Source organism: Duncaniella muris (genome assembly GCF_003024805.1).
GTDB classification, from domain to species: Bacteria; Bacteroidota; Bacteroidia; order Bacteroidales; family Muribaculaceae; genus Duncaniella; species Duncaniella muris.
Genome location: NZ_PUEC01000012.1, coordinates 1 through 95,499 on the forward strand (window position 1 = coordinate 1; position 95,499 = coordinate 95,499).

At 51.2% G+C, this 95,499-nt stretch carries 71 protein-coding genes, 2 tRNA genes and 1 pseudogene; 33 read left to right on the forward strand and 41 right to left on the reverse strand.

Annotated features, from left to right (window positions below; all coding sequences use genetic code 11):
* The first annotated feature begins 585 nt into the window (after nt 1-585).
* The 3 genes from C5O23_RS14150 to C5O23_RS06285 all read left to right on the forward strand — a co-directional run bounded on the left by C5O23_RS14150 (nt 586) and on the right by C5O23_RS06285 (nt 4,408).
* The gene (locus C5O23_RS14150) at nt 586-807 is read left to right on the forward strand and encodes a hypothetical protein (RefSeq protein ID WP_133166516.1); all 222 of its coding nucleotides are present in this window, start codon (nt 586-588) and stop codon (nt 805-807) included.
* A gap of 202 nt (nt 808-1,009) precedes the next feature.
* Nucleotides 1,010-2,761 carry a phospho-sugar mutase gene (locus C5O23_RS06280; protein WP_107032102.1) on the forward strand — a complete coding sequence of 584 codons (1,752 nt, stop codon included), beginning with the start codon at nt 1,010-1,012 and terminating at the stop codon, nt 2,759-2,761.
* A 198-nt stretch (nt 2,762-2,959) separates the two neighbouring features.
* Entirely contained in the window at nt 2,960-4,408 is a 1,449-nt protein-coding gene (locus C5O23_RS06285) for an alanine/glycine:cation symporter family protein (RefSeq protein ID WP_107032103.1), read from the forward strand.
* A gap of 131 nt (nt 4,409-4,539) precedes the next feature.
* On the opposite strand, the gene prfB is transcribed toward C5O23_RS06285, so the two are convergent.
* The 5 genes from prfB to speA all read right to left on the reverse strand — a co-directional run bounded on the left by prfB (nt 4,540) and on the right by speA (nt 10,675).
* A protein-coding gene (gene prfB, locus C5O23_RS06290) for a peptide chain release factor 2 (protein ID WP_107032104.1) occupies nt 4,540-5,656 on the reverse strand; the annotation gives its coding sequence in 2 pieces (ribosomal slippage) (nt 4,540-5,592 and nt 5,594-5,656; 1,116 coding nt in all).
* A gap of 133 nt (nt 5,657-5,789) precedes the next feature.
* Nucleotides 5,790-6,830, reverse strand: coding sequence for an iron ABC transporter permease (locus C5O23_RS06295; protein ID WP_107032105.1), 1,041 nt, complete (start codon nt 6,828-6,830; stop codon nt 5,790-5,792).
* A gap of 9 nt (nt 6,831-6,839) precedes the next feature.
* On the reverse strand, nt 6,840-7,973 hold the full coding sequence (locus C5O23_RS06300; RefSeq protein WP_161553562.1) for an ABC transporter substrate-binding protein: 1,134 nt from the start codon (nt 7,971-7,973) through the stop codon (nt 6,840-6,842).
* 35 nt (nt 7,974-8,008) lie between these two features.
* On the reverse strand, nt 8,009-8,740 hold the full coding sequence (gene truA, locus C5O23_RS06305) for a tRNA pseudouridine(38-40) synthase TruA (RefSeq protein WP_107032107.1): 732 nt from the start codon (nt 8,738-8,740) through the stop codon (nt 8,009-8,011).
* Nucleotides 8,741-8,773: 33 nt separating this feature from the next.
* Entirely contained in the window at nt 8,774-10,675 is a 1,902-nt protein-coding gene (speA, locus tag C5O23_RS06310; RefSeq protein ID WP_107032108.1) for a biosynthetic arginine decarboxylase, read from the reverse strand.
* A 228-nt stretch (nt 10,676-10,903) separates the two neighbouring features.
* Here speA and C5O23_RS06315 point away from each other — a divergent pair, with 228 nt between their 5' ends.
* The 14 genes from C5O23_RS06315 to C5O23_RS06380 all read left to right on the forward strand — a co-directional run bounded on the left by C5O23_RS06315 (nt 10,904) and on the right by C5O23_RS06380 (nt 31,246).
* On the forward strand, nt 10,904-12,589 hold the full coding sequence (locus tag C5O23_RS06315) for a tetratricopeptide repeat protein (protein WP_107032109.1): 1,686 nt from the start codon (nt 10,904-10,906) through the stop codon (nt 12,587-12,589).
* A 209-nt stretch (nt 12,590-12,798) separates the two neighbouring features.
* Nucleotides 12,799-13,521 carry a potassium channel family protein gene (locus C5O23_RS06320; RefSeq protein WP_107032110.1) on the forward strand — a complete coding sequence of 241 codons (723 nt, stop codon included), beginning with the start codon at nt 12,799-12,801 and terminating at the stop codon, nt 13,519-13,521.
* Nucleotides 13,522-13,588: 67 nt separating this feature from the next.
* On the forward strand, nt 13,589-14,506 hold the full coding sequence (locus tag C5O23_RS06325; protein ID WP_107032111.1) for a serine acetyltransferase: 918 nt from the start codon (nt 13,589-13,591) through the stop codon (nt 14,504-14,506).
* 65 nt (nt 14,507-14,571) lie between these two features.
* Nucleotides 14,572-16,140: a THUMP domain-containing class I SAM-dependent RNA methyltransferase gene (locus tag C5O23_RS06330; RefSeq protein ID WP_107032112.1), complete on the forward strand. Its 1,569-nt coding sequence runs from the start codon at nt 14,572-14,574 to the stop codon at nt 16,138-16,140.
* A 75-nt stretch (nt 16,141-16,215) separates the two neighbouring features.
* Nucleotides 16,216-17,616, forward strand: a complete 1,401-nt coding sequence (gene purD / locus C5O23_RS06335; RefSeq protein WP_107032113.1) for a phosphoribosylamine--glycine ligase — start codon at nt 16,216-16,218, stop codon at nt 17,614-17,616.
* Complete coding sequence (locus C5O23_RS06340) at nt 17,613-18,599, forward strand: hypothetical protein (RefSeq protein WP_107032114.1); 987 nt, start codon at nt 17,613-17,615, stop codon at nt 18,597-18,599. Before purD ends, C5O23_RS06340 begins: the two co-directional genes overlap by 4 nt.
* Before the next feature lie 77 nt (nt 18,600-18,676).
* Complete coding sequence (locus C5O23_RS06345; protein ID WP_107032115.1) at nt 18,677-19,726, forward strand: 4-phosphoerythronate dehydrogenase; 1,050 nt, start codon at nt 18,677-18,679, stop codon at nt 19,724-19,726.
* A 190-nt stretch (nt 19,727-19,916) separates the two neighbouring features.
* Entirely contained in the window at nt 19,917-22,799 is a 2,883-nt protein-coding gene (locus tag C5O23_RS06350; RefSeq protein WP_107032116.1) for a golvesin C-terminal-like domain-containing protein, read from the forward strand.
* Between the two features lie 154 nt (nt 22,800-22,953).
* Nucleotides 22,954-24,285, forward strand: a complete 1,332-nt coding sequence (locus tag C5O23_RS06355) for a glycosyltransferase family 2 protein (protein ID WP_107032117.1) — start codon at nt 22,954-22,956, stop codon at nt 24,283-24,285.
* Entirely contained in the window at nt 24,275-25,216 is a 942-nt protein-coding gene (locus C5O23_RS06360; RefSeq protein WP_161553563.1) for a DUF4922 domain-containing protein, read from the forward strand. The genes C5O23_RS06355 and C5O23_RS06360 overlap by 11 nt, the downstream gene beginning before the upstream one ends.
* Complete coding sequence (locus C5O23_RS06365; RefSeq protein ID WP_107032119.1) at nt 25,216-26,550, forward strand: SpoIID/LytB domain-containing protein; 1,335 nt, start codon at nt 25,216-25,218, stop codon at nt 26,548-26,550. Before C5O23_RS06360 ends, C5O23_RS06365 begins: the two co-directional genes overlap by 1 nt.
* 132 nt (nt 26,551-26,682) lie before the next feature.
* Complete coding sequence (locus C5O23_RS06370) at nt 26,683-28,182, forward strand: pectinesterase family protein (protein WP_107032120.1); 1,500 nt, start codon at nt 26,683-26,685, stop codon at nt 28,180-28,182.
* Nucleotides 28,183-28,437: 255 nt separating this feature from the next.
* On the forward strand, nt 28,438-29,940 hold the full coding sequence (locus tag C5O23_RS06375) for a glycoside hydrolase family 28 protein (protein WP_107032121.1): 1,503 nt from the start codon (nt 28,438-28,440) through the stop codon (nt 29,938-29,940).
* Between the two features lie 19 nt (nt 29,941-29,959).
* Complete coding sequence (locus C5O23_RS06380) at nt 29,960-31,246, forward strand: MFS transporter (protein ID WP_304511064.1); 1,287 nt, start codon at nt 29,960-29,962, stop codon at nt 31,244-31,246.
* Nucleotides 31,247-31,402: 156 nt separating this feature from the next.
* Here C5O23_RS06380 and C5O23_RS06385 read toward each other — a convergent pair whose 3' ends face one another.
* The 7 genes from C5O23_RS06385 to C5O23_RS06415 all read right to left on the reverse strand — a co-directional run bounded on the left by C5O23_RS06385 (nt 31,403) and on the right by C5O23_RS06415 (nt 42,206).
* Nucleotides 31,403-31,984, reverse strand: a complete 582-nt coding sequence (locus C5O23_RS06385) for an electron transport complex protein RnfA (protein WP_107032122.1) — start codon at nt 31,982-31,984, stop codon at nt 31,403-31,405.
* Nucleotides 31,985-32,040: 56 nt separating this feature from the next.
* Entirely contained in the window at nt 32,041-32,634 is a 594-nt protein-coding gene (rsxE, locus tag C5O23_RS06390; RefSeq protein ID WP_107032123.1) for an electron transport complex subunit RsxE, read from the reverse strand.
* Nucleotides 32,635-32,649: 15 nt separating this feature from the next.
* Nucleotides 32,650-33,228, reverse strand: coding sequence for an RnfABCDGE type electron transport complex subunit G (locus C5O23_RS06395; protein WP_107032124.1), 579 nt, complete (start codon nt 33,226-33,228; stop codon nt 32,650-32,652).
* On the reverse strand, nt 33,225-34,181 hold the full coding sequence (locus C5O23_RS06400) for an RnfABCDGE type electron transport complex subunit D (RefSeq protein WP_107032125.1): 957 nt from the start codon (nt 34,179-34,181) through the stop codon (nt 33,225-33,227). The genes C5O23_RS06395 and C5O23_RS06400 overlap by 4 nt, the downstream gene beginning before the upstream one ends.
* 258 nt (nt 34,182-34,439) lie before the next feature.
* Nucleotides 34,440-36,728, reverse strand: coding sequence for a fibronectin type III domain-containing protein (locus tag C5O23_RS06405; protein WP_107032126.1), 2,289 nt, complete (start codon nt 36,726-36,728; stop codon nt 34,440-34,442).
* Between the two features lie 21 nt (nt 36,729-36,749).
* The gene (locus C5O23_RS06410) at nt 36,750-38,831 is read right to left on the reverse strand and encodes a RagB/SusD family nutrient uptake outer membrane protein (protein ID WP_107032127.1); all 2,082 of its coding nucleotides are present in this window, start codon (nt 38,829-38,831) and stop codon (nt 36,750-36,752) included.
* A gap of 33 nt (nt 38,832-38,864) precedes the next feature.
* Nucleotides 38,865-42,206: a SusC/RagA family TonB-linked outer membrane protein gene (locus C5O23_RS06415; protein ID WP_107032128.1), complete on the reverse strand. Its 3,342-nt coding sequence runs from the start codon at nt 42,204-42,206 to the stop codon at nt 38,865-38,867.
* 663 nt (nt 42,207-42,869) lie between these two features.
* Here C5O23_RS06415 and C5O23_RS14285 point away from each other — a divergent pair.
* The 9 genes from C5O23_RS14285 (at nt 42,870) to gdhA (ending at nt 54,441) form a co-directional block, all read left to right on the forward strand.
* Nucleotides 42,870-43,043 (forward strand): hypothetical protein, encoded by a 174-nt coding sequence (locus C5O23_RS14285; protein ID WP_161553564.1) that lies wholly within the window; start codon nt 42,870-42,872, stop codon nt 43,041-43,043.
* A gap of 315 nt (nt 43,044-43,358) precedes the next feature.
* Nucleotides 43,359-45,050 (forward strand): glycoside hydrolase family 43 protein, encoded by a 1,692-nt coding sequence (locus tag C5O23_RS06420; protein WP_107032129.1) that lies wholly within the window; start codon nt 43,359-43,361, stop codon nt 45,048-45,050.
* A gap of 69 nt (nt 45,051-45,119) precedes the next feature.
* Nucleotides 45,120-46,082, forward strand: a complete 963-nt coding sequence (locus C5O23_RS06425) for a pectinesterase family protein (RefSeq protein ID WP_107032130.1) — start codon at nt 45,120-45,122, stop codon at nt 46,080-46,082.
* Nucleotides 46,083-46,206: 124 nt separating this feature from the next.
* Nucleotides 46,207-47,697, forward strand: a complete 1,491-nt coding sequence (locus C5O23_RS06430) for a tagaturonate reductase (protein WP_107032131.1) — start codon at nt 46,207-46,209, stop codon at nt 47,695-47,697.
* An 18-nt stretch (nt 47,698-47,715) separates the two neighbouring features.
* Nucleotides 47,716-49,227 (forward strand): UxaA family hydrolase, encoded by a 1,512-nt coding sequence (locus tag C5O23_RS06435; protein ID WP_107032132.1) that lies wholly within the window; start codon nt 47,716-47,718, stop codon nt 49,225-49,227.
* Nucleotides 49,228-49,277: 50 nt separating this feature from the next.
* On the forward strand, nt 49,278-50,693 hold the full coding sequence (uxaC, locus tag C5O23_RS06440) for a glucuronate isomerase (RefSeq protein WP_107032133.1): 1,416 nt from the start codon (nt 49,278-49,280) through the stop codon (nt 50,691-50,693).
* Between the two features lie 3 nt (nt 50,694-50,696).
* Nucleotides 50,697-52,199 carry an MFS transporter gene (locus C5O23_RS06445; protein ID WP_107032134.1) on the forward strand — a complete coding sequence of 501 codons (1,503 nt, stop codon included), beginning with the start codon at nt 50,697-50,699 and terminating at the stop codon, nt 52,197-52,199.
* 302 nt (nt 52,200-52,501) lie between these two features.
* On the forward strand, nt 52,502-52,672 hold the full coding sequence (locus tag C5O23_RS06450) for a DUF362 domain-containing protein (protein ID WP_107032135.1): 171 nt from the start codon (nt 52,502-52,504) through the stop codon (nt 52,670-52,672).
* Nucleotides 52,673-53,103: 431 nt separating this feature from the next.
* Nucleotides 53,104-54,441: an NADP-specific glutamate dehydrogenase gene (gene gdhA / locus C5O23_RS06455; RefSeq protein WP_107032136.1), complete on the forward strand. Its 1,338-nt coding sequence runs from the start codon at nt 53,104-53,106 to the stop codon at nt 54,439-54,441.
* Between the two features lie 159 nt (nt 54,442-54,600).
* Here gdhA and C5O23_RS06460 read toward each other — a convergent pair whose 3' ends face one another.
* The 4 genes from C5O23_RS06460 to ung form a co-directional block, all read right to left on the reverse strand.
* Nucleotides 54,601-55,188 carry a DUF3109 family protein gene (locus tag C5O23_RS06460; RefSeq protein ID WP_107032170.1) on the reverse strand — a complete coding sequence of 196 codons (588 nt, stop codon included), beginning with the start codon at nt 55,186-55,188 and terminating at the stop codon, nt 54,601-54,603.
* Between the two features lie 367 nt (nt 55,189-55,555).
* Nucleotides 55,556-56,827 carry a type IX secretion system plug protein gene (locus C5O23_RS06465; protein ID WP_161553565.1) on the reverse strand — a complete coding sequence of 424 codons (1,272 nt, stop codon included), beginning with the start codon at nt 56,825-56,827 and terminating at the stop codon, nt 55,556-55,558.
* Entirely contained in the window at nt 56,817-57,215 is a 399-nt protein-coding gene (locus tag C5O23_RS06470) for a C-GCAxxG-C-C family protein (RefSeq protein WP_107032138.1), read from the reverse strand. The genes C5O23_RS06465 and C5O23_RS06470 overlap by 11 nt, the downstream gene beginning before the upstream one ends.
* 44 nt (nt 57,216-57,259) lie before the next feature.
* Nucleotides 57,260-57,931, reverse strand: coding sequence for a uracil-DNA glycosylase (gene ung, locus C5O23_RS06475; RefSeq protein WP_107032139.1), 672 nt, complete (start codon nt 57,929-57,931; stop codon nt 57,260-57,262).
* A 156-nt stretch (nt 57,932-58,087) separates the two neighbouring features.
* Between ung and C5O23_RS06480 the strand changes: the two genes are divergently transcribed.
* From C5O23_RS06480 to C5O23_RS06505, 6 genes are all read left to right on the forward strand, one after another.
* A tRNA-Arg gene (locus C5O23_RS06480) sits at nt 58,088-58,159 on the forward strand.
* Nucleotides 58,160-58,301: 142 nt separating this feature from the next.
* Nucleotides 58,302-58,385, forward strand: a tRNA-Leu gene (locus tag C5O23_RS06485).
* 149 nt (nt 58,386-58,534) lie between these two features.
* A complete protein-coding gene (locus C5O23_RS06490) occupies nt 58,535-59,896 on the forward strand; it encodes a TrpB-like pyridoxal phosphate-dependent enzyme (protein ID WP_107032140.1) in 1,362 nt (453 codons plus the stop codon).
* Complete coding sequence (porU, locus tag C5O23_RS06495; protein ID WP_107032141.1) at nt 59,880-63,212, forward strand: type IX secretion system sortase PorU; 3,333 nt, start codon at nt 59,880-59,882, stop codon at nt 63,210-63,212. Before C5O23_RS06490 ends, porU begins: the two co-directional genes overlap by 17 nt.
* 62 nt (nt 63,213-63,274) lie before the next feature.
* The gene (fmt, locus tag C5O23_RS06500; protein WP_107032142.1) at nt 63,275-64,243 is read left to right on the forward strand and encodes a methionyl-tRNA formyltransferase; all 969 of its coding nucleotides are present in this window, start codon (nt 63,275-63,277) and stop codon (nt 64,241-64,243) included.
* A 304-nt stretch (nt 64,244-64,547) separates the two neighbouring features.
* Nucleotides 64,548-65,555: a YeiH family protein gene (locus tag C5O23_RS06505; RefSeq protein WP_107032143.1), complete on the forward strand. Its 1,008-nt coding sequence runs from the start codon at nt 64,548-64,550 to the stop codon at nt 65,553-65,555.
* A 161-nt stretch (nt 65,556-65,716) separates the two neighbouring features.
* On the opposite strand, the gene miaA is transcribed toward C5O23_RS06505, so the two are convergent.
* The 4 genes from miaA to C5O23_RS06525 form a co-directional block, all read right to left on the reverse strand.
* Nucleotides 65,717-66,637, reverse strand: coding sequence for a tRNA (adenosine(37)-N6)-dimethylallyltransferase MiaA (miaA, locus tag C5O23_RS06510; protein WP_107032144.1), 921 nt, complete (start codon nt 66,635-66,637; stop codon nt 65,717-65,719).
* A gap of 7 nt (nt 66,638-66,644) precedes the next feature.
* Entirely contained in the window at nt 66,645-67,985 is a 1,341-nt protein-coding gene (locus C5O23_RS06515) for a hypothetical protein (protein ID WP_133166518.1), read from the reverse strand.
* Nucleotides 67,986-68,075: 90 nt separating this feature from the next.
* On the reverse strand, nt 68,076-70,259 hold the full coding sequence (locus tag C5O23_RS06520) for a DPP IV N-terminal domain-containing protein (protein ID WP_107032146.1): 2,184 nt from the start codon (nt 70,257-70,259) through the stop codon (nt 68,076-68,078).
* Nucleotides 70,260-70,359: 100 nt separating this feature from the next.
* Nucleotides 70,360-71,805, reverse strand: coding sequence for a coiled-coil domain-containing protein (locus C5O23_RS06525; RefSeq protein WP_107032147.1), 1,446 nt, complete (start codon nt 71,803-71,805; stop codon nt 70,360-70,362).
* A 230-nt stretch (nt 71,806-72,035) separates the two neighbouring features.
* On the opposite strand from C5O23_RS06525, the gene C5O23_RS06530 reads away from it, so the two are divergent.
* On the forward strand, nt 72,036-73,685 hold the full coding sequence (locus tag C5O23_RS06530; RefSeq protein ID WP_107032148.1) for a glycoside hydrolase family 43 protein: 1,650 nt from the start codon (nt 72,036-72,038) through the stop codon (nt 73,683-73,685).
* 130 nt (nt 73,686-73,815) lie between these two features.
* On the opposite strand, the gene C5O23_RS06535 is transcribed toward C5O23_RS06530, so the two are convergent.
* The 21 genes and pseudogenes from C5O23_RS06535 to C5O23_RS06635 form a co-directional block, all read right to left on the reverse strand.
* A complete protein-coding gene (locus C5O23_RS06535; RefSeq protein WP_133166519.1) occupies nt 73,816-74,997 on the reverse strand; it encodes a tyrosine-type recombinase/integrase in 1,182 nt (393 codons plus the stop codon).
* A gap of 12 nt (nt 74,998-75,009) precedes the next feature.
* Entirely contained in the window at nt 75,010-75,798 is a 789-nt protein-coding gene (locus tag C5O23_RS06540; RefSeq protein WP_107032150.1) for a glycosyltransferase family 2 protein, read from the reverse strand.
* Nucleotides 75,799-75,883: 85 nt separating this feature from the next.
* Nucleotides 75,884-76,789: a glycosyltransferase family 2 protein gene (locus tag C5O23_RS06545; RefSeq protein WP_107032151.1), complete on the reverse strand. Its 906-nt coding sequence runs from the start codon at nt 76,787-76,789 to the stop codon at nt 75,884-75,886.
* Complete coding sequence (locus tag C5O23_RS14610; RefSeq protein ID WP_205743431.1) at nt 76,782-77,201, reverse strand: LbetaH domain-containing protein; 420 nt, start codon at nt 77,199-77,201, stop codon at nt 76,782-76,784. The genes C5O23_RS06545 and C5O23_RS14610 overlap by 8 nt, the downstream gene beginning before the upstream one ends.
* A gap of 155 nt (nt 77,202-77,356) precedes the next feature.
* Nucleotides 77,357-78,493 carry a glycosyltransferase gene (locus C5O23_RS06555; protein ID WP_107032153.1) on the reverse strand — a complete coding sequence of 379 codons (1,137 nt, stop codon included), beginning with the start codon at nt 78,491-78,493 and terminating at the stop codon, nt 77,357-77,359.
* A 240-nt stretch (nt 78,494-78,733) separates the two neighbouring features.
* Nucleotides 78,734-79,837 carry a glycosyltransferase gene (locus C5O23_RS06560; protein WP_107032154.1) on the reverse strand — a complete coding sequence of 368 codons (1,104 nt, stop codon included), beginning with the start codon at nt 79,835-79,837 and terminating at the stop codon, nt 78,734-78,736.
* A gap of 16 nt (nt 79,838-79,853) precedes the next feature.
* Complete coding sequence (locus C5O23_RS06565; RefSeq protein ID WP_107032155.1) at nt 79,854-81,251, reverse strand: hypothetical protein; 1,398 nt, start codon at nt 81,249-81,251, stop codon at nt 79,854-79,856.
* Entirely contained in the window at nt 81,248-82,360 is a 1,113-nt protein-coding gene (locus tag C5O23_RS06570; protein ID WP_107032156.1) for a glycosyltransferase family 4 protein, read from the reverse strand. Before C5O23_RS06570 ends, C5O23_RS06565 begins: the two co-directional genes overlap by 4 nt.
* Nucleotides 82,361-82,364: 4 nt before the next feature.
* A complete protein-coding gene (locus tag C5O23_RS06575; protein WP_107032157.1) occupies nt 82,365-83,258 on the reverse strand; it encodes an acyltransferase family protein in 894 nt (297 codons plus the stop codon).
* A complete protein-coding gene (locus tag C5O23_RS06580; protein WP_107032158.1) occupies nt 83,237-84,226 on the reverse strand; it encodes a glycosyltransferase family 2 protein in 990 nt (329 codons plus the stop codon). The genes C5O23_RS06575 and C5O23_RS06580 overlap by 22 nt, the downstream gene beginning before the upstream one ends.
* A complete protein-coding gene (locus tag C5O23_RS06585; protein WP_107032159.1) occupies nt 84,208-85,257 on the reverse strand; it encodes an acyltransferase family protein in 1,050 nt (349 codons plus the stop codon). Before C5O23_RS06585 ends, C5O23_RS06580 begins: the two co-directional genes overlap by 19 nt.
* Complete coding sequence (locus tag C5O23_RS06590) at nt 85,224-86,174, reverse strand: glycosyltransferase family 2 protein (RefSeq protein WP_107032160.1); 951 nt, start codon at nt 86,172-86,174, stop codon at nt 85,224-85,226. Before C5O23_RS06590 ends, C5O23_RS06585 begins: the two co-directional genes overlap by 34 nt.
* Nucleotides 86,171-86,926 (reverse strand): annotated as a pseudogene (locus C5O23_RS06595) (glycosyltransferase family 32 protein); the annotation flags it as partial. The gene C5O23_RS06590 and the pseudogene C5O23_RS06595, both read right to left, overlap by 4 nt.
* A 43-nt stretch (nt 86,927-86,969) precedes the next feature.
* Nucleotides 86,970-87,947 (reverse strand): glycosyltransferase family 2 protein, encoded by a 978-nt coding sequence (locus C5O23_RS06600; protein ID WP_107032162.1) that lies wholly within the window; start codon nt 87,945-87,947, stop codon nt 86,970-86,972.
* 241 nt (nt 87,948-88,188) lie between these two features.
* Nucleotides 88,189-89,193, reverse strand: a complete 1,005-nt coding sequence (locus tag C5O23_RS06605) for a glycosyltransferase family 2 protein (RefSeq protein WP_107032163.1) — start codon at nt 89,191-89,193, stop codon at nt 88,189-88,191.
* 117 nt (nt 89,194-89,310) lie between these two features.
* A complete protein-coding gene (locus C5O23_RS06610) occupies nt 89,311-90,420 on the reverse strand; it encodes a polysaccharide pyruvyl transferase family protein (RefSeq protein WP_161553566.1) in 1,110 nt (369 codons plus the stop codon).
* Entirely contained in the window at nt 90,417-91,967 is a 1,551-nt protein-coding gene (locus tag C5O23_RS06615) for a lipopolysaccharide biosynthesis protein (protein WP_107032165.1), read from the reverse strand. Before C5O23_RS06615 ends, C5O23_RS06610 begins: the two co-directional genes overlap by 4 nt.
* A gap of 5 nt (nt 91,968-91,972) precedes the next feature.
* Nucleotides 91,973-93,703 (reverse strand): 2-succinyl-5-enolpyruvyl-6-hydroxy-3-cyclohexene-1-carboxylic-acid synthase, encoded by a 1,731-nt coding sequence (gene menD, locus C5O23_RS06620; RefSeq protein ID WP_107032166.1) that lies wholly within the window; start codon nt 93,701-93,703, stop codon nt 91,973-91,975.
* 14 nt (nt 93,704-93,717) lie between these two features.
* Nucleotides 93,718-94,530 (reverse strand): aldo/keto reductase family protein, encoded by an 813-nt coding sequence (locus C5O23_RS06625; RefSeq protein ID WP_107032167.1) that lies wholly within the window; start codon nt 94,528-94,530, stop codon nt 93,718-93,720.
* 2 nt (nt 94,531-94,532) lie between these two features.
* The gene (locus C5O23_RS06630) at nt 94,533-95,165 is read right to left on the reverse strand and encodes a hypothetical protein (protein WP_107032168.1); all 633 of its coding nucleotides are present in this window, start codon (nt 95,163-95,165) and stop codon (nt 94,533-94,535) included.
* A gap of 48 nt (nt 95,166-95,213) precedes the next feature.
* A partial coding sequence (locus C5O23_RS06635) for a UDP binding domain-containing protein (RefSeq protein WP_275541778.1) occupies nt 95,214-95,499 on the reverse strand: 286 nt, incomplete at its 5' end.

A 95,499-nucleotide genomic window follows, 5' to 3' on the forward strand; every position in this document is an offset into this window, starting at 1 on the left:
TGAAAAAAATAAGATTTTGATACCAGAATAACTCTTTGATATACAGACATGGAAAAATTACCCGATTCTCAATGAACCGGGTAAGGGAAGATATGCTATTTATTTTAGGTTAAATGAAAGAGCCGTGATTTTCAGCGGGATTGACAAGGTGGATAATTAAAGCAATATGGCGGGATGGTGAATGTTTCGCACCTACGGCGCTCTTGTTATTGTGGGGATGCTATGATACCACAGCTGCGGACTCCTCTGGAGCCCTTGCAGTGGCCTGGATTCGCCCCGCCGCTACGCGGCTCGCCTGGAAAGTCCCGTTTCGGGAGGGCTTTGAGGTCCTGAGTTCCTCCAACCCCCACGCGGCTCGCCTGGAAAGTCCCGTTTCGGGAGGGCTTTGAGGTCCTGAGTTCCTCCAACCCCACGCGGCTTGCCTGGAAAGTCCCGTTCCAATATGGCATGAAGGGCCTGAACTCCCCTGACTGCTACGCGGCCAGACTTACCCGGCCCTCTCAGCTGCGTTTTCCTATCATTGGTCTGTAATGGGCGGATTCATCATTGATCTATAATGGAGAGATGAACTGTCATTGATCTGTAATGGTGGTGGGAGTCCATCCCCGCCATCCCGAACACCGCGATTTTCCAGGCAAGCCGCGTAGCGGTCAGGAGAGTTCAGGCCACTGCAAGGGCTCCAGAGGAGTCCGCAGCTGTGGTATCCCTAAAGCCATCTCCACCACCAAGAGCGCCGTAGGTGCGAAACTCATCGTCCATCTCAAATCATCGCAGCAAAAACATGTAGATGCGGAACAAGCGGGATGACTGCGGGTGTGCGGGTGGCGATAAAGGACTATTAACCTATTTTATAGCAGGTTTTAACATTTTTGACGCGTTTTCTTTGTTATTTCCGTAAAAGGCCGTAATTTTGCCTTATCACCATAGAAAAACTATCTGTCCGGCAAATGCGGCCTTTCCGCAGTGCCGCCAACATGAAAAATCATTTATACTTTCCCCTATAATTAATATGGAAAACGAACAACTGCTTAAAGAAGTTACCGCCAAAGCCCAGGTATGGCTCGGTGACGGTTATGATGAAGAAACACGTCTGGAAGTAAAGCGCATGCTTGACGCAGATGACAAGACAGAACTTATCGAATCGTTCTACAAGGATCTGGAATTCGGCACCGGCGGTCTCCGCGGTATCATGGGAGCCGGTTCAAACAGAATGAATATCTACACCGTAGGCGCTGCCACCCAGGGCCTTGCAAACTATCTTAAAGAAGCTTTCAAGGATCTGCCCGAAATCAGCGTGGCCGTGGGCCATGACGTGCGCAACAATTCGCGCAAGTTTGCTGAAATCGTAGCCGATATCTTCTCGGCCAACGGCATCAAGGTTTATCTTTTCGACAGTTTCCGCCCCACCCCGGAACTTTCATTCGCCATCCGTCACTTCGGCTGCCAGAGCGGCGTGAACATCACCGCATCGCACAATCCGAAGATCTACAACGGCTACAAGGCTTACTGGGAAGACGGCGCACAGATCATCGCGCCGCATGATGTCAATATCATCGACCACGTGAACCGCATCAAGAGCGTCAAGGAAATCAAGTTCGAGGGCGACAAGTCCAAGATCCAGATCATCGGCGCCGATGTCGACAAGGTGTATCTCGACAAGATCAAGGGCCTTTCACTCAGCCCCGATGTGATCGAACGCCACAAAGACCTGAAGATCGTCTACACTCCGATCCACGGCACCGGCGTTGAACTGATTCCCGCATCGCTCCGCAACTACGGCTTCACAAACATCATCCACGTTGACGAGCAGGACGTGCCCAGCGGAGATTTCCCCACCGTGGAATCGCCCAACCCCGAAGTACCCTCGGCTATGGCAATGGCTATCGCCAAGGCCAAGGAGGTCAACGCCGACATCGTCATGGCATCCGATCCTGACGCTGACCGCATCGGCTGCGTCATCCGCGACAACAGCGGTGAATATGTGCTGCTCAACGGCAACCAGATCGTGATGATTCTTCTCAACTACATCATCACCCGCAACAAGGAACTCGGTCTGCTCAAGGGCAATGAGTTTGCCGTGAAGACCATCGTGACCACCGAGACCATCAAGGCAATCTGCGAGGCCATGAACGTGCGCCTGTTTGACTGCTACACCGGCTTCAAGTGGATCGCAGCCGTGATGCGCGACAATGAAGACGTGCTCCGCTATCTCGGCGGCGGCGAAGAAAGCTACGGCTTCCTGGCTGAGACATTCTGCCGCGACAAGGACGCCGTGTCAGCTATCTCGCTCATGGCCGAGGCCTGCGCATGGGCCAAGGACAAGGGCATGGACTTCCAGGCCATGCTTGCCGACATCTATCTGAAGTATGGCTTCAGCCACGAAGTAGGTGTCTCTGTGGTACGCCCCGGCAAGACCGGCGCCGAAGAGATCCAGGCCATGATGAAGAGCTTCCGCGAGAATCCGCCCAAGGCTCTCGCAGGTAGCCCCGTCAAGACTATCAAGGACTACGGCACACTCAACGTGACCGATGTGGAAAGCAACACTACCGAGAAACTCGATTTTCCCTGCACCTCAAACGTTCTCCAGTATTTCACTGAAGACGGATCGAAGGTCTCTGTTCGCCCCTCAGGCACAGAGCCCAAGATCAAGTTCTACATGGAAGTCAAGGTTCCGATGGAAAAGATCGAGGACTATGACAAGTGCGGCAAACTCGCCGAGGAGAAGATCGAGGCACTCAAGAAGGATCTCGGCATCGCCTGAAACTGACCAGAGCAATCCCCTGCCTGCCCGGCAGGTAATATAGAGGGCACCTGATGTGGAGAGATCTGACGCGGACCGAAAACCTTGCAAGGCTTATATCCGTTATCTCTACATCAGGTGCTCTCTGTTTTTTCTCCTCCTCTCCGACGCACCTTAAACACCATCCATCAACCTACAAACTCCTGATATAATCATCATATGGATCCTTCCTCAGGTTTCAGCACCGCTCTCCAGAACGCGGTCAACGCTGTCAGCGGTGTGCTCACCGACTATGTATTAGTTACAGTGCTGCTGATCGTGGCCGTGGTTTTCACAGTCAGGACCCGCGGCGTGCAGTTCAGAATGGCAGGCGAGATGCTGCATCTGCTTGTCAGATCAGGCAGGCGCGACAACGACCGCCGCCAAAACGACGCTCCTGCTCACGGCAACATCAGTTCATTCCAGGCATTCGCGCTGTCGATAGCCTCACGCGTCGGCACCGGCAATCTTGCCGGCGTGGCTTCGGCGATAGCTCTCGGCGGACCGGGAGCGGTGTTCTGGATGTGGGTCATCGCCATACTCGGCGCCGCAAGCGCGTTTGTCGAGTCGACACTCGCCCAGCTTTTCAAGGTCAAGGGCGACAAGTCGTTCCGGGGCGGTCCGGCCTATTACATACTCAAGGGTCTGCACAAACGCTGGTGGGCGGTGACTTTCGCCGTGCTGATCACGCTGACTTTCGGCTTTGCGTTCAATTCAGTGCAGTCAAACACCATTTCAGATGCACTCAATGCCTCGTTTGCAATTCCTCGCGAGGCGACGGCCGGGGTTCTCTGCCTGCTGACTCTCGCCATTATCTGCGGCGGTGTGCAGCGCATCTCACGGGTGAGCGAGATAGTGGTGCCTGTGATGGCTATCGCATATATAGTGCTGGCTCTGGTGATCATAGCCATGAACATAGGCCGCTTTCCGGAGATCATGATGCTGATTGTCAGCAATGCTTTCGGGGCCGATGAGATTCTTGGCGGCTCGGTGGGCGCGGCAATGGTGATGGGCATAAAGCGCGGCTTGTTCAGCAACGAGGCCGGCGAGGGGTCAACTCCGAACGCCGCTGCGACCGCCTCGGTGAGCCATCCGGTGAAACAGGGGCTGATTCAGACTCTCGGTGTCTATACAGACACTCTGCTGGTGTGCACAGCCACGGCTTTCATCATACTCTGCAGCGGAATCTATACCGGAGGCCATGACGGAATAGTGCTGACCCAGCAGGCCATAGACGCCGGACTTGGCGGAGACCATCGTTTCGGCTCGATCTTCGTCAGTGTGGCCATCTTCTTCTTTGCCTTCACAAGCATAATAGCCAACTATTACTACGGCGAGACCAACATCCGCTTTATACGCAACAGCGACCTTGCAGTCAGGATCTATCGCCTGCTGGTGGCAGCCATAGTCTATGCCGGGGCCGTGGTGTCACTTGACCTCGTCTGGGGTTTCGCCGATATCACTATGGCGCTCATGACTCTCTGTAACCTCGCGGCCATCATCATGCTCGGCAAATATGCCATACGCCTGCTCAAAGACTATCAGGATCAGAAGCGAGAGGGCAAAGATCCGGTCTACAGGTCTTCGACAATACCCGAAATCGCCTCCGAGACGGAATGCTGGGAGTGAGACCACGCCTATTCCATTGACTTGTGAAGTTGAAAAAATATCATAGCCCTTGGCTCCTAACGGCATGCAGGAGCCAAGGGCTATGATATTTTCGGTCCGGAGGCTTTCCGAGTGCCTCTCAGAGGTTGCTCTTATTCTTCGGTTCCGGCGAATTCCATGAGGTAGGCTTTGATGAAGGCATCGAGATCGCCGTCCATCACACCTCCCACGTCACTGGTCTGATAGTTGGTGCGGTGGTCTTTGACGCGACGGTCGTCGAAGACGTAGCTGCGGATCTGCGATCCCCATTCAATCTTCATCTTTCCGGCTTCAATCTTGGCCTGCTCCTGGAGGCGGTGCTGGAGCTCTTTGTCATAGAGTATAGAGCGGAGCTGACGCATGGCGTTTTCCTTGTTCTTGGGCTGGTCACGCGTCTCGGTATTCTCGATGAGGATTTCTTCCTGCTCGCCGGTGTAGGGGTCGGTGAACTGGTAGCGCAGGCGCACACCTGACTCCACCTTGTTGACGTTCTGACCGCCGGCACCTCCCGAACGGAATGTGTCCCATGAAAGCAGGGCGGGATCGACCTTGACTTCGATAGTGTCGTCGACAAGCGGGGTGACAAACACGGATGCGAATGAGGTCATGCGCTTGCCCTGGGCATTGTAAGGCGACACGCGCACCAGACGGTGGACGCCGTTCTCGCTCTTGAGATAGCCGTAGGCGAAGTCGCCCTCAACGTTGATGGTGCATGACTTGATGCCGGCCTCGTCGCCTTCGAGAAGGTTGGCGATCGAAGTCTTGTAGCCGTGGTCCTCACACCAGCGGAGATACATGCGCATGAGCATCGAGGCCCAGTCCTGGCTTTCGGTACCGCCGGCACCGGAGTTGATCTTGAGCACTACTCCAAGCTTGTCTTCCTCGCGGCGGAGCATGTTGCGCAGTTCGAGATTCTCGATCTTGGTGATGGCTTCGGCATAGAGAGCGTCGATCTCCGATTCCTCTACAAGACCTTCCTTGAGAAAGTCCCATGCGATCTGGAGTTCGTTGACAATCTTGTCAATCTCTTCATAACCTACGATCCACGCCTGAAGATCCTTGATTTTTTTCATCTGTGCCTGGGCTTCCTTGGGATGCTCCCAGAAGTCGGGCACGTGTGTGCGGAGTTCTTCCTCCTCTACCTGGATTTTCTTGCTGTCGATGTCAAAGATACCTCCTCAGCGCCAGCTTGCGCTCAAAAGTCTCTTTTAATTGTTCCTGAGTAATCATATTTTAATCAGTCGCTTGGTGAATATTTCGTTTATTTTTGGCGGAAAAAGCACTGCGGGGTGATTTTCCGGCTGCAAAGGTAAGCATTATTTTCCACCTGCGAAAACGCCACGTGTAACGCAGGCGGGGCCGGTCAGCCGAAGAGGTTGAGCCGGTGGCGGTTGAGTATGACATAGAGGATGACAGGGACACCTATGACCGGGGTGATGGCGTTGATCGGAATTATGCCGCGCGAACCTGGCATCACGCTCAGAAGCACGCATAGCAGTCCTAAGGCGGCTCCGGCAAGAGCCGTGGCGGGTATCAGTATCAGGTGACGGGAACTGCGGGTGAGCAGACGGGCCACGTGGGGGACCACCATGCCGACAAAGGCTATAGGTCCGCAAAAGGCTGTGACAACCGCTGTCAGTACTCCTGACAGAATGAGGAGTCTGTTGCGCGAACGGCGCACATCGACTCCGAGGTTGGCAGCATATGCATCGCCGAGGAGCATGGCATCAAGGGGCTTGACCATGAGCATGGAGAGCGCGATGAACACAAGCGCAAGCGGGGCAAACACCAGCAAACGCGGCTGCGAGACCCCCGAAAAAGATCCGAGTCCCCAGATAACGAACGAGTGGACTCCCTCCTGAGTGGCGAAGAAGTTCAGAAGCGAAACGGCCGAGGAGCTGAGATAGCCCACAAGGATTCCGACTATCAGAAGCATAACCGAGGAGTTGAGAATGCGTGAAAACAACAGCAGCAGCACCAACACGAGCATGGCTCCGGCTATGGCGGCAAGGACTATGCCAAGCGATTCACCAACGAAGCCGAGAGCTCCGCCGAAGGCAAGCATCACAATGGCCACCCCAAGGCTCGATCCGGTAGAGACTCCGAGTATCGAGGGCCCGGCAAGCGGATTGGCAAAAGTGGTCTGGAGCATCAGGCCGGCTATGGCGAGTGCCGAGCCGGAAAGCAGCGCCACTATGGCCGTGACAAGCCGTGAGCCGATTACTATCACTGCCCACGACTCTCTGGAAGGTTCTCCGCCGGTCAGCACCGTCAGCACTTCACTGGCAGGAATGCAGACTGAGCCGATGAATAGGCAGAGCACGAAGAGTGCGAGTGTCAGGAACAGCAGTCCCCAGAGCGAAATCCGCTCGCGGCGGGAGGAAAGCGCAGGCAGGCCGGTCATGGTGCTATATCATTTTTCTATACGTTGATAATACTGCGTCTTGTCCGTGCCGGCATAGTCAGGGCCAAGAAAAAGAAGGATGTATTCGCGCAGCAGTTTTTCAGGATGAAAGGGGAAGTCATCGAAGAGAGTCGACGTAGAGGTGTCGGCCACGTAGACATCGCCGTTTTCAAAAGCCTTGATCCTGGAGTTCAGGTCATAGGAACTTTTAAGTTCCGAGAGAGTGAGTTCCGGGCCGTAGTTGCGTATGAGCCATATGTCGGCGTCATGGGCTTTGTCAAAAACAGATGCGAAATCAAGCTGTATGGAACCTGCGTCAGGAGTGTCAGCCCAGGGATTCACACCTCCGGCATCGGTTATGATGCTCGACATGTAGCTGCGGCCTCCGGGCACAAACCACACGCCGTTGGTCAGCCGCTCGGTAATCACTTTGGGATGCGAGCTTGCGGAGGCGGCACGTGTGGCAAGGCGCGAATATTCCGCCGAGACTTCCTTATAGATGCTGTCGGCCTCATGGCGGCAACCGTAGAGTTCTCCGATAAGCTTTATCCACTCGGCACGCCCCAGGGGGGTTGATTCCATATAGTCGGCACACTCGATAATCGGTATGCCCAGACGTTCGATAAGTCCGTAGGATGAATTCTGATAAGGCGATGCGAGTATGGCATCAGGTCCGAGCACCGTGACTCTTTCAATGTCAGGCGACATCGAGGAGCCTACGTCCATCACCGCGCCGGATTTCAGCCCGGCTTTCACTTCAGCTACGGTGAAATAGCCTGCATCGGCCACACCCCTGACGGCATCAATGGCACCAAGGTCGCGGATGGCTCCGGCATGAACGCCTGAATAGACCAGCGAATTGCGCAAAGGAGTGCGCACCACCGTACCTTCGGGCAGTCCTTCGGGATTTCCGGCAGAGTCAGGCACAAGCACGTAGCGCTGAAGCAGGCGGGTGCTGTCCCACGGATTTTTAATGTCAGCCACTACATAACTTCCACAGTCGACCAGCGTCAGAAGATCAGCTCCAGCAGTAAGAGTGTCGCCTGACACTTCAGCCCCGGCAGAAGAGCCGGCACCGCTGCATGACGTCAGGATGGCGGCTGCGGCTGACAAAGCAAGAGAGAGAGACAAGAAACTCTTCACAATCAAGAAGGTGTTTAATAGGTTGTTTGACAAGATCAGTATCTGACCTCCCAGAGAAACAGAGCCTCTCCGGGCATCGAGGTCCCGGCCGCACAGCGGTCGCGGCGGTCAATCACTTCACGGAACTGCCCGATGGTCATTTTACCGCGGCCCACGTCGACGAGAGTTCCCACTACGGCGCGGACCATGTTGCGCAGAAAGCGGTCGGCAGTAATGACGAAAACCCATTCATGCTCGCCGAGCCTCTCCCATCTGGCATAGGTCACACGGCAGATGTTGGTCTTGACATCGGTATGAAGCTTTGAGAATGATGTGAAATCAGAGGTCTCAAGCAGTATTTCGGCCGCACGATTCATGGCATCGAAATCAAGCATGGCCGGGGCTTTCCAGCTCAGGGGGTAGAAAAACGGGGTCTTCTCAGTGACCGCATAATAGTGGTAAGTGCGGCTGACGGCATCGAAGCGCGCATGGCGGTCAGGCTCGACCTCATAGATTTTCTGCACGGCAATATCTTTGCCGACAACCGCATTGAGCCTCCTGACAAGCTCTCCGGCATCGCCCAGAGGGGTGTCAAGATCAAAATGGGCCACCATCATGCGCGCGTTGACTCCGGCATCTGTGCGTCCGGCGCCGGTGATTTTCATTTCGCGGCGCAGGATCATCGACAGAGCGTCTTCGAGAACCGACTGGACTGTCACCTCGCCCGGCTGACACTGCCAGCCGTGGAAAGGCGCACCGCGGTAAGAGAGCTGCATGAAATATCTCATAGGCTGAATCCGTATCGGCGCATCGGCGGGTTATCAGTCTTTTTCAATATAGGTATAGCCATAAAGGCCCGAACGGTAGTTGCTCAGGAACTCGCGTCCTTCTTCGGGAGTGATGCGTCCGGCTTTCATAGACGATGTCACCCAGGCTTCCACGTTGCGCACAAGTTTCTTCGGGTTGAACTGCACATAGTCGAGCACATCGGCCACGGTTTCGCCGTCGATGATACGGTCGATCTCATAACGGTCTTTATAGACCGAGATATGGACGGCGTTGGTGTCGCCGAAGAGATTGTGCATGTCACCGAGAATCTCCTGATAGGCACCTACGAGGAAAACTCCGAGATAGTAGGGTTCGCCTGGCTTCACGGGATGAACCGGGAGAGAACTTGCCGTGCCTCCCTGCGAGGATATGAAGTTAGAGATTTTGCCGTCGCTGTCGCAGGTGATGTCCTGGAGGGTGCATGTACGTGAGGGCTTTTCGTCAAGGCGCGACAGAGGAATGATCGGGAACACCTGGTCGATGGCCCATGAATCGGTCAGCGACTGGAAGAGCGAGAAATTGCAGAAATACTTATCAGGTACCATCTTGGCCACCTTGCGCAGCTCTTCGGGAGCGTGTTTCATATTGTCAGCGATCTCTCCTACCTCGCGGGCTATGCTCCAGAAAAGTTCCTCGATCTGGGCACGGGTGCGGAGATCGAGCATGCCGAGGCTGAACAGGTCAAGAGCCTCCTCGCGGATCTGCAGGGCGTCATGCCAGCTTTCGAGAAGACGCTGCTGGTTGAGCTTGTCCCAGATCTCATAGAGTTCTTTGGCAAGTTCGTGGTCTTCTTCCTGAATATCTTTAGAGTCTTTCCAGATGGGAAGCTGCGTTGTCTCAAGCACTTCAAACACCAGTACGGAATGATGGGCGGTCAGCGAGCGGCCGCTCTCGTTGATGATGTTGGGCTGCTTGAGGCCGTTTTTCTCACAGGCATCCACGATGGCCGACACTGCGTCATTGGCATACTCCTGGATAGAATAGTTCATCGAACTGCCCGATGCGGAGTTGCGGGTTCCGTCATAGTCCACGCCAAGGCCACCGCCTATGTCCATGAATTCTATGTCAAATCCCATGTTGGTGAGCTGCACGTAGAACTGGGTGGCCTCGCGGATGGCATTCTTGATGCGGCGGATCTTGGTGATCTGGCTGCCGATGTGGAAGTGGATCAGTTTAAGGCAGTGTTTCATCTTGTTTCGCTCCATGAAGTCAAGCGCTTCAAGAAGCTCCGAAGAGTTGAGACCGAATTTCGACTGGTCGCCGCCGCTTGTCTCCCACTTGCCTGAGCCTGAGGAGGCGAGTTTGATGCGGATGCCTACATTTGGGTCTATGCCGATTCGCTTGGCCACTTCCGAGATGATGCGCAGTTCATTGAGCTTTTCAACCACGAGATAGATGCGGCGTCCCATCTTCTGGGCAAGCAGAGCCAGCTCGATATATGTCTGATCCTTGTATCCGTTACAGATGATCAGCGCGTTTTCCTTGATGTTGGTGGCAAGCACAGCGTGGAGTTCCGGCTTGGACCCGGCCTCAAGACCGATGTTGAATTTTTCGCCGTGAGTGACGATCTCCTCGACTACAGGACGCATCTGATTGACCTTGATGGGATAGATTATATAGTTCTGTGCCTTATAGTCATACTGCTTTGAAGCTAAAGCGAAACAGTTGGAAATCTTCTCGATGCGGTTGTCAAGAATATCGGGGAAGCGCAACAGCACTGGCGAGGTAATGTCTCTGACCTGCAGTTCGTCCATGACCTCACGCAGATCAACCGAAGCATAACCCTCACGAGGAGTAACGGCCACGTTGCCTTTCTCGTTGATGGAGAAATACTGTCGACCCCAACCTTGAATGTTGTACAGCTCTGAGCTGTCTTCAATACGCCATCTTCTCATCGGCTCTGTTCTTTTTTTCTGAATTGTTTCTGAATTTTATAGGTTTAACTGTCTGTAAAGCGCGTTATCGCGCGTTATTATCCGGCAAAAGTACAACTAATTCGCCAAATCGGGATCTTTTTGCAACAATTATTTTCATTATTTTGGGATATTAACAATAAAGATTGTAACTTTGCTACATAAAAATCACATCAAAACTCCTATCACATAATTTTATTAAATTTTGCTATGGATAAGAAATCTGCTTTCTCACTCCTCTTCGGTTCGGCTATCGTGCTGACCGGTTGCAGCAAGAAGATGAATCAGTTTGCAGCTGATTACTTCAGCACCAATCCCAATCCGCTCGAAGTAGTGGGCCAGAATGTTCCCGCTACCGTTACCGGTAACATTCCTCCGAAATTCTTCGTGAAAAACGCCACTGTGACAGTGACCCCCTACCTCACATTCAACGGCACTGAAGTGGCCGGCACCGCCCAGGCATTCCAGGGTGAGAAAGTACGTGGCAACAACCGTGTCATCTCCTATGACAACGGCGGCACAGTGACAATCCCCGTAAACTATGCCTATCAGCCCGAAATGCAGCGTTCGGAACTGTATCTCGGCTTCACTGTCGATCAGAAAGGCAAGCAGTATGTGCTTCCCCGCGTGAAAGTGGCTGACGGCATCATCGCCACAGCAGCTCTCGCCGATGCCGGAACCGTAGATCCCGCTACCGCAGCTGACAAATTCCAGCGCATCATCAACGAAAAATATTCTGCCGACATCCACTTCCTCATCAACCAGGCCAACCTCCGCGAAAGCGAACTCAAGAGCGATGAAGTGCTCCGCCTCAACCGCGACATCAAGGCCGCTGCCGGCGATGAAAGCCGAAAGATCGAGGAAATCAACATCCAGTCATACGCTTCACCCGACGGTTCGCTCGACTTCAACACCAAACTCGCTCAGAACCGCGAGACAAACACCCAGGGCTATCTGACCAATCAGCTCAAGAAGGACAAAGTGACTGAATTCGGCGAACTTACCGCAAACTTCACTCCCGAAGACTGGGAAGGCTTCCAGAAGCTCGTGGCCGCAAGCAACATCCAGGACAAGGAGCTCATCATCAGCGTGCTCTCAATGTACAAGGACCCTGAACAGCGCGAACGTGAAATCCGCAACCTCTCAAGCGTGTTCGACCAGCTCGCCGACGAAATCCTCCCGCAGCTCCGCTACTCTCGCATCACTGCCAGCGTCAACGTGATCGGCAAGAGCGATGAAGAGATCAACAAGGCATTTGACACCGATCCCTCTACCCTCAGCGTAGACGAACTTCTCTACGGAGCAACCCTCACTGACGACCTCAACCGCAAGAAAGCCATCTACACTGCCGCCACCAACCTCTATCCCAACGACTACCGCGGCTACAACAACCTCGGCAAGGTGCTCTATCAGCAGGGTGACTATGACGCAGCTATGGCAAGCTTCAAAAAAGCAGCCCGCGTGAACTCTTCGGCCCCTGAAGCCCAGATGAACCAGGGCCTTGTGGCTCTTGTCAACAACGATCTCCGCGCTGCCAACCAGTCATTCGGCAAGGCCGGCGGTGTTCCCGAACTCGGCTCGGCTCTCGGTGTATATTACCTCCAGCAGGGTGATGTAAACGCCGCTGTAAAGGCATTCGGAAATGACAAGAGCAATAATGCCGCTCTCGCCCAGATCCTCTCCAAGGACTACAGCAAGGCCAAGTCAACCCTCGCAGCCATCCAGGCTCCCGACGCCACCACCTACTATCTCATGGCCATTCTCGGTGCCCGCACCAACAATGAACAGATGGTGACTTCAAACCTCCGTCAGGCCATCAAGCTTGACAACAAGCTCGCCAAGCAGGCTGCCAACGACCTCGAATTTTCCCGCTTCAATCTTTCAAGCGTTCTCTGATAAGACGCCGGATTAAAGCTTCACAATCCAACAGCCCCGCCACACCGCGTTTCATGCAGTGTGGCGGGGCTGACTTTTTCATGGATACCACCGGCTGACACCGCCACAGACTCAAACATCCTTGCCTCGCCGGGCGTTTTAATTCCAGAGGGCGGCATCTGCCCGGCCATCTTCATCCATTCCACAAACTGCGCTTACCATTATATAATATGAACGAGGGAACAACGGCACAAAAACACCGGCACCATTACCGGCTCGACATACTGCACTGGATCATAATAGCGCTTTCAGTTCTGCTGATAGTATTCATCTCGATCGACACCTTCAACGGCATCAACTTTCTTGATGACGGATTCTACATGCACTTCCAGTTCTGGGTCTGCATAGTGTTCATGGCAGATTTCTTCATCGAACTGGCCCTGGCTCCCGACAAACTCCGCTACACGCGCAACCGCCTGCTGTATCTGCTGCTGTCTATCCCCTATCTCAACATCATCAGTGTGCTCGGCATCAGGCTCACACCGGAGCAGCTGTTTTTCATCCGCTTCATACCCCTGGCCCGCGGCATCATGGCGATGGTGATAGTTGTGGGCGCGTTTTCGCGAAACAGACTGACATCGTTCCTTTCGTCCTACATAGTCATCCTCGCCGCCTTCATCTATCTCGGCAGCCTCATATTCTTCTACTTCGAGCAGGGAGTCAACGCCGATGTCAACAATTTCGGCACCGCTCTCTGGTGGGCCTGCATGAACGCCACCACCCTCGGCTGCGACATCTATCCCGTCACGGTGGCCGGAAAAGTGCTCGGCTGCATCCTTTCGGTCGGCGGCATAATCATGTTTCCGCTCTTCACAGTGTTTATCACCTCACTCATACGCCAGTACACACGGACACTGAAAACAGACTCCGGCGCGGCCACGCAAAAAAGTTAGGTAATTATTTTTGTACCCTATCCAAAAATCGTAACTTTGCAGACATCTCACGGACAAAAATGAAATCATGGAAAAGGACCCGGACAAGCGGTTTGAAATCGACGAGGTGATAGGTCGCCTTTGCAGCATGGAAGACATGCGCCACGTGTGCCCGACCCGTTCAGGCGAAGGGGAGCCACTGCTCTCCAACTCAGCCGTGCGCCGTATAGTCGAGCTTGCCTCACGCCTCATGTTTCCGGGATTTCTAACAGACTCTGACCGCGGGCCGTCCGTGATGCGCTCGGTCATGACAATCGAATGCCATGAACTGCGCGGTCTTCTGGCCAGCCAGATCTCCGCAGGACTCTGTTTCGACAAAAACCAATCAGCAATTCCTGATGCTGACATAAGCCGGCATGCCGGATCACTGGCCGATTCTTTTATAGACAGCCTGCCCGACCTGCGCCACATCCTCGACACTGACATTGACGCCACCTATCTCGGCGACCCTGCCGCAACCTCTACCCATGAGGTAATAATCTGCTATCCCGGCTTCAAGGCCACGGTAAGCTACCGCATAGCCCACCGCCTGCTGGAGCTTGGGGTCCCGGTGGTGCCTCGCATGATCACCGAGCAGGCCCATTCCGACACCGGAATCGACATCCACCCCGGAGCCCGCATAGGCAAAGGCTTCGTCATTGACCACGGCACCGGTGTGGTTATCGGAGCCACAGCAATTATCGGCGATAATGTCAAGATCTATCAGGGCGTGACCCTCGGAGCCAAGAGCTTTGTCACTGACGACTCCAACAATCCGGTCAAAGGAATTCCCCGCCACCCGATACTCGGCAACGGAGTGGTTGTCTACTCCAACTCCACGATACTCGGCCGCGTAAACATAGGTGACGGAGCCGTCATCGGCGGCAACCTCTGGGTCACACGCGACGTAGAGCCCGGAGAAAAACTCATCCAGGCCCGCGCCGACAACTTCCGGTCGGCACGCTGACCCAAGGACTGCGCCTGAGGCCTAAAAACAACTGAACAAACCAAGGAAACTATATAAATTGCCACATGGAACATCGTTTTGAAATGGTTGCCAAGACCTTCAAGGGTCTTGAAGAAATTCTTGCTGAAGAACTCCGGCAACTCGGAGCGGTCAATGTCGAGCCCGGCCGACGGATGGTATCATTCGAAGGTGATCTCGCCATGCTCTACCGCGCCAACATCTGCTGCCGCACCGCACTCTCTATCCTCAAGCCGATCTACAAGTTTATCGCCAAGGACACCGACTCGCTCTACGAGATGGTGAAAGAGTACAACTGGAGCGATGTAATGTCGATCGAAAAGACTTTCTCTATCGACACCACCTCACACTCCTCGGAGTTCACTCACTCGCGTTTTGTCACCTATCGTGTGAAAGACGCCATTGTCGACTATTTCAAAGACCGTTTCGGCCAGGACAAACGCCCCGGCGTGCGTCTGAACGATGCCGACGTGATGATCAACGTCCACATTGACGGTGACCGCGTCACCCTCTCGCTCAACTCATCGGGCGAGTCGCTCCACAAACGCGGATGGCGCGTGGCACAGACCGAAGCCCCGATCAACGAGGTTCTCGCCGCCGGCATCATCCTCAAAAGCGGATGGCGCGGCGACAGTCCGCTGGTCGATCCCATGTGCGGCTCAGGCACCTTCCTAATCGAAGCCGCTATGATAGCCGCCGGAATCAAGCCCGGCAGCTTCCGCAAGGATTTCGCCTTTGAACACTGGCGCGACTATGACGCCGAACTGTTTGAAAAGGTGATGGCCGAAGATTCAGGCCTCCGCGAAGTGCCGTTCAAGATCTACGGATCAGACATCTCGCCGAAAGCCGTGGCTATCGCCGAACGCAACATTCTTTCAGCCGGTGTCGACGAATATATCAACCTCCGCATAAAGCCTCTCCAGCTCTGGGAAGAGGCTCCGGCAGGGGGAGCGCCCGGTGTGCTCATCACCAATCCTCCTTACGGCGAGCGAATCAATGTCCAGGACATGGAGCAGCTCTACAAGACGCTCGGCACCAAGTTCAAGCGTGTCTTCCTCGGCTATCACGCCTGGGTCATCTCCTCAAACATCGACTATCTCACAGCCATCGGACTGACTCCTTCGGTCAAAGAAGCCATGCAGAACGGAGGCCTCGACTGCGAACTGCGCGAATACGTGATCTTCGAAGGCACCAAAAGTGACTTCCGTCGTGAAGGCGGTGTGCTAAAGGAAGAAACCCCTGACCGCAAGGAACGCCGCCAGCCCGCACGCAAGAGCGACAGCGAATGGCGCCGCGACGCCCGCGAAAAGGGCATGGGCGGCAAAGATGCCGGAGCCGCACGCCGCAAACCCAACAAGCTTGAAGACAGATACCGCCCGCAGAAAGGCGGCTATGCCCGCAGCGAGGAACGCAGACGCAAGTTCAAGGAAGAGACGGCCGCACAGAGTGAAGCCGAACAGCTCCTCTCGCGCCACCGCAATCCCCACGCGCTCAAATCGCTCGGCGAATCGCCCAAGCGTCCGTCAATACCCGCGCCTGACGGCCCGTTCATGAGAACCCGCCGCCGCTGGAAGCGTCCGGATGCCGACAATTCGTCTTCCGAAGGAGAGGCATAAGCAACACTTACAGCCCCCTCCATACTTTTTCAAAATAAAATTCTCAAATCACGCTAATCCATATAACCAAAAGCCATGTCACTCCAACAGAATCTCAACACTCTGCGCCATCCCGTCAGCAACGCGCCTGAAAAAAGTCCTTTCAACGCCGGCGAAACCCTCGCCTGCCAAGGTGAGAAGCTCAGAGTGTTGCTCCTCGGATCGGGCGGACGCGAATGCGCCCTCGCATGGAAAATATCACTCTCTCCCCGCCTTGAGAAACTTTTCATAGCTCCCGGCAACGGCGGAACAGATGCCTACGGTGAAAACGTGGCCCTCTCGCCGCTTGATTTCGCCGCTATAGCCGCTTTCTGCAAGGAGAATTCGATCGACATGATCATAGTCGGCAACGAAGACCCGCTTGTGGCCGGAATCTATGACTACTTCCTGAGCGTGGAAGGTGCTCCGCTGATCGTAGGGCCCTCTCAGGCAGGTGCAGCACTCGAAGGCAGCAAGGATTTTGCAAAGCAGTTCATGGTGCGCCACTCTATACCCACCGCAGCCTACCGCAGTTTCACTGCCGAGACCGTTGAAGAGGGTTGCGCGTTTCTTGAATCACTCAAAGCCCCCTATGTGCTCAAAGCCGACGGCCTTGCAGCCGGAAAAGGTGTACTCATAATCGACTCTCTCGAAGAAGCCAAAGCCTCGCTGCGCGATATGCTGGGCGGAATGTTCGGCAAGTCATCGGCCACAGTGGTTATCGAAGAGTTCCTCAAGGGAATCGAATGTTCGGTTTTCGTACTCACTGACGGCAACGGCGGCTACCGCATCCTCCCCGTGGCAAAAGACTACAAGCGCATCGGCGAAGGCGACACCGGCCCCAACACCGGAGGCATGGGAGCAGTCAGCCCCGTTGTGTTTGCCGACAGTGAATTCATGCGCAAGGTAGAGGAACGCATCATTCTCCCGACTGTCAACGGCCTGATAGCCGAAGGCATAACCTACCGCGGCTTCATCTTCCTCGGTCTGATTGAAGTTGACGGCGAGCCGATGGTGATAGAATACAACGTCCGCATGGGCGACCCTGAGACCGAAGTCGTGATGCTCCGCATCGCATCTGACCTGCTTCCTCTGCTCGAAGCAGCGGCCAAAGGCAACCTCGGCGCTCTTCCCCTCGCTGAAGATCCACGCTATGCCACAACAGTCATGATAGTGTCAGGCGGCTATCCTGGAAGCTACACCAAGGGTGAGACCATAACCGGAGCCGACACTCCGATGAGCAACGCCATTCTCTTCCACGCAGGCACACGCCGCGAGGCCGACGGCGAGCTCGTCACTTCAGGCGGACGTGTGATTGCATGTAGCGCCTATGGCGATTCGATCGACTCGGCTCTCGCCAACAGCTATGCAGCCGCCGATGCTGTTGAATTCAACGGTAAATACATGCGCCGCGACATCGGCCAGGACCTTAAAAAATTGAGTGAAAACCGCGGATGACCCGTAAAGAACTCACATTTACCCGAATAATCCGTTCGCGAGGCATGGGCGTGCTCATAGGCCTCGCGGCGGTTTTTATGACCCTGCAGGCTCAGTTCGCAGGCAAGATCGCGCACATAGGCGATTTCCGCACCGTGGCCTTCCCAACACCATCGGCATGGTTGCCCGAAGGCAGCATCTCGATGTGGGCCAACATCATCGTGGTCCTGGCCACAGGGGCGGTAATGATCATCATCAACCGCCACTTCAATCTGCTGCGCACCACCTCGGCCTTCTTCGCGGCCTATTTCGTGTTTGTCACAGCCTGCACCCCGGCTGTGATGGGCCAGTTAGGAGCGTCATCGCTGCTTGCGCTGATCATGATGGGAGCCGTATGGCTGATTTTCAGCATCTACAATCAGCGCATCAGCTCGCGCCGGGTCTTTCTTGCCTTCTTTCTGATCGGACTGGGGCAGCTGACTGAATATACATTCGCGCTCTACATTCCGGTATTCATCGCCGCACTCGGACAGATGCGAGTGTTCACGTTCAAAAAAATCCTTGCCGCGATTCTGGGCAACATCACTCCTGCGTGGATCACCTGGGGACTCGGCCTGATACCTGAGCCGGAAATCCCACAGTTCTGCTTCACACCTCCATCAATGCTGCTGGCCGATGGTGCCGACTGGCCCATGCTTTCGGCCGCGGCTCTGACGCTGCTGGCCGGATTTGTGTTCGGCAACCTGAATCTCATAAAGATCATAGGATTCAACGCACAGGCCCGCGCCTATAACGGAGTGCTGACCCTTCTCTCGATCGCGACCGGCATTTTCGCCATTGTCAACTTCACCAATCTTCCGCTCTACATCACCCTCCTGAATGCCTGTGTGGCCTTCCAGGTGGGACATTTCTTCCGCTTCACCGTCATGCGCCGTGGCTACATTGCCGTAGTGGTCCTGATGGCCGCCTATTTCGGTATATACATGTGGGGAATGTTGAGCTGAGACTGAAGCCACCGCTGCCACACAAACGCATCCATACACCGGCTTAGACAACTTAGCCAACAGACCACCATACGCACATGAAAATTGTAGCCGACCGCAATATTCCCTATATAGCCGATGCAGTCCGCCCTCTCGGAGAAGTAGTGCTCCTGCCGGGCGATGCCATCTCGGCTGAGACTGTAAAAGATGCCGACATTATTCTTACACGCACACGCACACGCTGCAACGCCTCGCTGCTCGGCAGGTCCACGTGCTCGTTCATCGGTACAGCTACAATCGGCACCGACCACATTGACCTCGACTATTGCCGCGAGCGGGGCATCACGGTGGCAAACGCTCCAGGCTGCAATGCTCCGGCAGTGGCACAATACGTGCTTTCAGCCATCAGAGCGTTTCTGCCCCCCGAAGAAGCGCTTGCCGGAAAAAGGCTTGGCATAATCGGAGTGGGCAACGTCGGCACTATACTCAACCGCTGGGCCTTAGGCCTCGGCATGACCACAATCCTCAACGACCCCCCACGTCAGGAAAACGGCGACACAACCTACATCTACAGCACCCTTGAGGAAATCGCTGCAGAAAGTGATTTCATCTCGATCCACACACCATATTCCAAGACCGGACCCCACTCCACTCGCCATCTGCTGAATTCGGAATTCCTCTCAGCCGTGAGACGGCGGCCACTGATCATAAATGCCGCCCGCGGACCAGTGGCCGACACGCAGGCGCTCAAGACCGCCCTCAGCCGGAATCTCATATCAGGAGTGGCCATCGACTGCTGGGAAAACGAGCCTGACATTGACCTCGAACTGCTTTCAGAAGCATTCGTAGCCACACCGCATATTGCAGGCTATTCCAACGAAGGAAAGATCAGAGCCACCCGCATGGTGCTCGATGCCCTTGCCGGCCATCTGCAGGACCATTTCGGTCTTGACATCACAGCCGAGACCCTATCAGCCGGACTTCCGGCAATAGGCCCCATACCGGAGACAATCACCGAACAGCAGCTCGGCTATGACATCAATGCCGACCACATAGCCCGCAATCTGCCCACTCCCGATGCCGCCGTAAGCAGATATTTCGAATCTCTGCGCAACAACTACAGTCTCCGGCCGGAACCTCACATCTGAGACTCCGGCCCCACACGTTTTTCCAGACCTCTTTTCGGTCCGGACCATGCCAAAATTCGGTTTAAATTCGGTTTAAATTTGGTTTAAATTTACAGAAACTTCCTGAAAACAAGTAAAAACCGGTTCATAACAAAGCCGTAAAACCAACTCCCCGGATGTTATAATACAATAGCACCGGAGGACCTTGCTTATGAAACAGATTCTTACCATACTCATGATATTCTGCGCCCTTGCCGCAGGCGCAGCAGGCAAAACCCCAAAAAGGAGCAAAGCAAAAAAGGCCAGAACCACCAAAGTTGTCTCGGCCCCAGCCGTGCCGCGTCCGGCCCGCGAAGCGTTTGTCACACGTGTGGACGCACCGTCTGTCAAAAAAGGGCTTGCCGGCAAGAACATAGCCCTCTGGCAAAGCCACGGCCGATATTTCGACCAGAATGAAGAGCGATGGATGTGGCAGCGCGCACGGCTCATGGGCACGGTAGAAGACCTGTATCCCCAGGCCTACGTGCTCCCCTACCTCATCCCGATGCTCGAAAATGCCGGGGCCTATGTGATGACTCCGCGCGAACGTGACACCTCGACTCAGGAAATAATCGTCGACATGGACGGAGGCTTCGCTCAGAAGGACTATAACGAGAAAAACGGACAACAGAAATGGACAGCCGCTGCCGGCATCAAAGGTTTCGGATATAAGAAAGAGATATTGGAAACCGGCGACAATCCCTTCCGCATGGGCTCTGTCCGCGAAGTGACCACCGTCACCGACCCGGCCAAAGCATCCACGGCATCCTGGTATGCCGATTTCCCCAAAGGCGGCAACTATGCGCTCTACATCAGCTATGCCTCGCTCCCAAACAGCGCCCGCGACGCGCGCTACACCGTGAACTCTCTCGCCGGAAGCGAGGAGTTTGACGTGAACCAGCGCATCGGCGGAGGCACATGGGTCTATCTCGGCACCTTCCCCTTTGCGGCAGGCAAAAGCGACACCCCGGTGGTGGAACTCTCAAACGTCTCGACCGAAAGCGGCAAGGTGGTCACGGCCGATGCCGTCAAGATAGGCGGCGGCATGGGCAATGTCAGCCGCTCGGCTGCAGGCGGCGAGCCTGTGGTTAGCACCTATCCGCGTTTCACCGAAGGCGCGCGCTACTGGATGCAGTGGGCCGGTGTCCCTTCGTCGGTCTATAGCATCACCAACGGCGAAAACGACTATGAGGACGACTACAAGAGCCGCGCCCTCTGGGCCAACTACCTTGCCGGAGGCTCATCGCAGCTTCCGGGAGAGAAAGGCCTCGGAATTCCCGTTGACCTCTCGTTTGCATTCCATACCGACGCCGGCACCACATCTGACCCCGGCGAGACTGTGGGCACGATGCCTATTGTCTACACCAAGGGCGCCCGCCTGGGAAGCGGCGAGGCCCGCACCACCTCACGCCGCTATGCCGACATTGTAACCGATCAGATTGTCAGCGACATCCAGACCCTCTACGAGCCGACATGGACCCGCCGCAAGCTGCGCGACAAACCCTATCGTGAGGTGATGGACACCAAAGTGCCCGCAATGCTGATCGAGCTTATGAGCCATCAGAACTTCGCCGACATGCGCTATGGCCTCGACCCCACATTCCGTTTCACCGTCAGCAGAGCCATCTATAAAGGCATTCTGAAATACCTCCATGAAAAAGACGGTGTGCCCTACGTGGTAGAGCCACTGCCCGTCAGCCATTTCCGCATCGCGGGAAGCGGAGGCGAATATCTTCTCACCTGGCAGGGTGTCGATGATCCTCTGGAGCCCTCGGCCAAACCCACATACTATATTGTCTATGAACGTATTGACAACGGAGCCTTCACCGAACTGGCCGTGACTGACGATCCGCAGCTCACGGTCCGCGTCAAGGATGACCGCATCTACAGCTACAAGGTTGTCGCGGCCAATGACGGAGGCATCAGCTTCCCCTCCGAGATTCTATCACTGTGCGACACCGGCACCGACAGACCTCAGGTGCTGATTGTCAACGGCTTCACCCGCATCTCAGGCCCGGCCGAAGTCTATGCCTCAGGCCGCGTAGGCTTCGACTATGAGGAAGACCACGGAGTGCCCTACATCAGCGACATCCACTTCACCGGCCTCCAGACCGAATTCCGCCCCGGAGTAGAATGGACATCCAATGACTCTCCCGGCCACGGCGCCAGCCGCGCGACCCATGAGACCGAAGTCTTCGCCGGCAACACCTTTGACTTCGTCTATGTCCACGGCACCGCCATACGCGCCGCCGGCCACTCCTTCATCTCGGCCGGAGTCGACGCCTTTGTCGACAACATGCCCGAAGCCCGCATCATCGACCTCATACTCGGCAAGCAGAAAGAAATCACCGTAGGCACCTCGCAGGAACGCAAGTTCAAACCCTTCACCGACGAACTCAAGCAACGCCTGAGCCAATTCTGCGACGCCGGCGGCTCACTCTTCGTGTCGGGCAGCTACATAGGCAGCGACCTCTTTGACAACCGCCACTCCATAGGCTCGCAGCGGGTAGCCGACGGACAATTCGGCCACTCGGTGCTCGGCCTCCAGTGGCGTCAGGCAAAAGCCACAGTCACAGGCAAAGTCCGCGAAGTCAAATCGAAATACGCCGAATTCCATCCGGGCCTCTCGTTCACCTTCCGTCAGCAGCTCAACGCCGACTGCTACGCCGTGGAATCGCCTGAATCATTCAGCCCCATCGACCCGTCGAACGGCTCCGCCATACTGCGCTACACCGAAAACGACTACATAGCCGGCGTGGCCTTCGACCCCGGCACCCACCGCGCCGTGACCCTCGGCTTCCCCTTCGAGACCATCACCGGCAGCTACGAGCGTGACGCGCTTATGAAACAGATCCTCGACTTCTTCACCGCCCCTGAAGGCGTGCATCCCGGCGCACGCCCCAAAGTGCAGCCGGAAACCATCATAGGCCACGAACCACCCACCACACCGACGCAGACCCGCACCCCGCGCAACCTGCGCCCACGCGAAGCAGCTGAACTCGCCGAAAACACCGAAGCCCGCAAACCCCGCAAAGGCCCCGCCCGCCAAGCCTAAGGCCGCCCAACAGCCCTTTTCACATACCGGAGAGTCTATTTTCAATCAAAGACCGGGATTCATTGCGGTTTATCGGGGGAAATTTACGAACTTTGCAGTGAGGCGAGGTGTGTGGCTGTCACACTCTGATTTCAAGCGCCTTTCTGTAAAAATCATGAAATCCCGTTTTTCAACCAAAACCATGAAGGATCTGGCCGCTCAGGCCGGCCGGAGTCCGATATTCATACATCTGTCAGACGATGACGTGACCTTTGTAAACGGCGGTGACCACAGACTGATACAGGTGCTCCGCGAGACCGGTGCGGCAATGGTGTATTCCGACTTCCTTACACCTGCCGACGGCGGCGATCCTTTGCCCCATCGGCTGATCGACTGCCAGTTCGGGGCAATACGCGATGATTTCGACTTCGGCCGGGTCGTGGCTGTTGACCCCGCCATGATGCGCCGTGCGGTGGAGGATATGACCGACGATTTCGAGGCTGCCGGCTGGTATGACCTGCGCCTGCGCCTCTCGCGTCTCGGCAGGATTGTGCACGTCCCGGAGACTCTCTACATGGCTTCGCCCAAGGCATCAGTCTGCGCCGATGAGGGAGAAGAGCAGTTCCGCTACGTGGACCCGCGCAACCGCAGTTCGCAGATCGAGATGGAAAAAGCCGCCACGGCCCATCTCAAGGCCCTCGGCGCTCTGGTGACACCCGCCGGAATCACGCGCCCGGACCTCGATGAAGGCTCCTTCCCGACAGAGGCTTCGGTGATCATCCCCGTGCGCAACCGCCACCGCACCATAGCCGATGCCGTCAGGAGCGCTCTGGCTCAGCAGACATCATTCCCGTTCAACGTCATTGTGATAGACAACCGCAGCACCGACGGCACATCAGAGATTCTTGCCGAAATCGCGGCCTCAGACCCGCGTCTTAAGATCATAAGCACCGCCCCGGCTCCCGCGCCGGCTCCGGGCATAGGCGGATGCTGGAACCTCGGCATCAACAGCCCCGACTGCGGACGTTTCGCCGTGCAGCTCGACAGCGATGACATCTACAGCCGCCCCGACACTCTTGAAATGATCGTCGGCAAGTTCCGCGAGACCGGTGCGGCAATGGTCATCGGCTCTTATATGCTCACCGACTTTAAGGGCAATCCGCTGCCCCCCGGACTGATAGACCATGCGGAATGGACCGATGACAACGGGCCCAACAACGCCCTGCGCATCAACGGCCTCGGCGCGCCGAGGGCTTTCTTCACCCCCGTGGCCCGCGAGATAGGCTTTCCGGATGTCAGCTACGGCGAAGACTACTCGATGGGGCTTGCCGTCAGCCGCCGCTACCCGATAGGGCGCATCTATGAACCTCTCTACTCATGCCGCCGCTGGGAAGGCAACTCCGACCACGCCCTCAGCCCTGAGCGCATCAACGCCAACAACACCTACAAGGACCGTATGCGCACCCTCGAACTCATCTCACGCCAGAAGCTTAACCATGAATCCTGAAAGTTTCTTCCGGTCTGAACTTGCGGCGTGGCCTCTAGCTGCTGAAAACTTCCGCAATCTTGAAAAGGCATCGTCCCAGGCAGTAAGCCTGACTGACAGCGAGCCGTGGAGAATCCGCAAGCTCCTTGTCAGCCACCGGCGCGCCTCCATCACAGCCAAGACAGACCCGCAGAGCATAGCCGCCCGACCCTGCTTCCTCTGCGAGGCCAACCGGCCGCCGGAACAGAGCGCCATCACCGGCCACGGCTTTCAGACTCTTGTCAACCCCTATCCCCTCGCCCGGCGGCACTACACCATAGCATCCGCGCGCCATGGACCGCAGCGCATCAGCGGACACCTGCAGGAGATGGCCCGGCTCACGCGTGAATTCCGCGACCTATGCGTCTTCTACAACGGTCCGCTCTGCGGAGCCTCCGCTCCTGACCATCTGCACTTCCAGGCTATCTCTACGGAGGTTGCCGCCGGTCTGACCGATCCGAGACTGCCTCTGGAGACTATTGACCCGTCAGACGGATGCAAACTGCTGCGCAGCGTCTGCGGCGCGGTCCCCTATCCGTTCTTCATCATTGATTCCACAGACACAGCCGCCATTGTCCGCTGCGCCGACCTGCTGCTCGACTCGCTGCCGCAGGCTGAGCCGGAACCGATGGTCAACGTGGCTATGGTGATGCTCCCCGACGGCAGACTCCGCACATTCATAGCCCCGCGCCGCCGCCACCGCCCGGCTGTCTACGGCTCCGGACCCGGTAAGATGCTCATAAGCCCCGCCACAATCGAAATGCTCGGCACCATAGTCTGCTCACGCCCTGAAGACTTCGAGAGGCTCGACCTTGCCACCGCCACCGCCATACTGAGCGAAGTCAGCCTCGACGAACAGCAATTCGCCGCCACAATTCACCGCTACCAACAACTCAACACCCCACAGCAATAATGCCCCAGGAACCACGAGTCAGAGTCGGCATCCTCTCAGCCCCGACCATAAGTTTCACCCTCACCGGTCTCTACTCCACGCCCTCAGGCGAGATGGTCACCGGGCGTCAGGAAGTAAGCCTCAGCGAATCAGGCCTCGCCGTCAGCTGGAACGGCCGCGTCAGCCAGTCGCTCGAATTCGAACCCACCTCCTATGCAGGCGACAGTTTCGAACTCGAAGGAGTGACCATCGGAGTAGATTTCCATTGGGAGCGCAAAGAAAACCAGCGCTTCCGCGGAGCCTTGCGCGTGATAGTTGAAAACGGCAGACTAACGGCCGTCAACGAAGTCAATGTCGAAGACTATCTTGTCAGCGTCATCTCAAGCGAAATGAGCTCCACCTCCTCGCTGGAACTGCTGAGGGCACATGCCGTGATCTCGCGCGGATGGGTGCTGTCAATGATGTCACGAGGCAAGGAGCCCATCCCTCCGGCCGACCGCCGCCCCGATGTCAGAGCCCTGAATCCCGGACCCTCGCTCATCAGATACTGGGACCGCGAAGACCATCTCAATTTCGACGTCTGCGCCGACGACCACTGCCAGCGCTATCAGGGCATCAGCCGTGTCTCTACCCCTGTGGCCGCCGGAGCCGTGGCCGACACCCGCGGCATGGTCCTCACCTTCGACGGCGAGCTCTGCGACACCCGCTTCTCTAAATGCTGCGGCGGAGTCTTCGAAGTCTTCGAGACATGCTGGAATGACACTCCGCGCCCCTATCTCCAGCCCCGGCGCGACGGCGTAGACCCGACTGACTTCCCCGACCTTACAGTGGAAGAAAACGCCGTCAGCTGGATACTCGGCAAGCCGGAAGCCTTCTGCAACACCACCGACCGGCGAGTGCTCTCACAGGTGCTCAACGGCTATGACCGCGAGACTCCCGATTTCTACCGCTGGACAGAGACACTGCCGCAGGAAAAAATTGCACGCCTCGTGGCCGACCGTCTCGGCGAAGATCTCGGCCGCATACTGAGTCTGACGCCCCTGACCCGCGGCACCTCCGGACGAATCCGTGAACTGAAAATCACCGGCACAAAGGGAGAACGCATCATAGGCAAGGAACTGATGATACGCCGCACTCTCTCTGACAGCCATCTCTACAGCTCGGCCTTTGTGGTCGAGCCTTTGGCTCCGGAAGCCGACGGCACCCCTTCAGGCTTCACTCTCCACGGAGCCGGATGGGGCCACGGCGCAGGCCTGTGTCAGATCGGAGCCGCTATCATGGGCGAACGCGGCTATGGCTACTCCGAAATCCTCGCCCGCTACTACCCCGGCTCAACCCTCACAAAACTATATTAGAACAGTGTTTAGCAACACTTTGCTTATAAATATCGGTTAATTTTGAAGAGCTACTTAAGATTTAGAGGGTGTTTCATAACAATTGCTCTTCTGCATATGCCACGTTAATTTTACCTCTTAACAGAACAGACCATGAAAAGAATCGTCACTTGCCTTTTTGCCGGAGCGGCGGCCGCTGTCGCAGCAGCTGCTTTGCCCGAAGTATGGCCAGCCGCCGGAGCGGAGGTCTCGCCAGACACACGCCTCACCATCTGTTTCCCCTCTACGCCGACCCTCGGCACCTCCGGGGTGATACGCATCTTTGATGCCGCGACAGACGCTCAGGTAGACTCGCTGGACCTCTCGATACCTGCCGGCCCGACTGAAAAGACCAAACTCCCCAAAGCTCCATACACCCTTGAGCCTTACAACTATCACACTCCGCGCCTGACCAACGCCACCTGTGAGCCGGGCACTCCATCGGGCACTGCCGCACGCGACACTTCGCGCTATCAGCTGACAATAATAGGCGGATTCACTGACGGATTCCACTTCTATCCCGTGATGCTATCGGGCAACACCGCTGAGATATATCCTCACCACAACCTGCTCGAATACGGACGCGAGTACTATGTCACCGTCCCGGCATCAGCCTTCACCCTTGCCAAAGGAAAGTTCAAGGGTATAAGCAAGAAAGACGGTTGGAAATTCAGGACACGGCCCGAAGCACCCGCTCAGGAGCATCGGCAGCTGACCGTGGCCCGCGACGGTTCAGGCGACTTCCTCACCCTCCAGGGCGCCCTCGACCATGTGCCTGACTTCAGCGCCGAACCGTGGAAGATTTTCATCAAGAACGGAGACTATGAGGAGCTGGTCTACTTCCGCAACAAGACCAACCTCACCATCGAAGGGGAGAGCCGCGAGGGGGTCTATGTCCACTATCCCAACAATGAGGTGTTCAATCCCCACCCCGCTGATGTCAGCACCAACGAGTGGCTCGGCACTTTCCCCTCACGCCGCGCCGCATTTGCCGCAGACCACTGCTCAGACCTCACGCTCAGGAATTTCACCGTGGCCACCACTGTCACAGGTCAGGCCGAAGGCCTCCTGCTCAACGGCAACCGCATATATCTCGAAGACATGATCATCAGAGGTTCCGGCGATGCGCTGCAGTCCAACGGCCCGGCATACTTCAGAAACTGCCGGCTCGAAGGTCATGGCGACACCGTGCTCGGCCGTGGTCCGGCATACTTCAAGAACTGCACCATCGTCACCTCCGGCCCGTTTGCCTACATACGCAACGGATCTTCCTGCCACGGTGACGTCTTTGTGGACTGCACGATGATAGGCAAGGGCGACAAGGCGGTCTTTGCCCGGACCAACGGCACCTATCCCAACGCCGAGTTTGTGCTCATCGACTGCCGCCTCGACGGCATCCGTCCTGAGGGATGGAGTGGTCTTGAGAAAGATGGCAACACCTACGTGCGCTATTGGGAGGCCGGATCGGTCAACCTCTCAGACGGCAAGCCAGCCGACACCTCGCGCCGCGCCCCCGGCTCGCGTGTGCTCGACCCCGTGAAAGACAAGGCCCTTATAGAACTCTACCGCAACCCCGCATGGGTGCTCGGCGGATGGGACCCCATGAAGAAGTGAGATCCAGCATCACACCTCAAAAGAGAATTCAGATGAAGAATCCGATGAATTTTAAGATTTTATCACTCTGAATATTTCGATCTTACAGGCGAAAAGGCTATATTTGTGGTTTAAAATCATTCGCTTGAACGTCAGGCGGTGGATTTTTGAGTATTGACCACAGTGTTTTCACAGCGGGGAATACATATACCTTGATATCTCTTTAACCGAACAATATAATTTTTCAACCAAATCATATTTTTTCACATCTAAATCATGAAACTTAAAAGTCTTTCAGCCTACGCGGTAGGCTTGTTTGTGGGTCTCGCCCAGATGACAAGCGCCACCGCCCAGACCACTGACTACAGTTCCTACTACAAGAATCTCCCCATCAACCAGCCTCAGGTCTCGGCCCCGGTGATTCCGGCCTATGAGATCAAGATCACTGACTTCGGCGGTGTCAACGATGGTGTCACTCTCAACACCGAAGCCTTCGCCAAAGCAATGGCCCACCTCGCCTCCAAGGGCGGCGGCCGCCTCGTGGTTCCGGAAGGAATCTGGTACACCGGCCCGATTGCATTTGAAAACAACGTCGAACTTCATCTCGAACGCGGCGCGCTGGTGCTTTTCAGCGAAAACCTCGCCGACTATCCCGCAGTAGCCTCTGACTGGGAAGGTCTCACGACTCACCGCGCCACATCTCCCCTCTCGGCCCGCGGCAAACATGACATCGCAATCACCGGCGACGGCACTTTCAACGGCAACGGCCAGAAATGGCGCCCTGTAAAGAGAGGCAAAATGACTGACAACCAGTGGAAAGCGCTCCTGAAGAGCGGCTGCGTCAACGCCAAGGGCGATGTGTGGTTTCCCAACGAACGCATCCGCGAGGTCTATGAAAACAAGGCACTCCAGGCCAAGGTGCACCACGGTGACAAAGAAACCGTTGACTATGCCCATGACTTCCTCCGCCCGGTGCTCCTCTCGTTCATCGACTGCAAGAATGTGCTACTCAAAGATGCCACATTCGAAAACTCTCCCGCCTGGAACCTTCACCCGCTCCTGTGCGAGAATCTGATTGTAGACAACATCAACGTCCGCAACCCCTGGTATGCGCAGAACGGTGACGGCATCGACATCGAGTCGTGCAACAAGGTGCTCGTCATCAACAGCCGCTTCGATGTGGGCGACGACGCCATCTGCATCAAATCAGGCAAGGACAAGGACGGCCGCGAACGTGGCATTCCCTGCCGCGACGTAGTGATAGAAGGCTGCACTGTCTATCACGGCCACGGCGGCTTCGTGATCGGCTCTGAAATGTCTGGCGGCTGCAAAGACATTGTGATCCGCAACAGCGTGTTCATCGGCACCGACGTGGGCCTGCGTTTCAAATCTACCCGCGGTCGCGGCGGCGTGGTCGAAAACATATATGTGGACAATATCAAGATGACCGACATTGCCGGCGAGGCTCTGATCTTCGACATGTACTACGGCATCAAGCCGGGCGCTCCTGTTCCTCCGGTGACAGAAGAGACCCCCTCGTTCCGCAACATCTACATCAAAGACGTGACCTGCCGCTCGGCCAAACGCGCGGCGCTCTTCAACGGTCTGCCTGAGATGCCGATGAAAAACGTGGTCATCACCGACTCCCGTTTCCGTGCCGACGCAGGCTTCCTGCTCAACCACGTGGACGGCCTGACGCTCGACAATGTCACAGTAGATGTGGCCGGCGACAAGATCACCGAAGGCGAGGGTGTCAAGAATGTAAAAATCAAAAAGTGACCACAAGCACTACCCGACTTTGAAAAGCAATCCGAAACAACCGAACGTGAGTCGGAATCCCTGGACGTGGATTCCGACTCTCTATTTTGCCCAAGGGCTCCCCTACGTTGCCGTGATGACTATTTCGGTGATCATGTACAAACGTCTGGGCATTTCCAACACCGACATAGCCCTCTATACCGGATGGCTCTACCTGCCGTGGGTCATCAAGCCCTTCTGGAGTCCCTTTGTTGACATCATCAGCACCAAACGGCGCTGGACTCTCACCATGCAGTGGCTCATAGCCGCCGCTTTTGCCGGCATAGCCTTCGCGCTTCCCACTCCGCTGTGGTTCTCTCTGACACTGGCCGTGTTCTGGATGGTAGGATTCACCTCCGCCACCCACGACATAGCTGCTGACGGCTACTATATGCTTGCTCTGAGCGAACACCAGCAGTCGCTCTACGTGGGCATACGCTCCACGTTCTACCGTGTGGCCACCGTAGTGGGCCAGGGGCTGCTCGTCATCATAGCCGGAGCGCTTGAAACCGCCACCGGTGACATTCCGCTCTCATGGGCCATAGTCTTCGCCATACTGTCGCTGCTCTTCCTCGGTTTCGCCCTCTACCACTCATGGGCCATGCCCAAGGTGGAAAGCAAGGCCGGAAAACTGCGCTCGGCTTCTGATGTGTGGCGTGAATTTGTCGATGTCTTCACCGAATTCTTCAGAAAGAAGCAGGTCGGGGTGGCAATTATCTTCATGCTCCTCTACCGCCTGCCTGAGGCCCAGCTGGTCAAGCTCATCAACCCCTTCCTCCTCGACCCTGCGGAGGCCGGAGGGCTCGGTCTGAGCACCGCGCAGGTCGGGGTGGTCTACGGCACTGTGGGAATCATCGGGCTCACACTCGGCGGCATCGTTGGCGGCATCGTGGCCGCGCGCCGCGGACTCGGCTTCTGGCTGCGCCCTATGGCATGGAGCATGTCGCTCACCTGCCTGACATTCGTGTATCTCAGTTTCGCCACAGACGCTCCGCTGGCGGTTGTCAACATCTGTGTCTCCATCGAGCAGTTCGGCTACGGCTTCGGCTTCACGGCCTATATGCTCTATCTGATCTACTTCTCCGAAGGGCGTCACCGCACGGCCCACTACAGTATCTGCACCGGATTCATGGCCCTCGGCATGATGCTTCCGGGCATGGCCGCCGGTTGGATTCAGGAGGCAGTTGGCTACCAGAACTTCTTCATCTGGACTATGATCTGCTGTCTGGCCACTATCGGCGTCACATATCTTATCAGGATCGACCCTTCATTCGGGGTGAAGAAATAGCGGCAGACGTTGCCGGAGGGTATCAGACACCCCGCGCCGGAGACAATACAAAACAGACATCCACCCTTGTTGCCGCACAAAGCGGTTTCCAGGGGTGGATGTCTGTTTTTATGCGGTCCTGCAAAGGGGATGCAGGAGCTATTCCGGAGTGGGATATCAGCCGATCTTGATGCCAGAGAAGCCCATGAAAGCCATAGCCAGAAGGCCGGCGCAGATCATGGCGATGGGCACTCCGCGCATTGCCTTGGGAACAGAGGTCCAGGCAAGCTGTTCGCGGATGCCGGCGAAGATGGCTATAGCCATTGTGAATCCTACGGCGGTTGCGAGGGCATAGACGATGCTTTCGCCGAGATTCATGCCTTTCTGCACCACTGTGATGGCCACGCCGAGCACGGCACAGTTGGTGGTGATGAGCGGCAGGAAGACTCCGAGGGCGCTGTAGAGCACCGGAGCGATCTTCTTGAGGATGATCTCAAGCATCTGCACGAGGGCTGCGATCACGAGGATGAAGACGATAGTCTGCATGAAGCCAAGGCCGAAGGGGTTGAGGACGAGGTCCTGAAGTGCCCAGGTGATGGCTGTGGCGAGAAGCATCACGAATGTCACCGCCGCACCCATGCCTACCGCGCTCGACAGTTTGCGCGAAACTCCGATAAACGGACAGATGCCGAGGAACTGGGCAAAGACAATGTTGTTGACAAAGATTGCCGTTATTATGATGGAAATATATTCGAGCATTTCGTTATTCTGTTAAAATAAGGTGGATGAGAGTAGAGATAGTGTGTGGAGGTGGATTAACACTTGGCTGATCTGAGCTTGGTAAAGAGAGCGATGAGCAGGCCGAGGGCGATGAACGCGCCGGGGGCGAGCACGAAGACAAGCGAGCCGAACTGTTCGGGATAGACGGTGAGATCAAACACCTTGCCGGTGCCGAGGAGTTCGCGGACGGCGCCGAGGATGGTGAGAGCCACAGTGAATCCGAGTCCGATGCCGATGCCGTCGAGACAGCTGTCAAGCACCCCGTGGCGCGAGGCGAAGGCTTCGGCGCGGCCGAGCACGATACAGTTAACCACGATCAGAGGGATGAAGATGCCGAGAGTGGCGTAGAGCGAGGGCACGTAGGCTTCCATCACGAGCTGGAGCACCGACACGAAGGCGGCGATCACGACGATGTAGGCAGGGATTCGCACCTTGGAGGGCACGAAGTTTTTGATCAGAGAGATTACCACGTTGGAGCAGATGAGCACTGCCATTGTGGCGAGCCCCATGCTCATGCCGTTGATGGCGCTGCCGGTGGTGCCAAGCGTGGGACACATGCCAAGCATCAGCACGAAGGTGGGGTTTTCGGCGATGATACCGTTGAAAAGTATTTTAAGTTTATCGTTCATGGCTTGGAGTCGGTTTTATTGGCGGTCAGCGAATTGTTTTGAGGCTTTGTCGGCAAGGGTGAGCGCGCGCAGGAATGCGCGTGACGAGATGGTGGCTGCGGTGATGGCATCGACATCGCCACCGTCTTTGCTGACCGTGAGGTTCGAAGTGGCGGCATTGAGACCGATGATGCTGTGGGCGGGGTTGCAGAACCACTCTCCCATCTTCGATCCGAGGCCTGGGGTCTCGGCATGCTGCATCACGGCATAGCCGGTGATGTCACCTGAGGGGTTGAAGCCATACATCACTGTGATGAGGCCTGAGAAGCCGTTTGTGTCGTGGCTTTCAACCGCGAGGCCAACGAGCTCGCCGTCCTGACGGGCGGGGAACACGGTTACGGTCTCGCCGTCTACGGTTACTTCCGCGGCTTCCTCGGCGGGATTATTGTTGAAGCTGATCTCAGGAAGCACCTGGCCTATCGCGGCTTTCTGCTTTGCGGTCTTTGCTTCTTCGATGGGCTGCTTGGTGGCGGTGTAGACTCCGGCAAGCGCGCCAGCGGCCACTATCGTGATGACGCCCAGAGAGAGCACCATGTTTACGAGTGTAGATTTCATGCTGCTACCCTCCCTTCTCCGAACTTGCGGGGTTTGAGATAACGGTTGATGAGCGGGGTGAGACCGTTCATGATAAGGATTGCGAATGATACGCCTTCAGGATATGCGCCCCACTGGCGGATTACCACGGTGATGATGCCGATCATGACTCCGTAGAGTATCATGCCTGAGTGGCTCATCGGCGAGGTTACGTAGTCAGTGGCCATGAAGATTGCACCGAGCATCAGACCGCCGGTGACGAGCTGGACTCCGGGGTTCACTCCGATGCAGAGCGAGAAGAGGGCTACGGTGGCGAGGATCGACACGGGGATGTGCCAGGTGATGGTGCGTGTGCACAGAAGATATATAAATCCGATCAGGAGTGCGATGGCACCCATTTCGCCCATCGAGCCGCCGGTGAATCCGAGGGCATGGGTGAGGATATCGACGTCAGCGCCGCTGATCTGGTCCATTTTGAGCTGGCCGAGGGTTGTTGCACCAGTTGTTGCATCGAGATATGCCATGCGGTTTTCCATAGGCAGCGGCCAGGTGGTCATCTGCACTGGGAATGAGAGCAGGAGGAACACACGGCCTACGAGGGCGGGGTTGAAGATGTTGCAGCCGAGGCCGCCGAAGGTCATCTTGCCGATGCCGATTGCGATCACGCAGCCGATCAGCACTGTCCAGATCGGGAGGTTAGACGGGAGGTTGAGTGCGAGCAGAAGGCCTGTGAGCACGGCTGAAAGATTGCCGATAGAGGGTTTCTCGCCAAGCATGTAGCGCGAGATGAGATATTCGACTACGACACATCCTGCGATAGATGTGGCTATCACTACTGCTGCTCCAAGACCGAAACAATAGAGAGCGAGGGCTACGGCCGGCAGCAGGGCTACGATGACGTTAAGCATCAGCCTGCGCACCGTCACCGGCGTGTGCGCATGAGGGGACGGGGAAATGGTGATTAGTTGGCTCATTAAGTTTTGTAATTGGTATTAGTGGTGCAAAATTAATAATTTTTCAGTTAATGAGCAAAATGAAAAATTTTTAAGCAGCGGGAAGGTTGGGAGAATTGGGAGAGTTGGGAGAATTGGGAGAGTTGGGAGCTTTGGGAGAGGTGGGGGAATTAGACCAATGAGATCAAACCTCCAGTAGAATCAAAAAAAGCTTCCCGGCCTTTTGAGGGGTCGGGAAGCTTGCTATAAGGGGGATCTTTTCAGATCTTGTCAGCGGGATTAATACCAACGGGGGTCGCCGACGCGGTTCTGATAGATTTCAGAAGCCTGCACTTTGGGATCAGAGCTGCGGACTTTGAGTGCTTCAAAGATGTTGTCAGGAGCAGCGTGGTCTTCCTTATGAGGTTTGGCCTTGTCGAAGGTGGTGTGCTTCGGGTTCGGGTTCTGGAAGAATTCATCGGCGCGGAGAGGAGTTGAGCCGGTCTTGACAATGAGATCATTGGCATTTCCTGATACGAGACCGGGAGTCCAGTTCCACTTGTCACCTACGGAGTTCTTCTTGGCAGAGAATGCCGCTGAAGTGAAGATACCGTCATCTTTCATGTGGGCGTCACGGCTGCCGAGAGAGTAGTTGCCGCTGATATCCCAGGTAACACGGCCTTCGCCTGCAACGTTGCGGAAGTCACATGCCGACTGGTTGAGGTCACGCTTGTCATTCGGATCGGCTGCAAGAACAATGAGGTTGTTCTTGAATGCGATTCTCGAATCATTAGGCATATAGCGGAACTCGAAAAGCATACGGCCTGAAGAACGGGTAGAGAAGTTGATGAAGGTACAGTTCTCAATTGTGATGTTGAAGTGGATGTCACTGCCCCAGAGGAGGTCTTTGTTGTTGTCAGAGAGGAGGGCGTGACGGGGCGAATCGTAGAATGTGCAACGACGCATCTGGAAGTCATTGTAGAGGTTTGACTTCACATGTTTACCGTCACCTGCAAACCAGGAGTAGCCACGGCCGTTGTTGTCGTAATAACCCTGATTGTAGAAGAGACAGTCTTCAATGAGAATCTTCTTGAAGAACTTGTAGCGGGGGCCCTGAACGCGGAAGAAGCCACGGGTGAAGCCCTGGAATGTACAGTTCTTGAGCTGGAATGACTCGAAGGTCACTGCGAGACCGCCTGAGTACATGTTGGCGAAGTAGTTGCCGGTAGCGCTGCCGTCACCGAAGTTGCGGGCGAGCGGACACTGGAAATCGATACCTTCGAAGATAACATCGCTGATTTCGATAGGAGCGTCAACGTCACCTGCCTCCTTGTTCTTGCCGAGCACCCAGTTGCCGGTCACGGGGTTGCCGCCCTTGAGAGCGATACCGCCGAGATAAACCACGGCGCGCTTGCCTTCGGCGAGGTCATCGGGATGAGTTGCGAGGGTGAAGCCTTTCTGGACGAGCGGGTTGCCAGAAGTGTAGTAGTTGTGACCGCCACGGAGGTAGAACACCTGGCCTTCAGCAAGTTCGTTGGAGTTAACGAAGTTGGTGATGATGGTGTCGATACGGGTAGCGTTGTATTCAACAGCACCAGGGATGGTGTCATTGGGGTCAACGATCGGTTCGATAAGGATAGGAGCTGCGGGATCACCTTTGGTGCGGACGAACATCGGGTTGAAGTTGGCGTCAACATCAGAAGTAACCATCTGGCCTGACATGTTCTCATAAGAGATGATCTTGTCATCGTTGCGGAGATAGATGTAGTAGCCTGAGTTTTCAGACAGACCGGTCAGACGGATTTCGCCATTTTTCTTTTCATCATCTGTAAGGACATGCACACCGTTTACGAAACCGTCAGGCATCTGAGCTTCGGGGTTGAAGGGGGCGGGCTTGACCACGATTGAGGAAACAACGAAGTTGTTATTTGCATCAACCGGGAAGCGGGTTGTGATGCAGTCGGGGTTAGGGGTGCCGTCTTCAAGAGTTTCCAGAAGGTCTGATCTGTCATAGTCACTCGGATCATATGCAAGCTTGTAGAGGACGGTCACAGCAGTGTAGTCCTTGTCTTTCTGGCTGCAGATGGCAGGACGGGTATAGGATTTGTCGGTAGGGATTTCGCAAAAATCTTCCCATTCGCGGCCGCCGCCGAGACCATACCACTCCGAGTGGTGGCCTTCGCCCTTGGGCGAAAGCACTCGGATGATGAAACGATAGTTGGTACCGTAGTTAAGATTGTGGATCTCACAAGAGGTCTGTTCAGGACCTACGATAAACGACTCTACAATTTTTGTGGGATCGCTCCAGTCTTCCATAAGACCGGTAGTGAGGTTTTCAGCATAGCGGATCTCATAGCCTGCCGCACCGCTGATGCCATACCAGTGGAGCTGGACAGAGTTGCGGGTGCCCGGTATGAGTTTTGATGAATATTCATCATTCTCAGGCTTGACGTTTGTAGTGTTCTCACTACGGAACATCGTTCTGGGCATGCGGTCAAGATCAGACGGCGAATATACCGAATCATCATCCTTACATGATGTCATGCCTGCGGCAATACACAGTGTAAGGGCATATATGAATTTTTTCATTTTTCTGTTTAATTATTCAGGTTAAGAATTCGTGTAACCATACTTGTTTTCGTAACGGCCATGCGAACGGTCGATGACAGACTGAGGAATGGGAAGAATGTAACGTATAACCGGAAGGTTTGTGCGGTTGGGGAATGTAGCGAGGTCACGAGAGTCCATGCTCCATGTTCCGTTGTTGTTGATCATGATCACACCGTCGGCACCGTTTTCATCACCACCTTCCACAACCATGTAGATGTAGCCGCGGAGCGAGTTGCGGAGTTCGTTGCGGATCTGACCTTCTTTCGACCATTCGATGATGTCCTGGCGAACGTTGTTCAAGCCGAGGTTATTGACTTCAGACGAAGACATCTGTCGGTAGGGGTTGATGATGCGGCAGACTTTGACATCCTGGTTGGGGAAGACACTCTTTTCATAGATGGGCTTCTCAATACCATCTACAGTCATGATGTTGTCGACGTCACGGACATTGTAGATAGTGAAGGGCACATTTTCATATGCTTCGTCATTTCCGTCAAAGTCATAGGCTGCAACGGCAGAGAGATAAGAAGATGTGGACTCAGAAGCTTCTGCAAGAGCGATGTAGCGGTAGAAAGTCCAGTAGACAGTCTCTGACAGGAGATCGTGACGGACAAGGTCGCGCCAACGCATGTTCTCGCCTGCGAATTCAAACTTACGTTCGTCAAGCACAGCCTTGCGGAAGTCCTCTTCAGAAGTACGGCTTGCGATGTAAGGCTCTACAAGTTCCGGATTGTTGGGGAATGCGCGCTTACGTACCTGAGCGAGGGCATCGATAGCCTTGGCTCCGTTCGGGCCGCTGACACCGTGCTCGGTCTCGTTGACTGCTTCTGCATACATAAGGAGAACATCGGTATAACGCATGAAGGGGAAGTTGATACCGGTGTTTTCGGTGGTCTGATTACCGAGGCCACCGGTCACCCAAAGTTTCGACCATTTGCCGTTTGAAACAGTGTAGTTGTTGTCAAACATGGCTTCTCCAGCGGGTGCGTCATATTTGGTGAGCTGATTGACATAATCACGACGAACGTCGTTTTCGTTGAACATGTAGCGGTACACACCGTTGAGGCGAACATCAGATTTGGCTTCACCGTAGGGGTGGGGAGTCTCGCTCTGATAAGAATCGAGCTTAACGCCGTGAGAATAGCCAACCTTGCCGTTTGCAGTCTTGGCGAAGGGGATCTCCCAGATAACATCGTCACCTGAAGCGGGAAGGAAGTTACATTCGTCGAGGAACACCTGATAGAAAGGCTTTGCAAGCTTGTGTTTCTGCGAATCAATCACCTTGGCTGCATATTCCTTGGCGATTTCATAATATTCGGTGTAACGGGTGCCGTTCATGCGTTCCATCTTGCCGTAGGTGTTGCCGTCGGGGCGGAGAGTGTAGCCTGCGGCAGTCTGGGCGATACGGGCTATCATCGACCAGGCCATTTCCTTTGAGATGCGTTCAACACCGTCAGGAAGTTCATCGGCGAATTTCATGTTTTCAGAAATTTCTTTCAGGTCTTTGATAAGTTCGTCGAGAATCTCGGCACGGTCTTTGATGGGATAGATCTTATCTTCAGCGGTGCGGGTGGAGTTGAAAGAGAAGGGCACATCGCCGAACATCCAGATAAGGTCGTGGTAAACGATGGCACGGGCCACCTTGGCCTCACCGATCATCTGGAGGATGTCTTCATCATATTCATCTTCACCGATCTTGTAGAGGTCTGAAGATTCGGCACCTTCCACAAAGAGGTTAGTGAGTTCGATGGTGGCATACTGCTGCTTCCAGGTAGAAGCGATGTTACCGCCCATCGGATTGCCGTCATAACGGCTCCAGTTGGAGCCGGTCAGTGTGCGGCCTGAGTTAGTCTTGAAGTCTACGTCAGTATTCATGACGTAGGTTGAGTAGATCTTGTCGCCATAGGTGTCGGCGCTCAACATGGCTTTGTAGATGCCGTTGAGAGCATTGTTCATCTCGGTTTTGTCAGAGAAGACGTAGCCCATTTCATTCTTTGAGGGAGCATCCACTTCCAGAAAGTCGGAGCATGATGCCAGGGCCACAGCCGAGAGACTTGCTATGAATATATTGCGAAATTTCATTGTGTATATTCCGTAATTGGTATTATGATTTTATTAGAAGGTCAGATTGAGACCGAATACGTAGCTGCGTGAACGCGGGTAGCGGTTCATGTCGTAAGAGGGGGTCAGACCGCTCTGCACGTCAACTTCGGGATCATAGCCTGAGTAGCTGGTGATGATGAAGGGGTTGGTGACAGAGGCGTAGAAACGACACTTCGACATGCCGGCCTTCGAGATGATGTTGGCCGGGAGGCTGTAGCCGACAGTGATGTCGTTGCAGCGGAGGAACGAGCCGTCTTCAACGAAGCGTGAGATTGTGTATTCCTTGGTAACGTCAGCAGGGTTCCACTCGGTGCGGTTGCCGTTGACATACTGGTATCTCTCGAAGCCCCAGAGTTTCTTACGTTCAGATCCGTCGGGGTTGACCATAGGAACGCCGGAACCTTCGAAGTTGTCCCATTCGGTCTGAGCGTTGCCGAGCATGTGTTCCCAGCGCCAGTCAGTGTCGGTGTAAGTCCAGCGGTTGTCTTTGTTGAACTTGCTGAGGACGTTGTAGAAGTTGTTCTTGTTGTTCATTGAAGAAGAGAGACGGTAAGCGGTGGCGTTGTAGACGTCGAAGTCAAGGAAGAAGGTGAAGTTGGCAGTGAAGTCGAAGTTCTTCCACTGACCGTTCAGACCGAAACCGCCCTGGAGTTTGGGAGTGGTGCGACCGATGACCTTCTTATCGTTCTGGTCGATGATGCCGTCGCCGTTGAGGTCTTTGAACTTGGGCTTGCCGGGCTGGGTCTGCGCACCCTGGTCGTTTGAGTTGTACATGCCGTCCATGAGCACTGTACCGGAAACGAGCTTGCCGTTTTCGTCAAACACCTGGGGAATGGGATCATATGCCTGCTTTGCGGAATTGTAGGTAAATTCATCGAAGCCATAGAGACCGTCATAGACGTAACCGTAGATGAGACCTACTTCGCCGCCGACTTTAAGACGGTAGTTGTTGCCGGCGTCAGTGTGGGCGCGGCCGTGGCGGAGGTCGAGATAATCTTCGTCGCCGGTGAGTTTGTCGACTTTCATCTTATTGGCGCCGAGGTTGAAGTTGGCAGAGAGCACATAGTCCTTGCCGCGGAGAATGTCGCCGCTGATCGAGAGCTCGAAACCGCGGTTGGTCACCTGACCGATGTTCTGATACTGCTTGCCGTAGCCGAGGGTGGTCAGCACGTCGGCCTCATAGATAAGGTCGGAAGTGGTGTTCCAATAGTATTCGGGGGTGATGCGCAGGCGGTTGTTGAACAGAGCGATGTCAAAGGCGAAGTTGCGGGTCAGGGTAGTCTCCCACTTGATGTCGGGGTTGGGGAGGTAGTTTGATGTATCATAGTAGATCTCGCCGTCGGGGTTGAGGGTCGATTCGCCGAAGTTGGGGCCGCCTGATGAGTTGGTGCTGTAGATATAGCGCCACATGTCGGCTTTGATTCGGTTGTTACCGGCCTTACCGATGGCCACGCGGAACTTGAGTTCGTTGAGCCAGGTGAGGTCTTTCATGAATTCCTCGCTTGAGATAACCCATGCACCGGATACGGATGGGAAATAACCCCACTGGTGGCCGGGGGCGAACATTGTAGAACCGTCGGCACGGAAAGTAGCCGAAAGGAGATACTTGTGATCGTAGTTGTAGCTGAGCTGTCCGAAGTAAGAAGTGGTGCGGTCAGCGGTACCGAGTTCGGTTGTCGAAGTCCAGGCTTTGCCGAGACCCATGTTGTCCCAGGCCTTGTCGGCTGTGATTTCGCGCGGGAAGTAACGGTTTTTCTGATTTGACGACTTGGCCTGCTTGTGATAGAGTTCGAAACCTACGAGGGCGTAGAAGTTGTTCTTTTCCTTGATGGTCCAGTCATAAGAGGCAGTTGTAGTCCAGGTGTACTGGTTGGTCTGCTTCTTTTCTACCTGAGCCACGGGAAGGGTCTGGTTCTTCTTGCCGGTATCGGTCAGCGGACCCCAGAAGCGGTTGTCATCGCTGAATGCGAAGGTGAAGTTGCCTTCGGTGCGGAGGGTAAGACCGTTGATGGGCTTGTATTCGAGAGCGGCCTGGTTGGCGATGGTGTAAGCGTGTTTCTTTCTTACGTTGGTCTTGATGTCGTTGACAGGGTTGGTGTACTCGAACAAGGCTTCCTGGTCGGGGTCGGCTGCGCCGGGAGTCCAGAAGATGTCACCGAGTTCGCGGATACCGTTGGTGGGACGGTAGCGGAGCACGTCGATGATACCGCCGGTGCCCACGTTGTCACCGCCGGCACCTTCGTCGCGGCGATAAGATACTTTGGGGTTGAACTGGAGGGTAAGATTCGGGAGAATCTTGGTCTGCAGCTTGGTGTGGATATTGGTACGGCGAACACCTGAACCCATGATGATACCGCGGTCATCTGACTGGGTAAGAGAGATGTTGTAGCGGGTCTTGTCATTACCGCCGCCGATCGATACGTTGGTAGAGTATGAGAAGGGATCGTTGCCCATCACTTCATCCTGCCAGTCATGGGTCGGAGCGCTGCGATAGAGGTCAAGGTCACGGATGTTACCGAAGTTGTAACGGAAAAGTTTTGCAGAGCTTGACGATTTCGAACGGCCTGTGGCGAAGTCCCACTGGTAGTCAACGAAATCATAAGCATTCATAAGATCGAGCTTCTTGGAGATGTGGCTGACAGAACCCTGGGCGTTGAACGAAACCTGGGTCTTGCCTTCCTGGGCTGACTTGGTGGTCACGATAACAACACCGTTACCACCCTTGGCACCGTAGATTGCTGTCAGTGAGGCATCCTTGAGGATGTCGATGCTCTGGATGTCGCTCGGCGGGATGTCGTTGATGTTGTCAACCTGGAAACCGTCGACGAGGTAGAGAGGGTCGTTTGACTGGGTAACGGATGTCGCACCACGCACACGGATGTTGATGTCGGCACCGGGCTGACCGTCGACTGTGGTAACCTGCACGCCGGCTACCTTACCCTGGAGGGCTACGGCGGCCGAGGTCACGGGAACTGCGGCGAGTTTGGCGCCTGAAACCGAGCCTACAGAACCGGTGAGGTCGCGGCGGGCACGGGTGCCGCCATAACCGATAACTACGACTTCTTCAAGAGCCTCGGAGTCTTCCGAAAGTGTGATGTTGATGTGGGTCTGGCCGTTGACAGCCACTTTTTCTGTCTTATAACCAATGTATGACACTACGAGGGTGGCATTCTTGGCAACATTTTTGAGGGTAAAGTTACCGTCGATGTCAGTGGCAACGGCATTTTTGGTGCCTTCCACCGTAACGGTAGCTCCAATCATGGGTTCTTCGGTGCCGTCGACCACCGTACCGGATACGGTGATATTCTGTGCGTTGGCATTGAAGCCTACGCAGAGCACCAACAGGAGAAGCATGGTTTTCCAATGTGTCGCAAAGGAAAATTGCCGCAGCCGGAGACTACGACCTTGGATTAAGTCTTTCATGTTTTGGTGTTAAATAATAATAAATAAGATTTCGTTCATGCAAGTTTTTTTCGATATAGAAAGTACTAATTTTTGTCAAATGATTGGTATAACAGGTTAACTATTAAACTGATGGTATAAAACAAGGTTGGGCCGATCCAAGCTGGTCGGGCCGAATCAGCCACAAAATTATGAAAATAATCGGAAAGTGCAAAAAATTGGCGTGCTTTTAAGATTTCAATAATCCAATGCGTGGTAAATCAGGGAGTCTCGTATAAGAGGGGGACAGTGGAAGCAGGAGATAGATGGAGGTGTGTTTCGTAGTGTAAAGATAGTGGTTTTTAGGGGTGTCTGCAAGGGTCTGAGCGATGTTTAACATGATTTATGAATCTCGATTCTCTCTATATAATATAAGGTGTAAAAGGATTGGGCGCGGACTTGCCGGAGGCGCGCAACGGCATTTGTATCATCATGTGGATAGATAGATAGAGTTTCAGCGACATATACTTTCATATCGGAAAAAATTCTTTTGGCGCAAGTAAATTCGAGAATGGCAATCTTGGAACAAAAGACGATCTGAAAGTCAAAGTTCTGAAAGATGACAATGGCAATATTATGAAGGCAACAGATCTTTTCAATAGCCCCAATGCTCCTTATACTCAGTATAACTCATCTGTTCCCAACCATCGCGACCACGAAGCTCCCGCTGACATCTTCAACGCCCTCCGCTACAAGACTCTTCCCTCAATTCTCACAGAGAAGAACATCGGCGACCCGCGCTGGCGTTAACCCCGCCGACAAGATCTGAAAAGATCTCCCGCTTATGACAGGCTTCCCGACCGCTCAAAAGGCCAAGAAGCTTTTTTTGATTCTACTGGAGGTTTGATCTCATTGGCCTAATTACCCCAACTCTCCCAATCCACCCAACTCTCCCAGTCCTCCCAATCAGCCACAGCCCCCACCTCTCCCGGCTCCCACTTACGTTAATTATTTTAAAAGTTTGTTGAATATCGGGTGGAAATTATTACCTTTGGCCTTTAAATACGCTGCAATCAGCAGCATCACATACCTGAAATCAATACTATCTTTACCTTATTGACCTATATGAATCTAAGCAAACGAATCAGTCTGCTGGGCCTCGCAGCCGCAGCTACTATCGGTGCGTGGGCAGATGGAAAGCCCTATGTATCTAAAGTCTGGTCGCCGGATCTCGGCAACGGACAGTATATAAATCCGGTTATCGACGCCGACTATTCCGACCCTGACGTAGTGCGCGTCGGCGATGACTTCTACATGACAGCATCAAGCTTCTGCGACATTCCCGGCCTTCCGATTCTCCACTCAAAAGATCTGGTCAACTGGACTCTTATAGGCCACGCAATCACCGAAATGCCCGAATACGCTCAGTCTGCCAAAGACCCCAGCCACGGCAACGCCGTATGGGCTCCCGCCATCCGCTACCACAACGGCGAATTCTATATATATTATGGTGATCCCGATCTGGGCATCTTCATGACCAAGGCAAAGAACCCCGCAGGACCCTGGGAACCGCTCGTCCACGTCTACAAAGCCAAAGGAGTCATTGACCCCTGCCCCATCTGGGACGAAGACGGACGCGCCTACATAGGCCACGGCTATGCCGGCAGCCGCGCCGGAGTCAAGAGCATCCTCGGCATGATCGAGATGACCCCTGACGGAACCAAGGCCATCGGCCAGGACAAAGTAATCTATGACGGACACCTCGAAAACGAAACCATCGAAGGCGCAAAACTCTACAAGCGCGACGGATGGTACTACATCTTCTCACCCGCCGGAGGCGTAGCCACAGGCTGGCAGGAAGTGCTCCGCTCGAAAAACATCTGGGGTCCCTATGAAACCCGCAACGTAATGGAACAGGGCTCTACCGACATCAACGGCCCCCACCAGGGCGGATGGGTCGACACCCCCGACGGAAAAGAATACTGGTTCCTCCACTTCCAGGACAAAGGCCCCTACGGCCGAGTGGTACACCTCCAGCCTATGGAATGGCGTCAGGACGGATGGCCGGTGATCGGTGTTGACCCCGACGGCGACGGCCGCGGCGAACCCGTCAGAAAATACCGCAAACCCAACGTAGGCAAAACCTACGCTGCCGTCAACCCGGCCGAGAGCGATGAATTCGACACCATCGAACTCGGCAAGCAGTGGCAGTGGAAAGGCAACCCCAACGCACTCTGGTACTACACCGACGCCAACGCCTCGACACTCCGCCTCTTCTCGCAGCACAACGAAGGCGCAAAGACCCTCTATGACGCCTCCAACCTCCTGCTCCAGAAATTCCCGGCCCAGAACTTCACGGCCACAGCCAAAGTCAAATTCTTCCCCCGCAAGAAAAACGGCAAGATCATGGCAGGCGAACGCGCCGGCCTCATCGTCACCGGCTATGACTTCGCAGCCCTCTCGCTCGTGAGCCGCGAAGACGGAGTCTATCTCACCGAAGCTGACTGCGTCAAAGCAAGCAAGGGTGCCGACGAAACTGAAGTAGCCTCTGTCAAGATCGACCCCGAAAAAGAAATCTATCTCCGCGTCCAGATCCGCATGGTAGGCCCCAAGAAACCCATGCAGAAATCAGACTACAAGACCGAAGCCACATTCTATTACAGCCTCGACGGCAAGAAGTTCACCAAGTTCGGCCGCCCCTTCAACGTGCGCGAAGGCCACTGGATCGGCGCCAAACTCGGCCTCTTCTGCACCCGCGACTGGGTCAGCAACGACAGCGGCTGGCTTGACATCGACTGGTTCCGCATCACTAAATAACGAACTCCACCTTCATGCCCCACACCTCTCTCCTCGCCTCAGTCCACACAATATAATCATACCTTAGAAATGAAATATCGTCTTGCCTCCCTGCTTCTGATGGTCTGCGCCCTGACAGGGCTCAAGGCATCAGCCGCCGAATGGAAACACGACATCTACGTCAACCCCGACGGATCAGCCGACTACACCACCGTCACCGAAGCTCTTGACGGCATCCGTGCCTATATGGACTACAACGTCACAGTCCACATAGCCAACGGAGTCTACAAAGAAAAGGTCGTCATTCCCTCATGGCTCAAAAACGTGACATTCGAAGGCCAGAACGCCGACTCGACCATAATCACCTTCGACCATCACGCCAACATCGACAACATGGGCACCTTCCGCACCTACACCGTAAAGGTAGAAGCCTGTGACGCCACCTTCCGCAACCTCACCATCGAAAACAACGCCCCTCAGCTCGGACAGGCCGTGGCGCTCCACACCGAAGGTGACCGCCTGCGCTTCATCAACTGCCGTTTCCTCGGAAATCAGGACACAATCTTCACCGGAGGCAAAAACAGCCGCCTCTACTTTGACAGCTGCTACATCGAAGGCACCACCGACTTCATCTTCGGCCCGGCCACAGCCTATTTCAGAAAATGCGACATCCTCTCCAAACGCGATTCATACATCACCGCCGCATCGACTCCGGAAGACGTAAAATACGGCTACATCTTCGACTCCTGCACCCTGCGCGCACTGCCTGAAGTTACCAAAGTGTATCTCGGACGCCCCTGGCGCCCCTATGCCCACACCGTATTCATCAACTGCGAGATGGGTTCACACATCCGTCCCGCCGGATGGCACAACTGGAACAACACCGACAACGAACGCACAGCCCGCTACGGCGAATACGGCTCGCGCGGAGCCGGCGCCTCCCAGGAAGGCCGTGTCAGCTGGGCCATGAAAGTCTCTGACACCGAAGCCGCTGACTGTCTCGACATCGCCAAGGTTTTCGCCGTCACCACCGGATGGAATCCCGCCGAATAAAAGGTTGTTTAAAACCAAGCGTAAACCATTGCTTTTAAACAACCTCCAAACCCGCGACACCTCTCCGCTTTATACCTCTGACAATAGCAGAAATTAAAAAACAATCAACAATATCACTAAAATCATGAAAGCTTTAAACAAACTCACCGCACCCAAAGCGGTTGCACCCGAAAGAATCATCCAATTCGGCGAAGGCAACTTCCTCCGCGCCTTCGTTGACTGGATCATCAAGAATATGAACGACAAGACCGATTTCAACTCATCGGTTGTAGTCGTACAGGGTACCCCCGACGCATTCGTGATGCAGCTTCTCCAGGGTCAGGACTGCCTCTACCATGTAAACCTCCAGGGCCGTCTCGACGGCGAAGTGATCAACTCCTTCACCCGTGTCGACGTGATCAGCCGCGGTCTCAGCCCCTTCACCCAGTTCGACGCCTTCCTCGCGCTGGCCGACCAGCCCGAAATGCGCTTCGTCATCTCCAACACCACCGAAGCCGGCATCGCCTTCGATCCCGAATGCAAGCTCAACGACCGCCCCGCCGCATCTTATCCCGGCAAGCTCACCCAGCTCCTCTACCGCCGATTCAAAACTTTCAACGGAGCAGCTGACAAAGGCTTCATCATCATGCCCTGCGAGCTTATCTTCGAAAACGGCCACCATCTGAAAGAAATAATCTTCAAATACATCGACCTCTGGAAAGAAGATCTCGGCTCTGACTACGAGGCATTCCGCGCATGGTTCGAAAACCACTGCTACGTATGCGCCACACTCGTTGACCGCATCGTCCCCGGCTTCCCCCGCAAGGAAATCAACCAGATCCAGGAAAAACTCGGCTACAAGGACAACATCGTGGTCCAGGGCGAAGCCTTCCACCTCTGGGTGATCGAACGCGCCTCAAACATGAGCCTCGAACAGCTCCGCGCCGAATTCCCCGCTGAAAAAGCCGGTCTCCAGGTACTCATCACCGACTCTGAGGCACCCTACCACGAACGCAAGGTGACCCTGCTCAACGGCCCGCACACCGTGCTCTCGCCCGTAGCCTTCCTCAGCGGAGTCAACATTGTCCGCGACGCCTGCAACCACCCCGTCATCGGCAAGTACATCCACAAAGTACAGTTCGACGAACTCATGCAGACCCTCAACCTCCCGATGGAAGAGCTCCAGAAGTTCGGTGCAGATGTCCTCGAACGCTTCAACAACCCCTATGTTGACCACCAGGTGACATCAATCATGCTCAACTCTTTCCCAAAATTCCAGACCCGCGACCTTCCTGGCCTCAAGACCTATCTCGAACGCAAGGGCGAACTCCCCAAAGGCCTCGTGCTCGGTCTCGCAGCCCTCATAACCTACTACAAGGGCGGCAAGCGTGAGGACGGCACAGAAATCGTGCCCAACGACGATCAGAAAATCATGGATCTCCTCACCCGACTCTGGTCAAGCGGCGACACCCGCAAGGTTGCCGAAGGAGTCCTCGCAGCCAAAGATCTCATCTGGGGCGAAGAACACGGCGATCTCAACCAGATCCCCGGTCTCACCGACCTCGTCACCGAGTATCTCGACTCGATCGCATCGAAGGGCATGCTCGAAACAGTCAAGGAAGTTGTTGAAGCATAACATCCCCCCGACTGACAGATGAAAGACTTTCTCAAGATCAATCCCGCCGACAACGTAGCAGTGGCCATCAACGCGCTCAGCGCCGGAACAGCCCTCAACGTAGACGGCGAAGAGATCACACTTGTGGCCGACATCCCCGCCGGCCACAAGTTCGCTCTCCGCGACATAGCCGAGAGCGAGAACGTGATCAAATACGGTTTCCCGATCGGTCACGCACGCCACGCCGTGAGCCGCGGTGCATTCCTCGACCACAACGACATCAAGACCAACCTCGAAGGCCAGCTCGACTACTCCGACATAGCCATCGACAACCCCTCGGCTCCCGCCCCCGGATCGGCCCGCAAAGGCGCCGAAGCCACCTTCATGGGCTATGAGCGCGCCGACGGCCAGGTAGGCATCCGCAACGAACTCTGGGTCATCCCCACCGTGGGCTGCGTCAACGGCATCGTGAAGCAGATTGTAGACCGCCTCAACGCCGAAACCAAGGCCGAGGGAGTGGACGGTATCTTCGGATTCCCCCACAACTACGGCTGCTCGCAGCTCGGCGATGACCACGAAAACACCAAAAAGATCCTGCGCGACATGGTGCACCACCCCAACGCCGGCGGCATCCTCGTGGTAGGACTCGGATGCGAAAACAACCAACCCAAGGTTTTCGAGGAATTCTGCGGCGACTATGACCGCTCCCGCGTGAAATTCATGGTATGCCAGGAAGTGGAAGGCGACGAAGTGGAAACCGGAGTAAGAATTCTCCGTGACCTCTACGATCAGGCCCGCAACTTCAAGCGCACCACCGTACCGGCCTCCAAACTCCGCATCGGCCTCAAGTGCGGCGGATCAGACGGATTCTCAGGCATCACAGCCAATCCGCTGCTCGGAGAATTCTCAGACTGGCTCTGCGACCAGGAAGGCGGCACAACAGTGCTCACCGAAGTCCCCGAAATGTTCGGAGCCGAGACAATCCTCATGCGCCGCTGCGCCGACAACAGCCTGCTCGGCCAGACCGTGTCACTCATCAACAACTTCAAGGAATACTTCCTCAGCCACGGCGAACCCGTAGGCGAAAACCCCTCTCCGGGCAACAAGGCCGGCGGCATCTCCACCCTTGAGGAAAAAGCCCTCGGTTGCACCCAGAAGTCCGGCAAGAGCCCCGTATTCGGAGTGATGGAATACGGCGAACGCATCAGCAACCACGGCCTCAACCTCCTGTCGGCTCCCGGCAACGACCTCGTGGCCTCCACAGCTCTCGCCGCCGCAGGCTGCCAGATGGTGCTCTTCACCACAGGCCGCGGCACACCGTTCGGCACCTTTGTCCCCACCATGAAGATCTCAACCAACTCCGGACTCGCAAAGCGCAAGCCCACCTGGATCGACTTCAACGCCGGACGCCTTGTGGAAGACAGCTCGATGGCCGACGTACTCGCCGACTTCATTGACTACGTGCTCAAAGTAGCCTCAGGCGAAGAAGTCAACTCTGAAAAGAGCGGCATCCACGAAATAGCCATCTTCAAAAACGGCGTGACGCTCTGATCACCTCTCCTTATCACCAAAAACAATAACCATTAAAAATCCATTTCTGCATGAAACCTTTCATGGACGAAAACTTCCTGCTGCAGACCGAAACCGCACAGAAGCTATATCACGAACACGCGGCTAAGATGCCCATCATCGACTATCACTGCCACCTCATACCCAAGATGGTAGCCGATGACCACCGCTTCAAGTCAATCACTGAAATCTGGCTTGGCGGCGACCACTACAAATGGCGCGCAATGCGCTCCAACGGTGTTGACGAACGTTTCTGCACCGGCACCGACACTTCAGACTGGGAAAAATTTGAAAAATGGGCCGAAACAGTTCCCTACACCTTCCGCAACCCCCTCTACCACTGGACACACCTCGAACTTAAGACCGCTTTCGGCATTGACAAGCTGCTCAACCCCGAAACCGCCCGCGAGATCTTCGATGAATGTAACGACAAGCTCCTCAACGACCCCAACATGACCGCCCGCGGACTCATGCGCCGCTACAACGTGGAAGCCGTCTGCACCACCGACGATCCCGTCGACACACTCGAATACCACAAGCAGGTACGCGACAGCGGCTTCGAGATCAAGATGCTCCCCACCTGGCGTCCCGACAAAGCAATGGCCGTTGAAAACCCCGCCGAATTCCGCGCATATGTTGAAAAACTCGCCGAAGTTTCAGGCGTTGAGATCAACAAGTTCCAGGACATGATCGATGCCCTCCAGAAGCGCCACGACTTCTTCGAGGAAATGGGCTGCCGCCTGTCTGACCACGGCATCGAGGAATTCTACGCCGAAGACTTCACCGACGGCGAAATCGAAGCCATCTTCGACAAAGTCTACGGAGGCAAGCAGCTCACAGCCGAAGAAATCAATAAATTCAAGAGCGCCATGCTCCTGGTGTTCGGCGAGATGGACTATGCCTCAGGCTGGACCCAGCAGTTCCACTACGGAGCCATCCGCAACAACAACTCCAAGATGTTCAAGCTCCTCGGCCCCGACACCGGCTTTGACTCAATCGGCGAATTCACCACTGCCAAAGCCTGCGCCAAATTCCTTGACACCCTCAACTCACGCGGCAAACTGACCAAGACCATCCTCTATAACCTCAACCCCTGCGCCAACGAAGTGCTCGCCACAATGCTCGGCAACTTCCAGGACGGCACCATCCCCGGCAAGATCCAGTTCGGCTCAGGCTGGTGGTTCCTTGACCAGAAAGACGGCATGGAGAAGCAGATGAACGCCCTCTCGCTTCTGGGCCTGCTCAGCCGTTTCGTCGGCATGCTCACCGACTCACGCTCATTCCTTTCATATCCACGCCACGAATACTTCCGCCGAACACTGTGCAACCTCGTGGGCAATGATGTGGAAAACGGTCTCATCCCCTACACCGGCTATGAAGAAAACCGGGTCAACCAGATGATCGAGGATATCTGCTACAACAACGCCAAAAACTACTTCAAGTTCTAATCTATGGCAGCAGCAACCTCACCCCTCGCAGCAGCAAACCAGAAGATGACAAACTTCCGCTGGACCATCTGTGCACTGCTTTTCCTCGCAACGACTGTCAACTACATGGACCGCCAGGTGCTTTCGCTCACCTGGAAAGAGTTCATCTCCCCTGAATTCCACTGGACCGACGCCAACTACGGTCTGATCACCGCAGTCTTCTCCATCGTCTATGCCGTGGCCAACCTCCTGGCAGGCCGCTTCATCGACTGGATGGGCACCAAGAAAGGCTACCTCTGGGCAATCGGCGTATGGTCAGCCGGCGCCTGCCTCCACGCAGCCTGCGGCATCGCCACCGAAGCCACACTCGGTCTTCATGACGCCACCGGCCTTGTAAAGGCCACCGGCGACCTTGCCATCACAATCGCCACCGTATCGGTCTACTTCTTCCTCGCAGCCCGCACCATACTCGCCCTCGGCGAGGCCGGCAACTTCCCGGCAGCGATCAAGGTGACAGCCGAATACTTCCCGAAACGCGACCGCGCATATGCCACCTCGATCTTCAACGCAGGCTCGGCCGTAGGCGCTCTTATCGCACCCTTCTCCATCGGCCCGCTCGCCAAATACTTCCAGAGCATCGGCTGGGGCAACGGCTGGGAAATGGCCTTCATCATCATCGGTGCCCTCGGCTTCGTCTGGATGGGCTTCTGGATTTTCCTCTATAAGAAACCCGCTGAAAACCCGCGTGTCAACGCCGCCGAGCTCGCCTATATCGAGCAGGACGATGACGCTGCTGACGAAACAGCCAGAGAGAAAGCTGAGACCGAAGACAGCAAGACCGCTACCATCCCCTTCCTGAAATGCTTCAAATATCCGCAGACATGGGCCGTATTCTTCGGCAAATTCCTGACTGACGGTGTGTGGTGGTTCTTCCTCTTCTGGACACCCGCCTACATCACCGATGTCTTCAAACTGTCGACTTCATCGGGCGAAGGCATGATGATGATCTTCGTGCTCTACCTGATCACCATGCTCTCGATCTACGGCGGCAAGCTCCCGACCATCTTCATTGACCGCGCCGCAAGCAAAGGCATCACCGTAGACCCCTACTCGGCCCGCATGAAAGCCATGCTTATCTTCGCCGTGTTCCCCCTGCTTGCCCTTCTGGCCCAGCCCATGAGCTCAGTGTCGCCCTGGCTCCCGATCATCATCATCGGTATAGCCGGAGCCGCCCACCAGTCATGGAGCGCCAACATCTACTCAGTGGTAGGTGACATGTTCCCCAAATCGACCATCGCCACCATCATCGGTATCGGCGGCATGGCCGGCGGCATCGGATCATTCCTGATCAACCTCTGCTCAGGTGTGCTCTTCGACTATGCAGCCCAGACCAACATGTCGTTCATGAGCTATGAAGGCAAGCCCGCAGGCTACTTCATCGTGTTCTGCATCTGCGGCGTCGCCTACCTCGTAGGCTGGTGCATCATGAAGCTCCTCGTACCCCGCTACAAGAAGATCGAAGCCTGATCCTTAAGGGTTTCCATCAGACATAACTCACAATTACCGACAGACTGCTTGAAACGCGCTTTCAGGCAGTCTGCTTTTTGTCAGTTCCGGTTGCCGGAAGCTGCAGGCCGCACACCCGAAAGCACAGACTGATGTCCGTCTGAAACAAAATAATTTCACCGGGGCCGATTTTTTCTGAGTTTTTTAGATGATAATTCAGCGAAAAGAGTTACTTTTGCATCATCTATCCGGTGGGCCTTCGGGTTGCGCCGTGTCCAAAAATTTTCGTATCAAATTATCTAACAACTCAAATTTATCAGATCATGGCTTACGTAATCACTGACTCTTGCGTGGCTTGTGGCACTTGCCAGCCCGTTTGCCCCGTTGACGCAATTTCTGAAGGCGACATCTACCACATCGACCCCGATACTTGCATCGAATGTGGCTCTTGCGCTGAAGTTTGCCCCAGCGAAGCTATCATCCCCGGCGAATAATCCGCCAGCGAGAAGTCTCAAGATTTTACTGCCGCTGAACAGAATTCCTCTGTTCGGCGGCAGCTTCTTTTTATCCCAAGCTGAAGCAGTGAAGCATGGCGGCCCTCACTGAGTCAGGCATATCTCACAGATCCATCTGTATTCCGGAATGCCACATAGCAATCTGATTCATTTTTCAGGAATATCCGGCATAATCCACCCTTTTGCCGCCTTAGACTGACACTTTCATCTCAAAACTAGGCCAAGACTGACAAATAGTCAAGCCAAAGATGCCACTGAAATAGCTGAGAAGCCATTTTTATGTTCAATTCTTATGCTTTATAACATCAAAAAAATCTCGCTTTTTTGATCCACCATATTGAATTTAGTGTTACATTTGCAGCGTTAACCAAATCACCAATACCCTTTAAATCCATCAATTTCTTTTTATCATGGATATTAACAATATTCTGAACAGCCTGGAAGCCAAGCATCCCGGCGAAAAGGAATACCTTCAGGCAGTGAAGGAAGTCCTTATCTGTGTTGAGGACGTCTACAATCAGCATCCTGAATTCGAAAAAGCAAAAATCATTGAGCGCATGGTCGAGCCCGACCGCATCGTCACTTTCCGCGTGACCTGGGTCGACGACAAAGGCGAAGTCCAGAACAACATCGGCTACCGCGTTCAGTTCAACAACGCCATCGGCCCGTATAAAGGCGGCATCCGCTTCCACGCATCCGTCAACCTCTCCATCCTCAAATTCCTCGGTTTCGAGCAGACTTTCAAAAACGCTCTGACCACCCTTCCGATGGGCGGCGCCAAAGGCGGCAGCGACTTCTCGCCCCGCGGCAAGAGCGACGCTGAAATCATGCGCTTCTGCCAGGCCTTCATCCTCGGCCTCTGGAAGAACCTCGGTCCTGACCGCGACGTGCCCGCAGGCGATATCGGCGTAGGCGGCCGCGAAGTAGGCTACATGTACGGCATGTACAAGAAGCTCGTCAACGAATGCACCGGCACTTTCACCGGCAAGGGCCTCGACTTCGGCGGTTCACTCATCCGCCCGGAAGCAACAGGTTTCGGCGCTCTCTACTTCGTTCAGAGCATGCTCGACGAAAAGAAAGACAACATCACCGGCAAGACTATCGCCATCTCAGGCTTCGGCAATGTGGCATGGGGCGCAGCCCTCAAGGCCACCGAGCTCGGCGGCAAAGTAGTCACCATCTCCGGTCCTGACGGCTACATCTACGATCCTGACGGCATCTCAGGCGAGAAGATCGACTACATGCTCTATCTCCGCGCCACCGGCGAAGACATCGTGGCACCTTATGCCGAAAAATATCCCAACGCCACATTCTATCCCGGCCGCAAGCCCTGGGAACAGAAGGTAGACATCGCCCTCCCCTGCGCAACTCAGAACGAAGTCGACGGCGAAGACGCCAAGAAGCTCGTGGCCAACGGCGTTGAACTCGTAGCCGAAGTCTCCAACATGGGCTGCACACCCGAAGCCATTGACACCTTCCTCGCCGCCAAGGTAACCTATGCCCCCGGCAAGGCTGTCAACGCAGGCGGTGTGGCCACTTCAGGTCTCGAAATGAGCCAGAACGCCGAACACCTCCAGTGGAGCGCCGAAGAAGTAGACCGCCGTCTCCATGAGATCATGAAGAACATCCACACCCAGTGTGTGAAACACGGCACCGAGGCTGACGGATATATCAACTACATGAAGGGCGCCAACATCGCTGGCTTCATGAAGGTTGCCAACGCCATGATGGGCCAGGGCATCATCTGATCTCCCCGCTGACACTACTCATAACCAGATAGATAACCGGAGGCTGTTTCGCAAGGAAACGGCCTCCGGCGTTTTTACGGGCTATTGAACGCCTCCCTTTACCCAAGACTCTGACAGGCAACTACATATTTCATACAAACCTCACCTCAGAAAGGCCCGCTACTTGTCGCCATACTCTTCGAGGTAGGCTTCGCAGGCCATTTTCAGTTCATCGTACCACTCGCGGCCGAAATGGGCCGTCAGAGGACCTTCGAGGAACTGATAGAGCCTTACACCCAGTTTGCGTCCAAGCTGTTCGGCCGAACGGCAGATCTTCCAGCGGTGATAGTTCACGGCGGTGAAAGTCGGATACTTGGTCAGACGCACCGGATAGAGCGCACATGATGACGGCTTGCGGAATCCACCGGTCTTCCCCTCGTTGAAGGCGCACTCGATGGCACACTGACACACTCCGCCAGGAGCATAGCAGGTGTAGATGCAGTTGCGGCCATCCACAATCTGAGTGACCAGGTCACCGTCGGGGTCGAGATAGCTCGTGCCCTCCTCGGCTATGCGCTCCTTGGCCGAAGGGAGCAGCTTGTCTTCGAAACGCGGCAGCAGACAGTCTATCTCATCGCGTTCCTCCTCGGTAAGCGGCGCGCCGGCATCGCCCTCGATGCAGCATTCGCCCTTGCATTTCTCGATGTCGCAGCAGAAAAAGACCTCCGCAAGGTCAAGCGACACTAATGTATCCTGTATCTGTAGCATAATTTCTTCAGTTGTTTCTTCCATAATCATATAATTCCGGCACTCAGAGGTTGTTTAAAAACAATAGTTAAAATCTGAGCGAAAGTTTTGAGGTGGATATGGCTCTGAATCGAAGGAGCATAGCGAGCTATGTGACTGAGATGAAGAGCCATAGGCGCCCAAAACTTTCGCAGGCGAGGGTATTGTCTTTTTTCCTTTCAATAATTTCATGTTTGAGTATTTTTTAAGTTACCTGAGCCTTGGTGTCTCTTTTGCTAAATTGTTGAAATTCGTCAGTCACATAGCTCGCTATGCTCCTTCCTCATTTGCAACAATTTATCTAAAAGATACACCACTCAGATTTTAACTCTTGTTTTTAAACAACCTCTTAGACTCCGGATTTTACAAGCGCCACTCCTATCAGCCGGTCGAAGCGCGAACCGCGCGGACGGTGATAGACCCTGACGGTATATTCGTTTACAGTCTCGTAATAATTGCCCTCTATGCTGTTCTCGCCTCTCGTAGCTCCAAAGGGCAGATAGAGATACTGATAGTTGTAGGCTCCCTGCTTGAGAAGCATCGACTGCTCGTAGGCTCCGGTGGCTTGATTGTAGACCATGTGCGAAGAGGTGTCGAAACGGCGCTGGGTCAGATCTCCGTCAATAAAAACATCGCCTCCGGTCATCTCAGGCATGGCAAGCGAGAAGTGGGTCATCACATAGTCGGCCTCCGTGTCGGAATTGTCTGACGACCATTCCCTGATGAAGAAACGCCCATGCTGGGTGCTGTCATAAAGATATTTGCCGTTGGCACGCGGCTCGTCGGTGTAGAGCTGCATATTGTAGACCGGAGCGTCATAGCGGACTTCGGCCACACCCATGCCGGGATAGGTAGTGGAGACGGTCTCGAAACGGCGATACTCGTTGCCGGCAGGAAATATCAGCGGCCGCATATGGGAATAGAACACCCTGCTGCCCACCACCCGCTGGGGTGTGGTCAGCACCACTTCATTGTCAGTGCGTCCGTTCTGGCTGATGACCACGGTCAGATCATTGTAAGGATCGGCCACTCCGCCCGTGCGGCTAAGGTCAAGGGCTATCTCAAGCTGCTGATGCGAACGGTTGGTGTCAATGTCGGTCTTCGAACTTACAGTAGCAACCACACCGGCTGAGAAGTCAGCCACACCAAAACGCGCCTGGAGCAAAGTCTCGTCGGGATCAGACTCATCATAGACCCTCAGCAGATAGTTGCCCGGCTGAGTGATGCGTACATCTCCGTTCGGCACCGTTATTGTATAGTGGACATAATGCACCAGCGTGGCGCGCGAGAAATCGTAGTCCTCCACAATGCCCTCGTTGAATCCGTCGAGAAACTCCGACGCCACCAACCCTTCAGGACGCCAGCGGGCATCGCAGTGGACCAGCTCATAGCGCATGAAACGCCGCTCGTCTGAAATTTCGTCAAACGAGATCTCGATGCGGCTGTCGCCGTCGCGGAGCGCCACCACCGGCGGAGCGAACTCATCTCCGGCAAGCGTCACTCTGAGCGACCTGAAAGCCGGGTGGAAAATGCCCTGCGACGTATCGGCAGACAGATCCTGCCCGGCCGACGCAAGAGCGGCAGCGAGCAGCAGCAGGAAAACCGACAGTCTACCTGCCATCGGCCTCAAGCTGTCTGTGGAGAATCTCCACGGCATCGGTTATCAGTTCAAGGCAAGGCTTGCGGCCCGGACCTTTCAGATCGCGGCAGGAGCAGGACCCCTCAAGTTGCTCGAAAGCGCCCATCGCAGCCTTCACCTTGCCGTAGATATCCTTGCGGTCCATGCCGGCATAAGCCACGCCGCAGATCATAGTGGTCCCTGAAACGGCACCACACACCTCCTGACGGCCTCCGAAACCACTCCCGAAACCCTCGGCGAGACGGCCAACGGTCTCGCCGTCAAGACCTGTGACATCATCAAAGGCCATAGCCACCGACTGGCAGCAGTTACGCCCTTCGGCGCGAAGCCGGCGAGCCAGTTCTTTACGTTGCTCAATGCTGTATTTCATAATTCTTTTGTATTCTGTCTATTGCTGTTGCTTTCACTTATCGTTCAGCGGTCCGACCATCTGACCGGCTCTATGCCATGCTCTGCAAGATAGGCATTGGCTCTTGAAAACGGGCGGCTCCCGAAAAATCCGCGCGAGGCACTCAGAGGCGACGGATGTGGCGAGGAGATCACGCAGTGGCGCGAACGGTCAATGAACTCCCCCTTGCGCTGTGCATAGGCCCCCCAAAGGATAAACACCAGATGTTCGCGCCTTTCGGCAAGACGGCGGATAGCCGCATCGGTGAATGTCTCCCATCCGTGGTTCTGGTGCGAGGCCGGAGCTCCGGCATCGACCGTGAGGGTGGAGTTGAGCAGCAAAACACCCTGACGGGCCCAGAAACTGAGGTCGCCCGACGAAGGAGGCTGACATCCGAGGTCAGCTGACAGCTCCGTGTAGATGTTGCGCAGCGAGCGCGGCAGATCCACCTCCGGATTGACCGAAAAACTGAGTCCGTTGGCCTGCCCGGCACCCGGATAAGGGTCCTGACCGAGAATCACCACCTTGACATCATCAAACGGACAGGCATCAAAAGCGGCGAAAATGCGTCCGGCAGGCGGATAGACAATCCGTTCGGCATAACGCCCGCGCACAAAGCGGGTCAGTGTTTCGAAATAATCCTTGTCCCATTCATCGGCAAGCGCCTCTTTCCAGGAAGGTTCTATCTTTACGTCCATCTTGAAGTTTTTTTCATTTAAAGCATCGCCGGCAGCCGGCAGAGGCCCCTGAAACGATCTTGTTTAACATTTTTATATGAAGAATAATTCATATCCGGTCATATAACTTTGCAAAAATACGAAAATTTCACTAATTTTGCACCTCGTAAACGCCATGTTCCCGTAGTTCAATGGATAGAATATCGGATTCCGGTTCCGACGATTAGGGTTCGACTCCCTACGGGAATACAAGTAGACACAAAAATCAGCCGCGAGCAAAACCCAGTGATGCAGCCGGCTGATTTTTTATTTTGCCCGCTCCTTTTTGCATTTAACAAAAAAAAGACATAACTTTGCAGCGCGAAAGCCATTTTCGCACCATTAAAGGTCAGCTCGAATGGTGGAATGGTAGACACGAAGGACTTAAAATCCTTTGGTCATTGCGACCGTGCGGGTTCAAGTCCCGCTTCGAGCACCGGAAGAAATCAGCCACTTAGCTCCGCGCTAACTGGCTGATCTTTTTTTATGCCGGTGTTGGCAGTTTGGCGAAGATTGACTACTTTTACATTGTCAAAATCAGACACACCCTTACCAATCTCTCAATCCATCTACAAAACCAATCAAATGTCACAGAAAAAAAGATACTTCCTCGAAGAGGACGAGATACCCCGCAACTGGTATAATATCCAGGCCGACATGCCGGTGAAACCGATGCCGCCGCTCAATCCCCAGACCCGCGAGCCGATGAAAGCCGAAGATCTCTATCCGATCTTCGCCCGCGAATGCTGCGACCAGGAGCTGAACATGACCGACCGCTGGATTCCGATCCCCGATGAGGTCCGCGAGATGTACAAATACTACCGCTCCACTCCTCTGGTGCGCGCCTATGGCCTTGAAAAAGCGCTCGGCACATCAGCCCACATATATTTCAAAAACGAGAGCGTCTCGCCGATGGGATCACACAAACTCAACTCCGCCATCCCACAGGCCTACTACTGCAAGAAAGAGGGCGTGAAAAACGTCACCACCGAGACCGGCGCAGGCCAGTGGGGCGCGTCGCTTTCATATGCCGCATCGCTCTTCGGACTTGAAGCCGCTGTCTATCAGGTAAAAATCTCCTACGAACAGAAGCCCTACCGCCGCAGCATCATGCAGACATTCGGAGCTCAGGTAACTCCGTCGCCTTCCATGTCGACCCGCGCCGGCAAAAACATTCTGACCGCCAACCCCAACTCACAGGGCTCGCTCGGCACCGCCATCTCCGAAGCCGTGGAACTCGCCCGCACCACTCCTGACTGCAAGTATGCCCTCGGATCAGTGCTCAGCCATGTCACACTCCACCAGACCGTAATCGGACTCGAAGCCGAGAAGCAGATGGAAATGGCCGGAGAGTATCCCGACATAGTGATAGCCTGCTTCGGCGGCGGCTCAAACTTCGGCGGAATCTCCTTCCCCTTCATGCGCCACAAGATAGCAGCCGAGAACGGAAAATCACACACACGCTTCGTGGCAGCAGAACCCGCCTCATGCCCCAAGCTCACCAAAGGCAAGTTCTGCTACGACTTCGGCGACGAGGCCGGCTACACACCGCTGCTGCCCATGTTCTCACTCGGCCACAAATTCCAGCCCGCCAACATCCATGCCGGAGGCCTGCGCTACCACGGAGCAGGTGTGATAGTCAGCCAGTTGCTCAAGGACGGACTGATGGAAGCCGTTGACATCGACCAGATCGAGTCATTCGAAGCCGGCTGCCTCTTTGCCCGCGCCGAAGGCATCATCCCTGCTCCTGAATCGTGCCATGCCATCGCCGCGACCATCCGCGAAGTCAGAAAACTGAAAGAGGGTGAAGAAAAAGTGATTCTCTTCAACCTTTCAGGCCACGGCCTTGTCGACATGGCCTCATATGACAAATATCTCTCCGGTGACCTGATCAACTACACTGTAACTGACGAAGAAATCGAAGCCAACCTTGCCAAGCAACAGTAAGCCCCTGTCACTCATAACCGCATCCCTGCTGGCGCTCAGCGCGCAAGCAAGCCATGCCGCCGACTATGCACCTTCATCCGTCCTGGCTTCCGGCCAGTGGGTGAAGGTACATGTCGATTCAACCTCAGTCTACCGCATCGACTACCCTACGCTCCGCAGCTGGGGATTCGACGAGCCGGAAAAAGTCCGCGTGTTCGGCTACGGCAGTGTCGAGCAGGCACATCCGCTCGACACCGCCCCTGACGACCTGCCTCCGGTTACCGTATGGCACACCGCCGATGCGATGTATTTCTATGGCGAAGGCGACGAGCGCACCGTCCCCTCCACATCATCGTCAATCATAAACTATCGCAACCACTACTCGCGCGGCTCAAATTACTTCCTGACAGCCTCACTGCCCGGCATCACAATCGGCGACACCCTGTGCACAGCGCAGACCACTCCCGTAGAAACCCACCTGTCAATTGATCTGCGCCACCCTGAAGAGGTGAATTTCCACTCTGCCGGAGTCTTTTTCTTTTCTCAGGACCTCACCACCCTGCGCAATGGCTACACCTTTACATTCTCGGCACCTGATTTCGCCGGATACGCCAATCTGGCCTACCGCTATGCCTATCTCCACAGCGAAAACACAGCCCAGAACATAGCCGTCACATTTTCCGGGCCGGTCACCCATTCGGCATTCACCCCTGCCACCCACAAGAACAATACCATAGACAACCGCCTCTACTCACTCTCCACTCTTAAGAAAATCCCCGTGACCGCGGCCTCAGAGTTGCCGTTCAGCGTAAACTTCTCGATTCCGGCAGGCAAACAGTTCGACCGTCTCGCTCTCGCGGAAGTCTACTGGATGTATCAGCGGAAAAACAACTTCCGCGGGCCGGCCATGTTCATGAACTTCCTCCCCTCCACAACCCCGCTCGGAATCAACCTCAGCGGGCTCAGCGATGATGTGGAGATCTGGGACGTCAGCGATCCGCGCGCCATCAAGCGCCTGGGCCACGATCCGCTCTCCGACGGCCGCACATTAGTCACACTCCCCGCCCGATCCACCACCGAAAAGAAACTGTGTCTCTTCACTCCGGGCAGTGACATCCCCAAACCTGCATTTGCCGGAAGCGTATCTGCCCGGAACCTCCACGCCATGCCAGCCACAGACTATCTGATAGTAACCACCACGGCCTTTCAGCCGGAAGCCGAGAGGCTCGCGGAAGCCCACCGCCTGATGCAGGGACTCGATGTCACGGTAGTGACACAGAATGATATCTTTGATGAATTTTCATCCGGATCGCCCCACCCCAACGCGGTGCGCAAGTTCGTCAGAATGCTCCGTGAACGACCCGCCAAACCGCTGCGCTACCTGCTGCTGATGGGAGCCGCCACATACGATCCGCGCCACAACGTCTCTGACGACGGCATAGACTATCTGACAGGCTACGAGGTAGAACGGCCTGACCACGCCGTCTCGATGGCCACGGACCATGCCACAGACCTCTACTTCGGCTTCATGACCGACCGCATTGCCGAAAACCTTAGCTCGACATTCATCGAAACCTCTGTCTCGATCGGACGCGCCCCCGTGCTGACTGCGGCTGAAGCCCGAATCTTCGTAGACAAGTGCATAGCCTACCTGCAGGAGCCCCGCCTTGCCGGACGCCCGGACCTTGCCGTCCTTGTAGCCTGCGAAGGTGACAAAGATGCCCATCTGAAAGGGTCGGAAAAACTGCGCGCCATACTCATGCGCAACATCCCCTCGGTCACTTGTCCGCGCATCTACAACGCGCTTTATCCATTCGACAAAAAGATCGAGCGCAAGCCCACTTTCGCACCGATGGCCTCTCAGGTGGCCCGCGGACCCTTCCTGCTTAACTACACAGGCCACTCCGGGGCATATGAAATCGGATCTGTAATGAGCATCTCGCACATCGACCGCCTGACATTCACCTCCATGCCGGTGACTTTCTTTGCAAGCTGCGAGACAACCCCCGTAGACGCACCTTTCCGCGGAATAGGCACCAAACTGTTCCTGCACCCCTCCGGTCCCATAGCGCTTGTGGGAACCGGGCGCGATGTATATCTCAACAACAACCAGACTCTCAACGAAGAATTCGCCCGGCAAATCTCCCTCCCCGACGGACCGGAGCGTCTCGGCGATGTCTGGCGCACCACCATCAACCTCTCAGGAAAAAACAGCAGTGTGCAGCGCACAAACAATTTCTGCTACAATTTTCTTGGCGACCCCGCACTGCCGGTGCGCCGCCCTGACCGCAGAGCCGCCGTCAGCTTCAGTTCTGAAACCGGTGACGCAGAGTCTACCCTTGACGCACCCTCTCTCAGCCCTCTCATGCTCAACGGACGCATCACTCTGGCCGACGGTTCGACCGACACCGCATTTGACGGCAACATCACCCTCTCGCTCTACGACGCTCCACTCACCACCATGCGCTACGCCCATGCCTCCGGAGACTCCATCAAGCCGATGACACTCGACGAGAAACTGCTGTATGAAACCTCCGCAGAAGTAAAAAACGGCCTATGGTCTGCTACGATCACTCCTCCTCTGAGCTCACGCGAAGGAAGAAACCGCCTCACTATGCTCGCCTACTCCGATGACGGCCATATAGCCTGCGGAATAGACAGCACCCTGACTGTCAGACAGCCGCTCACACCAATTCCGACCGACACCACAGGCCCGCAGATCAACCTCTATCTCGACTCGCCTGACTTCATCAACGGCAGCGAGACCGGGCCTTCGCCTGTGCTCTATGTCTCAATCCGCGACGATGAAAGCGGTATAGCCACCGGATCTGCCAACATCGGTGACTTGCCTACCGCCGTGCTCGACTCCTCGACACGCCTGGCCGACATAGGACCGGCAATGCGCTTCGGCACCGATGGCAGCGCCGAGGTGGCCTACACCCTGCGCAATCTCCCGGCAGGACGCCACACGCTTACCCTGAGCGCGCGTGACGTTGCCGGAAACACTTCACGCGAGACTCTGACATTCACTGTGGTTGACACCATGTTCTCAGCCATACTCAGCACCGACAGCACCATCTGCCGCAAGAGTGTCGAACTTGATCTTGCCGGTCACCCTACCTCCGGACTGACCTCAAGGCTCATCATCCGCAATATGGAGGGAGCCACTGTGTTCACTCTCGACAACGCCTCCTTCCCATTCGCATGGGACTTCCGTGACTCCTCCGGAGCAGCCCTCCCTGACGGCACATACAGAGCATCGGTCCTCATCACCGACGGACTGCGCTTCGGATCAAGCAACGAGGCGGGATTCACACTCATACGCCCGCACTACTGAGCCTCTGCCCCCTCTCAGAAATTTCCACATACATCCAATCTTTATAAAGAGCCCCTTACTCCATGACAAAAAATGATCTCAGAATAGTCTTCCTCGGAACCCCTGATTTTGCAGTTGAAAGCCTGCGGAGAATAGTAGACGGCGGCTACAACGTGGTAGGCGTGGTCACCATGCCTGACAAGCCGGCCGGACGCGGTCACAAACTCTACCAGTCGCCGGTCAAGGAATTCGCCCTTGCCCAAGGCCTGCATCTGATGCAGCCCGTCAGACTTAAAGATCCTGAATTCATAGAAGAACTTCGCTCGCTTGAAGCCGACCTGTTCATTGTCATAGCCTTCCGCATGCTTCCTGAAGTAGTCTGGACCATGCCGCGCCTCGGCACCTTCAATCTCCACGCCTCCCTCCTGCCCCGCTACCGCGGAGCCGCACCCATCAACTGGGCGGTGATCAACGGCGACACCGAGACCGGAGTCACAACCTTCTTCCTCAAACACGAAATCGACACCGGCGACATCATTGCCCAGGAACGCATCGAGATCCTGCCAACAGACAATGTAGGCCACGTACATGACAAACTCATGATGCTCGGCGCCGACCTCACCATCAAGACCATCGACGATATAATTGCCGGCACACTCAGCCCCATTCCCCAGGACCGGCTGACCGGAGGCACCGAACCAACCCCTGCGCCTAAGATCTTCAAAGAAACCTGCCGTATAGACTGGGGTGCCACAGCCGTGACAATCCACAACCTCGTGAGAGGTCTGTCACCCTACCCTGCCGCCTGGAGCACCCTCTATGACGGAGAAACCGAGCTCGGAGCCGTAAAAATTTTTGAGACCAAGGTAACGGATACAACTGATCAAGCTCTCCGGCCCGGCCAGATACTGATTTCAGGCACCACACTCTCCGTAGGCACAGGCGACGGAAAAGCACTTGAGATCCTCAGCCTGCAGGCTCCGGGAAAACGCCGCATGCCGGTGGCCGACTTCCTGCGAGGCTCACGCCTTTCGGCCCCGTGCTTCCGCTGAGCCAGTCAGTCCGAGAATCCTTTCGTTGGTATAATCTATGCAAAAATTCCATAATCACGAAAAAAACTGTGGCACTTTGTCACAGTTTTTTTGTAATTTTGCGCCCGAAAGAAACAAACACAACACAAAAGGCTGCCTTACAAAAACAACAAAACTATAGATCATACACACACTTTCCCCAACGAGATGCCTCGATGGCACCCGTACTCATCAATTCCAACAGAGGTACTACTTTGCATCAATTTAAAGTCCAATTCTAAAGAGTTCTATTTAAATGCCAAAATTAACTGAAAACCGCATCAGCATGCTTCACGGCATACTGCTGATAGCTCTGTTCGCCTGTGCGTCATTCTACATCGGTGAAGCCAGGCTGCTCAAAGAAATTTCGTTCAGCCCGATGATCATCGGCATCATTCTCGGCATGCTCTACGCCAACTCCCTGCGCAACAACCTCCCTGATACATGGGTGCCCGGCATCCAGTTCTGCTCAAAAAAAATACTGCGTCTCGGTATCATCCTCTATGGATTTCGCCTGACCTTCCAGGATGTGGTCAACGTTGGCGTTTCAGGCATTGTCATCGACGCCATCATTGTTGCCACCACCATTCTCGGCGGCATCTGGATCGGCCGTCTGCTCAAGATGGACCGCGACACCGCACTGCTCACCTCTGTCGGTAGCGGCATCTGCGGTGCGGCAGCTGTGCTTGGAGCCGAATCCACAATCCGCACTCAGCCCTACAAGACAGCTGTTGCCGTAGCCACAGTGGTTATCTTCGGCACTATCTCGATGTTCTTCTACCCGATAGCCTACCGTTCAGGCTGGCTCGATCTCTCGCCACAGGAAATGGGCATCTACTCAGGCGCCACACTCCATGAAGTGGCCCACGCCGTAGGTGCCGGCAACGCAATGGGCACCGAGATCTCAAACGTAGCCATCATCGTAAAGATGATCCGCGTGATGCTGCTGGTTCCCGTCCTGCTCATACTCGGTTTCTGGGTTGCCCGCCGCAACTCAGCCGAAAACACATCGGCTGAAAAAGGCAAGGTCAACATTCCCTGGTTTGCAGTAGGCTTCCTCGCTGTCATCGGCTTCAACTCTTTCGATCTTCTGCCTGCAGCATTCGTTGATGCCATCAACTACTTTGACACCTTCCTGCTGACAATGGCAATGGCCGCACTCGGAGCCGAGACCAGCATCGACAAATTCAAGAAAGCCGGAGCAAAGCCCTTCATTCTTGCCTTCTGCCTTGATCTCTGGCTCATAGGCGGCGGATATATCCTTGCTAAACATCTGGCTCCGCTCTGGCTCTAACAAAGTATAATGGGGCATCAGAGCAAACGTCGCCTGCCCAGTGGACGTGCCGACATATTTCATCTGATCACCATATAGCAAAACTGCCTCCCGCCGGCTTTCATGCCGCTGCGGGAGGCAGTTTTGCTATATCTCTTATAGATTACTGTTGCGCCTAAGCCTCATCCCATTCCGATAAGCTCCAGAGCCTTTGCATTGAACTTCTCCGACGGCAGGTCATAGGGGAGCCAGTTGATAGGGAACCCTCTTCTCTCCATGCCGCGGAACCATGTCATCTGCCGCTTGGCAAACTGATGGATGGCAATCTCAAGGCCGCTGACCATCTCCTCGCGGCTCATCTGTCCGGTCAGATGCAGAGTAAGGAATTTGTATTCCAGACCGTAGTAAATCAGATCGTCAGGAGCTATGCCGCTGTCGAGCAGCCGTCTGACCTCTTCGATCATTCCGGCTTCAAGACGCGACTGAAGACGCTCCGTGATGCGCCGTCGGCGCGACTCGCGATCAATTTCCACTCCTATAACCACCGCATCGGTCATAGGGTTCGGCACAGCTTTCACAGCCGCCTCAGGGTGCTCATGATAATAGGTCTGGATCTCGATGGCTCGGATGGCACGTTTCACCGTATCGACATCTGTCACATTGTGGAGATCTTTCATAGCCGACAGCATTACTGTCAGCTCTTCAAGCGACTTGCCTACAAGGCTCCGACGCAGTTGCGGATTCTCCGGCACTTCAGGCAACTGAAGTCCTTTCAGCACACTTTCCACATAAAGCCCGGTGCCTCCGCAGAGAATGGTCCGCTTTCCGCGACTTTCTATGTCTGCCCTCGCTGCTGCGAAATCTCGCAGAAACTCAAAAAGATTATACTTGTAGCCAGCCGGACAGATGTCTATAAGATGCACCGGCACTTCACCGTATTCCTCAAGATCCTTTCCGGTACCGAGGTCCATTCCACGGTAGATCTGACGCGAATCGGCACTGATGATCTCGGCATCGATCTCGCGGGCCAGCTCAACGGCCCGCCGGGTCTTGCCCGATGCCGTCGGTCCTGTGATCACAATCAGTGGCTTGTACGCTTCCATCACGGACTCAGGCTTTATAACCCTCCGATGTGTTCTGTCTGCGCTGGAAGAGTTTGCGGAAGCGGTAGAAGGGCTTGTCTTCATTGAGCCTTGCCACTTCAAGCCAGCGTGAATTGTTGAAATCCACGTCCCAGTCACAGATTCCGTTCAAACGGAAGTTCGGACGATAGTTCTTTATCTTGTAGAGACGGCGGCCATCGCTGTCATAGGTCTTCCAAGCCATAGTGATAGTGTAGAGACGATGGATCTCAGTGGCGAGCATCGGCGTGAGATCTCGGTTGTAGAGCAGGCGCTGAAGCTGCGAGAGTGAATACCATTTGCCTTCGTAACGTGATGAGGAGATCACTTCACGGTTTTCAAGACAGCAGATGAAATGATAGATATTGTTAAGGCCTGAAACATCAGTGCTCTTGTACATGAAGCGCATTGAGTAGTTGTCCTCGCTGATGTTGCTTATATCGCCGAACACCTCTTTGGCCCTCTCTCTGCTTATTTCCTTAGCATACGGAAGTCTCAGCACCGCCGGAGTATCGAAGCGGTTGTTGTCAGGTACATCATAGTATCCGTCACTGCGGGTCAGAAAGACATTGTCGCCGGTCAATATTATGTAGCGCACGGTCGAGCCCGGTTCGCTGCCGCGCGGATTCATCTCCAGATGGTTGTAGTAATAGCCCCAGAGGGAGAAATAGCGCAGTCCGAGATAAACAATTGAGAGCGAATAGAAAATCACAGGCACCCAGTTGTAGATAAATGCATCTGTGCCGTTGATGTTGACATTGACGTAGAACAGTGAATAGTAGCTCCATGACAGCACCGAGACCGCAACTGAAAGGATCAGCAGCAGACGCACCTGAAACTGGCTTTCCTGACGGAAGATCTGTCCAAGGAAACCACGCTCGGATGCATTGCCGTGGCGTATGATGCACATGCGGCACACTTCAGCTGTGTCGCCCTTCAGAATAGCTATTCCACACAGGACAGATGCCACCGGACCAAGTATCAGTATAGTCAGATAAGGTATGTGGAGATTGATCACATCATCCGAGTAGAAAATCGACACAAAACCTCTGACATAGGCTACGGCGATAATCAGCATGATGACCACAGAGTAGCCAAGAGTCTTCAGGCAGATCGACTGGATCAGATTGCATGACATTGCTTCGTACCTCATGCCACTGTAACGATAGATAATCAAAAGCAACATAAGGCCTAAGGTAACCATAGGCAACCAGATCTTAGGGATAAACAAACCCACAAATTCAGGTATTGCAAGCGTACCTACCGCCACAGCCCAGTTGAGCCACAGGGAGAATATCGCGCTTTCATTACTTATTCGCTGTTCTGACATTTTATTAAAACAATAATTTATTAGTAGTGACCGTGCTAATCAACAATTCAGAATGTGTTAAAGTTTCGTTACGCCATGCTTTCACCTCGTTCAGCGCATGTTACGGTCGAAGTAGTCAAGCATCCGGGAGTAGACTGACAGACGGGCCCCGCAGCCATTGATCGAATGGTTCATGTTGGGATATATGAACAGATCACACCATTTGCCGGCAGCCTGAAGAGCCGACGTGAACTGGACTGTATTCTTGAAATGCACATTGTCATCAGCAGTTCCGTGCATGATCAGCACAGGCACTTCAAGGCCACCCACGGCGTTGATCGGAGCGGAGGCCTTATAACCGTCTTCGTTTTCACGCGGTGTCAGCATATAGCGTTCGGTGTATATGCTGTCATAGAAGCGCCAGTCGGTCACAGGCGCTATAGCCACTGCCGCGGCAAAAGGAGAAGAGCCGGTAGTCACACACATCAGCGTCTCGTAGCCGCCGTAGCTCCAGCCGCAGATGCCTATCCGCTTGCCGTCGACATAGGGTTGACGCGCGGCCCAGCGGCCTACGCCCTGCATATCTATGGTCTCATAATGACCCAGACGCTTGTAGACTATGGTTTCCCACTGACGTCCGCGACCTCCGGTGCCACGTCCGTCGGCACAGATCACTATATAGCCTTTCTTGGCGGCATACTGCATCCAGTCCATGCTCCAGGAGTCGAGCACCTGCTGTGAGCCGGGGCCACTGTACTGATGGAGAATCACGGGATAGCGGCGCGAGGGGCTGAAATCGGACGGCTTGATAATATAGGCGTTGAGTTCGATTCCCTCATCGGTGCGGATGGTTGTGAATTCTTTTTTCGGAGCCGCACCGTAACGCGAAGCCACTGCGGCATTGTCTTCAATCACGCGCTGCTGCTTGCCGTCTATATTATATAAGGTGTAGACCGGCGGGTGAGTCGAGCTGCTGTAGTTGAGGGTATAGACGCTCTTGCCGGGATTGAACCAGGCCGATGCGCAGCCCTTCTCCGGGCTTATGTGCTTCATCACTCCCTTGGCATCAATCCTGGAGACTACTCTGTTGATCGGTCCGGTGGCTGTGGACTGCACATAGTGATTGCCCTTGGCGTCGGTGCCGTAGTAGGCTGTCACTTCGAAATCTCCGCTGGTGATGGTGCGGGTCAGGGCTCCGGAATAGGTGTACTGGTAGGCATGCACATACCCGCTGCGGGCCGAGAGCACTACAAAATTATCGGCGTTGAGAGTCAGATTTTCATAAGTGCAAGGCTCTATCCAGGCCTGCTCTTCCTCCACGAGGATTGATTTGGCCACATTGGAGCGCGGATTCATGCTGAACAGTTCCATTCTGGTCTGGGCGCGGTTGAGCGTGGTGACAATCAGACGGTCAGGCGCGCCGCCATAGGCAATACGGGGTATGTATTCGAAATTCGAAACGGGAATGTCGAGATTTTTTGTCTTGCGGTTGTCAACATCGTAGGAATGGACGCTGACTTTGGAGTTAGGCTCTCCGGCTACAGGATATTTATAAGTGAAGCTACCGGGATAAAATTCATACTGCGTCATCGGGTCGCAGGAGCCTTCATAGAGCGGAAATGTAAATGCCGGTACTTCGGTTTCATTGTATTTGATATAGCAGAGAGTCATGTTGTCAGGAGCCCATGCCATTGACACAGAGGTTGAGAATTCTTCCTCATAAACCCAGTCGGGCACTCCGTTGATAATCTGTCCGGGCTTTCCGTCAGTGGTGACATCGACTTCGGTCTTGAAGTCTATCTTATGGAGGTGGATATTGTTGTCATTAGCAACGAAAGCCACCATGCGGCCGTCAGGCGAGAACTGCGGGGCCTGCTGGCGCTCGAATTTCTCTGACAGCGGATGAAGCTGACGGGTACGGATATTATAGACGTAGAATTTCGACATCGACGAGCGGCGATAGATCATCTTGCGCTCGCGGCCTACTATCAGTTTTGTCCCGTCAGGGCTGAGTATGAAATTTTCAATCTCAGGGATTGTTGTCTCACGTGTGTGGGTCACGTCCATGACGGTCTCCAGTTCTTTACCGGTGCGACTGTCGAACTTCACAATGCGCTTTCTGTCTGACGACAGTTCTAGATAGCTCTGCCCGTCAGGCATGTAGGCTGGAGCGGCTACACGCGCGGGTGAGTTTTCCGGATAGACGTAGGGGGCCATCGCGGCATCATCGGAGATTCCGGCGCTGACCGGCAGAACAGCGGCAGCGGCCATGAAACATGATATTATCTTTTTCATCACTGATTTCGAATGTATTTGATCTCAATATTTTATTTTCATTCAGCCATTCGGCTGTCAGCATACGGTAAGGCACTGAAAACCTGTTGATTTTTCTTTGTCAGAAGAGCGACAGCTGGGCTTCGTTGTCATTGGCCGGTTTGCGGGGAGGTTCATGATAACCGAAATCCGGATCGTCATGCTTGCCTTCTGAAAACCATTCGGTATTGTCGAGCGAGCTGTCTATTTTCACTTTTCGCGGGCGGCCTCTTCTTCGCTGCTGGCTCTGCTTCTCCGGAGCCTTAGGCGCGTCATCGAAGCCTATTTCAAGGCCCTGGTCGGCCGGACGGGCATATTCAGGAGCTGATTCCACGGCAGTGGCGGTAGAGTCAAGTTTCGACTGAAGTTCCTTGATCTGTTTGCGCAGACGCATCTCACTGTTGGCCTGGTTGTAGAGGTTTGTCTCTATGGTGCGGCGAAGTGATGCGTTAGATTCCTGAAGTTCTGCAATCTTGGCATCTTTCCGGGCTTTGAGTTCTTCAAATCCGTCGAGTTCTTTCTGTATATGCTCCACGGCCTGAAGCTGCTCCTGCTGCATTGTCTCAAGTTCTCGACGGGCCGCGGCTGCCTGATTGCGCAGATCGTTGATCATGTTGTCGCTCATCGAAGTCTTGACTTCGAGCTGCTCGCGCAGAGTCGACTGACGGGCGGCTTCCTCACGGAGCTTGCCGCACTCGGCTGTGAGTTCGGCTATCTTCTGATCGCGCTCGGCTATCAGGCTTTCATGTTCAGCAATCCGGCGCTCATGTTCCGCTACCAGTTCCTCACGTGCGTCCGGGCTTTCCATGACCTCCGCTTCGGTCTGAATATCATCACCACCTGCGGCTTTCTTCTGTTCTTCCTTTTCAGCCACGGTAGCTTCCAGCTCCTCAATCCGCGACTTGGCCTGGGTTAGTTCCTCTTCAAGCACGCTGGGCTTACGGCGACTGTAGAACCGCTCTTTTTCTTCGGCCTGCTTTGCAAGCTGCGATTCCAAATCATTGATTCGGTCAAGCAGGGCGCGCTTCTGGCGGTCGACACTCAGCTGCAGTCTGCTATTTTCTTTGCGGAGAACAGTCATGGCATTGTCATCACCTTCAAGCTCCGAGATGCGGGCTTCGAGCCGGCTTTTCTCGTCCTTCCATTGGTTGGCAGATGTGCGCATGGCCTGTTCGGCCTGCTCTCTGAGACGGCTGTCAATGGATTCGATCAGAAATTTGCGCTGGGCTTCGGTGTCGAGACACTTTTTGATGAAATCAGGCTGTGCACTGTTGAACACCTCGATCACGGCATCGAACAGAGCGGCCGGAAGAGCGGCGTTGTCCGCAGTCTCGACAGCCGTAGCTGCAGCCACGGCAGGCATAGAAGCGTTGTCCGCACTGGCAGCCACAGCCGTTTCACGCGACGGCTGTGCCTGCCGGGAATCTCCGGCGGCATATGTGGGGACGGTGGGATCATAGTCCTCTTCTTCCTCCTCACTGTCGGGCGAAAAGCCGAATGCCCGACGCAGAAGTGTCATCATTGACATATTTGCACTGTGGTTTTACCGGTTTTAAGGTAGTTGACTTAAAGGCCGAGGTATTGATAATTGAACGGCGGAGGTGGCCTGAGGCTCTGTGAAGGCATGCCACTCCATTGCAAAGTTAACTGAAAATTTCCAAAATGCCACACAATTGCGGTGGAAATACCCTCCTGGCGCAAAAAAATGACTAAATTTGCATTGCATTCAATCTATCACGCACTGTATTCATCCAGACCATGAGAAAAATCATTCTGTCTCTGATCTCAGCATTCATACTGCCTGCCGGGATGGCCGGAGCCGATTTAAAGGCTGCCGATTCTGTTCCTGACCTGCGTTGGGGCGACCTGGCCGACGGGACATTTGCCAACCCGGTGCTCAACGCCGATTATTCCGACCCTGACATCATCCGTGTTGGCGACCGCTTCTACATGACATGCTCGGAGTTCCATTTTATGGGCATGCCTATCCTCGAATCGACCGACATGGTCAACTGGCGCATTATAGGCCGGGTATATGACCGCATCGACCTGCCTGGCTATTCCGATATGTCAAAATACGCCGAAGGCACCTGGGCTCCGGCGCTACGCTATCACGACGGAAAGTTCTATATTTTTGTCTGCACACCCTACGAGGGCCTTTTCATGACCACTGCCACTGATCCGGCCGGTCCCTGGGAACCCCTGCACCTGGTCAAGGGCATCGAGAAGTGGGAAGACCCCTGCCCTTTCTGGGATGACAACGGCGAGGCCTATCTGGTGCGCAGCCGTCACCGTGCAGGACCTATTATCATCCACCGCATGAGTCCTGACGGCCGCAGCCTGCTCGACGAGGGCACTACGGTCTACAAAGGCCCGGTGGCAGAGGGTCCGAAGATGTTCAAAAAAGACGGCTATTACTACATCAGCATTCCTGAAGGCGGTGTCAGCACTGGATGGCAGACCATTCTTCGCTCAAAGGATGTCTATGGTCCATATGAGTCACGCCGTGTCCACGAAAAAGGCTCGACTGACATCAACGGTCCTCATCAGGGCGCGCTGGTGGATACTCCTGACGGTCAAGAATGGTGGTTCTACCACTTTCAGAACGCCGGTACCCGCGGGCGCGTGATACATCTGCAACCCGTGGAGTGGCACGACGGCTTTCCGGCAATCGGCACCGACTATGACGGCAACGGTGTCGGCGAACCTATGAAGATCTGCCGCAAGCCTGCCATAGCTGCAGACTGTGTCCCCTCGGCTCCGCAATCGTCTGACGATTTCTCCACCCCCTCTGTCGGGCTGCAATGGCAGTTCAACCATAATCCCGACACGGCTTACTATTCTCTGTCAGCCCGCCCCGGATGGTTTGAGATAAAGCCTCAGCCTGCCGACATCCTCCGCAATGCTAAAAACCAGCTGACCCAGAAGCTCATGGGCTACCGCTCAGAGGCTACAGTGACCCTCGATTTCAGCGCCATGACTCCGGGTGAACGTGCTGGCCTGGAATGTATCGGCAAGCAGTTTCACGGTGCGGGTATCATGATCGGCGGCACTGCCGGAAAGCCTGCGGCATCGCTTTATGTAGAAGCCGACAGCTCAGTAGTGTTCAGCAGACCTCTTTCGGCCTCCGAACTCCTTGACGGACAGCAGCAGATCTTCCTGCGTCTGACAGCCGACACCACCTCTGATGACTTCCATTTCAGCTATTCACTTGACGGCAATAGCTACGCACCGCTGGGTGAGCCATTTGCGATGCAACCTGGGTTCTGGAAAGGTATCCGTCCAGGCATCTATGCCTACTCAGTCAGAGATGCGGCACAACCGTTATCACCGGCCCCAACCTCAGGACGGGTCTGGTTCGGCAACTTCATCTATCGCCATGACGGACCGGCCGGAGGGCTTGAATAGATGGTTCAGCCATCACCCAATGACCGGTTTCCGTCCACCACCGAAACAGAATCAGCCGACAGCCTAATTTTCAAGGCCGTCGGCTGATTTTATTGTAGCAGCTGATTAGAATGAACGCCGCAGCTACGGTTCAGACTATCATCTCCGCAACATTTGACGCAGCCATGATGGCAAGCCAGGAATAGCGGCTCATTCCGAACGTCAGACTGACAGGCGAGACTACAGCATGGCCTATCCTCTTCATAGCCTTCGAAAATTCATCGCGGACATATGTAAAAGAATATGCCTTACCCTTGCGCTGCAACATCGGGAATATGTAAGGATTCCCGGCCTCGGCATATCTGCGCACTATCGCCATAGCCTTTTCACCGAGCTTCACCTCAACGGCTTTACCCTTCAGACGCCGTCGGTATGAAAGGACATCGCCACGAAGATTTTCCACCCTGAGATTGGCCACATCGACAAGTTCCAGCCCATGAGCATAGAAACAGAACATGAACACATCACGCACAAAGGCCAGATTGCCTTCTGACGACAAGTCTGCATCTGCAATCTTTCGGATCATGGCGGCATCAAGCGACTTTATGCGGGTGCTTTTCTGACTGTGGTCCACACTGATGTCCACATTGGCCGGCCAATTGAATTCGAGATCAGTCAGCCCGGCCTCCCTGGCCTGATTGAGCACCGACCTCAGTCCGCGCATATAAAAAGACACAGTCGACGGCGCCACACGGCGGCCCTGAAGATAACGGCTATAGTCCATGATCAGATCCGGACTGACCTCACTTACATGCACCTCCGCTCCGCCAAGAAACCCTGACAGACTGAGTCTGAGGCTACGCAAAGTATTGGCAAAACCCTTTCCCTGAAGCCGATATCCGGCTATCAGCGAATCGATATATCCCAGCAGAAGACTGCGGTCAGAGTCTTCCGGCCGCGGAGCCTGAGGCTCGAAATCATCACGAAAGTCACGGCCTACGGTAGCAATATCGCTTTTAATAGGGAAATGCTCTCCACAACTCCTGATCCGGTCAAGATACGGATTATCTCCGGCAAACAATCGGCGACTCTCATCGGCCACCTCATCAAGAGTCACCTGCCCTCGGCTCTCGGACAGATGCTCGATAACACAATAGATACTCTTCAGATCGCAGACAATCTGCCGGCGGGCCGTAAGAAGCACACGTTCATCAGCCCCTCTGACCACACTTGTGACATTGCGCTCAGCCGACCCCTCCCGGATCACATAATAGACCGCCCCGGCCACACCCTCAGTCCGCGACTTTCGAAATCGAGCCGTAATCGAAAACATTCAGAGAATTATCTAATTTATAGCTGATGGGATACTCCGGACTTTTGAGTTGAGGACTTCGCCGACTTTGTAGACGTAGCGGGAAGCGTCGAGGAAGAGGTTGGAGTTGACGCCGTTTTTGCGGTAGGCCTTGAGGTGGTCTGAGAGGATGCACAGGTGGCTTTTGAGACCGGAGGTGGAGGCGCCGCCGGTGCGCATGGCCACGCAGTCAAGCGGGATGTAGCGGGTGGGGATGCGCTGGATGTAGATCAGACGAAGGAGGTGTTCAAAGTCGGCGGCGACGCGGAAGTTGATGTCGAAGCTGCCGTGGCGGTCGTAGACGCTCTTGCGGCAGTAGAAGGTGGGATGGGCGGGCTGGAAGCCGAGTTTCATCATCCAGGGGCGGAAGGTGCGGGAGGAGTAGTAGCGGACACTGCGGCTGAGATCGGAGTCGTCGACGTAGTGGACGTCGGCATAGACGGCATCGATTTCCTGATCGGCGAGTTCGGCGGCAAGGGTGGCCACGATCGAGTCGGCGGTGAAGAAGTCATCGGAGTTGAGGATGCCGATGATGTCGCCGGTGGCCATTGCGATGCCTTTGTTCATGGCGTCGTAGATGCCGCGGTCGGGTTCGCTGACGTAGCGCAGACGGCCTTGGTAGAGAGGCTCAAGCTCACGGACGATGTCCATTGTGTTGTCTGTGGAGGCGCCGTCGACTATGATGTGCTCGATCTGTGTGTAAGTCTGTCGCAACACTGACTCCATTGTGTCGCGCAGTGTCGCACCGCTGTTATAAGTGGCGGTGATGATGGAGATTTTCATTGAGGTTAAATATTGTGTGTGATCAGCAAGTATGAAGAAATGTGTATTGGCAATGAGGGAGAAGGGTGACGGGGGCGGTGGCGTTTTAGAGGCTCACGCCATATTCTTCGCGAAGCAGGCGGGTGATTTTTTCGGGGTCGTTGCCACATTTGCGCTTGATTTCATAGACTTTGGCATCGACAAGAGTGCGGTACCACCAGCCTTGTATGAAGGTGAAGATGAAACCTTCCTTTCCGTCACGCCATGCGCCTTTGGCGAAGTAGCGGTAGAGGAAGTAGGCAAACGATCGCCAGAACAGCGGCTTGCGGGCATAGCTGTGTTTCTTCCGCCGCTTGCTGCCGGCCTGAGTGTTGATCACGCGGCCTTCGTCTGACTGGGCGGCTCCGGTTAGCCCGATTTCGATATCGATCAGATCGGCGGCCTCTCTGACGGCATAGTTGACATGTTTGTGACAAAACCACGAGAGATTGTTGAGGTTGTGGTCGCAAAAGTCATTCTCAAAGCAGATGTTTTCACCTTCATCAATCTGAATGTGTTCGTCCATCAGACGCTGTTCGCATTTGCCTTTGCCGAATCTGAACAGGCGCAGAAGAGTGACGGGATAAATGCCGTGTTTCATCCACCGGTCCATGAATATGTGGCGGCGGTTGAACGAGATTCCGGATATATTTTCCGGCATGTCGGGCAGTTTTTCTTTAATTTCCTCGATGAGTTCCGGCAAGAGGTATTCATCAGCATCCAGCCGGAGCACCCATTTACCGGTAATCGGGGCGTTTTCGAGTCCCCAGTTGAACTGATAGGCGTAATTGTTGACCCATTTGTTCTGGAGGATTGTGACATTCGGGTAGCGTTTCGCTATCTCAAGCGTCCGGTCGGTTGAAAAACTGTCGATAATGAATATTTCCTTTGCAATAGCCGACACGTTTTTCAAACAACGGTCAATGTGAAGTTCCTCATCCTTTGTGAGGATTATGACTGAAAGATCAAGCATCTTTTATAACACGTTTCTTAATGAATTTCGCAGGATTCCCACCGACAACCGTCCACGGCTCGACGTCTTTGAAGACAGCAGCACCTGCTCCAACTACGGCATAATCTCCAATCTTGACTCCCGGACCGACAAAAGCCCTTACAGCAACCCACGCATGAACTCCAATCACTATAGGCCATGATATCATTTCATGTCCAGGGCTTTTTATATCATGAGTCCCAGGGCAAATAAATGACTCTTGCGAAATTGTTGCATATTCTTCAAGAGTAACCATATTGACATTGTACAAATTAACCCTGTCATCAATGCATGCGCCCTCTTTCATTGTCAAAAACCAAGGCGCCCAAATTCTTACAGAGGCATGCACATTTGCCGTTTTATGAAGTTTAGCCCCAAACAGTCTTAGTATCATATTTCGATATAAGCGAAACACCCGTGTCCCAAAAGGACGGAATAAGACAATATATGCTATTGCCCACAACAATCGTCCAACTTTATTTCCAAACGAAAGATGATTCTTATATTTTGGAATCTCCATAATAACTTTATTGATATTATGTTACTTTATTATATAAATACAAATTCTGGTTTTGGTGCTATACCAAGAATCCATTCATATAGATTTTTCATTTTAGTCCCCAATGCCTCAACAGAATAATTGCGGCGTATTAGCTCACGGCCATTTTCGCCCATTGTTTTCAACTTATTTTCCCCCAGCATGTAGGCACTAAGGATAGTCTGATTTATTGAATTTTGGTCATTTGAAATCCACCATCCGCAATTGTGCTTCGGAAGTTCCTGCCAAGGCATTCCTGTTGATGCAATAACCGGAACTCCATGAACCAATGCTTCAGTTACAATATTTCCAAAATTTTCATAATCTGATGGAACCACCAATATTGACAATGAATCAATCGCAGCATCCTTCTCTTTTCCTGTCAGAAAACCAGCAAACTTGACATTTGATAGGTTCAATCGGCAGACCTCATCATGAAGAAATTTTTCATAGGAGTTATCTCCACCTCCAATTATAAGGAGCTCAGCATCGTCAGGCAATTTTTCTCTAAGATCGGCCATAGCGTAAATCAGGCGTTCAATGCGTTTACGAGGGTGAACACGGCCCAAATATCCTATCCTGAATTGAGGCTTTTCGGGGATCGGTCTGTCGATCAGCCCTTCTGTCTCGATTGGGTTCGGAATTACAGCTACCGGATTTTTAAATCCAAGCGCTCGATAGTGTTCCATTTCTTCAATGCAGGTTGCCTGAACTGCCGCCGCATTACACAAAGTATGATCCTGATAAAGTCTACGCATTATCATTTTTAATAGCCTTTTATGGGCCAAGGCCTGAGGATAAAACATCCCCCGCAACGTCACTACGTATGGCTTCCGATGTTTCATTGCATATCGGGCAAGCTGTGTTCCATGCAACATCCAGACTCCCTGGACATGATAAAGATCTGCATCTCCGATAGATTTAACTGTCTCATCATATTTAGGCACATAAGCCAATGTGCCATATTTAGGCTGTCTGTAATAAATCGGCTTGGCGGCTTTATCAATAAGTTGGTCTCCGGGATCGATAGGTGGCATTACGATATCTGTATCAACACCTTTTTCGCGCAAGCCCTTTATTGTAAGCCATGTGCTTAAAGCCGGGCCACCAGAATGAACATTCAGATGGCCGGAATGAATTATGTGCATATTTGTCAGAAAATATGATTAATGTATTTAACCTGTTTGATCTGCTCAATGCCCCTATTCAAAATCAACGTGAGAATTAGAGCTAAAATCAACGTTATTATCTCGCAAATAAGGCTGGAATGATGTGAAATTGTAGATGTTATAGCAGAACGAGCACCACAATTTTTTAAGAATAAGATACATATCAAAATATAATCGCCCCCTTTAGCTTAATCCAAAGCGACTATGCCGGATTATGTATTAAAGTTGACTGATAATATCATGCAATCTAAATGCCTGAGCTTGACAACTGATCTTTGCTCTATATTCCAAATTTTTCTTCTTGGCTGTATCAAGAGTATCTTGAGAAATCAGAAACGGCATCAGTTTATCAGCAAGATCGCTTGGATTTCCAGCTTTAAACACATCGCCTCCTTCAGACTCCTTTATAAGGCAATGAGCACCGATTCCATCACTGACAACCACAACATTACCCCTTTGAATAGCTTCATTTATTCTTATCCCCCAAGGTTCTACTCGGCCAGGAGCAACAAGTATATCTATTTGTGAAAGCAATGTTGAATATCTTTTTGAATCAAGAACCCCTTCCAATTTTACTCTATCTTCAATTCCTAATTGGCTTATCAGATTCTTAATATAATCTTGCTTTGAACCTTTACCGGTTATATGGCATACAAAGTTTTGTACCCCTTTATCCCTGACAATTGCAAGAGCTTTAACCAATATATCCACCCCCTTATAATGCTCAATCAAACCCGGACAAAGAACATGGAGTTTCCCATCGCCAGCCTGGCTATAATGGAATTCGGACTTCTCATCTGTATAATATCCGAACGGAAATACCATACGGAATCCAAAATTCCGAAATTGGTTAAGATCTCGATCCGATGAACCCGACAGACACATTACACCCAGACTGTTTTCAGAAACCCTCCTAATTCTATACGGAAGAACAATTGACATAAAAATTGTTTTGAGCAATTTACGAAACCCTTTTTCAAGGTTAAAATATGCCTCTGACATATTTGCAAACGCAATATTATTTTCTATTGCGTAATCAATCAATTTTCGCATTCGATCAGGGTAACTGATACCATTGAACAGATGTATTCTATCTGTGTATCTATCCAAAATCTTTTTCCCGTCCTCATGCCATTCGTCATCACTAAGTATGATGTGATTTTCAAATAGTTTACCTCCATCATCCCACCCCATAGCTTTACGAAACTCGCTCAATTTGCCAGTCACGACAATAGCCTCTTTATCAACATCTTGAGCATATGATTTCAATACATTAATCATTCCAGCACAAGGAATGTTCCACCAAAATACTACTTTTTTCATTCTCTAACTCTAAGATTTAATATATCAGCTCTTGTTCTTCAATTTCCTCATTATCATCTACAGAATCATAAAAAGCATATAGCGCCAACATCAGATATACAAAACATGACACTAATGATCCGAACATCAGAGATCCTATAAATGACGATAATGCGGCAATCGAGAATGCAATTCCATAAATGCTATCAAACTTGTATGAATCTTTAAGTATTTGATATAGTATTAAAAAGATCCAACAATAAATACCTATACCTATGAAGCCAAAATCAACTAATGTTAAAACCAATCCGGACTGAACCGGTATCAGCGCACTACCGATTGTCTGGCCAGGGATATGAAAGGTATATTGGGATGGACCATAACCTATAAGTTTTGATAATATATCAGGGTCAGCAAAATAATAATCCAAAATCACCCTTTCCTGGCGGTCGCCATCCATCTCATTTTGCGCACGGCCAAAAGAACGGTCATATAGAGCTTCTATAAAATTTTGATGTTCATTATTATTTTGAATTGTATCCGATGACAACATTGAATACCCTCCAAAAACGATAAGCGCACATATTACATAAGGCGCTATCATTCTAACTAAGCCGCCCGTCGGTAAAAACAGGAAGATCAACGGAACTGCAATCGCAAAATTCATAATAACCGCTGATGAATATGTATTAATCAACACAAATATGCCGATCAATATGACCAATAGATGATATTTCTTATTGTCAAAGCGGAAATGACCTTGTCCGAACATTACAATCAGAACCAATACATATGGACAAACCAAAAAGCCTAAGTTTTTAGGTTCTCCACTTACTCCATATATTCGATATACAACTTCTCCACCTACTTCCGTTAAAGCTTCTAAATTAACCGATCCATTTTGACGAAGTATCGGCATAAATTCAATTCCTGCTTTCAGACACAAATAATGGAGCAATCCAAAACCTATCGCAACTTCCATTGCAAGACAATATGATGGATATGCTTTTCTAACAAATCCACTCGGCATCATACATCCATAAAACAGTAATGCAAACGAAGTTATATAAGTATAATTTGTATTGAACAGTCGCGAAAACTTGCTTATATGCTGGGCATATTCCCCGGAAATAGCTAAAGCCAATACATCACCTAACATCAATATAATTACGAAAAATGACATCAGAGGCCTTACGATCGAAGTTACTTCACTATCTCGCTTTTCAGATCCATACATCATAAGGCACCACATCATTCCTAATACAATAACTTTTGTCGGAAACCAGATTGTTATCGCATACTGGTAACAGAACGTAAAAGTCATTCCCCAGAAATAGAGCTTAAGCAGGTTTAACGACTGGCGTTTGCTGACAAAGTATAATGTCAGCCCTACAAAAGTATAAAATCCGATTTTTTGCAATAAGAACCAGATCATACGGCGATTTCTTTTATTATCCGCATATAGTTTTCAGCAGCACGCCTATAGCTGAACTGTCGTGCATAATCAATTAATACCTGAGATTTTGATTCATGCCGAGAAAGACGAATGATAGCATCTGCCATTTCATCAATCGAAGCAGGATCAAATAGTATTGCATGTCCACCAGCGACTTCCGGTAAAGATGTTATGTTCGAACAAGCGACATTTACTCCCTGTGAAAAAGCTTCTATGACCGGCAATCCAAAACCTTCATACCATGACGGAAAAATCAGACCTCTACTGTTTTTAACAAGAGATTTCAAAACAGCATCATTCTGAAATGGTATGTTAACGATATCATCATCCAATTCTTTTTTTATTTCCGACATATGATCTGCAATAGCTCCAACTAACAACAACTTTGGTAAGTCCGGATTACTTTTACGCGCCTTTTTATATGCCGCTATGAGATTAGATATATTCTTACGCCTCGAAACAAATCCCCACCAGATAAAATATGAGCGAGGAACTCCAAGCCTTTCCAACTGGCCATCTGAAGCTTCACATGATTCATCAAACCATATGGTTGAAATGCCATTATGGATCGTTATAAGTTTATTCTTTACTTTAGGGAAAAATTCGATAACATCTCGCTTTGTATAATCCGAAATTGTGACAATTTTTGAAAATGTCGGCAATATGTATTCCCAAGTCACTCGCCCCCAATATTTAAAAAACAGCGCATGCCGATTTGTACTTATTCCTTTTATAGTCGATAAGTCAGCCAGAGAACAGATTGTCGGGCCATGAAATCCTCTAATGTATTCCGGATTCCCAGGATTTAAGAAACACGCAACATCATTATCAAACTCAACATATTTTAATCCCAAAAGCCGTTTCAACGCTATCACTTTACGAGAATCCTTAAAATATCGGACCTCAACATTGGGTTGGGAATTAATCTCATCATAAAAATCAGCCAAATTTTCCGGCCATGGCCTTAAAGTATAATATAGCTGAAATTGAATTTCAGGGTTTAGCTTTATAAGTTCAAGCATCATTCCCCGGACTGGGAAACCACTCGTAAAAGAAGCAAAACAATCAGCTGAGACTGCTATTTTCATTATATCAAGGAGTTAATACTTTATCTAATGGTGTGGTATAAGTCAGAATCTTGCCAACAACAATCGATATGATTACAACCATAATAGCAATTGTAAGCACTAAGGCTAAATTAACAATAAACCAATCACTCATACGCGGAATGTAGGGGACAAAATAAAAATGCAATATATACACATTCAATGAGTATCTACCTACATACCCTATCCATCTATTACAAGGCAAATTATGTTCAAATCCTTTTATCACAAAGAATGCTATGACAGCACCACAAAGATATCCGCATACATGAAATATAAACGATATGTTAGTTGACTCCATACTATATGCCAATCCGACTAATGCAATACATAGGAAACTACAACTCACCCATTTATTGATATTTTCCATATTATATAATCGTAATACCGATCCAGCTATAAAGCATGGAAAATACCTTGAAAGATATGGAATTACCAAAATATCATTAATACTGTCCGGTGCATATTTTGTAATTGCCAGTAAGGCGATCTCAACGATAATAGCCCCTCCAATCAGCGACCACGTAGTACGGTATATGCCCCAAAATATTATAAACATTAGAAATAGAGCTTCCAAAAACCAATATCCATGTTTACCTGAACTAATAAAAATCTCAATACAATTTTCTTTATAGAACATTGAGGCAGCCAGACAAGCTAAAATAAAGGGTACCAGCAGCCTGGTAAATGCTTTTTTCAAACTATCAATAAGATTGATGTTCTGCTTATATGCCAACCATCCGCTACACAAAAAGAAAATCGGGACATCAAGTTTGCACAAGAATTGAAGTCCGATATCTTGTGGCGCTCCAATATGCTGCATAACCACCAGAATCATCGCAATTCCTTTAGCGACATCTATGAACGTTTTTCTTTCCATTGCAATATTGGTTTCATCAAATACTCGCCATACAAGGATATGAATATCGGTATAACCCGATAAACCCGATGGTTTGGAGTATAATAATTTTTAAAGAGCGACTTGTAACGGCGCATGGCTATACCAACCGAGCAGATGTTTTCTGCTGTTGCATTTTTCAATGCCAGCATCAATTGATTCAAGCCTAAAAAGGTATAAAGTCTGGCAAGATATCTTTTATCAACGATCTTCCAACGGTTATTACCCTGTTCAATGGCAGTCAACAACTTCTCGGAAGCATTGATAAGTTTATCTGCAGGATGTCGACGCTTACTCAGAGAAGAGACTCCATTCCGATGTTCATAGTGGTAGTCCGGACTATCACTTAGCCTGACTGACTTAACATATCGCAAATAATTCAATACAAACAAATGATCCTCATGATAAGAAAGAGTCTCGTCAAATCGAAGTTTATATTGTTCGATTATCTCCCTCGAAAATAGCTTTGCTATCGGAAAACCGTTTTCCGGCAACCGATATTTGACTATAAGGTCAACATCATTATCCAGATTGATATTTTGACCGTCTTCATAAGAAAATGAAACAACAGAGTTTCGTTGGTCCGAATAGTCATTTATCACATTACCATAAACCACAGTGTCATCAGCAGAACTCCTTTCTATCAGGTTCTGCAGATAAGACGGATCTACCCAATCATCACTGTCAACAAACACTACATAACGACCTTTGGCATTATCCAAGCCAATATTCCGGGCATGGCTGACACCGTTGTTTTCACTATGTATCACTTTGATACGTTGATCCTTTTCGGCATATTTATCACAAATAGCTCCCGATTGATCCGGAGAACCATCGTCAATCAATATCAACTCCCAAGACTTAAAACTCTGATCAATGATGCTCTTAATACATTTGTCTATGTATTTTTCGACACCATATACAGGGACTATTACTGAAACTTCAGGCATAGTGATTTTATCTTGTTAAAATTAAATGTCCAGTCCAGTCCACACCTGGAAAGAATTTTAGCCAAGCAGAAGGAAATAGCAATAACAATAATAGATAATGATATATATATCAGCCATATATAATCGCCATAATTATCCGGCGAAATCTCAAGATAATGAGATAACAGCACCTCCAGAATCAAAGATTGGAGGATATAAATCTCAAGCGTAAAGCGCCCCAATGCAGAAAGACGCTTAATAATTTTGATTTCTGCCGACTCAAAAAGGATCTTAAATAGCCCCAAAATGGAAATTCCACCGGAAATACCAATAATTAACTTATATAACTGTATATAATATTGGTCAATCCAATTATCTGATAACATCAGGAACATGTTAGGATAGAGAATGTCTTTATCAAAAGAATGCAGTAAAAATAAAAAAACAATAAACGATACAATTGTGATTATAACAGTCTGTTTCTTTGATTTTACAAATATATCTTTGACAAACATACCAGCCATTAAACTTGGAAGCATTACATTGAGCTGAAGAAACCAAAGATGAGGAATGAAAACCGTGATCTGGCTTAAAATTAGTGAAATAGTCAACGAAATATACTTATGCCTAAAAATTTGTTGCGGAACAACCAAAAGAATTGTACAGACAAACAGGCTTTTCAAAAACCATAAGCCAAACCATAATGCCCTTGATAATGACAACTGCGAAATATCAAGGGCACCCTTTATCACATATGCAATTGTGAGCCAAAATATTGAAGGAAATATTAACTGATATAACCGTTTAGCCAGTACACCTTTCCAATTTAGAAGTTTATTATAGTCCAACATATAACCGGAAAGCATCATGAACATCGGCATATGGAAAGAATATATGGCCACGAACAATGATGATTCAAGATAGTTCCCATCAAACTGTTGAATACAATGACCGTAGACAACTAACACGATGGCAAACAGCTTGACTATATCAAGCCAGATTATACGCCCTTTCGAATTTATTGGCGATTTATCAGTTTTTGAGAGAGCCATGAGCTAAGAAACAGGTCAACAAATAGGTAGACTCTTAAATATGAATATAGTCTGGTAAAAGCTTTGGAGTAAAGTCGCCTCATATCCCGGCGGATATTTTTATCCATATAATATTCATTTTCCGGATGAAACATAAAGGTGGACCATAACAACAATTTTCTGAAAGCCTTGCTTCCGGAAAGCCGGCTGCTGATATCAGGATTCCGAAGCGCATATTTATCCAGATAATCTATCGCATCCTTGACGGCATCAAACTTAGCCGGATTAACCGAACGTGTAACAGACTCTGGATTGCACCGATAGGCGTATAATTCGGCCGAAACTGTTCTTATCCGCAGTGGCTTTTTAGTGGCAAGTTCAAGATTAAACATTGTATCCTCTCCAATTCTAAGTCTGTTACAGAATATATCTTTACAGTCTGAAATAATCGAATGCCGATACGCTCCACCCCATACACATGAAAGTATTTTACCACTCAATATCATGTCAAGTTGTATAATCCTGTCACCCGAAATATTTTCGCAGACATAATCATCATTAACATCCATGACTTGGTTGGAATTGGCAACTGATTGCATTTTAAAAACAAGGATGTCAATGCTGTTATCAAAACAATCATTTACAATGTCCAATGCGCCGGGCGCGAGCATATCGTCTGCGTCGAGAAACATGATCAGATCACCATCTGCCTTTGATAGCCCTTGCCAGCGTGTTTCAGTGACACCCGAATTAGACTTGTAAATATATTTCAATCGTGGATCTGAAAGATAATTGTTTATCAACTCAGCTGAATTATCTGTCGAGCCATCATCGACAAGAATCAACTGCCAGTCTCTGAATGTTTGAGAAAGTACGCTTCTTATACAATCTTCAATATACCGAGAAGCATTATAAACCGGTACGATTATAGATATCATTTCAATCCAATTAAATGAAGCATTCTCCAAACAATCACTCTAAAAGTAAGTTTTTTAGGATCTGTCATTGATTTTGGATTAATCTCTTTGTCGCGCCATGCTCCTGCGACACGATGAATTGCATATACTTTTTTCATCGATGTGTAAAGTGGACGGCAAAAACAATATGAAGGATAAATTTTGACTCCATTCGTCAATATCTGAGCTTTGTCTTTTGATTTCTCTCGTCTGTCAAGTCCATATTTCAGAGCTATTTCAGATTGCATCTGAGAAATCATAGTCTGATCCATGATAGGTTTGCCATCAGAATTTGTCCCAACAATAAAATGACGATCATTATAATAGTCAAGGCTCTCTTTTATAAATTGATGCCCCTTAACCGCACCCATAAAATGAGACGTCAGATATACAAATCCATCATTGTTAACCCAACTTTCCTTTCCGATAAAACAATCGCAATCAAGCAGATCATCAATATTCTTAAATAATTCAACATCCGTATCAAACCAGATGCCTCCATATTTATTGATCGCAAACAAGCGAGTATAATCGGCAGCAAAAGCCCATTTACGCTGAGAAATTGCTTCTTTGACAAAATCAGAGTCAATCTCTTTTTCCAATCGAGCCATATCCCAAAGCACAAATTCATATCCAGGTAGCAATTCTTTCCACCGGCAGATATAACGTTCAATATCCTCAGGATATTTGTCTCCGCTAAACCAACTGTAATGTATTATTTTAGGTATCATTTCTTCTTTATTTCTTTTCTACCAACAGGACTTACTTTTATGCAATTTAGTTCATTATTTTCAAACTCTTTTCCCCTCCAAAAAACTTCAAAAGTGTCATTATCACCTTATTCCGGATACTAGAACATTTTAGAATACTCCCAAAGTCATGTGCATAAGAGTCAACACGTCTAAATATATTTTTATCAAATTGCAATCCATTCAGTTTGGAAAGACAATGGATCTCATAAAATATCTTGCACAGATAATCTGAGCATATCTGACGGTTTATTCCGTTGATCAATTCAACAGCTTGCTCAAATACATGCAGGTTTGAATTAATTGCGTCCGTTGCCTTAGACAACGTAAGTTTCTCACCCATAATAGAATTCGGATTTTCCACATAGGCATAACCAATATTTGGAATAAGTTTTATCCCACCTCTAAGGCTCATAAGAACGTCCATGGTAAAGATCGCATCCTCAAATTTTACTCCCGGCCGGAATAAAATATCACCGATTGCTCTTTTTCGATATAACTTATTCCAAACTGGGTCTTGTATTGAAAAAGCACAAGATCCTGATACATTTTCCAGTTTTTCAAAGAAAATATTTCGCCCGAAATATTCTGTTGCTTCGCACGTATGAGTATTTAAAATATTTCCATCAATTCCAACCCTGTGATACGAAAATTGAATACACTCCAATCGTTGATCTGAATATAATATCTTTATACAATCTTCATAAATAGTATCAGACAGTAAATAATCATCAGAATCAACAAATGTAATATATTCTCCTTTTGCAATTTTCAATCCATTATTTCGAGCTACTGATAAACCGCCGTTAGATGTATGCAACACTCTAATTCTTGAATCGACCTCGGCATACCTATCACAAATCATCCCGGACGAGTCTGTCGCGCCATCATCTACAAGGATAATTTCCAAATCTCTATAACTTTGATTAATAACGCTCCGGATACATTTTTCTAAATATAATTCAACGTTATAAACCGGAATTATTACAGATAATTTTGCAGACATTATATTCTATACTAAGGATAAGTAACTCTTGAAAATTAATTTATACTTTATGTTAGATTTATTTCGAAGAAAAATCGAAGAGTGAAGATGGTGCTTATAGATCCAAACGACCGATGAACAATTTGATTTTTACCGGAATAAATCCGCTGGAAGTATAAAAATATTTACCGCGGTTAATTGGGAAAAACATGTTACGCTTATTTTTTTAAGATTTACTTAAATAATTTTATATTACACCAGATTAGAAATCATGCAAATCTGCACTTTTGCCTTTAAGTCTGTCATATAAAATCTTCAGCAAAACAAGATTCTTTGTCCCTATTATCTTTATAAACATTCCACTCTTGCCCATTATAGCCATACCTTTCATTTTAATCATATTATCAATCTGGTTGCATACAGAAGTGATATCAACCTCATTTCCCCAATGATGTTTCCCTTGTACCAAATAGTATATCAGATCCGGAATACAATTGTTACCTGTCAGATTAAACAGAGCCTCATTATAATGCAGTAGAACATTGATTCTATAAAAAAAACGCTCTTTTGAGACAGCTTGTCTTAGTGAGGAGGATGGATTGTAGTTATAATAATAACAACCTTTATTTGTAAATGCGACAGTTTTAAGTAGTGGTATTATATCACATAACACATAGGCATCCTCAAAAATCATACCTTCGGGAAAGCGTATTTCTTCCCAAAGCTCTTTCCTGAATATTTTTGCCCATGGTGTAGAAACAATATAACATGGCTGAATAGTTTTTATCAGATCTAAATGAGAAATGAAATATGCCTTATCTGAAATTAATACAGGAGATTGTTCCTCTTTAAAAACATCCTGTGAATCCAATATCTCATTACCGTCACTATCTACGCAAATATGAGGAAAGGTGACCATATCAACATGAGGATTTTCCTCAAAAACATTCATGGCATATTCCAATGTTTGTTTATCCAAAATATAGTCATCTGCATCAACAAAGGTTATGAATCGGCCATGAGCCAAATCAAGAGCAAGATTCCTGGCTCGTGACTGCCCTCCGTTAGAAGTGTGTAACACACGTATGCGTCTGTCTTCACCGGCATATCTATCGCATATTTTACCACATTGATCCGGCGAGCCGTCATCTACAAGGATCAATTCCCAATCACTAAATGTCTGCTGTAACACACTCTTAATACAACGATCAAGATAATCTTCTACTTTATAAACTGGAATTATGATTGTAAGCTCAGGATGTAGCATTTTTATTTCTAAAAACAGATTTCGTTTAAGGCAAAAAATTCAGTCTTATATCAACTATTGTTATCAGTATCGACTTATGTTCGACTTCCTTTAATACTTTCTAGGCCTATCTCAAATTCAATCTTTCAAATTGTCTGATAAAAATTTACGGCCCCCATGTTTTAAATTGCTCTTTATTTTATTAATTCTCTGCCAATCCAGATGGCTATAATTTATATCTTGGTATCGGTCATTAATGTCCATCATTCGATCTTCTAAACCAAAAGTATTTAATAGTGACCGAATACGAGCCATCCCACGCTCTTTATTTCCAAGTACGATAAAGTCTTTGTTAAATATGATTGAAAAAACACATCCGTGAAAAGAATCTGTAATAATAAAATCACTATTTGCAATTGCTAAAAGCCAGTGTTCCAACGGAGGGTGTATTCTTTCTATCAATGGAGCCTTCAAATCATCAATTTTGGAATGCACAGTGAATGGTTTTTGGCCCATTGCTCCCGAAATCTTGTCCACGATTTCACGGGTATTGTCATTAGGATCAAGAATATAGGCAAACAATTTTGTAAAATAATCCGGACATTCACATTTTTTATAAATTTGTCGATAGTCATCAATGTCCAAAAGCAAAGTCGGATCAGGCATTAACTCCGCATTTGCAAATCCTAACATATTTGAACATAGTGTTAGACCACTTTTTTCACGAACTGAAACAGCATCAAAATTCTTTAACAGAGCCGAAGCCATTGATTTTTCATCAGAATCATATTCAGGATAATCGACTCCGAATGAAGCGGCATAACCAATACGCTTCAATTTCTTTCCCTCAGTAAATTTCAAAAAGAAATCATCCAGATGACCATCCGCATATATCGGGCGCCATACTTGGTCGCTGCCGACGATTATAGCATCAAGATCGTCAATAACCTTTTTATATGAATCATTCGTAGTGACTATCCGGAAGTTTCTATTAATAAACCGAGTTGTATTTTTTATGGTAACATTCTTCTCACATCTGAAAATCTCAACTCCAGCCTTTTTCTTAATCCACTTCGCATAAAGACGTCTCAAAAACAAATTGAAATTTTCAGAGAGAGAGACTTTGTGTTTTCTATGTAATAAGACAACATCATAGCCTAACGTTTTCAAAGTCTGCTGTAAAGCCCATGCCTGAAGAATGCCTCCGTAATTATGCCCCAGAGGCAGTGTCAATATACCGACTTTCATGATTCCAATTGATGTTTTTTTTGTCCCAATTTTGACATTATCATTCGGACAACCTGCATACGCATATTCTTGGTCAAACCACAATAAAACACTACCATGCAACACCATATAAAAATTATGCACGACTTTAAAATAAGATTGATCCACGGAGACCCAAAATCCCAGTGAACCACATATCCAAGTATCAATGGTAGTGACAATGAAATGCCTAAAACTTTAAAACAGCATATTACAATTTCATATATCTCTTTATATTGATAATTCACTTGATTTACCAAAAGATAGGGTTTCAAAAATGTCCCCATTATAAAATATGTAATCAGAGCCACCCACGACTGTGCAATTGGGGATGCCCCATATCTGAATAGTAAATAAATTATCGGGAATTGCAAAAATGAAAGTCCGGCACTCATAATCGCATTTCTTTTCAAATTGCCATTGGCATTAATAGCCTGATAAAATGATGTGTTAAACACATTGAATAATGTCTGAAACAAGACTATCTTTAGAAAAATAGTGGTATAGTCAGGGACAGTTTTCAACCATACTTTTAAAAAATCATCACAACAAAAGAATATAGGTATTGTCACTATCATCATCAGATAAAAAGACAATTGTGTTGATTCAAGCAACAGATGCTTTGAGCCAATAAAATCTCCAGCTGCATATCGTTTGATTATCTGAGGGTTGACGGCTGTTCTGAATCCATTGACAAAAAAATCTGACATCTGATTTATCTGCAACGAAATCGCTCTTGCTGCAACAATAGCTGGCGAAAAAAACATACCTAAAAGCATCACCACCCCTTGGCCATTCAACATCAATGTACAACTTGTCAGTATAGACCACGATGAATATGAGAATATCGGTCTTAAAATATCCTTATCCAAGCCTAATGAAACTCTTGATTCTTTAAATTTCCGGACACAATAAATTCTGTTTCCAACCATCTCTGTCAGGCTGATAAGCATCAATAATGTCGCATAAACCTCCAACTTGTCAAATGGCATAATAGCCAACAGATAAAGTATTCCTAGTTTAGCAAAGGTATTGAACAATGCCCAGTATGCCACAACAGACATTCGTTCGTGAGCAATAAGCAGAGACGTATATGGAACTTGAGTCAGTGTGAAAATGGTCGTGAACAAAGATAGGCATAGTACATAATATGCCGCATCCAACCGATTCGCAGGAATATCAAGTTTATGTCCGATAAGCCACCACCCAACAAAACCCATTATAACGATGACTACTAATGCCAATAAAAGGTGAGCGGTAAGCATCGACGAAAATGTCCGCTTCAAACGGTCAAACTCATTTCTACCCAACTCAAAAGTGATAAAACGGCCAGTACCATTAGCTAAAACACCGTTCATAAATCCAAGTAATCCGACAATTCCGCCAACTTCAATATAAATACCGTAGTCCTCAACCCCAAGCTTTTCAAGGATTATTCGAGAGGTAAATAATGATACTATTACAGCCAAAAATGTACGAATATACATATAGGCTGTATTTATGGCTATTTTCTTTTTACCTGAATCCATTACTTTCAATTTTTCTGCGGCAGCAGACCTCCAAGAATACGTTTCCCTTTCATTATTATACGTTGTGATATTGTATAATGCTGACGATTCATACTCTTATAGTAGTTACTCAAAACTTTTGTATCCACAGGTATGTTGGAGAAAGCCTCAACTAAAACCGGATGATCTGATTCTGCTGTTAATAGCTCAATACCATGCGATATTTCAGATTCGTTTCTAATTGCAAAATATTTAAATCCGAATGCTTTGGCAATCTCATGAGCTTTATGTGTATGGAACGCACATACATGCTCGGACACACTTTTACGCAATTCTTCGCTCAAAGGAGAATACATTACACCTCCACCACCATTGTTGATCAACAATATTCTAAGATTGGGAGTTATGTGACGTATTGATAATGAGTTCAAGTCATAATAAAAAGATAGGTCACCGGTTATATAAAATGTCTTCCGACTATTAATAGCCGAAAATCCTATTGCAGTGGACATACTTCCGTCTATTCCGTTAACCCCTCTATTACAATTTACCGTGACACTATCTGGAACTGGAAACAGGTGAGCCATACGTACACTATAACTATTAGCTAATTGCAAATCGCTATCAGCCGGAAGTGCTTTTATCAATGCCCCGATAACCATCGCTTCACTATATTCTGATATCGTCTTATAAGCGATATTTGAAACACTCATCCACGAATGAGCAAAATTCCCGCTTACTTTGAAATCAGCGATATTGTTTATCATGTTGAAAAACATTAATTCGCTCATTTCAAATATCTTTGTCAGAGATCGGAAAGGATCAGAGATTTTGTCATATTTGCCAATTTGCCAATTTTCAATGTCCCCTAAAAATCCTTTAATTTCTCCGTTAAAAAGGATATTTGCACCTATACTGAATACAATATCTGGTTTAAAATCTCTTTTTTCTTCATTAGTCAGAGAATACAAAGTCGCACCAGTATTTGCTATGGTGTGTTTGCAATGACAGTTTGATAATAAATCAGTAAGAATAATAGCATCAAAATTTTCAACAAACTTGTCTACGGCTTCTTTCAGCCCTGCTGTAATACAGACCGATTGTCCCCACACTATACAAATCTTTTTTCCTTTTAACAAATTTGCGATTTTAGCCCATGTTTCAGAACTTGATTCGGCAGAATATAACTCTACTTTTCGCGCTACCGGAATATGTGTATTAGTAAACGTATCTGTATGGTGTGATAAAAACGGGATATTCAAATGGACAGGCCCATTTGAATGATGCGTTAATTCAATTAAACCTTCGTTTATTATTCGATTATTATACCAAAAATCCAAATCTGATGAAATAGGAGTCAATCTTCCGACATATTTTGTACATGAAGTGAACGTAGAGGCCTGATCATACATTTGATCTTCCATCTGATTTAAAAATTGAGGTAACCTGTCACTTGAAATCACCAATAATGGCAATCTTTGATAATAGGCTTCGACAATGGCACTCCCATAATTCATACATGCTGTGCCTGAAGAACAGCAAACAGCTGCCGGGCGACCGGTTCGCTGAATAAGCCCAATGGCAAAAAAAGCAGCACTTCGTTCATCAACAACTGAATACAGTTCAAAGTCTTCACATTGTTCCAACGAATGTACTAATGAAAAATGTCTACTGCCGGGAGATACTACAATCTGATTAATTCCAAATTGCCTCAACAACGATAACAGTTGAAGTACTAATTTATCATTCGAATACATGTCACACTATCTTTTTAGTATCCCGGACATCCCCAGGACTCTAACATAAATTTATAATCTTCATTTAAAGAAGATATTCGTGTAAGATCTTCTTCTTTAATAGTTATCTCAAATGCTTTAAAAATCTCATCTATTCGTTTTGGATTTGACGTCTTGGTTACAGGTATTATGTTTCGACTTTTATTCCATGCATATATTATTTGTGGTATAGATGCCTCATATTTTTTTGCCAACGTAACTAATGTCGAGTTTTCTGAAACTTTCGGAAGCATTTTTAACAATGGCGTGTAAGCTTGAACCTGGATCTCTTGTTCATTACACCATTTAACAATATCTGAACAAGTATTAAATGGGTGTATTTCAATCTGATTTATCATTGGTTTTACCGAAATTCCGTCATTCAAAAGCATCTCAAAATGCCGCAATTTAAAATTACATACACCTATTTCTCTGGCAATTCCAACCTTATATGAATGCTCCATTTCCTTATATGCCTTGATAAAAATATCTGGAAATGGCCAATGGAGAAGAAGGCTGTCAATATAATCAATCTTAAGCCTTTTTAAGGAATTTTTTATAGCTGTTTGGGTGCCGACTTTAATAATATCCTGCCAATCTATTTTCGTTTGAATAAATATATCTTCTCTCTTGAAACCTTCATTTATAAGCCGTTGGATCTTATTCCCTATTGCAATTTCTGCTGACACATAATTAGGAGCTGTATCTATTGCAATCTGATTAGATTCATTCAATCTATCAATAATATTTTCAATAGAGTATGCAGAGAGTCCACTTGTTCCAAATATAACAATTGGTGGTGGGTTCATAATTATAATTCAATTTGGTAATTAACATCAGGGACAATAAGTTTGAACTTCAAATCCCTGCTATTACAAAATTCTTGTATTTCCTTTATAATATCTTCTGTCTCTGATGGGATTATTATTTCTTCATTTGATGCTTTTGATTTTCTATTATTAAAGCATCGTATATTCAAAATTTGAACAGCCCATCCAATATTTAAAATCGGATAATACAGATATTTCCCATGCTTATTTGTTGGCAATAAAGCAGGCTGCAAAATTCTATAATGAAATGGAAGATAGACATTCTTCGGCCGTTCTTGGATCTCAAATCTTGATAATATCAGATTGACCTCCCCGTTTGTTTTGATTATTGAATAAAAATGTTTCAGTATTTCAAATTGGGCTGATATATTATCTTTAGGTAGACACCAATGCCTATCGGCTTCAAATGTCTTTCTATGCCGATAGGCATAAGAACTTCCAATGATGACTTTTGATAAATTACGGTCTAAATTTTTATTGAAATTTTGCCATGTTGGATATTGTTCAATTAAGATTCGCTCAGCTTGTAGCACTTTTCGATTTACAATTTTCAAACATGCAAACATAACAAATCCTATAATCAGGATTGTCGATATCATAACAGCAATATCCATTTATCTAGTCAGTCAATATCGCTTTTTACTTTAATTTTTTTCTAAAATTCAATCCCTTTTAAAAATATCCCTCGTATAAACCTTTCCTTGAGCATCATCCAGACATACATCATAGCGGTTTGCTATGATGGCGTTGCTGAGACGCTTGAATTCGGTAAGATCGTTGACGACGCGAGAACCGAAGAATGTTGAACCGTCTTCAAGAGAAGGCTCATAGATGATGACCTCGGCGCCTTTGGCCTTGATACGCTTCATCACTCCCTGAATAGATGACTGGCGGAAATTATCGGAATTCGATTTCATCGTCAGACGATAGACACCGATTGTCACAGGG

What these genes read in the sequence shown, in the direction of transcription:
- C5O23_RS06340 (WP_107032114.1), top strand. Translation starts at nt 17,613, where the DNA reads ATGACCCGTAAAGAACTCACATTTACCCGAATAATCCGTTCGCGAGGC.
- C5O23_RS06625 (WP_107032167.1), bottom strand. Translation starts at nt 94,530, where the DNA reads ATGAACCCACCACCAATTGTTATATTTGGAACAAGTGGACTCTCTGCA.
- C5O23_RS06385 (WP_107032122.1), bottom strand. Translation starts at nt 31,984, where the DNA reads ATGCTCGAATATATTTCCATCATAATAACGGCAATCTTTGTCAACAAC.
- C5O23_RS06425 (WP_107032130.1), top strand. Translation starts at nt 45,120, where the DNA reads ATGAAATATCGTCTTGCCTCCCTGCTTCTGATGGTCTGCGCCCTGACA.
- C5O23_RS06370 (WP_107032120.1), top strand. Translation starts at nt 26,683, where the DNA reads ATGAAAAGAATCGTCACTTGCCTTTTTGCCGGAGCGGCGGCCGCTGTC.
- C5O23_RS14610 (WP_205743431.1), bottom strand. Translation starts at nt 77,201, where the DNA reads ATGATACTAAGACTGTTTGGGGCTAAACTTCATAAAACGGCAAATGTG.
- truA (WP_107032107.1), bottom strand. Translation starts at nt 8,740, where the DNA reads ATGAGATATTTCATGCAGCTCTCTTACCGCGGTGCGCCTTTCCACGGC.
- C5O23_RS06375 (WP_107032121.1), top strand. Translation starts at nt 28,438, where the DNA reads ATGAAACTTAAAAGTCTTTCAGCCTACGCGGTAGGCTTGTTTGTGGGT.
- C5O23_RS14150 (WP_133166516.1), top strand. Translation starts at nt 586, where the DNA reads ATGGTGGTGGGAGTCCATCCCCGCCATCCCGAACACCGCGATTTTCCA.
- C5O23_RS14285 (WP_161553564.1), top strand. Translation starts at nt 42,870, where the DNA reads ATGAAGGCAACAGATCTTTTCAATAGCCCCAATGCTCCTTATACTCAG.
- C5O23_RS06465 (WP_161553565.1), bottom strand. Translation starts at nt 56,827, where the DNA reads ATGGCAGGTAGACTGTCGGTTTTCCTGCTGCTGCTCGCTGCCGCTCTT.
- gdhA (WP_107032136.1), top strand. Translation starts at nt 53,104, where the DNA reads ATGGATATTAACAATATTCTGAACAGCCTGGAAGCCAAGCATCCCGGC.
- C5O23_RS06560 (WP_107032154.1), bottom strand. Translation starts at nt 79,837, where the DNA reads ATGAAAAAAGTAGTATTTTGGTGGAACATTCCTTGTGCTGGAATGATT.
- C5O23_RS06590 (WP_107032160.1), bottom strand. Translation starts at nt 86,174, where the DNA reads ATGATATCTATAATCGTACCGGTTTATAATGCTTCTCGGTATATTGAA.
- C5O23_RS06515 (WP_133166518.1), bottom strand. Translation starts at nt 67,985, where the DNA reads ATGTCAGAACAGCGAATAAGTAATGAAAGCGCGATATTCTCCCTGTGG.
- C5O23_RS06575 (WP_107032157.1), bottom strand. Translation starts at nt 83,258, where the DNA reads ATGGAAAGAAAAACGTTCATAGATGTCGCTAAAGGAATTGCGATGATT.
- C5O23_RS06395 (WP_107032124.1), bottom strand. Translation starts at nt 33,228, where the DNA reads ATGAAATCTACACTCGTAAACATGGTGCTCTCTCTGGGCGTCATCACG.
- rsxE (WP_107032123.1), bottom strand. Translation starts at nt 32,634, where the DNA reads ATGAACGATAAACTTAAAATACTTTTCAACGGTATCATCGCCGAAAAC.
- C5O23_RS06600 (WP_107032162.1), bottom strand. Translation starts at nt 87,947, where the DNA reads ATGTCTGCAAAATTATCTGTAATAATTCCGGTTTATAACGTTGAATTA.
- C5O23_RS06555 (WP_107032153.1), bottom strand. Translation starts at nt 78,493, where the DNA reads ATGCACATAATTCATTCCGGCCATCTGAATGTTCATTCTGGTGGCCCG.
- uxaC (WP_107032133.1), top strand. Translation starts at nt 49,278, where the DNA reads ATGAAACCTTTCATGGACGAAAACTTCCTGCTGCAGACCGAAACCGCA.
- C5O23_RS06315 (WP_107032109.1), top strand. Translation starts at nt 10,904, where the DNA reads ATGGATAAGAAATCTGCTTTCTCACTCCTCTTCGGTTCGGCTATCGTG.
- C5O23_RS06545 (WP_107032151.1), bottom strand. Translation starts at nt 76,789, where the DNA reads ATGCTTGATCTTTCAGTCATAATCCTCACAAAGGATGAGGAACTTCAC.
- C5O23_RS06615 (WP_107032165.1), bottom strand. Translation starts at nt 91,967, where the DNA reads ATGGATTCAGGTAAAAAGAAAATAGCCATAAATACAGCCTATATGTAT.
- C5O23_RS06535 (WP_133166519.1), bottom strand. Translation starts at nt 74,997, where the DNA reads ATGTTTTCGATTACGGCTCGATTTCGAAAGTCGCGGACTGAGGGTGTG.
- C5O23_RS06330 (WP_107032112.1), top strand. Translation starts at nt 14,572, where the DNA reads ATGGAACATCGTTTTGAAATGGTTGCCAAGACCTTCAAGGGTCTTGAA.
- C5O23_RS06585 (WP_107032159.1), bottom strand. Translation starts at nt 85,257, where the DNA reads ATGGCTCTCTCAAAAACTGATAAATCGCCAATAAATTCGAAAGGGCGT.
- C5O23_RS06350 (WP_107032116.1), top strand. Translation starts at nt 19,917, where the DNA reads ATGAAACAGATTCTTACCATACTCATGATATTCTGCGCCCTTGCCGCA.
- C5O23_RS06520 (WP_107032146.1), bottom strand. Translation starts at nt 70,259, where the DNA reads ATGAAAAAGATAATATCATGTTTCATGGCCGCTGCCGCTGTTCTGCCG.
- C5O23_RS06450 (WP_107032135.1), top strand. Translation starts at nt 52,502, where the DNA reads ATGGCTTACGTAATCACTGACTCTTGCGTGGCTTGTGGCACTTGCCAG.
- C5O23_RS06570 (WP_107032156.1), bottom strand. Translation starts at nt 82,360, where the DNA reads ATGAAAATAGCAGTCTCAGCTGATTGTTTTGCTTCTTTTACGAGTGGT.
- fmt (WP_107032142.1), top strand. Translation starts at nt 63,275, where the DNA reads ATGACAAAAAATGATCTCAGAATAGTCTTCCTCGGAACCCCTGATTTT.
- C5O23_RS06420 (WP_107032129.1), top strand. Translation starts at nt 43,359, where the DNA reads ATGAATCTAAGCAAACGAATCAGTCTGCTGGGCCTCGCAGCCGCAGCT.
- C5O23_RS06360 (WP_161553563.1), top strand. Translation starts at nt 24,275, where the DNA reads ATGAATCCTGAAAGTTTCTTCCGGTCTGAACTTGCGGCGTGGCCTCTA.
- C5O23_RS06365 (WP_107032119.1), top strand. Translation starts at nt 25,216, where the DNA reads ATGCCCCAGGAACCACGAGTCAGAGTCGGCATCCTCTCAGCCCCGACC.
- C5O23_RS06445 (WP_107032134.1), top strand. Translation starts at nt 50,697, where the DNA reads ATGGCAGCAGCAACCTCACCCCTCGCAGCAGCAAACCAGAAGATGACA.
- C5O23_RS06565 (WP_107032155.1), bottom strand. Translation starts at nt 81,251, where the DNA reads ATGATCTGGTTCTTATTGCAAAAAATCGGATTTTATACTTTTGTAGGG.
- C5O23_RS06320 (WP_107032110.1), top strand. Translation starts at nt 12,799, where the DNA reads ATGAACGAGGGAACAACGGCACAAAAACACCGGCACCATTACCGGCTC.
- menD (WP_107032166.1), bottom strand. Translation starts at nt 93,703, where the DNA reads ATGTATTCGAATGATAAATTAGTACTTCAACTGTTATCGTTGTTGAGG.
- C5O23_RS06325 (WP_107032111.1), top strand. Translation starts at nt 13,589, where the DNA reads ATGGAAAAGGACCCGGACAAGCGGTTTGAAATCGACGAGGTGATAGGT.
- C5O23_RS06530 (WP_107032148.1), top strand. Translation starts at nt 72,036, where the DNA reads ATGAGAAAAATCATTCTGTCTCTGATCTCAGCATTCATACTGCCTGCC.
- C5O23_RS06430 (WP_107032131.1), top strand. Translation starts at nt 46,207, where the DNA reads ATGAAAGCTTTAAACAAACTCACCGCACCCAAAGCGGTTGCACCCGAA.
- C5O23_RS06630 (WP_107032168.1), bottom strand. Translation starts at nt 95,165, where the DNA reads ATGGATATTGCTGTTATGATATCGACAATCCTGATTATAGGATTTGTT.
- speA (WP_107032108.1), bottom strand. Translation starts at nt 10,675, where the DNA reads ATGAGAAGATGGCGTATTGAAGACAGCTCAGAGCTGTACAACATTCAA.
- C5O23_RS06610 (WP_161553566.1), bottom strand. Translation starts at nt 90,420, where the DNA reads ATGAAAGTCGGTATATTGACACTGCCTCTGGGGCATAATTACGGAGGC.
- C5O23_RS06285 (WP_107032103.1), top strand. Translation starts at nt 2,960, where the DNA reads ATGGATCCTTCCTCAGGTTTCAGCACCGCTCTCCAGAACGCGGTCAAC.
- C5O23_RS06460 (WP_107032170.1), bottom strand. Translation starts at nt 55,188, where the DNA reads ATGCTACAGATACAGGATACATTAGTGTCGCTTGACCTTGCGGAGGTC.
- C5O23_RS06355 (WP_107032117.1), top strand. Translation starts at nt 22,954, where the DNA reads ATGAAATCCCGTTTTTCAACCAAAACCATGAAGGATCTGGCCGCTCAG.
- C5O23_RS06410 (WP_107032127.1), bottom strand. Translation starts at nt 38,831, where the DNA reads ATGAAATTTCGCAATATATTCATAGCAAGTCTCTCGGCTGTGGCCCTG.
- ung (WP_107032139.1), bottom strand. Translation starts at nt 57,931, where the DNA reads ATGGACGTAAAGATAGAACCTTCCTGGAAAGAGGCGCTTGCCGATGAA.
- C5O23_RS06580 (WP_107032158.1), bottom strand. Translation starts at nt 84,226, where the DNA reads ATGCCTGAAGTTTCAGTAATAGTCCCTGTATATGGTGTCGAAAAATAC.
- C5O23_RS06505 (WP_107032143.1), top strand. Translation starts at nt 64,548, where the DNA reads ATGCTTCACGGCATACTGCTGATAGCTCTGTTCGCCTGTGCGTCATTC.
- C5O23_RS06415 (WP_107032128.1), bottom strand. Translation starts at nt 42,206, where the DNA reads ATGCTTCTCCTGTTGGTGCTCTGCGTAGGCTTCAATGCCAACGCACAG.
- C5O23_RS06280 (WP_107032102.1), top strand. Translation starts at nt 1,010, where the DNA reads ATGGAAAACGAACAACTGCTTAAAGAAGTTACCGCCAAAGCCCAGGTA.
- C5O23_RS06490 (WP_107032140.1), top strand. Translation starts at nt 58,535, where the DNA reads ATGTCACAGAAAAAAAGATACTTCCTCGAAGAGGACGAGATACCCCGC.
- C5O23_RS06525 (WP_107032147.1), bottom strand. Translation starts at nt 71,805, where the DNA reads ATGTCAATGATGACACTTCTGCGTCGGGCATTCGGCTTTTCGCCCGAC.
- C5O23_RS06605 (WP_107032163.1), bottom strand. Translation starts at nt 89,193, where the DNA reads ATGCTACATCCTGAGCTTACAATCATAATTCCAGTTTATAAAGTAGAA.
- C5O23_RS06400 (WP_107032125.1), bottom strand. Translation starts at nt 34,181, where the DNA reads ATGAGCCAACTAATCACCATTTCCCCGTCCCCTCATGCGCACACGCCG.
- C5O23_RS06405 (WP_107032126.1), bottom strand. Translation starts at nt 36,728, where the DNA reads ATGAAAAAATTCATATATGCCCTTACACTGTGTATTGCCGCAGGCATG.
- miaA (WP_107032144.1), bottom strand. Translation starts at nt 66,637, where the DNA reads ATGGAAGCGTACAAGCCACTGATTGTGATCACAGGACCGACGGCATCG.
- C5O23_RS06540 (WP_107032150.1), bottom strand. Translation starts at nt 75,798, where the DNA reads ATGAAAATCTCCATCATCACCGCCACTTATAACAGCGGTGCGACACTG.
- C5O23_RS06345 (WP_107032115.1), top strand. Translation starts at nt 18,677, where the DNA reads ATGAAAATTGTAGCCGACCGCAATATTCCCTATATAGCCGATGCAGTC.
- C5O23_RS06295 (WP_107032105.1), bottom strand. Translation starts at nt 6,830, where the DNA reads ATGACCGGCCTGCCTGCGCTTTCCTCCCGCCGCGAGCGGATTTCGCTC.
- C5O23_RS06470 (WP_107032138.1), bottom strand. Translation starts at nt 57,215, where the DNA reads ATGAAATACAGCATTGAGCAACGTAAAGAACTGGCTCGCCGGCTTCGC.
- C5O23_RS06435 (WP_107032132.1), top strand. Translation starts at nt 47,716, where the DNA reads ATGAAAGACTTTCTCAAGATCAATCCCGCCGACAACGTAGCAGTGGCC.
- purD (WP_107032113.1), top strand. Translation starts at nt 16,216, where the DNA reads ATGTCACTCCAACAGAATCTCAACACTCTGCGCCATCCCGTCAGCAAC.